This window comes from Micromonospora sp. NPDC047730, assembly GCF_043204765.1.
Taxonomy (GTDB): domain Bacteria; phylum Actinomycetota; class Actinomycetes; order Mycobacteriales; family Micromonosporaceae; genus Micromonospora.
Map to the genome: position 1 here is coordinate 1 of NZ_JBIDCU010000016.1, position 112,907 is coordinate 112,907.

A 112,907-nucleotide genomic window follows, 5' to 3' on the forward strand; every position below is an offset into this window, starting at 1 on the left:
CGGCACAGCGGGTCACACCCGCCTCGACAGGTCCGGAGGGTCGGGTGCCGTGGGCCCTGTCGAGCTGCCCCGTCTGTAGGACCGCTCGTCACATCGGCGCCGCGGCCCCGGCCTGATCGACGGGTTGGTGAGATCGGCCGCCTGTCGTGCCCCATCTGTGGGGGCAGCTCGACAGGGGCCGAGAAGCGGTACCCCGAGCTGAGAAGCGGTACCCCGAAGACTCGTCCGCGACATCGCCGGCCAATCCCGACACCGGAGCAGCCCGTGACGAGCACCCGCCGTGCCCGCCCGCCGGCGGGGCCCCGCGTTCGCCGCGGCCGGCGCCGGCCGGAAACGGGACTGCTGCGACCATGACGGTATGGAGATCTGGAACAACCCGTCCTGCTCGAAGTGCGCCGCCGCCCGGTCCGCCCTGGACGAGGCCGGTGTGGGGTACGGGGTGCGCCCGTACCTGGACCGGCCGCCGAGCGCCGCGGAGTTGACCGAGGTGCTGCGCCGGCTCGGCGCGCGCCCCTGGGACGTCTGCCGGACGCAGGAGCCCGCCGCGGTCGCCCTGGGCATGGCCGACTGGCTGCGGGACGAGGCAGCCGAGCCGCGCTGGATCGACGCGATGGTCGCCGCCCCGGAGCTGATCCAGCGGCCCCTGCTGCTGCTCGACGACGGGAGCGCGCTCGTGGGACGTACCCCCGAGGCGGTGGCGGAGGCGGTGCGCCGCCACGCGGCGCCCGGCGGGCCTGGGGAGCGCAACGACCACGCCGAGGGATGACGCCGCCGGTGGTCAGCGCGGGTCGTCGGCGGGTGCCGCAGCCGCCGCGTGCCGGTCGCGCAGCCGGGCCCGGATCTCCTCCGGGGTGTACGCCCGACGCCGCCGTTCCGCCCGCGCGATCACCACGCCGGACGCCGCGACGCCGGCGAGACCCGCGAGCCCGAGCACCTTCCACCACCGCATCCGTTGCCGCATCGGCCTAGGGTAGACCCCCATGAGCATCAGCCTGGACGAGGCAGTGGAGCTGACCCGCACCGGCGACGTGTGGGTGTTCCGGGGCCGCAGCGTGCCGGACCGGGCCATCCAGTTGACCACCAACAGCCCGGTCAACCACGTCGGCATGGCGGTGGTGCTGGACGACATGCCGCCTCTGATGTGGCACGCGGAGCTGGGCCGGTCGCTGCCCGACATGTGGTCCGGCACCCACCAGCGCGGCGTGCAGTTGCACGACCTGCGGGACGCGGTCTGCGTCTGGGCCAACCGGTACGGCCAGCGCGCCTGGCTGCGCCAGCTCGACCCGCCGGCCGACGCGGAGGTGGAGAACGCGGTGCTGCGCACCGTCGCCCGGCTCGACGGCACGCCGTTCCCCTCCACCGCCCAGCTCGCCTGGCGCTGGGTGCGCGGTCGGGTGCCGGCGATGCGGGTGCCGGCGCTGCCCGGGCGGGGCCGGGCCCGCTCCGGGGCGTCGGTGCGCGACCGCGCGCTGGAGACGGCGTACTGCGCGGAGGTCGTCGCGGTGACCTACGAGGCGATGGGGTTGCTCCCCGCCGGGCGGCGCCCGAACTGGTACGACCCGGGCCGGTTCTGGAGCGGCGACGACCTCGGCCTGGCCGGCGACGCCCGGCTCGGCGCCGAGATCGAGGTGCGCGTCCCGCCGCGCTGAGGTTTGGCCCGGTGGCCGGCAGGCAAATGCTCTCCCCGTGAGAGCCTCCACCGATCTCGACACGCTGACCGACTTCTTCGACCGGTACGGCGTGGCGCTGACCACCGGCGACCTGCCCGCCATCGCCGGCTGTTACGCGCTGCCGGGGCTGGTGGTCGCCGACACGTACAGCTTCTCGTTCACCTCCCCGGCGGCGGTGGCACTGTCCTTCGTGGGCGCCGCCCCCGACTACCAGGAGCGCGAGCTGGTCGCCGCGCACGCGGCCATCGAGGACGTGCAGCCGATGTCGGCACTGCTGACGATGGTGGCCGTCGAGTGGGAGTTCCTGGACAGCCAGGGGCGAGCGGTGCCCGGCGAGCGTTACCGCTACCTGTTGCGCGCCACCGACGACGGCCCGGTCATCTGTACGGTCCTGCGCGTCGCCTGACCGTCCCGTCCGGCGGGCCCGTTCCGGCTCCTACGTCCTTGCCAGCGACCGCTACGCTTTTTCGGACGACCGCTGGAGGAGGGCATGTCCGGCATGCGCCGAGCATCGAGCAAGTCCTACGGCACGGCCGTCATCGCGTCCTCGCCCTGGATCGTGGTGTCCGTCGGCGCCGGGGTGATGGTGGTGCTGTTGGTCATCGCGCTCGGCGCCTACCGGGGGCGCAGCCCGTCGTTCGACGCGCAGCCCGGCCCGCCCGAGCCGACCCTCGCCCTGTCCGACCCGTGGGCCTCGCCGAGCGTGCCGGCCACGGCGGCGTCGCCGTCGCGGCGGGCGTCGCCCACGCCGTCCCGCCGCGTCATCAGCCGGTCCACTCCGGACCGGCCCACCCCGGCGCGTTCGAGCCGTACGCCGTCGCCGGATCCCGGCGGTGACGAGGACGCGGTGCTGCTGCTGCCGCCGACCGCGTCGCCGGTGAGCGGGCGGTACCGGGTGGTGGACGAGTCCCACGGCGGGTTCGTCGGCGAGGTGCTGGTCAGCAACGCCTCCCCGGCCGGCCGGGCGTGGACGGCCCGGCTCGCCTTCCCTGGCGGTCGGCTGGGCAGCGCGTGGATCGAGGGCGCGCCACAGGGGACGGTCACCCGGATCGACGACGGCTTCACCTACCGCAGCGGCCAGGATCTGGCCGGGGGAGCGTCGGTGGTGCTGCGGTTCTACGTCCAGCACGCGGACAGCCGCCCGGCGAGCTGCACCGTCGACGGCGTCGCCTGCCACGGGCTGTAGCTCACCGGTTTCGCAGGGCCCGGCGCGTTCGCGCCGGGCCCTGCTTTTGCAAGAGCACTGCTTTGTTGCGACTCTGTTTGCAAGGTATTGCAGAATGTTTCGGCAAGGGCTAGCGTGCGGGCCAATCAGCGACCAGAGGAAGGCCGTCGATGAAACCCCCGCCGATACCGCGCAAGGCCCTGCTCGCCCTCGTCTCCCTGCTCACCCTCACCCTCGTGGGCACCCCGGTCGCCGTACACCAGCTCGGCGCCGACGCCACCGACGGCACGGACGGCACCGGCCCGCTCGCCGCGGCCGGGGCCACCCAGTGGCGCGCCGAGCCCCCGGCGGAGGCGCTGCTGGAGGCCGGCAGCAACCAGGCCCGTGCCGAGCAGTTCTACTTCGTCCTGCCGGACCGGTTCGCCAACGGCGACCCGCGCAACGACGCCGGTGGCCTCACCGGGGACCGGCTCTCCACCGGGCTGGACCCGAAGGACAAGGGCTTCTACCACGGCGGCGACCTCAAGGGCGTCACGGACCGGCTCGACTACATCCAGGGGCTGGGCACGACGGCCATCTGGCTCGCCCCGATCTTCAAGAACCGACCCGTGCAGGGCACCGGGTCCGACGTCTCGGCCGGCTACCACGGCTACTGGATCACCGACTTCACCCAGGTCGACCCGCACTTCGGCACGAGGGACGACCTGAAGCGGCTGGTGCGGCTCGCCCACCAGCGCGGGATCAAGGTCTACCTCGACGTCATCGTCAACCACACCGCCGACGTCATCAAGTACGCCGAGGACAAGTACACCTACGTGGACAAGGCGACCTCCCCCTACACCGACGCGCGGGGGCGGGCCTTCGAGGACCGCCACTACGCCGACGGCAGCCGGGACTTCCCGAAGGTCGACACCACCTCGTTCCCGTACACCCCGACGTTCGACACCCCGGCCGACGCGAAGGTCAAGGTCCCGGCGTGGCTGAACGACCCGACGATGTACCACAACCGAGGTGACTCCACCTTCGCCGGGGAGAACAGCGAGTACGGCGACTTCTTCGGGCTCGACGACCTGTGGACCGAGCGCCCCGAGGTGGTGCGCGGGCTCACGAAGGTCTACTCCGAGTGGGTGGAGTCCACCGGTGTCGACGGCTTCCGGCTGGACACCGTGAAGCACGCCAACCTCGACTTCTGGCCGCAGTTCAGCCAGGGCATCGAGCGCGCCGCGGAGCGCGCGGGCAAGCAGGACTTCTTCATGTTCGGCGAGGTCTACAGCGCCGACCCGGAGATCACCTCGACGTACGTGCGGCGCGGGGGCCTGCCGGCCACCCTCGACTTCGCCTTCCAGGAGGCCGCGCGCGGCTACACCGCCGGCGACGGCTCCGCCAAGGCCCTCGCCGACGTGTACGCCCGCGACGACCTCTACCGCTCCCGGGACACCGACGCGCGGCGGCTGACCACGTTCCTCGGCAACCACGACATGGGCCGGATCGGCTCGTTCATCGTCGGTGGTGGCACCGACCCGGCCAGCCACCTGCGCCGCGACCGGCTCGCCCACGAGCTGATGTTCCTCACCCGGGGCCAGCCGGTGGTCTATTCCGGCGACGAGCAGGGCTTCACCGGCCCGGGCGGCGACAAGGACGCCCGGCAGGACATGTTCGCCTCGAAGACCCCCGACTACCTCGACGACGACCTGCTCGGCACCGACCGGACGCACGCGGTCGACCAGTTCGACCCGACGCACCCGCTCTACCGGGCCATCGCCGAGCTGGGCGCGCTGCGCCAGGCGCACCCGGCCCTGCGCGACGGTGTCCAGATCACCCGGTACGCCGCCGACGGCCCCGGCGTCTTCGCGTTCTCCCGGATCGACCCGAAGCAGCGCACCGAGTACGTCGTCGCGGTGAACAACGCCGCGACCGCGCAGACTGTCACCGTGGACACCTGGTCGGCCGGCGCCACCTTCGCCGGCGTCTACGGCGGCTCGGCCGCCCCGGCCGCCGCCGCCGACGGGAAGCTCACCCTGACCGTGCCGCCGCTGTCGGCGGTGGTGCACCGGGCCGGCACCCCGATCGCGCTGCCCGACGCCGCGCCGAAGATCACCATCACGGCTCCGGCGCCCGGCGAGCCCGTCGCCACGAAGGCCGCCGTCACCGCCCAGGTCACCGGCGACCCGCTGGCCACCGTCACCGTCGCCGCCCGGGTCGCCGGCGGGCAGTGGACCCTGCTCGGCAGCGCCGACCGGGCCCCGTACACCGTCCACCACGACCTGACCGGGCTGGCCGGCGGCACCACCGTCGAGTACAAGGCCGTCGTGCGTGACGGCAGGGGCCGGACCGCCACGGCCCGCTCCACGGCCACCGTCGGCACCCCGGCCCAGTCCGCCTCCCGGGACTGGGCGGTGGTGCACTACCAGCGCCCGGCCGGCGGCTACGACGACTGGGGGCTCTACGCCTGGGGCGACATCGACCCCGCGTACGCCACCGAGTGGCCCAAGGGACAGCCGTTCGCCGGCGAGGACTCCTACGGCCGGTTCGCCTGGGTGAAGCTCAAGCCGGGCGCCAAGTCGGTCGGCTTCCTGGTGGTCGACAGGAACGGGAACAAGGACGTCGGCCAGGACCGCACCATCGACGTGACGCAGACCGGGGAGATCTGGCTCAAGCAGGGCGACCCGGCGATCTACCCGACCCGGCAGGCCGCCACCGGCGAGCCCGACCCGCCCGTCGAGGACGGCACCGCGCTCATCCACTACCGCCGCGCCGACGGCAACTACGACGGCTGGGGCCTGCACCTCTGGGACGGCGCCGCCAACCCGACGGACTGGGCGAAGCCGCTCGCCCCGGCCGGCGTCGACGCCTTCGGCGCGGTGTTCCGCGTGCCCCTCGCCGCCGGAGCCACCGGACTGAGCTACATCATCCACTCCGGGGACGAGAAGGACCTGCCGGAGGACCAGCGGCTCGACTTCGCCACCGCCGGCCGCGAAGTGTGGCTGCTCGCGGGAACGCCCGGGCGGCTGCTGCCGTCCACCGCGTCCGGCGCCGCCCGGGACGTCGACATCACCAGGCAGAAGGCGCACTGGATCGACCGCGCGACCGTCGCCTGGCAGACCGGGCCCACCGACGGCAGGACGTACGCCCTGGTCGCCGCCCCGGCCGGCGGGGTCACCGTCGCCGACGGCGAGCTGACCGGCACGTACACCACGCTGCCGTTGACGGCGCAGCGCAACGGGCTCACCGAGGCCCAGCGCGCGGCCTTCCCGCATCTGTGGGCGTACCGGAGCTTCGCCCTCGACCGGCGGGACCTGGCCAAGGTCCCCGCGGCCCTGCGCGGGCAGCTCCTGGTGACCGAGCGGGACGCCGAGGGCACCCTGCTCGCCGCGACCGGCGTGCAGATCCCCGGGGTGCTCGACGACGTCTACGCCCGGGCCACCGACGCGAAGCTCGGGCCGACCTTTGCCGGCGGGGTGCCGACGCTCGCGGTCTGGGCGCCGACGGCGCGGCAGGTGTCGCTCCAGCTCTTCGACTCGCCGACCGGGGAGCCGAAGGCGGTGGCGATGCGCCGCGACGACCGCACCGGCGTCTGGTCGGTGCGCGGCGCCCGCGACTGGCACGGCAAGTACTACCGCTACCAGGTCCAGGCGTGGCAGCCGGCGACGCAGCAGATGGTCACCGCGGCGGTGACCGACCCGTACTCGCTGGCGCTGGCGCCGAACTCCACGCACAGCCAGATCGTGGACCTGGCCGACCCGGCGCTCGCGCCGGCCGGCTGGGCGACGCTGCGCAAGCCGGCGGCCGTGCCGTCGACGAAGGTGCAGATCTCCGAGCTGTCCGTCCGGGACTTCTCCGTCGCCGACACCACCGTGCCGGCCGAGCGGCGGGGCACCTACCTCGCCTTCACCGACCCCCGGACCGCCGGCATGGCGCACCTCAAGGCGCTCGGCGACGCCGGGGTGACGCACCTGCACCTGCTGCCCGCGTTCGACTTCGCGACCATCCCCGAGCGCCGCGCCGACCAGCGGCAGCCCGGCTGCGACCTGGCCGCGCTGCCGCCGGACTCCGAGGAGCAGCAGCAGTGCGTCGCGGCGGTGGCCGACACCGACGGCTACAACTGGGGGTACGACCCGCTGCACTACACCGTGCCGGAGGGCGGCTACGCCGTCGATCCGGCCGGGGCGAAGCGCACCACGGAGTTCCGGCAGATGGTGGCCGGGGTCAACGGCGCGGGGCTGCGCGTGGTGATGGACGTCGTCTACAACCACACGTCGGCGGCGGGCGCCGACCCGAAGTCGGTGCTCGACCAGGTCGTGCCCGGCTACTACCACCGGCTGCTGGAGGACGGCAGCGTCGCCAACTCGACCTGCTGCGCCAACACCGCTCCCGAGCACGCCATGATGGGCAAGCTCGTGGTGGACTCGCTGGTCACCTGGGCCAGGGCGTACAAGGTGGACGGCTTCCGGTTCGACCTGATGGGCCACCACCCGAAGGCGAACATCCTGGCCGTGCGCAAGGCGCTCGACGAGCTGACCGTGGCCCGCGACGGCGTGGACGGGAAGAAGATCCTGCTCTACGGCGAGGGCTGGAACTTCGGCGAGGTCGCCGGCGACGCCCGGTTCGTGCAGGCCACCCAGGCCAACATGGCCGGCACCGGGATCGGCACCTTCAACGACCGGCTCCGCGACGCGGTTCGCGGCGGCGGCCCGTTCGACGCCAACCCGCGGGTGCAGGGCTTCGCCTCCGGCCTGTTCACCGACCCCAACGGTGATCCGGTGAACGGGTCCGTGGCCGAGCAGCGGGCCCGCCTGCTGCACCAGCACGACCTGATCAAGGTGGGGCTCACCGGCAACCTGCGCGGCTACCGGTTCACCGACTCCGCCGGCCGGCAGGTCACCGGCGGCCAGGTCGACTACAACGGCTCGCCCGCCGGCTACACCGCCGCGCCGGGGGAGGCGGTCACCTACGTCGACGCGCACGACAACGAGATCCTGTACGACGCGCTGGCGTACAAGCTGCCGCAGGACACCCCGGCGGCGGACCGGGCCCGCATGCAGGTGCTGGCGCTGAGCACGGTGGTGATGGGGCAGGGGCCCGGGTTCGTCACCACCGGCACGGAGCGGCTGCGCTCGAAGTCGCTGGACCGCAACTCGTACAACTCGGGTGACTGGTTCAACCAGATCCGCTGGGACTGCGCCCAGGGCAACGGGTTCGGCGCCGGGCTGCCGCCCGCGCAGGACAACCGGGACAAGTGGCCGTACGCCAAGCCGCTGCTGGCCGATCCGGCCCTGGTGCCGGACTGCGCGGCGATCACCATGACCGACGCCCGGTACGCCGAGCTGCTGAGGATCCGGGCCTCCTCGCCGGTCTTCGGGCTGGCCACGGCGGAACAGGTGCAGCAGCGGGTCGCCTTCCCGCTCTCCGGCACGGCCGAGACGCCCGGCGTGCTCACCATGACGCTCGACGGCCGTGGCCTCGACGGGCGCTGGAAGTCGGTGACGGTGGTCTTCAACGCCACCCCGGAGGCGGCGACGCAGCAGCTGACCGGGCTGCGCGGGGCGGACGTGGCGCTGCACCCGGTGCTGCGGACCTCGGCGGACGAGGCGCTGCGTACGGCCTCGTTCGACCGGGCGAGCGGCACGTTCACGGTGCCGGCCCGCAGCGTGGCGGTTTTTGTACAGAGCTGACGCGCGACGCGGACCGGCCCCCTCCCGCACGAGCGGGAGGGGGCCGGTTCGGTGTTCGTCCGGTCCGTGCGGCCGGTGCCGGTGGCGCCGGCCGCACGTCATCCGAGGGTGATCAGCCGAAGCAGTTCTCCACCGGAGTGGGGCTGCCCTCGCAGTTGGTCGGCTTGTTGCCCCTGATCGCCGACTTGTCGTCCACGTCGACGTCGCCCTGGTAGTTGAAGACGCCGCCCGGCTTCAGGGTGGAGAAGTTGTCCGCCACCTTCGTGTCGTGCAGGGTGACCTGGCCGCGGACGTTGAAGATGCCGCCGGCGATGCCGATCGGGCCGACGGCCCGGTTCCGGACGATCGCACTGTCGCGGAACGTGACCTGGCTGAACAGGTTGAACACGCCGCCCCCGAAGAACCCGGCGACGTTCTCCGCGATCTCGCTCTTCTCGACCGTGGCGTTGGTGCCGAAGCCGAGCGCGAGGCCGCCGCCCACGCCGACGGTGGTGTTCTTGGCGACCAGGACGTGCTTCAGGTCGAGCTGGCTCTCAGCCGTCGCGATACCGCCACCCGCGACCCCCGCGAAGTTGTCGGTGATCTTGGAGTCCTTGACGGTGGTGTCGCCCTCGATGTCGAGCAGGCCGCCGCCGAAGCCGAGCGTCTCGTTGCGGCTGATCTCGCTCTTGTCGATCCAGACGGTGCCGCCGTCGATGTCGTCGTGCTTGTGCAGCTCCGGGGCGCCGTTGGCGATGCCGCCGCCGCCGATGATGGCCTGGTTGTGCGTCACCTTGGACTCTTCGACCCTGAGCAGGCCGGCGTTGAAGATGCCACCGCCGAAGAGGAAGGCGGTGTTGTCCTCGACGGTCGTGTGGCGCAGGTTGGTCTTGCCGTAGTTGGCGATGCCGCCACCGTTGCCGCCCGACTGGTTGCCCACGACGTGGGTCTTCTCGAGGTCGGCCTTACCGCCTGGCTGCACCAGGATGCCGGCCCCGTCGTGCGTCTGCTTCTTCTTCTGCTTCTCCTCGGCGGCGGCCTCGGCGCCGGGGGCGGCCTCGGCGTTCGCCGCCGCCGCGCCCTTGGGCGCGGCCTGGAGCAGCTCCAGGTACGGCTTGCCGGCCTGGGCCGCGGCGGCGGCCTCGACGGAGTTGGCGTACCGCGACCACACCGCCTCCGGCGTCATCCGCGGCTCCTTCTTGCGCTCGACGGTCTGGCCGTTCTTGAGGGTCAGGCCCTTGAGCGTCAGGTCGCCGCCGCTGCCGACGTTGAAGATCCGGAACTGCTCGGCGGTGGCGTCCCGCTCGATCTTGGTGTTGTGACCCTTGAGCGTGATCTTCTCCTTGATCACGGGCAGGCCGTTGCCGTGGTTGTCCGAGCGGGTCAGTTTGTAGGTGCAGTCCTTGGCGAGCTTGAACTCGCCGCCGTGGTTGTTGTTGGCGAAAATGATCGCCTGGATCAGCCTGTCGGAGTCGCAGGGCACCTCCCTCCCGCGGTCCTTGTCGTGCCGGTCCCGATCCTCCTTGCCCTCGCGGTCCCGGTCGCCTTCGCGGCCCTGGTCGCCCTCGCGACCCTGGTCGCCGTCCTTGGTGACCTGGGCGGTGGACCAATTCAGGGCGTCCGCGCCGACGGCGCCGGCGCCGGTGGCCACACCCACGGCGGCAATGCTGACCACGCCGGTCAACCCGGCCACACCGCTGGCGAGCCAGAGCTTGCGGCGACGCTTCTGCGCCGCCGGCCGCTCGGAGTCGTTGTTCGTTAGGTAGTTGGACATCGGAGCTCTCTGCCCTCTCCTAGTACCAGACAGGGTCGCGACGCCACAGGCGAGCGTCCCCTGCTACAAATCGGTTGTAGCTCCCGAACCGACAGTATGAGAATCTTCCTCACCTCGAAGGCATATCCGAAAGAACCCCACATTCGGTACGGGCCCCTCGTGCGCGGTGTGGACGACCCGGGCGGGCCGATCGGTCGCACTGGTGCCCGTAGGCTTGGCTACGGTGCGTAGTCGACGCAGACCGTTCGGATCGGCGCGGGACGGTCAAGAGAGCCCAGGCGGATGGCGAGGGCTCCTCCGGGCCGCCGGGGCGGTGCGGAGGAGCCCTCTCTATGTGGTGGTGCTGTCCGGTGTTCAGCCGAAGCAGCGGTCCGGGATGACCGGGCTGCCCTGGCAGTTCGTCGGCCGGTTGTCGGTGACGGCCGACTGCCGGTCGATGAAGACGCGGTTGTTGTTGGTCCAGATGCCGCCCGGCGGCTCGGTGGCGACGTTGTGCGCCACCTTCGTCCCGACCAGTCTCGTCGTGCCGAAGTCGTTCACGATGCCGCCGCCCACCGCGCCCGGGCTGACCGCCTGGTTCGCCACGACCTCGGTGTCCCGCAGCGTGGTGGTGCCGAAGTCGTCGGTGTAGACGCCACCGCCACCGAACCCCTCCGCGACGTTCTCCCTGATCACGCTGTACTCGATCACGGCGTGGGAGTCCCTGCCGACCCCGACGCCACCGCCTTCGCCCTCGGTGTGGTTGTTTGCCACCACGACGTGTTCCAGGCTCAGCCTGCTGTCGTGGAGGGCGAGCACGCCACCGACGTCCGTGCGGCCGACGTTGTCGGTGATGTGGCTCTGCGTGATCGTGGTCTCGCCGTCGTTGTCGAAGACGCCCCCGCCGAGGCCGGCGGTCCGGTTGTGGCCGATCGCGCTCTTCCACACCCAGACGGTGCCGCCGCCGGCCGTGCTGCCGCTCGCACCCGTGCCATTGGCGATGCCACCGCCCCCCAGCCCGGCGCTGTTGTGCGTCACCTTCGACTCCTCGACCCGCAGCACCCCGACGTTGAAGATGCCGCCGCCGAAGCCGTCGGCGCTGTTGTTCTCCACCGAGGTGTGGCGGACGTTCGTGGTGCCGAAGTTGGCGATCCCCCCGCCGTTCCCGCCCGCCTGGTTCTGCGCGAACGTGCTGTACTCGAGGTCGGCATGGCCGCCTCGCTGGACGAGGAGGCCCGCTCCGTCGGCGCTGACCAGCCCGGGCACGGCCGTCGCCGTGCCGTCGGGCTGCACCTCCGCCGTGGCCGGCTCGGCGAGAGTGGCCGGCGTCCCCGGTGCGGCTGCCGACGGCGTGGGTGCCGCCATGGCCGGTCGGGCCGGGGCCGCAGCGGCAGTGGTCGAGCCAGACAGCCCGAACGTCGCCACGGGCGGTGCTGCCGGCGGGGAGACCATCTTGCGGGCGACGGTCTGTCCGCCCTCGATGGCCACGTTCTTCAGCGTCAGGTGACCACTGCTGCCGACGTTCAGGATCCGGAAGCGCTCGGTGTCGGCCGCCCGGACGATCTTGGTGTCGTCGCCCTTGAGGACGATCGGTTGCTTGATCACCGGCAGGCCGTTGCCGTGCTCGCTGCGGGTCAGCTCGTAGGTGCAGTGCTTGGCGAGCTTCAGCGTCGCGCCGTGGTTCTTGTTGGCTTCGGTGATCGCCTGGATGAGCTTGTCGGTGTCGCAGGGCACCTCCTTCTCCCGGTCGTCGTGCTTCCGGTTGCCCTGTTTCCGGTCGCCCTGGCCGGACCAGTCGTCCTCGCCCTGGCCGGTCTTCGCGCCGCCGGCCTCGTCGGCCTTGCCGGCGTCGCTGACGTTCTGCCTGGGTGCCGTCGACCGCGCGTCGGAGAGCCGGTCGGTGTCGCCGGACTTGTCGTCCCTGGAGGCCAGGCCACCCAGCGCCGCCAGGCCGACGACGCCGGTCAGCCCGGCCACGCCGGCGGCAACCCAGAGCTTGCGCCGCCCCCGCGTCGGTGTGCCCGCGGGCGGGCCACCGTCAGGTGTCGTTACGTCATCGGACATCAGAGCCTTCCGCCCTTTCCTGCTACCAAGGGGGCCGCACCGCCCGAAGCGGAGCGACCAGCTACAAATGGGTTGCAGCCTCTGATGACCACCGTATGAGAAGGATCCTCGCGACAAGGACGTATCTGAAAAAAGCCCACATTCGCCTCGGATCCGGCAGGGAACGGGGGCAACCGGGTGGCCGGGTGAATTGGGCTCTGACCAGGGCAAAGGCCGACGGGCCCCGCCCACCGGAACGGCGACGTCGAAACGTCGCATGCCGGCGGGCGGGGCCCGTCGTGTGGTCGTACCCTCGGATCAGCCCGGCAGGCGCGGCCCCGCCTCGCGCTGCTCGGCCAGCCAGGTCTCCACCTCGTCGGCCCGGCGCGGCAGCCCGGCGGAGAGGTTGACCGCGCCGGTGGCGGTGACCAGGATGTCGTCCTCGATCCGCACGCCGATGCCGCGCAACTCCTCGGGGACCAGCTCGTCCTCCGGCTGGAAGTAGAGCCCCGGCTCGACGGTGAGCACGTAGCCCTCGCCCAGGACGCCGTCCCGGTACTTCTCCTTGCGGGCGTCGGAGCAGTCGTGCACGTCGATGCCGAGCATGTGGCCGAAACCGTGCAGCGTCCAGCGGCGGTAGATCGTCGACTTCTCGTCCATCGCCTCGTCCACGCTCACCGGGAGCAGGCCCAGGTCGGCCAGGCCCTCGGTGAGCGCCCGCATGCAGGTCAGGTGCACGTCGCGGAACCTGACCCCCGGCTTGATCACGTCGATGCCGGCCTGCTGCGCGGTGTGCACGACGTCGTAGACCTGGCGCTGCAACGGGGTGAACCGGCCGTTGACCGGCAGCACCCGCGTCACGTCGGCGGTGTAGAGGTTGCGGTTCTCCACGCCCATGTCCATCAGCAGCAGCTCACCCGGGCGGGTGGCGCCGTTGTTGTGCACCCAGTGCAGGATCGTCGCGTGCTCGCCCGCCCCGACGATCGAGCCGTAGCCGACGTCGTTGCCGTCGTGCCGGGCGCGCAGGGCGAAGACCCCCTCCAGCAGGCGCTCGGAGACGCCCCGGTCCGCCGGCAGCACCCGGGCCACGTCCTCGAAGCCCCGCACGGTGGCGTCGATCGCGTCCTGGAGCTGGGCGATCTCCCACTCGTCCTTGACCAGCTTGTGCTCCGCGATCGTGACCGCCAGCTCCCAGTCGCGCGCCGGCTGACCCTCCGCGCGGGGGCCGTCGTAAGGGCGCACGGCCGCGTCCACCCGCGCGTCGAAGCCGCGCAGCACGCGGGTACGCCCCGGCGCCAGGTCGGCCAGCGCCGCGTCCAGCTCGGTCAGGTCGGCGGTCGGCAGGCCCAGCTCGGTCGACTTCTCCGTCAGCGTGTGCCGCCGACCGACCCACAGCTCGCCGTGCCGGCTGCGGAAGAACTCGTCGTTCTGCCGGGACGACCGGGGACGCATGTACAGCGTGGCGTCGTGGCCGGATCCGTTCGGCCGCAGCACGAGCACGCTGTCCGGATCGTGGTCGCCCGTCAGGTAGGCGAAGTCGCTGCCCGGCCGGAACGGGTAGGTGGTGTCGTTGGCGCGCACCTTCTCGCCACCGGTCGGGATCACCAGGGTCTCGCCCGGGAAGGCCGCGGAGAGCGCGGCCCGGCGCTTGGCGTAGTTCGGCACCTCCGGCCGCGGGCCGACCGGCAGCGTGGTGTCGTGCCAGCCCCGCCGCATGAACGTCAGGAACGCCTCCGGGAACTCCGGGTCGTGCGACTCGGTGCCGTCCGCCGGCTTGTTGTCGGTGCGTTCCTCGGTCATGCCCCGCTCCCTCCGCGTCGTTGCTGGTCCTGACGGTACCCCGCGCCGGGTCGGCCCGACCGTCCCGGTAGGCCCCACGCCCGCGGGCGGCCCGGCCTGCGCGTCGGCCCGCCCGCCCGCCGCAGGATGCCCGCCTGGAGCGCGGGAGAGCCTGCGGTGCCGCGACGCCCGCCCGGGACGCGTGGAAAGATGACCACCATGTGCGGACTCCTGGCCTTCTTCAGCGCGCGCGGCGACGCCGCCGCCCACCGCGACAACATCGCCGGGGCGTTGGAATGCCTGCACCACCGCGGACCGGACGAGACCGGTGTCGAGGTGGTCGGCGACGCCTCCGGCCGGTACGCGGACGGGGTGTTCGCGCACAAGCGGCTGGCGATCATCGACGTGGCCTCCAGCCACGAGCCGCTGCCCTACGCGGGCGGGCGCTACCTGCTCACGTTCAACGGCGAGATCTACAACTACATCGAGCTGCGCGAGGAGCTGATCCGGAACTTCGGCGCCCAGTTCGCCACCGCCGGTGACGGCGAGGTGATCGTCGCCGGCTACCACTACTGGGGCGAGCAGGTGCTCACCCGGCTGCGGGGCATGTTCGCCTTCGTCATCTGGGACCGGCAGGAGCGGCGCGCGTTCGGCGGCCGGGACTACTTCGGCATCAAGCCGATGCACTACCTGGAGACCGCCGACGGCCTCTACCTCGCCTCGGAGAAGAAGGCGCTGCTGCCCTTCGCGCACTCCAGCTACCAGGGCGACGCCGGCATCGACACCGCGAACCTCAGCCACTACCTGACGCTGCAGTACGTGCCCGAGCCGGGCACCCTGCACAAGGGGATCAACCGGATCGGTTCGGGCGAGTACCTCACCTGGACCCCGGGCGGGCGGATCGACGTGCGGCGGTGGTACAGGCCGGTGTTCCGGCCCACCCCGGTCGCCGACGAGCAGCGGCTCTACCACGAGATCCGGGAGACGCTGCGGGAGAGCGTCCGGATGCACATGCGCTCCGACGTGCCAGTCGGCTCGTTCCTCTCCAGCGGCATCGACTCGACCGCCGTGGTGGCCCTGGCCCGCGAGTTCAACCCGAACATCCTCACCTTCACCGTCGGCTACGACGTCCCGGGCTACTCGGAGATCGACGTCGCCCAGGACTCGGCCCGGCACCTCGACGTGACCACCATCCCGACGAAGATCGGGCCGCAGGACATGATCGATGCGCTGCCGAAGATCGTCTGGCACCTGGACGACCCGGTGGCCGACCCGGCGCTGGTACCCCTCTACTTCGTGGCCAAGAAGGCCGCCGAGCACGTCACCGTGGTGCTCTCCGGCGAGGGCGCCGACGAGTTCTTCGGCGGGTACACCATCTACCGCGAGCCGCTGTCGCTGAGTTCGGTCAACGGGCTGCCCGGCGGGGTGCAGAAGGGGCTGCGGGCCGTCTCCAAGGCGATCCCGCAGGGCGTCAAGGGCAAGAGCTTCCTGGAGCGCGGCACCACCCCGATCGAGGAGCGCTACTACGGCAACGCCCGGATGTTCACCGAGGAGGAGAAGCAGCACCTGCTGCGCCGCTACGACCCCTCCGTCCGCTACACCGACGTCACCGCGCCGATCTACGCGGAGTGCACCGAGCTCGACGACGTGACCAAGATGCAGTACGTCGACCTCTACACCTGGCTGCGCGGCGACATCCTCGTCAAGGCCGACCGGATCTCGATGGCCCACTCGCTGGAGGTGCGGGTGCCGTTCCTGGACCGTGAGGTCTTCGACGTGGCGTCGCGGATCCCGGTCGACCTCAAGCTGCCGCCCCGCTCCGACGCCACCAAGTACGCCATGCGCCAGGCCCTCCAGGGCGTGGTGCCGCCGGCCATCGTCAACCGCAAGAAGCTCGGCTTCCCGACCCCCACCCGGGTTTGGCTGCGCGGCGAGATGTACGAGTGGGCCCGCTGGGTGCTGTCCAACTCCGGCGCGGGCGAGCTGATCGACCTGTCGTACGCGATGCGGCTGCTCGAGGAGCACAAGCGGGAGGAGGCCGACCACTCCCGCAAGGTATGGACGGTGCTGATCTTCTGCATCTGGCATGCGATCTTCGTCGCCAAGACCCTCGACCCGGGCATCCAGCGCAACCAGTCCGCCCTGCTCACCAAGCCCGTGGTCGGCTCCATGGTCCGCTGACCCGGCTCCCAGCCCCGCCCGGCGGGCGCGCCGGCTCCCGCCCCGCGCCCGCCGGCTCCCGCCCCCGCACGAACGCGGCGCGGCCGGTGATGCGCTCCCGGGTCTGCGGCAGGTGGTGGACCACGTCGTCGGCGAGCAGCGCGCCGAACGTGTCCCAGTCCCTGGCCTCGCACGCCGCCCAGCAGGCCAATACGGTGGCTTCCGCGTTCGTCACGGCACCGGCTGTGCCAGCCTGGTGCGACGAAATGCGGTGGGCGCGGGCACGGACGGAGGCCGGAGATGGGATACGCGGTGGTGCTCGGCGAGGCACTGGTCGACCTGCTCGACACCGAGTGCGACGGAGAGCCGGTCTACCGGCAGGCCGTCGGCGGTGGGCCGCTGAACGTGGCGGTCGCCGTCGCCCGGCTCGGCGGCGCGGTGCAGTTCGTCGGGTCGCTCGGCGACGACGTCCTGGCCGGGCGGATCCGCGACTTCCTGAGCGGCGTCGGCGTCGGGCTGGCCGGCGCGGTCACGGTCCCCGCCCCGACCGCGCTGGCGGTGGCCACCTTCGCCGGCCCGGAGCCCGACTTCCGGTTCTACGGGCAGCCGCCCTCCTACGGCCTGCTCGGCCCCGACGACCTGGACGCCGACCTGGTCGCGGGCGCCGACGTGCTCTACTGCGGCTCGATCGTGCTGCTCCAGCCGCCGGTGCTGGCCGCCGCGCGCCGGGCCTGGGCGCTGGCCGGCAGCCTGCGGGTCTTCGACCCCAACGTCCGCCACCGGCTGCTCGACGGGCCCGCGGCGCTGGCCGGGCTGCGCGAGGTGGTGGCCGAGTTCGCCGCCGGCGCCCACCTGGTCAAGCTGAGCGCCGCCGACGCCAAGCTGCTCTATCCAGGTGAGCCTGAGGAAGGGGTGGCGGCGTACCTGCGGGAGTTGGGCGCCGGGACCGCCGTGGTCACCCTGGGCGCCGCCGGCGCGGTGGTCGCCGCGGCCGGCGCCGATCCGGTACGCGTACCCGCGCCGAAGGTCGAGGCGGTGGACGCCACCGGCGCAGGTGACGCGGTGATGGGCGCGCTCGTCGCGGACCTGCTGGTCGACGGCGAGCCCGCCGCCCCGGCGGGCTGGCACGAGCGGGTGGCCTTCGCGCTGCGGGTCGCCGCCCTGGTCTGCGAGTCGCCCGGCGGCGCGACCGCCATGCCCACCCGCGCCGAGGTCCTCGACCGCTTCGCCCGCTGACCCACCCCACCCCCTTCTCCCCGCGATCTTGCACTTTGTGCCCGCGATCTGGGGGATATGCCGCTTCTGTCGGGGCGACAACTGCAAGATCGGCGGGGTGCGGGGTGCGGGGAGGGGGTCAGGTGGTGCCGTCTAGTTCGGCGTAGCCGCGGCGGGCGGCGTGCAGGGCGGGCCGGGCGCCGAAGGGCGCCTCGGCGGCGACGCGCTCGGGCGGGGCGCCGCCGGTGTGCCCGGCGCGGATGAGCCAGGCCAGCTTGACGAGCTGCTCGTGCTGCGCGCGGACGAACGCGACGTCCACCGGGTCGCCGTGCCCCGGCACGACGACGGTGGCCGGGGTGGTCATCCGGAGCAGCTCGGCCACCGTGTCCGGCCACTGCAACGGGTAGGACTCCTCGAAGGCGGGCGGCCCGCTCTGCTCCACCAGGTCCCCGGCGACCAGCACGTCGGCGTCCGGCACGTGCACCACCAGGTCACCGGCGGTGTGCCCGCGACCGGGGTGGCGCAGCACCACCCGCCGGCCGCCCACGTCGAGGACGGTCTCGCCGTGGACGGTGTGCGTCGGCGCCAGCAGCGCGGTGCCGGCCAGTTCCTCGGCCAGCGCGGGGTGCTCGTCGCGCATCTCCGCGTACGCCTCCCGGCGTAGCCGGTCCGCCTCCTCGCGCATCGCCTCGGCGGCCACCTCGTGCGCGTACACCGGGCGGGGTGGGTCGGCGGCGAGGGTGGCGTTGCCGAAACAGTGGTCGAAGTGGTGGTGGGTGTTGACCACGGTCCACGGGTGGGTGGTGACCGCCCGGGCGGCGGCGGCCAGCTCGGCGGCCTGCCCGGCGGTGGAGAGCGTGTCGACCAGCAGCGCGGCCCCGTCGCCGACGACCAGCGTGACGTTGACGTGCAGCAGCGGCTCGCGCAGCACGTGCACCCCGTCCGCGACCTGTACGAAGCGGCCGGTCACGACGACCGGGCCGCGCGTTCCACGAAGCGCTGCCGGTCGACCAGCACCCGCTCCACCCGGCCCTCGGCGACCGTCTCGTCGCCGTCGCGCACGCTCACCTCGAAGTGCAGCCGTCGCCCCTCGACCGCGGCCAGCCGGGCCTGCGCCACCACCGTCCGCCCCACCGGGGTGGCCGCGCGGTGGTCGAGCTCCACGCGGGTGCCGACCGTCGTCGACCCGCTGGGCATCCGGGGGGCGGTGGCCGCCACCGTGGCCGCCTCGGCGAGGGCGAGCACCCGGGGCGTGCCCAGCACCGGCACGTCCCCGGAGCCCACCGCCTGGGCGGTGTCGGTGTCGGCGACGGTCAGCTCCACCCGGGCGGTCAGGCCCGGCGTCAGGGCGGGCTCCGGCTGCTCCTGCATGGCCAAAGCCTAGACGAGGCGGGCCGGGGCCGGCGGGCGTCCGTGCCGCGCCGACGGTTCACGGGTTCCGGGGGGAGCGCCGGTCCGCGGTTCGCGCGCCGTCCACCACCGGCCGACCGCCCGCCGCGCCCCTGGCGGCGCGGCGGGTGGTCGGCGTCGGTCGATGCCGTCCGCGCCGTTAACCTTGACCGCGATGTCTGTCGCGACCGACCCCCAGCCCCCCGCCCGGACCGGCCCGCCCGCCTCGCCCGACGGCGGGCGTCGTCGCGTGGTCGCGATGACCGTCTGGGGGGTCGCCTTCGTCGCCGGCTGGCTCGGCATCGGCCTGCCGACCGACCCGGCGTACGCGTTCCTCTGGATCTGGGCGGCGACGGTCGCCTGGAACAGCAACCGGCCGTGGCGCAGCCATCTGCGTTTCGCCCGGGACTGGGTGCCGGTGGTGCTGCTGCTCGCCGTCTACAACCTCTCCCGCGGCTTTGCCGACAACGGCGCGACCCCGCACGCGTACGAGCTGATCGTCGCCGACCGGGTCATGTTCGGCTGGGCGACCGGTGGCGAGGTGCCGACGGTCTGGCTCCAGCAGCACCTCTACCGGCCCGAGGTGCACTGGTGGGATGTCCTGGTCAGCTGGGTCTACTTCTCCCACTTCGTGGTGGCGCTGGCCGCCGCGGCGGTGCTCTGGCTGCGCGACCGGGGGCGTTGGGCGGCGTTCATGCGTCGCTGGGGCTTCCTGTGCGCCACCGGCCTGGTCACCTACTTCCTCTACCCGGCGGCCCCGCCCTGGTGGGCGGCGCAGAACGGGCTGCTGGAGGAGGTCGCCCGGATCTCCACCCGGGGCTGGAAGGCGTTCGGCATGCACGGCGCCGGCAACCTGCTCAACGCCGGGCAGATCGCCTCCAACCCGGTGGCCGCCATGCCGTCGCTGCACACCGCGTTCGCCCTGTTCGTGGTGCTGTTCTTCCTCCGGCAGACCCGCCGCCGCTGGTGGCCGCTGCTGTTGGCGTACCCGCTGGCGATGACCTTCACCCTGGTCTACTCGGGCGAGCACTACGTCATCGACGTGCTGGTCGGCTGGGCGTACGTCGGGATGACCTTCCTGGTGGTCGGCCTGGCGGAGCGCTGGTGGGCGGCGCGCCGGGCCCGCCGGGCCGTGGCGGAGGGCGACCCCGAGCCGACCGAACCGCCCGCCTCCGCCGAGCCGCCGGCGGTGCCGGCGACGCGCTGAGCGTCGACCCCGCGGCGGGTGGCGGGGCGCCCCGCGACCCGTGCGTGGTCGGCCGGTCGGGTGACCACGGACCGGCGCGGCGGCCGGTGCAGCGGTCGGCCGGGCGGCTGAACGTCAATGCAGGAGGCGGTCAGCCGGCCTGCCGGGCGGCGCGCGCCCGGGCCGTCAGCTCCGCCGCCAGGGCCCACGCCTCGGCCAGGTCCCGGTCCCGCGCGGCCGCGCCGGCGCCGCCGGCCGTGTCGGCGTGCACCGTCGCCAGCCGCAGCCGCCGCTGCGCCGGCCCCTGCACCACCCGCACGCTCTGGATCCGGGCGTACGGCACGAGCGCCACCTGCCGCGTGAGCAGGCCGGACCGGACCGCGAAGACCCGGGCGTCGAGGCCGGCGCCGAGCACGCCCCGGCTCAGCGGGTTGAGCCAGCGGGCCCGCTCCGGCGGCGGGGTCAACGGCAGCGTGGTCAGGCACACCCCGGCCAGCACCTCGGCCACGATCGCCGCGCCGGTCGGCAGGTCGCCCACGGGGAGCAGGCGGTCCGGCCGGTTGCGGTCGTCGCTCTCGCCGGCGGAGTAGCCGGCCACCTCCAGGCGCAGCCGCAGCCACCCCTTGACCCGCCACAGCAGCGGCCAGGTCGCCCCGACGGTCTGCACCCGGTCCAGCGGGACCGTCTGGGCGCGGGTCTCCAGCAGCCCGTTGCGGATCCGTAGCGTGCCCTCGTCCCGGGCGAGCCGGAAGTTCCAGTCGTCGAGCACCCGGCGCACCGGTTGCAGCAGCACGCCGGCCATGGCGGTGAGGGTGCTCGCCACCGCGATGAACGACCACGAGTCCTCGGAGAGGAACTGCGCCAGTACGAACGCCACACCGAACGGGATCATGAACGCCTGCGGGGTCAGCAGCTGGCTGACCAGCAGGTCCTTGTTCGCGACGGTGTGCAGCGGCCGGCCGGGCGGCGCGGGCGCCTCGGCCGGGACCGCCCCGGTCGCCGCCGTCGCCCCGGCCGCCGCCGGCGCGGTCCGGCCGGCGGCCGCCCGACCGGCGAGGGCGAGCAGCCGCCGACGCAGCGCGGTCGCTTCGGCGACGCTCAGGTAGGCCAGCGGCGCCTCGGTCTTGCCGCCGCCGACCACCTCCAGCCGCAGCTCGGCCAGGCCGGTGAGCTGGGCGAGCAGCGGGCGGACCACCTCGACGGCCTGGAGCCGCTCCAGCGGGATCGCCCGGGTGCGCCGCCAGAGGAGCCCCTCGTGCACCCGAAGTTCGCGGCCGACCACGTGGTAGCCGGTGTGGTACCAGCTGACGACCGCGAGCACGGTGGCGCCCAGGGCCAGCACGACCGCCATCAGGGCGAACCAGCCGAAGCCGACCCGGGAGAGGGTCGACCAGGACAGGCCGGCGATCACCACGACCAGCGACTTGGCCCCGTGCAGCGCGGGACTGAGCGGGTGCAGCCGCTGCCGGGGCTCGGCGTGCTCCGGCGCCGTGTCACCCGGCACCGCTCCGGCGACCGGGGGAGGCGCCGGCGGGGCGGGCGGTGGGGGCGGGGTGTCCGGGGCCGTGCCCGGCCCGGCCGGCGGGTCCGCGGGTCCGTGCGGGGTGTCCGGCGCGGGGCCGGCGGGCGGGTGCGGATCGTACGGCGCCGGTCCGGGTGCCGCGGCAGGGCCCTGCGCGACGGGCGGTATCGCCGCCGGCCGGAGGCCGGGCTCCACCCGGGGCGGCTCGGTCCGGTCCGTCGCGCGGCCGGCCGGGTCGCTCACAGCCCCTCCGCCCGGTCCTCGCCGAGCGCGGTGAGCCGGTCGCGCAGCCGGGACGCCTCCGCCGGGCGCAGCCCCGGCACGCGGGCGTCGCTGGCCGCCGCGGCCGTGTGCAACTGGACGGTGGCCAGGTTGAACGCCCGCTCCAGCGGTCCGGCGCTGACGTCCACGAACTGCATCCGCGAGTACGGCACGATGGAGAGCCGCCGCACCAGCAGGCCGTGCCGGACCAGCAGGTCGTCCTCCCGCTCGGCGTACCCCCAGGCCCGTACGGCCCGGACGATGGTCACGACCCGCAGGGCGCCCAGCAGCAGCACCACGCCGCCCGCCGCGCCGAACGGCCAGGCCCCGCTGAACGCCCAGCCGACGCCCAGCCCGAGCAGGACGACGACCAGCACCATCGCGAGCCGGAGCAGCTCCACCCAGATCAGGTCGGGTGAGATCGGCTGCCAGCGGACGGTGTCCGGCCACGGCTCCAGGGGGCCCGCCGGCGGGCGGGGCGGTGCCGGCGGCGGGCCGGCGGATCCGTCACCGCTCACCGAGGGAATCCGTTGTGCGCGCTCACCCTTCGAGCGTAGGCGATCCGACCACCGGTGCGACCTCCCGCAGGAACCCGCGGGCGTCCAGAAAGTCGCCGAGGGAGGAGCGGTGCTCGGCGCAGGCCAGCCAGGTCTTGCGCCGGTCGGTGTCGTGCAGCCGGGGGTTGTTCCACCGCAGCGCCCACCGGGCGGGGGCACGACAGCCGCGGGACGAGCAGATCAGTGGCTCGTTGGCGGGAAGGTGGTCGCTCATCCCGCCCAGTCTAGGGGCGGCGGGCGGGCCGAAGAGGTGAGCGCCGGGCGGCCACGGGGGGAGCCGCCCGGCGACGGGGTGAATCGTACACACGCCGGGGCCGTCCGTGTCCACCCGTGAACGGCGATTCCGCGACGTGGGACGGCGTGGCGGGCCGGCGATCCGGCGAGTCGGGACGGCGCGGCGATAATCGGGTTCTCCCCACCTCGGCACTCAGCCGGGCATGCGAGTCTTGACACGCACCACGCCGCACGACAACCGATCATGCTGTGGAGGACCGGTGGCCCAGCCGACCACGCCCGACGCCCCGACGCCCAACGGGACGGGCCCGCAGACACCCGCGCCGGTGACCACGCCGGCCGAGGACGCGACCCTGCTGGAGCGGGCGCTGTTCGAGATCAAGCGGGTGATCGTCGGGCAGGACCGGATGGTGGAGCGGATGTTCGTCGCGCTGCTCGCCCGGGGCCACTGCCTGCTGGAGGGCGTCCCGGGGGTGGCCAAGACGCTCGCCGTGGAGACGCTCGCCAGGGTCGTCGGCGGCTCCTTCGCCCGGGTGCAGTTCACCCCGGACCTGGTGCCGGCCGACATCATGGGCACCCGCATCTACCGGCAGTCGAGCGAGAAGTTCGACGTCGAGCTGGGCCCGGTCTTCGTCAACTTCCTGCTTGCCGACGAGATCAACCGGGCGCCGGCCAAGGTGCAGTCGGCGCTGCTGGAGGTGATGAGCGAACGGCAGGTCTCGATCGGCGGCGAGACGCACCGGGTGCCCAACCCGTTCCTGGTGATGGCGACGCAGAACCCGATCGAGCAGGAGGGGGTCTATCCACTGCCCGAGGCGCAGCGGGACCGCTTCCTGATGAAGATCCTCGTCGGCTACCCGACCGACGCCGAGGAGCGGGAGATCGTCTACCGGATGGGCGTCGCCCCGCCGGAGCCGGCGCCGGTGTTCACCACCGCCGACCTGGTCGCCCTCCAGCACAAGGCGGACCAGGTCTTCGTGCACAACGCCCTGGTCGACTACGCGGTCCGGCTGGTGCTGGCCACGCGTGCCCCGGCGGAGCACGGGATGCCGGACGTCGCCCAGCTCATCCAGTACGGCGCCAGCCCGCGCGCCTCGCTCGGCCTGGTCCGGGCGACCCGCGCGCTGGCGCTGCTGCGGGGCCGGGACTACGCCCTGCCGCAGGACGTGCAGGACATCGCGCCGGACATCCTGCGCCACCGGCTGGTGCTCAGCTACGACGCGCTCGCCGACGACGTGCCCGCCGACCACGTCGTGCACCGGGTGATGTCCACCATTCCGCTGCCCTCGGTCGCGCCCCGTCAGCAGGCCACACCGACGCCGACCGCCGCGCCGCCGGGCGCCGGTTGGCCCGGGCAGCGGCCGTGACCTCACCCGTCCGGCGGCCCGCCGACATCCCCTCGGACCGCACCGAAGCCGTCCTGTCGCGGCTGCAACTGCTGGTCACCCGCAAACTCGACGGCCTGCTCCAGGGCGACTACGCCGGCCTGCTGCCCGGCCCCGGCAGCGAGGCGGGGGAGTCCCGCGAGTACCGCCCCGGCGACGACGTACGCCGGATGGACTGGCCGGTCACCGCCCGCACGACGATGCCGCACGTCCGGCGTACGGTGGCCGACCGCGAACTGGAGACGTGGCTGGCGGTGGACCTCTCGGCCAGCCTGGACTTCGGCACCGGCCGGTGGCTCAAGCGCGACGTCGTGGTGGCGGCCGCGGCGGCGCTGACCCACCTGACCGTGCGCGGCGGCAACCGGATCGGCGCCGTGATCGGCAGCGGCGGCGGCACGAGCGCCCCGGCGCGCCGGTGGCGGAGCGCGCCGCCGGTCCCCGGTCCGGACGTGTTCACCCGGGTGCCCGCCCGCTCCGGCCGCAAGGAGGCCCAGGCGTTGCTGCGGGCGGTCGCCGGCACCGAGATCCGCCCGGGGCGCAGCGACCTGGGCACGCTGGTCGACATGCTCAACCGGCCGCCCCGGCGGCGTGGGGTGGCGGTGGTCATCTCCGACTTCCTCGCCCCGACCGACCGCTGGGCCCGGCCGCTGCGCAAACTGCGCGTACGGCACGACCTGCTGGCGATCGAGGTGGTCGACCCCCGGGAGCTGGAGCTGCCCGACGTCGGGGTGCTGCCGGTGGTCGACCCGGAGACCGGCGGGCTGCACGAGGTGCAGACCGCCGACCCGCTGCTGCGGCACCGCTACGCCGAGGCGGCTGCCGCCCAGCGGGCGGAGATCTCCGCCGCGCTGCGCGGCGCGGGCGCGGCCCACCTGCGACTGCGTACGGACCGAGACTGGCTGCTCGACATGGTGCGCTTCGTGGCCGCGCAGCGGCACGCCCGCACCAGGGGGACGACACGATGATCCGTTTTCTGCAACCGTGGTGGCTGCTGGCCGTGCTGCCGGTGCTGGCCCTCGCCGCGCTCTACGTCTGGCGGCAGCGCAACCGCCGGGCGTACGCGATGCGGTTCACCAACGTGGACCTGCTGCGCACCCTGGCGCCGAAGGGGCTGGGCTGGCGTCGGCACGTGCCGGCGACCGCGTTCCTGCTCTGCCTGCTGGTGCTGGCGACCGCGTTGGCCCGGCCGGCGGTCGACACCCGGGAGCCGCTGGAGCGGGCCACCGTGATGCTGGCCATCGACGTGTCGCTGTCCATGCAGGCCGACGACGTGGCGCCGAACCGGCTGGAGGCGGCGCAGGAGGCGGCCAAGCAGTTCGTCGGCGAGCTGCCGGAGAGCTACAACCTGGGGCTGGTCTCGTTCGCCAAGGCGGCGAACGTGCTGGTGCCGCCGACCAAGGACCGGGAGGCGGTGACCAGCGCGATCGACGGGCTGGTGCTGGCCGAGGCGACGGCGACCGGGGAGGCGGTCTTCACCTGCCTGGAGGCGATCCGGTCGGTGCCGGCCGACGGCGCGGCGGAGATCCCGCCGGCCCGCATCGTGCTGCTCTCCGACGGCTACCGCACCTCGGGGCGGTCGGTGGAGGAGGCGGCCTCGGCGGCGCAGGCGGCCAACGTGCCGGTCTCCACGATCGCCTTCGGCACCGACTCGGGGCAGGTGGACATCGGCGGGCAGTTGCAGCGGGTGCCGGTGGACCGGCTGGCCCTGGCCGATCTGGCCGAGGCCACGGAGGGCTACTTCTACGAGGCGGCCTCGGTGACCGAGTTGAAGCAGGTCTACCAGGACATGGGCAGCTCGATCGGGTTCCGGACGGAGCCCCGCGAGGTCACCCAGTGGTACGCGGGCGTGGCCCTGCTGCTGGCGCTGTGCGCCGGCGCGCTCAGCCTGCTGTGGTCCTCCCGCATGCTCTGACACCCGGGACGCCGGCGGCGGGCGGTCGACGCCCACCGCCGGCGTCCCGAATGTCAGTGGCCGGCGAGGACGAAGATGACGGCCACCCAGACGGCGGCGAGGGTGAAGCCCAGCGGGGCGACGTAGCGGCTCATGGACGGCTCCGGGTGGCGACTGGACGGTCCGCGAGCGGAAGCGAACCGCAGGGGTGGATCAGGACGCGCACACAGAAGTCGTGACCGGGGGGCGGCTCCCGGCGGGCCGCCCGGGTGGCGGGCGGCACGGCGCGGTCACCCGGCGCGGGGCCGGGGACCGGGCGGGTGCGGGGAGCGGAGCTGGGTCAGCTCACCTGCTGAGTCGTGGCTCAGCGGGGCTGACGGACGGCCCGGCCACGACTGGGAGGATCGCTATCTCGCACAGCGATCACCTCCTGTGGTCGGCGGGGCCCGGAACGCGGGCCGCGATCGGCCCGCAAACGCCGATGATCGTACACCGGCCGGCGTCCGTTGCCGCACTCGGCCCATCGGCTCCGGTCGACCGCCCGCCCGGCTCGGGCCGCCGCCGTCGCCGCCCTCGCGCGTGGGGCGGCGAGTGTCCGCGGGCGGTCCGCCCACAAGGGTCCACCGGGCGGACCCGCTCCCGGCAGCCCCCGGCGCGACGCGCCCGGGAACGGGCGATCCGTGCGTCGTGACCCGGCCTGACGTGCCCGCCGTTAGCGCTTACCTGTCGGTAACGCCTAGGCTCCGACCGACCGGGAGATCACTGAGCAGAGGGGGGACCCGTGGCCCGTACCGTCCTGGTGACCGGCGGCAACCGGGGGATCGGCCTGGCGATCGCGCAGGCCTTCGCCAAGCAGGGCGACCGGGTGGCGGTGACCCACCGCAGCGGCGACGCCCCCGAGGGGCTGTTCGGGGTGCGCTGCGACGTCACCGACTCCGACTCGGTCGACGCGGCCTTCACCGCCATCGAGGCCGAGTTGGGGCCGGTCGAGGTGCTGGTCGCCAACGCCGGCATCACCGACGACACGCTGCTGATGCGCATGTCGGAGGAGCAGTTCACCCGCGTGCTGGACACCAACCTGACCGGCGCGTTCCGGTGCGCCAAGCGCGCCTCGACCAAGATGCTCCGCGCGAAGTGGGGCCGAATGATCTTCATCTCCTCGGTGGTCGGCCTCTACGGCGGCCCCGGCCAGGTCAACTACGCGGCGAGCAAGGCCGGACTGGTCGGCGTGGCCCGCTCCATCACCCGCGAGCTGGGCAGCCGCAACATCACCGCCAACGTGGTCGCGCCCGGCTACGTCGAGACCGACATGACCGCCGCGCTGCCCGAGGACCGCAAGACCGAGTACCGCAAGGTCATCCCCGCCGGCCGCTTCGCGCAGCCGGACGAGGTCGCGGGCGCGGTCACCTGGCTGGCCGGGGACGCCGCTGGCTACATCTCCGGCGCCGTCATCCCCGTCGACGGCGGCCTCGGCATGGGCCACTGACAGCGGTCACTGAAGAACTACGGAGGAATCCCTGCATGTCCGGACTGCTCGCCGGTAAGCGGCTGCTCGTCACCGGCGTCATCACCGACGCCTCGATCGCCTTCTCGGTGGCGAAGCTCGCCCAGGAGAACGGGGCGCAGGTCGTGCTCACCGGCTACGGCCGGCTGTCCCTGGTCGAGCGGATCGCCAAGCGGCTGCCCGAGCCGGCGCCGGTGATCGAGTTGGACGTGGCCAACGCCGAGCACCTCGCGGGGCTCGCCGACCGGGTGCGCGAGCACGTCGACGGCCTCGACGGGGTGGTGCACTCGATCGGCTTCGCCCCGCAGAGCTGCCTCGGCGGCGGCTTTCTCGACGCACCGTGGGAGGACGTGGCGACCGCGCTGCAGGTCTCCACGTACTCCTACAAGTCGCTGGCCATGGCGGCGCTGCCGCTGATGTCCGCCGGCGGCGCGGTGGTCGGCCTGACCTTCGACGCGACCAAGGCGTGGCCCGTCTACGACTGGATGGGCGTGGCCAAGGCCGGGCTGGAGTCGGCCTCCCGCTACCTGGCGCTGCACCTGGGCAAGCAGGGCATCCGCAGCAACCTGGTCGCCGCCGGGCCGCTGCGCACCATCGCCGCCAAGTCGATCCCGGGCTTCGAGCAGTTCGAAAACGCCTGGACCGAGCGCGCGCCGCTGGGCTGGAGCCTCACCGACCAGGAGCCGGCCGCCCGGGCCTGCCTGGCGCTGCTGTCCGACTGGTTCCCGGCCACCACCGGCGAGATTGTCCACGTCGACGGCGGCTACCACGCCATCGGCGCCTGAGGTGTAAGGAAGGGCCCCCTGCAATCGCATTCTGCATAGCAGGGGGCCCTTCCTAACCGCCGGGGCGAGGGGGCCTTGCCCGGCGGGCGCGGCCGACGGGGAAGAATGGCACCATGGCGTACGACGCGGTGGTCCTGGTGTCCTTCGGCGGGCCGGAGCGGCCCGAGGACGTGATGCCGTTCCTGCAGAACGTGACCCGGGGGCGGGGCGTGCCGCCGGAACGGCTGGCGGAGGTCGCCGAGCACTACCAGCACTTCGGCGGCGTTTCCCCGATCAACCAGCAGTGCCGCGAGCTGCTCGCGGCGATCCGGGAGGACTTCGCCGCCCACGGCGTCGACCTGCCCGTCTACTGGGGCAACCGGAACTGGGATCCGATGCTCGCCGACACCGTGGCGCGGATGCGCGACGACGGCGTCCGGCACGCCCTGGCGTTCGTCACCAGCGCCCTCGGCGGCTACTCCTCCTGCCGTCAGTACCAGGACGACATCGCCGCCGCCCGGGCGGCGGTCGGCCCGGACGCCCCGCTGATCGACAAGATCCGCCAGTTCTGGGACCATCCCGGGTTCGTCGAGCCGCACGTCGACGCGGTACGGGCGGCGCTGGCGCAGCTCGACCCGGCGAAGCGGGACAGCACCCGGCTGGTGTTCACCGCCCACTCGATCCCGAACTCGATGGCCGCCACCGCAGGCCCCCACGGCGGCCGGTACGAGGCGCAGCTCGCCGAGGTGGCCCGGCTGGTGCACGCGGCGGCCGCCCCGGACCTGCCCTGGGACCTGGTCTGGCAGAGCCGCTCCGGCCCGCCGCACGTGCCGTGGTTGGAGCCGGACGTGAACGACCACCTGGGCACGCTGGCCGAGGCCGGCACCACCGGCGTGGTGGTCAGCCCGATCGGGTTCGTCTCCGACCACCTCGAGGTGGTGTGGGACCTGGACACCGAGGCGCGCCAGACGGCCAGGCAGCTCGGCCTGGACTTCGTCCGGGCCGCCACCCCGGGCACGGACCCGCGGTTCGTGGCGATGGTCCGCGAGCTGGTCCGGGAGCGGACCGAGCCGGACGGGGCGGCCCTGCGCCGCCGCCTCGGTGACCTGCCGATGTGGGACACCTGCCCGACGGTGTGCTGCGTCCCCGCCCGCCGCCCCGTCGCCCCGGCCCCGGGGCGGCCCGGCTCCTGACCGCCGCCGAGCCCGCCCTCGGCGGCCCGACTCATGACGGCCGCCGACCCGACCCCCGAATCCCGACTCCTGACCGCCGCGCCGGCTCCGCCGGCGCCCCCGACACCCCTGGAACGAGTGAAGATGCAGGACCGCAAGCCGGTGGAGAGCTGGCTGACCGACATGGACGGCGTGCTGGTGCACGAGGGTCAGCCCGTGCCCGGCGCGCCGGAGTTCGTCTCCCGGCTGCGCGCCTCGGGCAAGCCGTTCCTGGTGCTCACGAACAACTCGATCTACACGCCGCGGGACCTGCAGGCCCGGCTGAGCCGGATGGGCCTCGACGTGCCCGAGCACGCCATCTGGTCGTCCGCGCTGGCCACCGCCCAGTTCCTGGCCGACCAGCGGCCGAGCGGCACCGCGTACGTGATCGGGGAGGCCGGGCTGACCACGGCGCTGCACGCGGTGGGCTACGTGCTGACCGACTACGCGCCGGACTACGTGGTGCTGGGGGAGACCCGTACCTACAGCTTCGAGGCGATCACCAAGGCCGTCCGGCTGATCAACGACGGGGCCCGGTTCATCTGCACGAACCCCGACGTGACCGGGCCGTCGGTGGAGGGCGCGCTGCCGGCCGCCGGTTCGGTCGCCGCGATGATCTCGAAGGCGACGGGGGTGGAGCCGTACTTCGTCGGCAAGCCCAACCCGATGATGATGCGCTCGGCGCTGAACACGATCAACGCGCACTCCGAGACGACAGCCATGATCGGCGACCGGATGGACACCGACATCCTCTGCGGGCTGGAAGCCGGCCTGGAGACGATCCTGGTGCTGACCGGGATCAGCAGCCGCGCCGAGGCGGAGCGCTATCCGTACCGTCCGTCGCGGATCGTCAACTCGGTGGCCGACCTGGTCGACGAGGTCTGACGCGCGGGCGCCGCGCGGCCCGGCCGCCGCGCGCCCGACACCGGCCCCCCGCCCGCGGCGGTACGCCCGCCCGCCGTCAGGGGCGCAGCGGGGCGTTGCAGGCGGCCACCAGGGCCTGTCGGCAGGCGGCGGTCAGCGGGCGCAGCGCGGCGTCGCGCTGCTGGGCCTCGTAGTTGTTGATCGCGCCGCCGGGCGCGGCGTGCCCGGCCAGGGCGAGCACCCGGTCGAGCACGGCGGCCCGGGCGAAGAGCCGCCGGGCCCGCGGGTCGAACCCGGGCGGCAGGTCGGTGGCGCCGTTGGGTCGGCGCAGCTCCTCCAGTGCCCCGGCCAGCTCGGGTCGCCACTGGGCGACGTCCAGCCGGGTCAGCGCGGCGGTGGTGTGGTGCAGGGCCGCCGCCAGTTCCGCCTCGGCCTCGGCCGCGCCGGGCAGCGCGAGCGACGCGGCCGGAGCGTCGGCCGGCAGCGGGTAGACCCGCCAGAGCACCGTCTCGAAGGTGTCGCCGGAGCCGGACGTGTGCGTGCGCACGTGCGGGATCAGACCGAGGCTGCCCGCGACGACCGCCTCGCCGGCCAGCAGCGCCGCGCCGGCGAAGTCGCCCGGGCCGGGCAGCCCGCGCGGATCGCCCGGTGCGGGCAGCACCAGGCGGATCTCGTCCGGCGAGAGCTTCGCCAGGGTGGGCAGCGCCTGCGGCAGCGGGACGTCGGTCCAGGTGCCGGGCGCGTCCGCGACCAGGTGCTCCTCGTCGCCGGCGATGGCGTCGGCGACCTCGTCGAAGGGCACCAGCCCGGCGCGCCACGCGCGCACCCAGGCAACGAACCGGCTGGACCGGCGCGGCGCGAGAGTGGCCGCGCCCGCTGCGGGGGTGGACATGCCGAAAGGGTACGTGGTCATCGCCGCCCCTGTCTCGACTGCCGCTCCGCCCGTCCCTTGCCTGTCGATCATGTGGTGGTGTGGGCGGAACGCCGAACCGCGCGGCGTGTGCGGGCGCCACGACGGCACGGTCGGCGTGCCGGGGGCGTCGCGGCGTGTCGGGTGCGGGCGTGGAGGCGGGCGGTTAGCGTGATCTCTCATGGGGCGGCGGTATGCGGACGACGTGCTGGCGGGGGACTGGCGGCGACGGAAGGTCACCCCCGAGGTGGACGCCGAACCGGACCTCGTGGTCGAGGACGCCGACTCCGGCTTCTGCGGCGCGGTGGTCGGCTTCGAGGCCGGCGCGGTGGTGCTGGAGGACCGGCACGGCCGGCGGCGCAACTTCCCGCTGCTGCCGGCGGCGTTCCTGCTCGACGGGGAGCCGGTGACGCTGCGCCGGCCGAGCCGCGCCCCCGTCCCGGCGGCCCGCCGGCGCACCGCCTCCGGCTCGATCGCCGTGGACGGGGTCCGCGCCCAGGTCGCCAAGGCCAGCCGGATCTGGGTGGAGGGCATCCACGACGCGGCCCTGGTCGAGCGCATCTGGGGCGACGACCTGCGGATCGAGGGCGTGGTGGTGGAGCCGCTGGACGGCATCGACGCCCTCGACGCCGAGGTGCGCGCGTTCGCCCCCGGCCCGGGTCGCCGCCTCGGCGTGCTGGTCGACCACCTGGTCCCCGGCTCCAAGGAGAGCCGGATCGTGGCGAAGGTGACCTCGCCGCATGTGCTGGTCACCGGTCACCCGTACGTCGACGTGTGGCAGGCGGTCAAGCCGGCGGCGCTGGGCATCCGGGCGTGGCCCGTGGTGCCGCCGGGGCAGCCGTGGAAGGAGGGCGTCTGCGCCGCGCTCGGGGTCGCCGAGCCGGCCGACATGTGGCGGCACATCCTGTCCCGGGTGGACAGCTTCGCCGACGTGGAGACCCCGCTGATCAACGCGATGGAACGCCTGATCGACTTCGTCACCGAGCCCGCCTGAGCGTGGTTGCGGCCGGGGCCGGGGTCAGGGCTCCTGGTCGGGGGTGCGGGTGAAGACGAAGGTGGCGATGTCCAGCGCCACCGCCCGCCCCGCCTCGTCGCGCAGCACGGAGAGGATCTCGCCGTTCTCCGGGCCGGAGCGGCCCCGCCAGCGGTCCGGTCCCTCCGGGGCGAAACAGCTCATCCGCTCCCCGCGCACGTGCGCCATCAGACCACCCGTGGCGGCGTCCCAGGTCAGGTCGAGGGGCACCCCCATCCACCACCAGCGGCCGGCGATCTCGGCGGTTCCGGCGGGCGGGGCGGCGGCACTCGGCCGCCAGGGCCGCGGCAGCGCCGGCTCGGCGTCCAGCACGGCGGTGAGGATCCGCTGCGCGAGCCCGCCGATCCCGTCGGTGCGGAAGCCGTACGAGTTGGCGAAGCCGATCACGGCCGTGCGGGACGGGCGGTGCACGGTCAGGGCGGCCACGTAGCCGGGCATCGAGCCGCCGTGCCCCACGTACACCCGCTCGCCCTGCCGGTAGAGCTCCAGCCCCAGGCCGTGCCCGCCGGTCCACGAGTCCAGGTCGCTGATCACCACGGGGGCGCACATCTCGGTCAGCGTCTCCGCCGCCAGCACCTCCGGCGCCGGGTCGGCCAGGAAGGCCGCCCACCGGGCCAGGTCCTCGGCGGTCGACCAGAGCTGCCCGGCCGGGGCCATCGCCCCGGTGTCGGTACGCGGCTCCTCCCGCAGCGTGTCGTGCCACGGGTGTACCACGTAGCCGCGGGCGAACGGCTCGGTCGCCGCGTACGTCGTCCGGCGCATGCCGAGCGGCGCCAGGACGCGCTGGCGGAGCAGCTCGGCCCACGGCGTGCCGGTGATCCGCTCCAGCGCCCCGCCGAGCAGCCCGTACGCCAGGTTGGAGTAGTGGTAGGACCGGTGCGCGGGGTAGGCGATCTTCTCGGCGGTCACCCCGGCCACCAGGGTCTCCAGGTCGACGCCCTCGGCGCGTTCCCACCACGGCCCCTCCGGCTCGCGCTGCAGGCCGCTGGCGTGGCCGAGCAGTTGCCGCAGCGTGAGCGTGCCGACGGCGGTGCCGGGCAGATGCTTCTCCAGCGGGTCGTCCAGGGCCAGCCGGCCGGCGTCGCGCTCCTGCATGACCAGGGTCGCGGTCATGGTCTTGCTGATCGACCCGAGCCGGTATTGCAGGTCGCCGTCCGGGCGCGGGTGCTCGCCGGCGGTGGCGAGGTGCGCCAGCGCGCCGTCGCGTACCACGCCGATCACCAGGGACGGCGTCCGGCCGGCGGACTGCGCCTCGGCGACGAGGGTGTCGACGTGGCGGGCGGTGTCGGGCAGCAGGGACACAGGCGCGCTCCTCCCTCCGGGCCCGGTGGCGGGCCGCTGGCGTGCCGCCGAGCTTACTGATCTTCAGGGGTGGGCCGCGCGTGCATTACCGTGTCACGATCGTGTGGTGGACGCCGTGCTGTGGATCGTGCTGGGTGTGGTGCTGGCGGTCGCCGAGATCTTCACGACGACGCTGTTCCTGATCATGTTCGCGGCCGGGGCCTTCGCCGCCGCCGGCGCCGCGGCGCTCGGCGCGCCGGTGGGCGTGCAGGCGATCGTCTTCGCCGGGGTGTCGGCGCTGACGGTGCTGGGCGTACGCCCGACGCTGCGCAAGCACCGACGCTCCGCCCTGGAGAGCGGCGAGCAGCCGTTCGGCGTGGAGGCGATCGAGGGCAGCACGGCGCTGGTGCTGGAGCGGATCGACGCCGGGCAGGGCATGGTCAAGATCGACGGCGAGCTGTGGCAGGCCCGGTCCTACGACGCCAGCCAGGTCTTCGCCCCCGGTGAGCGGGTGCAGGTGATCCAGGTCCGGGGCGCCACCGCCCTGGTCTGGCGGGACGACGTTTCCCCCTCCGACGAGCTACCCGAAGCGAAAAGGTGAGTACATGGAACTCGTGATCCCGGTCCTGTTGATGGCCGTGGCGCTGATCGGGGTGATCACCCTGGCCAAGGCGGTGCGGATCGTGCCCCAGCAGCGCCAGGACGTGGTCGAGCGGCTGGGTCGGTACAAGCGCACCCTGAACCCGGGGCTGAACCTCCTGGTCCCGTTCATCGACGCGGTCCGCACCAAGGTCGACATGCGTGAGCAGGTGGTCAGCTTCCCGCCGCAACCGGTGATCACCTCCGACAACCTGGTGGTCTCGATCGACACGGTGCTCTACTTCAAGGTCGTCGACTCGGTCCGCGCCACGTACGAGATCTCGAACTTCCTCCAGGCCATCGAGCAGCTCACCGTCACGACGCTGCGCAACGTCATCGGCTCGCTGGACCTGGAGCGGGCGCTGACCAGCCGCGAGGAGATCAACCGGCACCTCTCCGGCGTGCTGGACGAGACCACCGGCCGGTGGGGCATCAAGGTCACCCGGGTGGAGATCAAGGCCATCGAGCCGCCGCCGAGCATCCGGGACTCGATGGAGAAGCAGATGCGCGCCGAGCGGGACCGCCGGGCGGCGATCCTGAACGCCGAGGGGCACAAGCAGTCGCAGATCCTCACCGCCGAGGGCGAGAAGCAGGCCGCGGTGCTGCGCGCCGACGGTGACCGGCAGGCGCGGATCCTCCAGGCCGAGGGCCAGGCCAAGGCGATCCGGACGGTGTTCGACGCGATCCACCAGGCCAACCCGAGCCAGAAGGTGCTCGCCTACCAGTACCTCCAGGCGCTGCCGCAGATCGCCAACGGCACCGCGAACAAGGTCTGGATCGTCCCGGCCGAGCTGACCAAGGCCCTCGAGGGGATGGGCGGCGCGCTCGGCGGGCTGAGCCGGATGGTCGGCGACGAGCCGGCGCCGGAGGCGGCCGACGGCGCGAGCGAGGTGGAGCGCGAGGCGGCCGCGGCGGCGCAGGCCGCGGCGGCCGCCGCCCAGCAGATCCACGACGAGGTACGCGTCGCCGAGGCGCAGGCCACCGGCGGCAAGCCGCAGGGGCTGCCGGCGCCGGAGCCGGTCTCGCCGGCGAGCCTGCTGAACGACCCGGCCGACCAGCGCGAACGGGGCTGAGTGGCGCGGGCCGACGAGCCCGGAAAAATACGAGAAGTGCTCATGGGGCGCTCCGGCGCCTGCCACCATCGGTTCTAGGACGGGTGGTGACCAGGCATCGGGGCGCCCCGGCGCGTCCCGCACCGCTCGCGGACGAGCGAGGTGACGCATGAAGGATCCGGCGAAGCGGGTGTGGTCCTCGGCCCCGGTCCCGGGCGCGCACGACCCCACCGGGCCGCTCGGCAGCCGGCGTACCGGCGGGGGGTTCGGGGTGCTGCCGTTCGTCGGGGAGCCGACGCCGGCCGGGCCGGCCACCAACGCCAGCTGGGCCTGGTCGCTGCGCCGGTTCGCCCGGGCCGCGGTGTGGCTGCTTCCCGCGTACGCCGTGCTCTACGGCGTCGTGGCGATGGCCAGCGACGGCGGGGTGGGCAACGACCCGTACCCGGCCGACGGCCGGCCGCTCTACCTGGTGGGCTGGGTGGCGTCGGTCTGGCTCGGGCTGCTCGCCCTGCTGGCGCTGACCGGGCTGCTGGCCGCGACGCGCAGCCGCCGGGTCGCCGTCGCCGGCCTACTGGTGTCCATCGCCGGCACGGTGCTCATGCTGCCCTTCGCGGGCCTGGCGGAGCAGACCCCGGTCTTCGGCACCACCGCCCGCGGGCTCGTGCTCGTCGGCGCCACCTGCTACACCCTGGGCTGGCTGCTGACCGGGTGGTCGGTGGCCCGGTCCGGGGCGTTCAGCATCGGCGACGGCACGATGCTGATGATCGCCGCCCCGCTGCTGGGCCTCGGCGGCGCGTTGATCGGCTCGTTGCAGACCTTCGGTGCGATCTTCGTGCTGATCGCCGGCATCGGCATCGCCTACCGCTCCGGGCGCCTGGTGCCCCGGGACATCGCGCGCGACGCCGCCAGCGCCAGCCTCGCCACCGCCGCGCCGACCGGCCCGGGCCCGAACGGCCCGCTGGCCACCGGCTGAGCCCCTCGCCCGCCGCCCTGGCCGGCCCGGCGCGGCGCCGGCCGGCGGGACGCGTGGGGCGGCGGGGGACGCCGGGGCCGCTGGGATGGGAAGTCCCTGGCAGCGGGCGGTGAAGTTGCTGACAGGAGGGCCGCGAGGGTGGTCGGTTGGCGGCTTTCACGGCAATCCTGGGGACCATGGCCCCACCCCGCTCGCCGCTGTCGCGGCTGTTCACCGTGCTGCTCGCCGGCGTGCTCGCCGGCCTCGTCCTGGCGGTCGCCGCGCTGCCGGGCAACCTGCTGCTCGGGTTGGGCGCCAAGGCGGCCCTGGGTTCGTACGCCGCGCTGCCCGAGGCGCTGCGCACCCCGGCCACACCACAACGCTCCTACCTCTACGCCAACGACGGCAAGACGCTCATCACCACGTTCTACGACGTCAACCGCACCGACGTCGGGCTGGACGAGATCGCCCCGGTGATGCGGCAGGCGATCGTCGCGGCCGAGGACCGGCGGTTCTACGACCACAGCGGCGCCGACCTGCGCGGCCTGCTCCGGGCGCTGGTGGCGAACGTGTCCGGCGGTGGCACCGCGCAGGGCGGCTCGACGCTGACCATGCAGTACGTCCGCAACGTGCTCAAGACCGATCCGGGCCGCACGGCCGAGGAGCGCGCCGCGGCCACCGAGCAGACCGTCGGGCGCAAGATCCAGGAGATCCGGTACGCCACGGCGTTGGAGCAGCGCCTGAGCAAGGACGAGATCCTCAACCGCTACCTGAACATCGCGTACTTCGGCTCCGGGGCGTACGGCATCGCGGCGGCCAGCCAGCGCTACTTCGCCAAGGCCCCGGCGGACCTGACCCTCGGCGAGGCGGCCCTGCTCGCCGGCCTGGTGCAGTCGCCGGAGGCGTACAGCCCGATCGACGGCGACGCGGACGCCGCGCTGGAGCGCCGCGGCTACGTGCTGGACGCGATGGTCGAGACCGGGGCGATCACCGCCGACCAGGCGGCGCGGGCCAAGGCCGAGAAGCTGACCCTCAAGCCCACCGCGCAGCCCAACGGCTGCACCGCCGTCGCCGAGGGCCACGACGACTGGGGCTTCTTCTGCGACTACCTGCGGCAGTGGTGGCTCGCCCAGCCGGCGTTCGGCGAGAGCGTCGAGGAGCGCGAGCAGGCGCTGCGCCGGGGCGGCTACACCGTGGTGACCTCGCTGGACCCGCAGGTCCAGGCCACCGCGCAGAAGCAGGCCACCAGTGTCTACGGGTACGGCAACAAGCGCGCCCTGCCCATCGCCGCCGTCGAGCCGGGCACCGGCCGGGTCCTCGCCATGGCGGTCAACCGGCACTACAGCCTCGACGCGAACCCGGACGGGCAGCCCAACCACCCGAACACCGTCAACCCGCTGATCTCCGGCGGCGACAGCGTCGACGGATACCAGGCCGGCTCGACGTTCAAGCTGTTCACCATGCTCGCCGCGCTGGAGGCCGGCAAGCCCCTCGCGACCGGCTTCGACGCGCCCAGCCGGCTGCCCACCCGGTACGCGGCCGAGGGCGAGGGGAGCTGCGAGGGCCGGTGGTGCCCGGCCAACGCCAACCCCGAGTGGATGGACGGGTACCGGATGATGTGGGACGGCTTCGGCCGCTCGGTGAACACGTACTTCGTCTGGCTCGCCGAGCAGGTCGGGCAGGAGAAGGTGGTGGAGATGGCGCAACGCCTCGGCATCACCTTCCGGGCCGACGCCGACGCCGCCTTCGCCGAGGAGGACGCCGCCAACTGGGGCTCCTTCACCCTCGGCGTGGCCGCCACCACGCCGCTCGACCTGGCCAACGCGTACGCCACCGTGGCCGCCGAGGGGACGTACTGCACGCCGCTGCCGGTGGTCTCGGTGACCAGCCCCGACGGCGAGCGGGTGCCGGTCGGCGACCCGTCCTGCCGCCGGGTGCTCGACGCCGACGTGGCCCGGGCCGCCACCGACGCGGCCCGCTGCCCGGTGGGCCAGCAGTCCGCGTTCGGGCAGTGCAACGGCGGCACGGCCACCTCGGTGAACCGGATCCTCGACGGCCGCCCGGTCGCCGGCAAGACCGGAAGCTCGGAGCGGAACGCCACGGAGACGTTCGTCGGCTTCACCCCGCAGGTGGCGGTCGCCGGCATCGCCGCCAACCCGGACGACCCGACCGACTCGGTGGGCGCCGCGGTGCAGGCCAAGGTGATCGACGCGGTCGCCCGGGTCATCGCCACCGCCGTCGACGGGCAGCCGGAGAAGACCTTCGCGGCCCCCAGCCGCGAGCTGGTCGGCGACCCGCGCCGCCCGGTGGAGCGCCGCCCGGCCGAGGAACGACAGCCCACCGGCGAGCGGCGGCCCCCCGACGAGCAGCGCCTCTCCGACCTGCGGCGCTGGCTCCAGGGCCGCGGCTGACCCCCTATGCCACCCACGTGCGTCGCGGTTTGACGCCCGCCACGTGCGTCGCGGGTTGAGGCCCGCCACGTGCGTCGCGGGTTTACACCCGCCGCGTGCGCCCGCGGACGACGGCGGCCCGCACGTCGGTGGGGGCGTCGGCTGCCGTCTCCCTCGGTAGGCACCCGGAACACCCTGTCGAGCTGCCCCACCCATGAGACCACCCGGCGGGCGCATAACTTCGGCGCGCCGGCCGGCTCCGATGACGCTTCGCCGTTGCCGTCTGCCCCATCTGTGGGGCAGCTCGACAGGGGCCACGACCGCAACTGTCGGCCGCAATGATGCCGATGACCGAGCCGGCCTGGTGCCGCCCACCAGTCGACCGGGGACGCGCGGTCAACCCGCATCGACGGGCGGTCATTCGGCCCCGACGGGGACGGTCACTCCGCTTCGACGGTCGGTCGGTCGGAGCGGTCGCCGGTCGCCCGCACCGCCCGGTCGAGGACGGTGCGCACCACCCGGTCGAGGGTGGCGCGGACCTCGGCCGGCCCGCCGTCCGCGTCGACGACGGTGAAGGTGCCGAACTCCGGCAGCTCCCGGTAGCCAGCGTCCAGGGCGCGCAGGTAGGGCAGCTCCTCGGTGTCGATGCCCCGGGCCAGCACCCGCTGCTGCGCCCGCTCGGGCGAGACCGCCAGGAAGCAGACCAGGCTCGGCGGCGGGAAGATCCCGTACGCCAGGCGGACCAGCCGCCCGCCCCGGTCGCGGCGGACCCGCATCACCACGTACTGGCAGCAGGACCACCGGTCCATCACCGCCGTCCGGCCCGTCAGCCGGGACACCAGCACCGCCCGGGCGATCGCGAGCCAGCGTACGGTCGCCTCCAGCGCCGCGTAGCCGGTGCGGCCGAACAGGTGCGGGCCGTCCCGGCGGCCCAGGGCGCGAGCGAGCCGGTTCCACAGCGGCCGGCCGCCGGCGTTCTCGAAGTAGGTGGCCGGCACTCCCGCCGCGCGGAGCCGGCCGGCCAGCGCCTTCGCCTGGGTGGTCTTCCCGGCCCCGTCGATGCCGACCAGGGCGATGATCATCGGGCGCACGAGCGGCACGTTAGCGGCGGCGGGCAACCCGGCGAAAGAATCCTGGAAAAATTCGGCCGGAGCTGTCGGGTCCGGCGACGCCGCTCCGACCACCTGGCGAGAACGCCCACGGCGGGCGTCCGACGCCAGGAGGAACAGCCATGCGGAAGATCGTCTACGGGGTGCACCAGTCGCTCGACGGGTTCATCGAAGGGCCGAACGGCGAGTTCGACTGGCCGGAGATGGGTCCGGAGCTGTCCGCGTACTCGCTGGAGCAGTGCGAGCGGTCCGGCGCCTTCCTCTACGGCCGCAAGGTCTGGGAGTTCATGGCCGCCTACTGGCCGCAGGCGGAGTCGATCTCCGACCACCCGCACGACCTCGCCTTCGTGCCCATCTGGCGGCGGACGCCGAAGGTGGTGGTCTCGCGCACGCTCGCCGAGGCCGACCACGGCGCCCAGGTGGTCGGCGGCGGCGACCTCGGCAAGGAGGTCACCGCGCTCAAGGAGCAGCCGGGTGGCGACCTGCTGCTCAACGGCGGTGCCGACGCCGCCGCTGCGCTGACCGAACTCGGCCTGATCGACGAGTACCAGATCTTCGTGCACCCGGTGGTGCTCGGCGGCGGCAAGCCGGTCTTCTCGGTCACCGGGCGGCTGAACCTCCGTCTCGTCGAGTCGCGGACCTTCGACGGCCGGTCCGTGCTGCTGCGGTACCACCGGGCCGGCTGACGCCGGCCTGCTGCTCCTTCCGTCGGTCGTCGTCCGGGCGTCCGGCAGAATCGTGCGGTGCCCATCCACCAGATCACCGACCCCGACGACGAGCGGATCGCCGACTACCGCGCGTTGACCGACGTCGAGCTGCGCACCCGCTGGGAGCCACCCCACGGCCTGTTCATCGCCGAGGGTGAGCTGGTGCTGCGCCGGGCGCTGCGGGCCGGCTACCCGGCGCGGTCGTACCTGGTGGACGCCAAGCGGGTCGACCAGCTCGCCGACCTGGACACCGGCGACACCCCCGTCTACGCGGCCACCCCGGACGTGCTGCAACGGGCCACCGGCTTCCACGTGCACCGGGGCGTGCTGGCGTCGTTCCGGCGCAAGCCCCTGCCGGCCGCCGCCGAGGTGCTCGCCGCCGCCCGCCGGGTGGTGATCCTCGAAGACGTCAACAACCACACGAACCTGGGGGCCATCTTCAGGGCGGTCGCCGCGCTCGGCGTGGACGCCGTGCTGCTCTCCCCGACCTGCGCCGACCCGCTCTACCGGCGCAGCGTCCGGGTCAGCATGGGGGAGGTCTTCGCGATCCCGTACGCGAAGCTGGATCCCTGGCCCGACGCGCTCGCCGACGTCCGCGCGGCCGGCTTCACGGTGCTGGCGATGACCCCCGCCCCGGACGCGGTGCCGATCCAGCGGCTCGACGCGGCGCAGCGGGCCCGCTCGGCCCTGCTGCTCGGCGCCGAGGGGGCGGGGTTGACCCGGGCGGCGATGGACGCCAGCGACGCGCGGGTGGTGATCCCGATGCGCCGCGGCGTCGACTCGCTCAACGTCGCCGCCGCCACCGCCGTGGCCTGCTGGGAGCTGGGCCGCGACGACCCGTGGTGAGGGCGGCGAGCCGCCCCGTCACCCGCCCCCGCCGGACAGTCGAGAATCGGCATCACCGACGGTAGCGTGTCGCCCGTGTTCCCTACCGTCCGTGCGGTCCTCGCGCTGGACCCCGTCCGCCACGGCGCTCCTCGCCTGGTCGCCGGGGACGCCGGCCTCGACCGCCCGGTGCGCTGGGTGCACGTGGCGGAGGTGCCCGACATCGCCACCCTGCTCGGCGGCGGCGAGCTGGTGCTGACCACCGGCATCGGGCTGCCCGCCGACGACGCCGGGCTGCGCGCCTTCGTCGGCGACCTGGCCGACGTCGGGGTCTCTGGCCTGGTCGTCGAGCTGGGTCGCCGGTACGTCAGCGGGGTGCCCCGGGTGATGGCGGCCGTCGCGGAGCGGCGCGGGCTGCCGCTGGTGGAGCTGCGGCGGGCCACCCCGTTCGTGCGGATCACCGAGGCGGTGCACGCGCTGATCGTCGACGCCCAGCTCACCGAGCTGCGGGCGACCGAGGAGATCCACCAGCGCTTCACCGAGCTGTCGGTGGAGGGCGCGGGCCCCGGTGAGGTGGTCCGGCAGGCCGCCGAACTGTCCGGCTGCCCCGTGGTGCTGGAGAACCTCTCCCGGCAGGTGCTCGCGTACGACCCGGCGGGGGAGAGCGCCGAGCTGCTGCTGGACGGCTGGGAGCAGCACTCCCGCCGGATCCGGCCGGCGGGGCGGACCGCGTACGACGCGGACAGCGGCTGGTTGGTGACCACCGTCGGCGCCCGGGGGCACGACTGGGGGCGGCTGCTGCTGCGGTGGCCGGGCGGGGGCGACCTGGCCGCCGGCCGGCGGGTGCTCTACCCGGCGGCCGAGGGCGGGGTGGGCGTCGAAGGTGCCCCGCCGGCCGGACCGCCCACCCGGCTGACCATCCTGGTCGAACGCGCCGCCTCGACGCTGGCGTTGGGCCGGCTGATCCGGCGCGACGCCGAGGGACTGGAACGGCAGATCCACCGGACGCTGCTCACCGCCCTGCTCGACCACTCCCGCCCGGTCGACGAGGTGGCCCTGCGGGCCCGGGCGCTCGGCGTGGTGCTGGAGCGGCGGCACCTCGTCGGCGTGGTGGTCCGGCACCGGGCCGACGACCCGGCGGGGGAGGGCGGCCCGGCCGGCGAGGCCGGACACCCGGGCGACCCGGGCACGGGCGACCCGGAGTCGGGTCCGGCGCGGCTGCGCGACCTCGCCGAGGCCGTCGGCCAGGCGCTGCGCGAGGCGAAGCTGACCGGGCTGACCAGCGCCGTCGACGACCATGCCGTCGGTGTGCTGCTCGCCCTGCCCGACCCGGCCGTCGAGGAGCGGGCGTTGGCCGCGTTCGCCGCCGCGCTGCGCCGGGGCCGCCCCGACACCGCCGCGCCGACCGACCGGGTCGGTGTCGCCGCCTCCGGACGCCTCGGCGGCCCGCCCCGGGACGTCCCGGGCAACGGCGCGGTCCGGCCGCCGTCGGGCGGCGCGGTGCTGATCGCGGCCGGCTCCGGGGTGGGCAGCCTGCGGGAGGCGCGCCGGTCGCTGATCGAGGCCCGGCAGGTCGCCGACGCCGCCCGGCGGGACCGGCGGGACCTGCCGATCTTCCGGTTGCCGCACGTCGGGTTGGCCGGGCTGCTGCACCTGCTGCGCGACGAGCCCCGGGTGCAGACCTTCGTCGAGCGGGAACTGGGCGCCCTGCTGACGTACGACGCGCAGCACCCCCGGGAGCACCTGCTCGGCACCCTGCGGGCGTACCTGGAGCAGGGCCGGAACAAGTCGGCGGCGGCCGCCGCGGCGCACCTGTCCCGGCCGGCGTTCTACGAGCGGCTGGCCCGGATCGGCCGCGTGCTCGACGTCGACCTCGACTCGGTCGAGGCCTGTCTCTCCCTTCACGTCGCCCTGCTGGCCCTGGACGCCATCCGCACCCCCTGACGGTCACCGCCGACCACGCCGTTGATCATGAAGTTGTTGCGCTCCGCCCGGCGTGTCGTGGCAACAACTTCATGATCAACGGGCGTGGCCCGGGCCAGGAGAGTCAGGTGAGGGCGGTGAGGGCCTTGGCGTACGGCGGGGGGACGTGGTTCGGGCCGCCCGGGGTGAAGACGTCGGAGTTGGCGGCGGCCGACCAGGCCGTGGCCGGGACCGCGTCGACGAGGGCGCGGACGACCGGGGCGTCGCGCCACTCGTCCTGCTCGGCGAGCAGGCTCAACGCCACCACCGACTCCTCCACCTCGCCGACGCACTCGAACGGCTTGTGCCCGTCCACGCCCAGCAGCTCCCGGTAGCCGGGCACCTGCGCGGGGTCGGCGAGCAGGTCGCCGCCGAAGATGTGGGTGATCCGCTCGCGCGACATGAACGGCGCCATGGCCAGGAAGACGAACCGGCACTTCGGGCAGTCGCGGCACCAGCGCGCGCTGGCGTCGCGCAGCTTGAACGCGGCGTTGCAGCTGGTCACCACGTCGTCGTAGCGGTCGATCTCGGCGAACAGCCGGGCGATGTGCAGCTCGGACAGCGAGCGCAACAGCGAGAAGTACGGCTCGGTCAGCCCGGCGTGCTCGGCCAGCGCCGCCCGCAGCAGCCCTTCCGCCTCCACGCCCTTGGACCACTGGTGGTTGATCTCGTGGCCGTTCCAGACCAGGTTCGGGTCCGACGCCGACCGCTCGTTGGACATCACCACCGGGCCCAGCCCGTGCAGCACCGCGGTGGCGACCGCGATCAGCGAGTTGATCGCGGTGACCGGGATGTGGCCGTTGAGCGCCCCGGCGGCGTTCAGCTCGAACAGCACCGGGTCGATGCGCCGCCGGGCGGCGAGCGGGGTGAGCCCGGACGCCTCGTTCACCGAGACGATCACGTGGTTGGGGTTGACCGAGAACGGCACCGGGTCGAACCCGGCCCGACGCAGTGCCTCCAGGCTGACGATCGAGTCCTTTCCGCCGCCCACCGCCGAGAGCGGACGCCGGTCGGAGTCGTCGTACACCCGGGCCGGGGCGACCGTGCCGGCCGGCACCTCCGGGCGCAGCTCCAGCACGTGCGGCAGCTGGTTGCGGTACGCGTACTCCGCGAGGCCCTTGGTGTAGAGGGCGGTGACCAGCTCGGCGGCGGCCGCACCCAGCGGTGCCGGCAGCACCACGCGGGGCGGTGCGGCGGCCTTGTAGTAGCTGACCCCGGCGACCACGTGCAGCAGCTCCAGGACCCGGCCGAGGGCCGCCACGGTCTCGTCCGACGGCGGCGCGTCGGGCAGCGGAAGGGTGATCACCTCGGTGAACCGCTGCTCGCCGTCGGGGCCGGTGAGGGCGTAGTCGAACAGGACCTCCCCGGTGGAGAGATCGATCGAGTAGGACGGGAAGGTGAAGGCGTCCATCCGCCGGAGCTGCTCGTTGGGCACACGCCATACTAGGCCCTGGTTCGTCCGGCCGTGTCCGGCTGCGCCGGACCGCCCCTGCCTCGCCCGCCGACACCCCCTGAGGAGAGCCTGTGCGCCTGTCTGACCTGCGCGGACGTACCGTCGCCGTCTGGGGCGCCGGTCGGGAGGGCCGGGCCGCCGTGACCGCGATCGCCGCGCACGGCCCGGCCGACCTGGTCGCCGTTGACGACAGCGCCAACTTCCTCAGCCTGCCCTGGGAGGGGGCGCTGGCCGAGGCGGCGCCGCTGGTCACCGGCGAGGACGGCTTCGCCCGGCTGGCCGCCGCCGAGGTGGTGGTCCGCTCGCCCGGCGTGCCGCAGACCCACCCGTGGCTGGTGGAGCTGCGTCGGCGTGGCGTGACCGTCACCCAGGGCACGGCCCTGTGGATGGCCGACCACGCCGAGCGCACGGTCGGCGTCACCGGCAGCAAGGGCAAGAGCACCACCTCCAGCCTGATCAGCCACCTGCTCGCCGCCGTGGACCGGCCGAACGTCTTCGGCGGGAACATCGGCGTGCCGACGCTGGACCTGCCGGATGCGGAGCTGTATGTGCTGGAGCTCTCCAGTTACCAGTGCAGCGACCTGACCGACTCGCCGCGGGTGGCGGTGGTCACCGCTCTCTTCCCCGAGCACCTCGACGCGCACGGTGGGGAGGCCGAGTACTACCGGGACAAGCTCAACCTCCTCGCGCACGGGCCCCGCACCGTGGTGGTCAACGGCGCCGACCCGCGACTCGCCCTCGAGTTGGGCGACCGGGCGGCCGTGCGCGCCGGCCTGCCCGACACCGCCCACGTGGCCGGCGGCCCCGACGGCACGCCCTGGTTCCACCTCGGCGACCGGCCGCTGTTCCCGCGTGCGGTGCTGCCGCTGGTCGGCCGGCACAACGAGGGCAACCTCTGCGTCGCCCTCGCGGTGCTCGACGCGCTCGGCGTCGACGTGGTGGCCCGCAGGGACACCCTGGCTGTGGCGGTGGCGGGGTTCCAGGGGCTGGCCCACCGGCTCACCGAGATCGTCGACCCGTCCGGCCTCACCTTCGTCGACGACACCCTGGCCACCAGCCCGTACGCGGCGATGCACGCGATCGACGCGTACGAGGGGCGGCCGTTGACGGTGATCGTCGGCGGCACCGACCGGGGGCTGGACTACACGCCGCTGCGCGAGCACCTCGCGGAGCGCGAGATCACCGTGATCGGCATCCCGGACAGCGGCGCCCGGATCGTCGAGGCGCTCGCCGGGCTGCCGAAGGTACGCGCCGAGGTGGTCGACGACCTCGTGGACGCGGTCCGGCTGGCCCGCGGGCTGACCCCGGCCGACGGGGTGGTGCTGCTCTCCCCGGCCGCGCCCAGCTACGGGCGGTTCCGCAACTTCGAGCACCGCTCCGAGGTCTTCGCCCAGGCCGTCCGGGACACCGCCGCCGGCTGACCGCCGAGGCGCGGAGCGCACGTCCCGGCACCCGGCGCCTGGTCTTCCCGTCGCGGCACCCGGCGGTCGGTCAGGCCGCGACGAGGGCGGCGTGCAGGGCGCGCATCGACCGGATCGCCGAGCGGATCTCCTGGAGGTAGCGGCCCGGGGTGAGGGTGGGCTCGGGCAACCCGGCCAGGTCGGGCAGGGTCGGGTCGACGCCGACGGTCTCGATCCCGCAGCCGTACGGCACGGCGAGGGTGCGCAGCGCGTCGCAGTGCTGGAACGGCACGTAGATCGGTGCGGTCACCATGAGCACCGGGTCGCCGGTGCGCAGGTTGACGTGCTCCGCCCAGAACCGCTGGGTGTCGGCGGTGTGCGCCCGCCGCCGCGCGGGATCGGTGGACGGGGCGGCGAGCACCCGGACCGGCGGGCCGCTCGCGGGCCGGTAGGTCCGCGACGACCAGGAGTGGTGCGGATGGCCCCCGTCGTGACCGTCCTCCTCGGCTGGGGCGGCCACCCCGAACTCGCGCCGCACCGCCGCGTCCAGGGCCTCCACCTCGGTGTCGCAGGGCGGGACGCCGGCCGCCGCCAGCCCCGCGCGCTCCACCTCGGACAGCGGGCGGAAGCTGCCCAGCACGGCCACCTCGCCGGCGACCCGGGTGCCGGCGCGCAGCAGGTGCGCCGCGTACGCGACCCGGCGCTGGCAGGCGTTCGACAGCCCGCCCAGCACCACCAGGTGGGCGTACTCGGGCCGGGCCGGCGGCACCGGGTGGACCAGGCCGAGCGCGGCGGCGGCGCCGAGCACCAGGCCGACGGTGGCCGGGTCGAAGGCGGGTTCCCGCGCGTCGGGGCGTTCCCGCCCGCCCCGGAAGTCCCAGTGCCGGGCGGAGAACTCGTCGAGGCCGGCCAGCACGGCCGCCAGGTCCCCGCCCGGCCAGTCGCCGCCGAAGTGCCCGACCAGGGCGCGCAGCGGCGCCGAGTCCACCCAGGCCCGTACGCCGGCCGTGATCTCCCCGGCGCCGGTGCCCGCCGCACCGGTGGGCAGCGCCACCTCCCCGATCCGCACCGCCGGATCCTACCGGCGGCCGGGTGCCGGAGCCGGTAGGAACGGCGTTGCCAATCTGGAGCGGCTCGCCGGATGCGGAATGAGTCGCGTGATCCCACGCCGGCCACCGAAAACCGGGTGGCGACCGGTTCTCGGCCCCGGAAACCGCAGCATCCGGGTTGACGCGCTGTCAGGCGGGGACCGCCGCTGCGCTACACAGTGACAGTTGTCCCTGCCGCCCGGTGATGAGAGCGTGCGGGTTACCGCCAACGCCGCTGAGAGGGTGCGACGATGACCTCCGACGATCTGCTGGCCCGGCACCGGGCCGTGCTCCCGTCCTGGATGCCGCTCTACTACGACGAGCCGATCGAGCTGGTCTCCGGTTCGGGCCGCCGGGTCACCGACGCCCGGGGCCGCACCTACCTGGACTTCTTCGGCGGCGTGCTCACCTCGATGGTCGGTTACGACATCCCGGAGATCCGGGAGGCGGTCGAGCGGCAGCTCCGCACCGGCATCGTGCACAGCTCCACGCTCTACCTCATCCGACAGCAGGTCGAGCTGGCCGAGAAGGTCGCGCGGCTCTCCGGCATCCCGGACGCGCGGGTGTTCTTCGCCAACTCCGGCACCGAGGCGAACGAGGCGGCGCTGCTGTTCGCCACCAACCACCGCCGCTCGGCGCAGATCCTCGCGGTGCGCAACAGCTACCACGGCCGGTCGTACGCGACGATGGGCGTGACCGGCAACCGCGGCTGGTCGGCCAGCGCGCTCAACCCGCTCCAGGTGGCCTGGCTGCACTCTGGGGAGCGGCTGCGCGGCCTGCTCGCCCGGCTCGACGAGACGCAGCGCGTCGACGCGGCGGTGGAGGACCTGCGCGAGGTGCTCGCCACCCAGACCGCCGGCGACGTGGCCTGCCTGATCGCCGAGCCGATCCAGGGCGTCGGCGGCTTCGTGCACCCGCCGGACGGGCTCTTCGCCGCCTGGAAGAAGGTGCTCGACGAGCACGGCATCCTGTTCGTCTCCGACGAGGTGCAGACCGGATGGGGGCGCACCGGCGAGCACTTCTGGGGCTACCAGGCGCACGGCGTCACCCCGGACCTGCTCACCTTCGCCAAGGGCATCGGCAACGGGTTCGCCCTGGCCGGCGTCGTGGGCCGGGCCGAGGTGCTGGAGTCCGTGCCGGCGATCAGCTTCTGCACGTTCGGCGGGAACCCCGTCTCCACCGCCGCCGGCAACGCGGTGCTGGACTACCTGCTCGACCACGATCTGCAGGCCAACGCGGCCCGCACCGGCGCGATCCTCGCCGACGGCCTGCGTGCCGCCGTGGGCGGTCTCGACTGCGTCGCCGAGGTACGCGGCAAGGGGCTGATGCTCGGCGTCGAGTTCGTCCGTCCGGGCACCGTAGAGCCGGACCCGGCGCTGACCGTCCGCGTCCTCGAGGCGTGCAGGGCGGGCGGGCTGCTGGTCGGCAAGGGCGGCCTGTACGGCAACGTGCTGCGGATGGGCCCGCCGCTGACGCTGACGGAGGACGAGGCCCGGGAGGGCCTGGCCGTCATGGTCGACGCCATCCGCTCCTGTGCGGCGGCGGCGGTCCAGGCATGAGCGCGGCGAACGGCGGGCCCGGCATGGACAGGGCGACCGCCCCGGAGCTGGCCACGGTGTCGCACTTCGTCGACGGCAAGCGGTTCGCCGGCACGTCGGCCCGGCACGGGGACGTCTTCGACCCGGCCACCGGCCGGCGTACCGGTCAGGTGGCGCTGGCCTCGGCGGCGGACGTCGCGGTCGCGGTGGAGGCCGCCGAGCGCGCGGCCCGGGCCTGGCGGGACGCGTCGTTGGCCCGGCGGACGGCGGTGCTCTTCGCCTTCCGCGAGCTGGTCAACGCCCGCCGCGGCCGGCTGGCGGAGGTGATCACCGCCGAGCACGGCAAGGTGCTCGCGGACGCCGCCGGCGAGGTGCAGCGCGGCCTGGAGGTGATCGAGTACGCCTGCGGCATCCCCTCGGCGCTGCGCGGCGGGTTCAGCGAGAACGTCTCCACCGAGGTCGACTCGTACAGCCTGCGCCAGCCGCTCGGCGTGGTCGCCGTGATCTCCCCGTTCAACTTCCCCGTCATGGTGCCGCTGTGGTTCGTGCCGGTGGCCGTGGCCTGCGGCAACGCGGTGGTGCTCAAGCCGAGCGAGAAGGACCCGAGCGCGGCGCTGCTGCTGGCCGAGTGGTTCGTCGAGGCCGGCCTGCCCGACGGGGTGCTGAACGTGGTCAACGGGGACGCCGAGGCCGTCGACGCGCTGCTGGACCACCCCGGCGTGAAGGCGGTGTCGTTCGTCGGGTCCACCCCGGTCGCCCGGTACGTCCACCAGCGCGGCAGCGCCGCCGGCAAGCGGGTGCAGGCCCTCGGTGGCGCGAAGAACCACATGGTGGTGCTGCCGGACGCCGACCTGGGCCTGGCCGCCGACGCGGCGGTCAACGCCGGGTTCGGTTCGGCGGGGGAGCGGTGCATGGCGATCTCGGCGCTGGTCGTGGTGGAGCCGGTCGGCGACGCCCTGGTCGCCCGGATCGCCCAGCGGATGGCCCGGTTGCGCACCGGCGACGGCCGGCGCGGCTGCGACATGGGCCCGCTGGTCACCGCCGCACACGCCGAGAAGGTCCGCTCGTACGTCGCGGCCGGGGTGGCCGCCGGCGCGGTGCCGGTGGTGGACGGCCGCGACGTCGAGCCCGACGGCGACGCCGACGGGTTCTGGCTGGGCCCGACGCTGTTCGACCGGGTCACGCCGGACATGTCGATCTACACCGACGAGATCTTCGGCCCGGTGCTCAGCGTCGTGCGGGTCGGCTCGTACGACGAGGCGGTGGACCTGGTCAACGCCAACCCGTACGGCAACGGCACGGCGATCTTCACCAACGACGGTGGCGCGGCGCGGCGCTACCAGCACGAGGTGGAGGTCGGCATGGTCGGCATCAACGTGCCGATCCCGGTGCCGATGGCGTACTACTCCTTCGGCGGCTGGAAGTCCTCGCTCTTCGGGGACCTGCACGCGCACGGCGAGGACGGGGTGCGTTTCTTCACCCGGGGCAAGGTGGTGACCAGCCGCTGGCTGGACCCGCGCCACGGCGGGGTCAACCTCGGCTTCCCCACCCAGACCTGAGCAGCCGCAGGGCGCCGGACCCGGCCAGGTACGCCGCCAGCGCCGAGGCCGGCACCCCCAGCGACTCGGGGGCCGACTTCGGTGTCTCGGCGTTGACGACCAGGGCGTACACCACGGCGGCGAAACCGGCGCCGGTGACCGCGGCGCGGGCGGTGCCCCGCCACCCCGGACCGGCGGGCTGACCGGCGTCGTGCCGCTGACCGGCGTCGTGCGGCCGGCCGGTCGGCTCGGGGCCCTGGGTGGGCGCCCCGCCGCCGTCGGCGCGCCGGCGGTCCCGGCCACGGCCGGTCGGGCCGGTGCGGGCCTCGACGGGGCCGAAGACGGCGACCAGGACGGCCAGCACCACGGCCAGCATCAGCACCCAGGGCACCCGCCAGGCCAGCCAGGCGGCCGAGCCCACGGGCGGGGTCGGCAGCTCCCCGGCCGCGTCCAGCGCGCCGACCAGCAGGATCGCGGCGGTCAGGTGCCAGAGGAAGACGGTGAGCACGACCGCGTTCACCGCGATCACCGCCTGCCAGGGACGGGAGCGGCGCAGCCAGCGTTCCGCCGGGTCGCGCAGCAGCAGGATCAGCCCGAGCTGGGCCGTGGTCAGGGTCAGCAGCGCGAGGCTGGGCGGCGCGGCGTTGTCCAGCCGCTCGCCCGGCACGTTGAGCATGGCGACCGGGTACGGCCCGACGGTCAGCAGCACCGTCGCGGCCAGCCCGCCGAGCAGCGCCGTCCCGCCGGCCCGCCGCGACAGCGGCAGCCGGTGGGCCCGGACGCCGCGCCGAACGGGCGCGTCGGGGCGGGCGGGCGCGTCGGGGCGAACGGGCGCGTCGGGGCGGGCGGGTGGCTCGGCGCGGGCGTCGCGCCAGGCGAAGCCGAGCTGGTGGACGGCCAGCCACCCGAAGAGGTAGTTCGGCAACGCCAGCTCGGCCGGCCCCAGCGCGCGCCCCAGGTCGCCCGCCGCGACCAGCGCGGCCAGCGCGAGCGGGACGAGCAGGCCGAAGCGCCGGTGCAGGGCGTACATCGCCGGGGTCAGCGGCACCACCACGAGGTAGGCCGCGAGGAACCACAGCGGGATGGTGGCGAACCAGGCGACGGTACGCACCAGCGTCGCCTCGGCGCCGGCCAGCGACGCGACGGCGGAGCCGGCGGCGATCACCAGCAGCAGCGCGGTCGTGGGGCGCAGCAGCCGCGCGCCCCGGTCCAGCAGCCAGGAGACGGCGTCGCCGCCGGCCGCCCGGCGGGCCGTCAGCGAGGCGGCGTTGGCGTAGCCGCCGACCAGGAAGAACACCGGCATCACCTGGGCCACCCAGGTCAGCGGGTACGCCCAGGGCAGGTCCGGCAGCGCCGAGCGGGCCGTCGGTCGGCCGGTAGGGTCCTCACCGATGGCGGCCACCGCCCAGTGGCCGAGCACGACCATGACGATCGCGAGCGCCCGGAGCAGGTCGACGTAGCGTTCCCGACCAGCCGGCGTGTGTGCGGCGAGTTGCCGCAGACGGCGCATGGCCCCGAGGGTATGTCAGGCGCGAGCCGACCGGTGGTGATAACGGTTCGGTCTGCGGTCTTGAAGTCCGCCGGTTACTGCCGTAGAAATTCTTCAGCAACACGTAACAAACTGAAGACAACTTCCCCCTGTGCCTCGTGCGGCGGCCCGCCTTCCCCCATCCGGCGCCCGCCCGGACCCGATCCGAGGAGAGACCATGAACAGGCGTGACATCCTGCGGCGCAGCGCCGCCGCCGGCCTGCTGGCCACCCCTGCCGCCGGCCTGCTCGCCGGCTGCGCCACCGGAGGTGGTGGCGACGACAAGGGCGACGCCGGCACCTACAAGGGCACCAAGAGCGAGCAGAACCCGCTCGGGGTCAAGGAGGACGCGCCCCTCGAGGTGGTGATCTTCAACGGCGGCTTCGGCGAGGAGTACGCGAAGGCCCACGAGGCCATGTACACCGAGAAGTACCCGAAGGCGAAGATCAAGCACTCGGCGACTCAGGAGATCGGCAAGACGCTCCAGCCGCGCTTCGTCGACGGCACCCCGCCGGACGTGGTCAACAACTCCGGCAAGGACCAGATCGACTTCAACGGCCTGGTCTCCCAGAACGCCATCGCCGACCTGGGCGAGCTGCTCGCCGCGCCGAGCCTCGACGTTCCCGGCAAGACGGTCAAGGACACCCTGCTGCCGGGCGCCGTCGAGGTCGGCTCGTACGACGGCAAGTTCATGGTGCTGAACTACACCTACACCGCCTACGGCATCTGGCACTCCACGAAGCTCTTCGCGGACCGGGGCTGGGAGTACGCCAAGACCTGGGACGAGCACATCGCGCTGTGCAAGAAGATCAAGGCGGCCGGCATCGCGCCGTGGACGTACGCGGGCAAGCACCCCCGCTACATGAGCTGGCCGCTGATCGCCACGGCCATCAAGTTCGGCGGGGCGTCCGTCGCCACGGCGATCGACAACCTGGAGCCCAACGCGTGGAAGTCCGACGCGATGAAGGCCGCGGCGGACGCGTGGCACCAGATCGTCAAGGACGGCTACATCCTCGCCGGCTCGCCGGGCCTCGACCACGTGCAGTCGCAGACCGCGTGGTGCCAGGGCAAGGCCGCCTTCATCTCCTGCGGCTCCTGGCTGGAGAGCGAGCAGAAGAAGGTCACCCCCGAGGGCTTCAACATGACGATCCAGCCGACGCCCAGCCTGGGCAGCGGCGACAAGCTGCCGTTCGAGGCGATCCGCGGCACCGCCGGCGAGCCCTTCATGGTCCCGGCCAAGGCGAAGAACCTCGCCGGCGGCCTGGAGTACTTCCGGGTCATGCTGTCGAAGAAGGGTGCCCAGGACTTCACCAGGAAGGTCTCCAGCCTGACCGTGGTGGCCGGGTCGACCGAGGGCGTCGAGCTGCCGTTCGGCCTCAGCACCGTGAGCAAGGCGCTGGAGGCCTCCGGCAGCAACGGCTTCAACTGGGTCTACAACAACTACTACCGGAAGCTGGAGCGTGAGCTCGTCGACGCCGCGTGCGGCGAGTTCTTCAGCGGTCGGATCGGCCCGGCGGAGTTCCTCGACCTGTGCCAGAAGGGCGCCGACTCGATCGCCCAGGACAGCTCGGTCAAGAAGTACAAGCGGGCCGCGTGACATCCGGCCGGTGGGGGCCGATCCGCCCCCACCGGCCCACCGCTGTGGGAGTAGGTCCTTTCTCGTGAAACATGGCAAGTACCCGCTGATCATCACGTTCCTGGTGCCACCGCTGCTGCTCTATGGCATCTTCGTGCTCTCGCCGTACCTGCAGGCCTTCCAGATCTCGACCACCGACTGGCTCGGCTACTCGGCCGAGGCCAACTCCGTCGGCCTGGCCAACTTCGAGAGGCTGCTGGACGACGGTCGGGTGTGGAACGCCCTCAAGAACAACGCGTGGCTGCTCGCGGTGGTGCCGGTGGTGACCATCGGCCTCGGCCTCTTCTTCGCCACGATGCTCAGCATGGGCGGCCGCAAGGGCCGGGCGGGGGTGACCGGCGTACGCGGCACGTCCGTGTACCGGATGGTCTACTTCTTCCCGCAGGTGCTCTCCGTGGTCATCATCGCCCTGCTCTGGAAAGAGGTCTACCACCCCAACAGCGGCCTGCTCAACGGTGCCCTCGGTGCCGTCGGCCTGCCCACGCCGGCCTGGCTGGGTGACCCCCGGTTCGCCTTCTGGTGCGCAATGGCGGTGATGATCTGGAGCAACGTCGGCTTCTACGTGGTGCTCTTCGGCGCGGCGATGTCGGCGATTCCGCGCGACATCTACGAGGCGGTGATGCTCGACGGGGCGTCGCGGTGGACCACCCTGCGCAAGATCACCATCCCGCTGCTCTGGGACACCGTGCAGGTTGCCTGGATCTACCTCGCGATCGCGGCCCTGGACGGGTTCATCCTGATCCAGCAGATGACCAACGGCGGCCCCAACTTCTCCTCCGACGTCATCGGCCTGCGGATGTACGAAACCGCGTTCGGCAGCGAGAGCAAGTTCGGTTATGCCTCGGCGATCGGCGTGGTGCTGTTGTTCCTGACCCTCTCGGTGGCGGTGCTGGCGCTGCGGGCCGCCCGGCGTGATCGGATCGAGTACTCGTGACAACCCTCGACAGGACCGCGCCCGACGGTACGGCCGTGGCGGACCGGCCGGCGCCGCGGGACCGGAAGCTCCGCCGCGATTTCGGCGTCGCCAACATCTTCTCGCACTGGTTCCTGCTGCTCTGGGGCGCGTTGACCGCGCTGCCGCTGCTCTGGATGTTCCTCAGCTCGTTCAAGAGCGACGGGGAGATCCTCTCCGACCCGTGGGGGCTGCCCGGCGCGCTGCGGTTCGAGAACTGGGCGCGGGCCTGGACCGAGGCGCACATCGGCCAGTACTTCCTGAACAGCGCGATCGTGGTGACCGGATCGCTCGCCCTGACCATGCTGATGGGCGCCACCGCGGCGTACGTCTTCGCCCGTTACGAGTTCCGGGGCCGGCAGTTCCTCTACTACCTGTTCGTCGGCGGGATGATGTTCCCCGTCTTCCTGGCCCTCGTGCCGCTGTTCTTCGTGGTGCGCAACGCCGGCCTCTTCGGCACCTGGACCGGGCTGATCCTGGTGTACGCCGCCTACTCGTTGCCGTTCACCGTCTTCTTCCTCACCGCCTTCTTCCGGACCCTGCCGATCGCGGTCGCGGAGGCGGCGCTCATGGACGGGTGCGGTCACTTCCGGCTCTTCTTCCGGGTGATGCTGCCGATGGCGCGACCGGGTCTGGTCAGCATCGCGATCTTCAACTTTCTCAGTCACTGGAACCAGTTCATCCTGCCCCAGGTGCTGATGCAGGGCGACGACTCCAAGTGGGTGCTTGCGCAGGGGCTCGCCGCGCTGGCGGTCAGCCAGGGGTACCAGGGTGACTACAGCGGTCTCTTCGCGGGCCTGACCATCGCCACGCTGCCGGTGCTGGTCGTGTACATCCTCTTCCAGCGGCAGATCCAGTCGGGCCTGACCGCCGGCCAGCTCAAGTAGCCGCGTCCGTTACTGATCACCCGGTCGGGCGGCTGGCGCGGCTCGCTCCGTCGCCCTCCCGCCCCTGACCGACGGGCGGAGGGCGACGGTCGGGGCGCTCCGCTCGGCCAACCTCTGGGACGAGGTGAAGGACCGGCTCGGCGCGCTCGCTGTCGAGCTGCCCCAGCGGTGGGACCACGCGAGGCCGGACGGCTCAAGCTGGCTGGCTCCGACGGGTGGCCGGACGGCTCGGTCCGGTGGCACCGATCGGTGGGCTTCGGGCGACGGTGGTCTCACAGACGGGGCAGCTCGACAGCGACCGCACGCCCGCTCGCCGCCGCCCACCTCACGTCACCTCACGTCACCTCGCCTCGCGCCACAGCCGCCGGCGCGAAGAGGCGGCGGGGCCGGGTCAGGAGGCCGGTCAAGGGGCAGGAGGCCGGGCAGGGGGCGGTCAGGGGGCCGGTGGCACCAGGCGGGCGTGCAGGGCGACCGGATCGGTCACCTCGGGCAGGTCGCGGGCGGCGAGCCACGCCGCCGCGGCCGCGCCGTCGCCGGCCGAGCACAGCACCGCGTCCGGCCAGCGTCGCGCGACCTCGGCCCGGACCGCGGCCGCCAGCGGGGTGTCGCCGGTCAGCAGCCCGCCGCCGAGCACGATCGGGGAGGCGTCGCCGGCCGGGCGGATCCGGGCGGTGCTCTCCGCCAGGTGGGCGGCGGCCTCGTCGATCAGCCCGCGGGCGACCGGCTCGCCGTCGACGGCGGCGGTGACCACCAGGGGCGCGAGCCGGGCCAGCTCCACCGGGGGGCGTCGGGTCACCGCCTGGACCAGCGCGTCGCCGGTGTCCCGGGGCCGGGGCGCCACCTCGGCGGAGCCGAGCAGCTCGGTGAGCACCGCCCGCCCCAGCCGCCCCGGGGCCTGCCCCCGGTCCAGGTCGGACAGCAGCCGGCGGACCGCCTCCCGGCCCAGCCAGAAGCCGGAGCCGGCGTCGCCGAGCAGCCAGCCGTGACCGTCGGCGATCCGGTCCAGCCGCAGTTCGCGGACCTGTGCGGCGATCGCGCCGGTGCCGGCGATGACCACGGTGCCCTCGGGGCTCGCGGTGCCCGAGGCGTACGCGACCAGGGCGTCGCCGCGCACGTCGTACGGGCAGCGCAGGCCGGCGTCGCGCCAGGCCCGGTCGAAGGCGTCCCGGCCGGCGGGGTCGGCGAGCAGCCGGCCGGCCCCCGCCAGGCCGATGGTGCCGGCCCGGACCCGGGTGGGGTCGACGTCGGCGAGCGCCTCCCGCAGGGCGGCCAGGAGTTCGCCGGCGGCCCGCTCGGCGCCGTGGCTGGTGGGGTTGCCGCCGCCGGCCCGGCCGGTGCCGAGCCGGCACCCGTCCAGGCTCAGGGCGGCCGCCCGGGTGGACGTACCTCCGACGTCGAGACCGACCACGACGGTGTCGGACATCGGCACCCACCTCCTTGATCAACGCCGCGTTCATGCTGGTCGGCCTCGCGGTGAAGGGCAAGGGCCGGGGCCTGTGGCGGGCTGTGCGCCAGGTAACAGTTTGAAAACTTCGCCCACGGCCTTGACACGGAGGGGCCTTCAGTAAGAACTTTTACCACTAACAGTAAATAATCTTTTCGGAAAGGCGTCCCATGGTTGATCACGAGGTGGACATCTCCGCGGGGACCGCGGTGGTCGACGCCGACGCGGTCGACCGGCGGGCCGCCCTCGGGGTCCCCTCCGACGGTGTGCTGGCACGGGTCCGGGCCGGCGCGGGTGACCTGACCGGGGCGCTGCGCCGGGTCGCCGAACACGTGCTCAGCGACCCGGAGGCGGCCGCCCGGGCGACCATCGTCGAGCTGGCCGAGCGCAGCGGCACCTCCCCGGCCACGATCACCCGCTTCTGCCGGGCGATGGGCTTCGACGGCTACGCCGACCTGCGGCTGGGCATCGCCGCCGAGACCGGCCGGGCCCGCTCGGCGGGCTGGACCGTCGACATCGGACGCGAGATCCAGCCGAGTGACCCGCTCTCCCGGGTGCTCGACCAGATCATGGCCGCCGACACCCGCGCCATGCACGACACCGCCGCGCTGCTGGACCTCGCCGAGGTCGAACGCGCCGCCGTCGCCATCGCCGGGGCGTCCCGGGTGAACATCTTCGGCGCCAGCGGCAGCGCCCTCGTCGGCGAGGAGATGCAGTTCAGCCTGCACCGCATCGGCGTGGCGGCCTGGGCCTGGAACGACGTGCACGAGGGACTCGCCAGCGCGGCCCTGCTGCGCCAGGGCGACGTGGCGCTCGGCATCTCGCACGCCGGCCAGACCCGGGAGACCATCGAGATGCTCGCCGAGGCCGGCAGCCGGGGCGCGACCACCGTGGCGCTGACGGGCTTCCCGCGCTCGCCGCTGGCCGAGCTGGCCGACATCGTGCTGCTCACCGCCAGCCAGGCCACCACGTTCCGCCCCGACGCGCTGTCGGCCCGGCACCCGCAGCTGGTCGTGCTCGACCTGCTCTACATCGCCGTCGCCCAGCGCACCCACGACCGCGCCCACGCGGCCTTCCGGCGCACCGCCCAGGCCGTCGACGGGCACAAGGCCGCCAAGGGGGCCACCGCATGATCAGCGCCCAGGGGTACGCCGAGGCGGTCCGTCCGGTGCTCGACCGGCTGGTCGACACCAGCGCCGACGGGATCCGCGTCGCCGCCGACCTGATCGCCACCAGCCTGCGCGCCGGCGGGGTGCTCCAGGCGTTCGGCGCCGGCCACTCCGAGGCGTTCGCCGGGGAACTGGTCGCCCGGGCGGGTGGACTCGTGCCCACCAACCGGCTCGCCATCCACGACCTCGTGCTGCACGGCGACGCCCCGCGCGACCTGCTCGCCGATCCGAAGCTGGAGCGCGACCCGGCCATCGCCCACCAGCTCTACGCGCTGGCGGCCCCGCAGCCGCAGGACGTGTTCGTGGTGGCGTCCCAGTCCGGCATCAACGGCTCGGTGGTCGAGCTGGCGGCGCTGGTCACCGACCGCGGCCACCCGCTGATCGCGGTCACCTCGATCGAGCACACCGCCCGGGTCGCCCCACGGCACCCGTCGGGCCGGCGGCTCGCCGATCTCGCCGACGTCGTGCTGGACAACGGCGCGCCGTACGGCGACGCACTGCTGCCGCTCGAGGGCGGCGGCGCGGTCTGTGCGGTCTCCTCGGTCACCGCGGCGCTGCTGGCGCAGCTGCTGACCGCCGAGGTCGTACGACGGTTCCACCAGGCCGGTGAGGTACCCCCTATCTACCTCTCCGCCAACGTCCCCGGCGGGGACGAGCACAACCACGCCCTCGAGTCGCGGTACGCCGGGCGTCTCCGGCGGACCGCCTGACCCGAACACCACAAGGAGAGACGACGATGTCGATTACCCCCGACAACCCGGCCGACCTGAGCCGCCGGACCGTGCTGCGCCGGGCCGCCGCGGTGGGCCTGCTCGCCACCCCGGCGGCCGGCCTGCTGAGCGCCTGCGCGACCAGCGGTGGCGACGAGAAGAACGAGCAGGTCGCGGGCGGCACGAAGAGCGCCACCAACCCGCTCGGCGTCCCCGAGGACGCCCCGATCGAGGTGGTCATCTTCAACGGCGGCTACGGCGAGAAGTACGCCACCGACGTGCACCAGCCGCTCTACAAGAAGGCGTTCCCGAAGGCCGAGGTCAAGCACCAGTCGACCCAGGCCGTGTCCACGGTGCTCCAGCCGCGGTTCGCCTCGGGCAACCCGCCGGAGTTCGTGAACAACTCCGGCGAGAAGCTGATGGACTTCGGCGCCCTGGTCGCCGACGGCCAGCTCCAGGACCTCACCGAGCTGTGGGACGCCCCGTCGGTCGACGACCCCAACAAGAAGGTCCGCGACACCGTGGTGCCGGGCACCGTCGAGGCCGGGTCGTTCAACGGCAAGCCGTACGTCCTGTACTACGTCTCCACCGTCTTCGGTATCTGGTACTCGGGCAAGCTGTTCAAGGACAACGGCTGGGCGCCGGCGAAGAACTGGGGCGAGTTCACCGCGCTGCTCGACCAGATCAAGGCCAAGGGCATCACGCCGTACGGCTACGCCGGCGCGAACGCGGCCTACTACCAGTGGAACGTGATCCTCACCCACGCGGCGAAGATCGGCGGCACGGACGTCCTGAAGAACATCGACAACCTGGAGGACGGCGCCTGGCAGCAGGACGCGGTCAAGCAGGCCGCCGAGGCGTGGGCCGAGATCGGCGCCAAGTACGTCGACAAGAGCTTCGAGGGGCTCAAGCACACCGACGTGCAGCTGCGGCAGAACCAGTACAAGCTGGCGTTCTACCCCAGCGGCGACTGGCTGGAGGGCGAGCAGAAGAAGGACACCCCGTCCGGCTTCGAGTACCAGCTGATGCCGGTGCCGAGCCTGTCCGCCTCGGACAAGCTGCCGGCGACGGCGCTGCGGGCGACCGCCGGTGAGGGCTACTTCGTCTCGGCCAAGAGCAAGAACCCCAAGGGTGGCCTGGAGTACATGCGCCAGATGCTCTCGGTGGCCGGCGCGAAGGGCTTCACCGAGGTGGTCAAGGCCCCGACGGTGCTGACCGCCGGCTCGGCGGGCTTCGCCTTCCCGCCGGGTGTGGCCAGCTCGCAGGCCGCGCTCAAGGCCGCCGGCCAGGACGTGTTCAACCTGTACTTCGACGGTTGGTACAAGGAGCTCGACACGGAGGCGCGGACGGCCACCAACGAGCTGATGTTCGGCCGGATCAAGGCGGACGCCTTCGTGGAGCGGATCCAGAAGCGCGCCGACGCGATCAAGAAGGACAGCTCCGTCACCAAGTTCAAGCGCTGATCGAACGGAGCGTAGGGGTCATGCGGCACGGCAAGTATCCCTTCGTGATCGGGTTCCTCTTCGTCCCGGTCACCCTGTACGTGGTCTTCGTCATCGCGCCGTACGCGCAGGCGTTCCAGATCTCGATGACCAACTGGCGGGGGCTCTCCGCCCCGCAGTGGGTGGGCTTCGACAACTTCCGGAGGTTGTTCGACGACGACAACTTCTGGAAGGCGGTCCAGCACCACGGCGTACTGCTGCTTGCCCTGCCGCTGATCACCATCGCCATCGCGCTGTTCTTCTCGTTCCTGCTCAACGTGGGCGGCAAGAGCAGCGGCGGGCAGCGCCAGGGGGTCTGGGGGTCGAAGTTCTACCGGGTGGTGTTCTTCTTCCCCCAGGTCCTGGCGGTGGCCATCATCGCGGTGCTGTTCCAGACGGTCTACCGGCCCAACGAGTCCGGCCTGATCAACGGCGTGCTGATGAAGCTCGGCTTCGACCCGGTGCTCTTCCTGGTCCGGCCGAACCTGGCCCTCTGGTCGATCCTCGCGGTGCTGGTCTGGCAGGCGGTCGGCTTCTACGTGGTGCTCTTCTCCGCGGGCATGGCCTCCATCCCCGGCGAGATCTACGAGGCCGCCGAGATCGACGGCGCGAGCCGGGTGACGCTCTTCTTCCGGGTCACCCTGCCGCTGCTCTGGGACACCCTCCAGGTCGCCTGGGTCTACCTGGGCATCGCCGCGTTCGACGCGTTCGCCATCGTCTCCGTGCTCTCGGTGGACGGCGGCGGCCCGGACGGCGCGACCACCGTGCTGGCCATGGAGATCTACCGCAACGCCTTCGTCTACTCGAAGTACGGCTACGCCTCGGCCATGGGCGTGGCGCTGTTCTTCCTCACCATCACGTTCGCGGCGCTGACGCTGCGGCTGACCAAGCGGGAAAGCGTGGAGTACTGATGAACCCGCAGACGACGCTGCCGCCGACACCGGCGGCGCTACCGCCGAAGACCGTCAAGCCGGGCGCCGCGGATGGGCGCGGGCGCGGGGGCCGACGCTCGGAGGTCCGGCTGTTCGCCGGCCTCGGGCACGTGGCGCTCGCGGTCTGGGCGGTGATCGTGATCGTGCCGATCCTCTGGACCTTCCTCGCCTCGTTCAAGAACACCACGGAGATCTTCAGCAGCCCGTGGACGCTCCCGGCGGAGCTGCGGTTCGAGAACTACGCCCGGGCGTGGAACAAGGCGAACGTCGGCCGCTACTTCCTCAACAGCGTGATCGTGGTGACGTGCAGCACCTTCGGCACCATGCTGTTCGGTTCGATGGCCGCGTACGTGCTGGCGCGCTACAGGTTCTGGGGCAACCGGGCGATCTACTACCTGTTCGTCTCGGGGCTGGCCTTCCCGGTCTTCCTGGCCCTGGTGCCGCTCTTCTTCGTGGTGAAGAACCTGGGGCTGCTGGACACCCACACCGGGCTGGTGCTGGTCTACATCGCCTACTCGCTGCCGTTCACGGTCTTCTTCCTGGCCGCGTTCTTCAAGACGCTGCCGGCGTCGGTCGCCGAGGCGGGGATGATCGACGGCTGCTCGCACACCCGGCTGTTCTTCCAGGTGATGCTGCCGATGGCCAAGCCGGGCCTGATCAGCGTGGGGATCTTCAACATCATCGGCCAGTGGGCGCAGTACCAGCTGCCGCTCGTGCTGCTCTCCAACGCCAAGGACAAGTGGGTGCTCACCCAGGGCATCGCGGACATCTCGGTCAACGCCGGCTACGAGGCCGACTGGTCCGGTCTCTTCGCCGCCCTGACCATCGCCATCCTCCCCATGATCGTCGTCTACGCGATCTTCCAGCGGCAGATCCAGTCCGGCCTCACCTCCGGCGCCGTGAAGTGACGTGACCCGGGCGGTCGACGCGGTGCCCGCCGACGTCGACCGCCCGGCCGGACGGGGCCGACGTCAGGGGTGCCAGGAGCGCCAGAGGGCGGCGTACGGGCCGCCGGCGCGGATCAGCTCGTCGTGGCTGCCGAGCTCGGTGATCCGGCCGCCCTCCAGCACCGCCACCCGGTCGGCGTCGTGCGCGGTGTTGAGCCGGTGCGCGATGGCGATCACGGTCCGCCCGGTGAGCAGGGCGGCCAGGGCCTGCTCGGTACGCCGTGCCGTGGTCGGGTCGAGGGCGGCGGTCGCCTCGTCGAGGATCAGCGTGTGCGGGTCGGCGAGCACCAGCCGGGCCAGCGCGAGCTGCTGGGCCTCGGCCGCGCCGAGCGGGTGCGCGCCGTCGCCGAGGCGGGTGTCGAGGCCGTCGGGCAGCCGGGTGCACCAGTCGGCGCCGACGGTGGCCAGCACCGCGCGCATCCGCTCGTCGGTGGCTTCCGGGGCGGCGAAGGCGAGGTTGTCGCGCAGCGTACCGATGAAGACGTGGTGCTCCTGGGTGACCAGTGCGATGCGTCGCCGCCGCTCGGCCGGGTCCAGGTCGGTGACCGGGCAGCCGCCGACGGTGACCTGCCCTTCCCGGGGCGGGTCGATGCCGGCGAGCAGCCGGGCCAGGGTGGACTTTCCGGCCCCCGACGGCCCGACGATCGCCAGCCGCTCGCCGGGGCGCACCGCCAGGTCGATGCCGTGCAGCACGTCGGGTCCGTCCGCGTACCCGAATCGGGCGCCGCGCACGACCAGCCGTTCGTCGGCCGGCGCGGCGGCCCGGCCGGGCGACTCCGGTGGCACCTCCCCGACGCCGAGCACCCGGGCGAACGAGGCGAAGCCGCGTTGCGCCTGCTCCGTCCACTGCAGGATCCGGTCCAGCGGGTCGATCGCCTGTTGCAGGTAGAGCGCCGCGGCGACCACCGCGCCGAGCGACACATCGCCCCGGGCGAGCAGGAAGCCACCGGCCAGCAGCACCGCCGCGACGGGCAGCGGGTAGCTGGCCTCGATCGTGGGGAAGAAGACGGAGCGCAGCGCGAGGGTGGCCCGCCGGGCCGACCACACCCGGGCGATGCGCGCGTCGCCGTGCCCGACCCGCTCGTCGGCGAGGCGGAACGCCTCGACCGTACGGGCGCCCTCGGCGGTGCTGGTCAGCGTCTCGGTCAGCTCGGCGGCGGCCGCCCCCTCGGCCAGGTAGGCGGGGCTGGCCCGCCGCAGGTACCAGCGGGTCACCCCCACGATCGTCGGCAGCCCGGCCAGCGCGGCCACCCCGAGCACCGGGTGCAGCAGGAAGACCGCCCCGAACAGCAGCGTCAGCTGCACCGAGGCGATGACGATGGTGGGCACCACGTCCCGGACCGTGATGCCGACGGTGGCCACGTCGACCGAGCTGCGGGTGGCCAGCTCCCCGGACCCGGCCCGTTCGACGACGGCGACGGGGAGGTTCAGCGTCCGGTCGACGAACTCCTCGCGCAGCCGGGCCACGGCCCGCTCGCCGAAGCGGTGGCCGGCGTACTGCGCGAAGCGCGACAGCAGCGTCTGCACCAGCACGCAGGCCACGATCGCCAGGGCGAGCCGGTCGACGGTGCCGACGCCCGTCCCGCCGGAGACCCGGTCGACGACGGCGCCGAGCAGCCACGGCGGGGCGAGCCCCGCGACCGTGGCCGCGACGTGCAGCGCCAGCACGGCTGCGACGGCACGCCGGTCCCGGCTGATCAGCTCCCGCGTCGCCCGGCGTACGGCGGCCCGCTCGGCCACCGGCAGCCCGTTCACCGCGGCACCCGCTCGGCGTCGGCGTCATCGCGCGCCACCAGCCGCCGGTAGCCCGGGTCCGCCGCCAGCAGGTCGGCGTGCCCGCCGGCGCCGACGACCCGCCCCGCGTCCAGGTGCGCGACCCGGTCGGCCCGCGCGAGCAGCAGCGGCGAGGTGGTGAACACGACGGTGGTACGGCCGGCCCGGGCCTCCCGCAGCCGCGCGGCGATGCGCGCCTCGGTGTGCGCGTCCACCGCCGAGGTCGGCTCGACGAGGATCAGCACCTCCGGGTCGGCGAGCAGGGCCCGGGCCAGCCGCACCCGTTGCCGCTGCCCGCCGGAGAGGGAACGGGCCCGGGTGTCCAGCGGGGTGTCGAGCCCGTACGGCAGCGCGTCGACCACGTCCTCGGCCGACGCGGCGTGCAGAGCGCCGCCGATCCGCTCGTCGTCGGCGTCCGGGTGGGCCCCGCGCAGCGTCTCCCGCAGCGTCCCGGCGAACAGGTGCGCGTCGTGGTCGGCGAGCAGGATGCGGGCCCGCACCTCGTCGAGTCCGACGCCGGTCAGCGGTGCCCCGCCCCAGGTCACGTCGCCGACGACGTACCGGCCGAGCCGGTCGGCCAGCGCGACGGCGTCGGCCGGGTCGGTGGCGGCGACCGCGGTGAACCGGCCGGCGGGCACGATCAACCCGCTCGCCGGGTCGTGCAGGTCGGCGGGGCCGTCCGGGGTTGCGGCTCGCGTCGGCCGCCGGGCGTCGGGAACCGCTGCCGCGCCGGGGGAGGACGGCAGGGGGCGCGGGCCGCCGACACCGTCCGGCGTCACGGCGAGCAGGGCGATGATCCGACGGGCGGCGACCCGGCCCCGGATCAGCAGGTGGCTGCCCTCGAGCAGGAACCAGACCGGCACGATGAGCGTGGCGACGTAGCCGTAGACGGCGACCAGCTCCCCGACGCTGATCTCGCCGGTCACTGCCATCCGGGCCGCCAGCCACACCACCGCGGCGAGGAACAGCCCGGGGACGGCGACCGTGGCCGCGTCGATCCAGCTGTTCACCGCCCCCACCCGGTAGCCCTCGGCGAGCAGGTCCCGGGACCGGGCGGCGTACCGGCGGGCGAACAGGCCCCGGCCGCCCACCCCGGCGAGCACCCGCAGCCCGGCCACGATGTCGCCGGAGCGGGCGGTCAGCTCGCCCTGCTGCTGCCGGTAGGCCGACTCCACCCGCTCCAGGCGGCGCAGCAGGGGCGCGACGACCAGGCCGACCGCCGGCACGCCCACCAGCACGCAGAGCGCGAGCAGGGGCGAGATCGACCAGAGCACGACGGCGACGACCACGTACGCGACCACCGCGCCGACGCCGGGTCCGGTGATCGTCAGCACCTGCGCGACCCGGTCGACGTCGGTGCCGCCGACCGTGGCCACCTCGCCCGCCGCGCTGCGGCGGGGCAGCACCGCGCCGACCCGGGACAGGTGGCGCAGCACCACGGCGGACGACCGGGCCTTCGCGTCCTCCCGGATGAAGGTCATCGTGCGGTGCCGCATGATGCCCAGGTAGGCCAGCGCCACGCCGGCGACGACGATCGCCGCCACCCACAGGGTCAGGGCCCGGGTGTCGCCGGGACGCAGCCCGTCGTCCACGGCCCGGGAGATCAGGTAGGGCCGGACCGACAGCCCGGTCATCCAGGCCGTGCCGAGCAGGCCGCCGCGCAGCACCCGCCACGGCTGGCAGCGGGTCAGCCACCACAGGTACCGCAGCGGCCCCCTGGTGTCCGGAATTCCGGGGTCGGGATGGGGGATCCGTGGCGGCACCCGCCCACGCTACCGAGCCGGCTGTCGCCGCATCGACCCGTTTCCACCGTCGACGTAGCGTTGACGTGTGATACCGGAGATGGGTCAGTTGGCCGAGATCCGAGCTGCCCGTTGCCGACTCGACGAGCAAGAGTTGGAGCTCATCGAACGCGCTCGCTACCAGGGTGCGACATGGGCGCAGATCGCTGCCGCGCTGGGACTCGGTAGTCGGCAGGCTGCGGAGCAGCGTCGCCAACGTCTGGCGGCAGCCCGGTGGTCCCGGCGGCAGAACCTCGATCTTCACTATTCGCCGCGGATCGCGGCGTTGCGGACCGCGATAGCGGATCTTCATCGCTGGATCGATGTGGACCGAGGTTGGGATACCCGGTTCCGGCGGGCGGCGCTCATACGAAGTACGGCAGAGGCCGCGCTCGATGCCGCTCCGGGCTCGCTCTACGCGCTGGCATCGCATGTCGCCGCCGACCTCGCCGAGGCGGGGTGCCAACGGTTGCCGAGGCCCGTTCGAGCGGTCGCCGCGAGCCTGGAGGCGGGGCTGTCAACGAAAGCTTGACAGCCGCCAGCGGCATTGCCTCGCTGAGGCTCAAGTCATGAGGATGAGTCACCTCGGCTCAACCTTGGAGGCCTCATGCGCCGCAATGCTGGACTGTTCGTGGCGATATCGCTGCTGTCGGGCTTCGGTGGCAGCGTCATGTCCCTGGTAGCCGGGATCTGGCTCCTCGACCTCACCGGTTCCAGCAGCCTCGCGGCCCTCGCCGGGCTGTGCGTGTATGCCCCGGTACTTGCTGGCCCGTGGCTGGGAGGTCTCTTCGACCGGGCGCCGGCGCGACCACTGATCATCGCAGTCAACCTCACGTTGGCCGCCGTCCTGCTGAGTCTGTTCGCGGTGCGGGGACCCGGCGAAACCTGGCTGATCTTCGCCGTCCTGTGCGCCTACGGGCTCGGCCACGTGGTGATTGACGCGGGCGAGACCGCGCTGCTGCCGTCATCGCTGTCACCTGCGGAACTCGGCCATGTCAACGGCTGGCGTTCGAGTGCTCAGGAAGGCATGAAGCTCGTGGCTCCACTGGCCGGCGCGGGCCTCTACGCATGGCACGGTGGTCACGTGGTGGCCGTCCTCAGCGCGGCCGTGCCCGTCCTGGTCGCCATCCTGTACGCGAGAGTGCGACTGACCCGTACGCCAGCCGACCGTCCGCAGCAGCGGCAGCGCGGCCTCCGCGCAGGGCTCGCCATCCTGTTCGGGCAACCGGTGGTGCGCGTCACCGTCGCACTCGCCGCAGTGTCCATTGCCATGTCCGGCTTCACGACCGCGGCCGTCTACGCGATCGTCATCGGGGTGCTTGGCCTGCCGCCTGCGTTCCTCGGCGTGCTGGCCGGTGCCCAGGGCGCCGGGTCCATCCTCGGCGGACTGATCGTCGGCCCACTCGTCGCCCGTCGGGGCCCGGTTGCTATCGGCATCGCCGGCACGGTGCTGTTCGCAGCCGGCTGCCTGGCACGCTGCCTGCCCTGGTGGCCGGTCACGGTTGCCGCCTCGGTGGTCGCCGGCATCGGCCTGCCCTGGACCCTGGTCGCAGCGGTGACCGCAGTGCAGACGCACACACCGACGGCGTTGCTCGGGCGAGTCGCCGCGACGGCCAACACCGTGATGTTCGGGCCGATCGCTCTGGCGATCCCGCTCGGCTCCGCGTCTGTTCACCTCGGCAGCCGCCCGTCACTCATCGCAGCTGCCGGGATCTGCCTGACTTCTGTCGTAGCCACCTTCTACCGCTCACCGATGCGGCGGAGCGTAACCGCGTCCACCAACGGCTTCGGCAGCCAACCCCGCCCAACTGTGCGGTCACAACGGTAGACGTTGTGGCGGTGGGGTGGGTCGCGGGGAGTGTCGTAGGAACGAGGCAGAATCGCGTTCGTGCTGGTGGCGGTGGTGTCGGATGAGCGGGGCGGGGGAGCCCTGCAACCCCTCGACGCTGCCGGGGCTCCTGTCGGCCCGGTCGAGCCGGCGGCCGACCTGGCCGCCGCGGTGGCCGCACGCGAGCGGGCCACCCACCCGCGCTGGGTGTGGGCGTCCGGCGCCACGGTCTACCCTGCGCTGCTGCGCGCCGGGGTGCGGGTGGAGCGCTGCCACGACGTGGAGCTGACCGAGGCCCTGCTGCTCGGGCACGCCGGCCGCTGGGGCGAGCCCCGCGCGCTCGCCGCGGCGTGGGCGCGGCTCACCGGGGCGCCGGTGCCGGCCGACCCGCCGCCGCGCCCGGCCGCGCCGCCGGGCCACGGCCAGGGCGCGCTCTTCGACGCCCTGCCCGGCCCGCCGGGCCCGGGCATCGAGGCGCTGACCCGGGTGTACGCCGATCAGCTCGCCCGGATCGCCGCGACCGAGCACCCCGGCCGGTTCCGGCTGCTGGTCGCCGCCGAGTCGGCCGGCGCGCTGATCGCCGTGGAGATGGGTGCGGCCGGGCTGCCCTGGCGGGCCGAGGTGCACGACGAGATCCTCGCCGAGCTGCTCGGCGAGCCGTCCCCGGTCGGCGGCCCGCCCCGCCGGCTGGCCGAGCTGGCCGCCCGGATCGCCGACGCGTTCGGCGTACGCCAACTGCACGCCGACTCCCCGGCGGAGCTGTTGCGGGCGTTCGCCCGGGCGGGCGTGGAGCTGCCCAACACCCGCGCCTGGGTGCTGCGCGGGGTGGACCACCCCGCGGTGCCGCTGGTCCTGGAATACAAGGAGCTGTACCGAATCTGGACGGCACACGGCTGGGCCTGGCGCGACGCCTGGGTGCGCGACGGGCGGTTCCAGCCGGAGTACGTCCCGGGCGGGGTGGTCTCCGGCCGGTGGGCCACCCGGGGCGGGGGCGCGTTGCAGATCCCCAAGGTGATCCGGCGGGCGGTGGTCGCCGACCCGGGCTGGCGGTTCGTGGTCGCCGACGCGGGCCAGTTGGAGCCGAGGGTGCTGGCCGCGGTCTCGGGCGACGCCCGGCTCGCGGCGGCCGGCGGCGCCGGCGACCTCTACGCCGCCCTCGCCCAGGACGCCTTCGCCGGTGACCGGGCCCGCGCCAAGGTGGCCCTGCTCGGGGCCATGTACGGGCAGACCGGCGGGTCGGCGGTGCCGGCGCTGGCGGTGCTGCGGCGCAACTACCCGACCGCCTTCGGCTACGTCGAGGCGGCCGCCCGCACCGGCGAGGCCGGCGGGCTCGTGCGTTCCTGGCTGGGGCGCACCTGCCCGCCCGGCACGGCGGGGTTCGGCGACGGCGAGGAGGCCGACCCCGACGGCGGCGGCGACCCGCAGTCGCCGCGTGCCCGGGCGGCCCGGTCCCGGGGGCGGTTCACCCGCAACTTCGTCATCCAGGCCACCGCCGCCGAGTGGGCCTCGACCCTGCTGGCGACGCTGCGCGGCGGGCTCGCCGGCACCCGTGCCGAGCTGGTCTTCTTCCAGCACGACGAGGTGATCGTGCACTGCCCGGCGGAGCAGGCCGGCGCGGTCGCCGAGGCGGTCACCCGCGCCGGCGACCGGGCCGGCGCCCTGCTCTTCGGCGACACCCCGGTCCGCTTCCCGCTGGATCTGTCCGTCGTCGACTGCTACGCGGACGCGGCGTGACGGGGCCCGCCGGTCAGGAGACGGCTGATCCGGGGTTGGCGGCGTCCCACGTCCGACGGGACTCGGCGATCGCGTCCTTGTGCGCCAGCGACCAGTCGGCCAGCTGCCGGACGAGGTGGGTCAGGCTCCGGCCGCGCGCGGTCAGCTCGTAGGTCACGGTCACCGGGACGGTCGGGTACGCGGTGCGCAGCACCAGGCCGTCGCGTTCCAGGCGGCGCAGGGTCAGGGTGAGCATCCGTTGCGAGATGCCGTGGATGCCCCGCTGTAGCTCCCGGAACCGACGGACGCCGGAGGAGAGTTCGACGATCGCGAGCACCGACCACTTGTCGCCGATGCGGTCGAGCACGTCGCGGATTCCGCAGTCCGGGTGCTCGGGCAACCCGCACGGTGCCAGCGCGTCGGTTACCGCCGTGTGCCCTGCCGACATGGAAGTGCCTCCTTGTGCCCGGTTCCGTGGTTCCCGACGATGAGGTTAGTTCCGATTCGGTACCACGCGGAAGGCTCATCTCATGTTGCTGGTCACCGGTGCCTCCGGGCACCTGGGCTCCCTCATCCACGCCGGTCTGGCCGAGCGGGGCCTGGCCCCGCTCGCCGGCACCCGTACCCCCGGCCGCTTCGCCGACGCTGGGCGGCACGTGGACTTCGACGACCCGGCGGGGCCGGACCTCACGGGCGTACGTGTCCTGGTGCTGGTCTCCGCCGGCTACGGCGAGGACGACGTGGTCATCGCCCGCCACGAGCGGGTTATCGCGGCGGCGGAGCGGCACGGGGTGGACCACGTGGTCTACACGAGCCTGGTCGGGGCCGGCGACCACCTGGCGTTCGCGCTGGCGCACCGGTGGACGGAGCGCCGCCTGCGGGAGAGCCGGCTGGGCTGGACGATCCTGCGCAACGGGCTCTACGCGGAGCTGTTCGGCCAGTTGGCCGCCCCCGTCGGCGGCGTGGTGACCGCCCCGTTCGGCGCGGGCGCGTTGGCGGCGGTGGCCCGGCAGGACCTGGCCGACGCGGCCGTCCGGGTGGCCGCCGACCCCGCCGCGCACCGCCACCGCACGTACGAGCTGACGGGGCCCGTCGCGCTCACGGCGGCCGGTCTCGCCGCCGCGCTGGTGGTGCCCTACCGTCCGGTGTCGCTGGGCGAGCGTCGTGCCGCGCTGGCGGGCCCGGGCCTGCTGCCCTTCCAGCCGGCGATGCTCATGTCGATCTACTCTGCCACGGCGGGCGGGTTCCTCGCCGAGACCCACGGCGACCTTGCCCGCCTGCTCCCGCGTCCACCCCGTGACCCGATGCCGGTCGCGGTCGCCGCCGCGAGGGCGTCGTCCTGATCGGCCGGACAGTCCGTGGCGGGCGATCCGGCGGGGTTGCCGGTTGGTAACAGTTGCACTATTTTCCCCTTTCGCCCCGCTACCCGGCTCGCCGTCTCCTCGTTGCTCCCGATGTCCGTACGACGGAGCGGGCCGTGCCCTCGCGTCACGGTCCGCTCCATGGTGGAGGGGGCCCAGCTGAACCGGATCGCAGGAATGATCATCGCCGCGGGCGGGGGACGCCGCATCGGTGGCCCGGAGGCCCTGCTGCACCAGGGAGAGAAGCCGCTGGTGGACCAGATGATCGACACGATGACCGAGGCGGGCTGCGAGCAGATCGTGGTCGTGCTGGGCGCGGCGGCCGACCAGGTCCGCGAGACGGCCGACCTGAGTCGGGCCACGGTGGTGATCAACCGGGCGTGGGGCACCGGCGTCGGCTCGTCCATCCGGGCCGGCCTGGCCGCGCTCGACGACGAGGGGATCGAGGCGGTCGTGGTCGTGCCGGTCGACATGCCCGGCCTCACCGCCGCCGCCGTCCGCCGGGTGATCGCGCTGCCGTACCCCGACGTGCTGGTCTGCGCCACGTACGCCGGGCTGCGCGGCTACCCGATGCTGTTCGGGCGCCGGCACTGGTCCGGCATCGCGACCCTGGCCAGCGCGGACGTCGGCGCCCGGCCCTACCTGCTGGCCCACAAGGACCAGATCGTCGACATCTCCTGCGACTCGGTCGCCGACGGCAGCCGGGTCGACACCCCGGAGCTGATGGCGCTCTACGGGCTGACGGTCCCGCCCCAGCGGGTCGGCGTCTAGATGCCCCGCCCACGACGTCGGTGACGGTGTCTGGTCAGCGCCGGAAGGGGCGACCGTGAAGGCGTTGGTGTGGCAGGGCGCCGACGAGCTCGCCGTGGTGCGGGTGCCGGATCCGCAGTTGCGCAACGAGCAGGACATGATCGTCCGGGTACGGAAGACGGCCACCTGCGGCTCGGACCTGCACCTGCTGGACGGCTACATCCCGTTCATGGAGCGGGGTGACGTGCTGGGCCACGAGTTCCTCGGCGAGGTGGTCGAGGTCGGCCCGCAGGTGCGCGAGCACAGGGTGGGCGACCGCGTGGTGGTCTGCTCCTTCGTCGCCTGCGGGCGCTGCTGGTACTGCCGGCAACAGCAGTTCTCGCTGTGTGACAACGGGAACACCAACCCGGCCGTCACCGAGGGCGGGTGGGGCTTCGCGCCGGGCGGGTGCTACGGCTACTCGCACGCCCTGGGCGGTTTCGCGGGCAGTCACGCCGAGTACGTCCGCGTCCCCTACGCCGACCACGGGGCCTTCACCGTCCCGGACGGCGTCAGCGACGAGCGGGCCGTGTTCGCCTCCGACGCCGCCCCGACGGGTTGGATGGGCGCCGATCTCGGTGGCGTCAAGGCCGGCGACGTGGTCGCCGTCTGGGGCGCCGGCGCGGTCGGGCAGTTGGCGGCCCGCGCAGCCGTCCTGCTCGGCGCGGAGCGCGTCGTCGTGATCGACCGGATGGAGTACCGGTTGCGGATGGCGCGGGACCACCTGGGGGTGGAGACGCTCAACCACCAGACCCAGGATGTCGGCGGTGAACTGCGGGAACGCAGCGGCGGACGCGGACCCGACGTGTGCATCGAGGCCGTCGGCACGCAGGCCCGCAGCAGCGGCCCGCAGTTCCTGTTCGACCAGGTCAAGCAGCAGCTTCGCCTCGAATCGGAGCGTCCCGTCGCCGCCCGCGAGGCGATCCACCACTGCCGCAAGGGCGGAAGCGTGTTCCTCCTCGGCGGCTACGCCGGCCCGGTCGACAAGTTCCCGCTCGGGGCCGTGACGAACAAGGGTCTCACCCTGCGCGGCGCCCAGCAGCACGGACAGCGCTACATTCCGATGCTGCTGGAGCGCATGGCCCGCGGCGAGCTCGTCACCGAACACCTCGCGACCCACACCATGCCGCTCGCCGACGCCCCGCAGGGCTACCACCTGTTCAGGAACAGGCTCGACGGCTGCGTACGGGTCGTCTTCGAGCCGGCAGGGTGACTGCGACACCCGAAGCGGGCCGGCGCACCGCCGCCCACCCGGGCGCCAGGCGTGACATCGCTCCTGCCCGTCGGCGACGTGCCCCGCGTCAGGTGGGGCCGCGACGCGGGGACGCACGACGGGCGGTCCTTCCGATACCGTCGGCGGGGCGCGGCGCGGCGCCGCTCGCCGACGCGGGCCGGGGGAGCCCGCCGGCATCGGGGGAGGTTCCATGATCGGCACGGTGGCCCGGTACGTCGCCGGGGCGGTGGCCGCCTGGCTGGTGTTCGTCGTCGAGGCGGTGGTCTGCTACCTGGCGCTGTTCGCGTACGCGCTGGTCACGGGTGCCCCCCTGGGCAGTCCGTTGGCCGGGCCGTTCTGGGTGCTGGTCGCCGCCCTGCTGGGCGCCGCGCTCGTGCCGCTGGCGGTGGCGCCGGCCGTCGTGATCGCCGACGCCGCCGCGAGCCGCCACGGGCCGGTGGCCCGCACGCTGGCGGCCTGCGCCGTCGCCGTGGTGATCGTCGGGCTGTACGTCGGCGGCGTCGCGGCGGTCACGGAGACGGCCGTCACCGACGCGGTGCTGGCCTGGCCGCTCACGACGGCGGCGCTGCTCTGCCCCGTCGTGGCCTACGCCGCCGTCGTGCACGGCTCGCCGGCGGCGACCCGGCTCCTGCCCCGCTGGCGCCGCACCGATCCCTCCGACACCGTGGCCGCCCAGCAGTCGCCCGCCGGCTCCGAGGGCCCGGTGCCGGCGGCCCCCCGGGCCGACCACGCCGACCGGCCCTGACGGTGACCGGCGTGCCGGACCGTCCACCGGCCGACCTCGTCCCTGCCGGCGTGCCGGCCGAGCAGCTCACCCACAACACGCTCAACGGGGTGACCGGCGGCATCTGGCGCACCCGCCGGGACGGACAGGCGGCCGTGCTGAAGCTGGTCACCCCGCCCGGCCGCCCGGGCCCCGCGCACTGGGCCGGCAGCGACGAGCCGGGGCACTGGAACTACTGGCGACGCGAGGTCGAGGCGTACCGCAGCGGCCTGGCCACCGCCGTGTACGCCGACGCGGGGCTGGCCGCGCCGACGCCGCTGGCGGTCGACGACCGGCCGGACGGCTCGGTGGCGCTGTGGCTGGCCGAGGCGACCGGCCGGCCGGGCATCGCCTGCACGCCCGCCGACCTCGGCGAGGTTGCCGCCCGGCTCGGCGCCGGACACGCCCGCTGGCTGGGCGATCCCGAGGCGCGGGAGCTGCTGCCGGGCGGCCGGGCGTCGTTCTGGCTGGCGCGTGACTGGCTGCGCGACTACACGCTCACCCGGCCGGTGGCCGCCCCGGTGCCGTGGGAGCACCCGGTCGCCGTCGCCGCCTGGCCGCGCCCCCTGCGCGACGCCCTGCGCACGCTGTGGGAGCGGCGGCACGAGGTGCTGGCGGCCACCGACCCGATGCCCCGCACGCTCTGCCACCACGACTGCTGGCCCATAAACCTGGTGTTCGGCGACGACGGCCCGGTGCTGCTGGACTGGTCGGGCGTCGGGCCGGGGCCGCTCGGCGAGGACGCGGCGAACCTGGTGCTCGACACCTTCCTCGACGGGCTGGTCGACGTCGCCCTGCTCGACGAGGTGGCCGCCACGGTGGTCGACCGCTACGTCGAGGGGCTGCGCGGCGCCGTCGCACCGGCCGTGGTCGTCCGGGCCGTCCGGCTCACCGGGGCGGCCAAGTACTTCTGGCTGGCGCCGATGATGCTCGGCCGGCTCGGCCGGACCGCGATCAGCGGGACCTACGACGCGCGTGACGAGGCGGAGATGATGGCCGGCCGCCGGCCGGTGCTGGAGTTGCTGGTGCGCTGGGCCGCCGAGGCGCTGTCCTGACGGGTCGGGGGCCGCTCAGCCCTCGATGTTGAAGCGCTGCAACACCGACGGGGCGACCAGCCCGAGTGCCGCGAGCACCGAGACCGCCGTCAGCACGGCCCGGACGACGATCACCTCGGTCTTGCTGCCGGCCCGCAGGGCGATCTTGTTCGGCAGGCCGATCGGCGTCCACATCCGACGTTTGATCGGGATCGGCCACAGGATCGGCACGCCCGCCCGGGTGATCATGTCGCCGAGGATGTGCACGAAGCAGCCCACCCCGACGGCGGTGCCGATCAGCGGGTAGCCCCGGTCGCCGGGCAGGTTGGCGAAGGTGAACCAGGCCGCTCCGGCCGACGCGAGGGTCACGATGACCCAGCCGGCCCGCTCCGCCCACTTGTCGAACAGCCCGCGCAGGGCCAGCCCGAACATGAAGAACAGGATGCCGATCACCGCCCACTTGCCGTACGCGGCGCAGAGCGTGGTGGTGCCCCAGCCGACCAGCAGGGTGAACGGGATGGTGTGGGTCAGCGTCCGGTGGCCGTTGTTGCGGCGGGGGTCCTTGCTGAGCTTGGTCGCGTAGTAGACCCCGAGCGAGATCTTCTCCATCACCTCGGCGATGAAGAGCGAGAACACGCCGAAGGTGCGGGCGACGGTGGCCCCGCCCTGGTTGCGGGTCACCTTGCCGGACAGGTCGAGGTCGGGGAAGAGCGCCCCGCCGGCGCAGACCGCGGTGCCGACGGCGAGCTCCAGCGGAGTCTGGTGGTAGTTGGCGAAGTGGTCCAGCGCCCAGGACCCGGTCAGCCACACCGCCGCGCCGGACAGCGCGTGGGACGGTCCCATCATGTCGGCTCGCCCTCCCCAGGGATCTTGAGCGCCAAAACTACGCCACTGTAGTTCGTCGCGGTGGCGCAGGGGCATCACCCGGACGGTCCACAGAGGGTGGTGTCGGGGAGGGGTGCCGGTCGATGCCGGGCCACCAGGAAGTATCGCGTGCCGCCGGGCGGGCGGGGCCGTTCTGTCGGCCACCGGACGGCGTGCCGCGCGGGGTGGCCCGGCACGCCGTCCCGCACGCCGTCCGGCAGGCCGCCGGCCGGTTCAGCAGGCGGCGCCGCCGACCGCGAGGAGATTCCCCTCGGGAATGGTGATCTTCTGCCGGGGCTCACCGAGCCGGGCGGCGGCCCGCCGGGCCTGCGCCGGGCCGTGCTCCCGGCACGCGGTCGCGTACGTGCCGGCGGTCCGGGCCGCGATGGTGGCCCAGCCGTACCGCCGGCCGACCATGGTGCGGGCCTGCCGGGCCACCCGCCGGGCGAAGACCTCGTCGCCGATGAGCCGGTCGACCGCGCCGGCGAGGGCGTCCGGGTCGCTGTGCGGGAAGGTCACGCCGGTCACGCCCGGCTCGACGATCTCCGCGAGGCCGCCGGTGCGGGCCACCGCGAGGGGCGCGCCGGCCGCCGCCGCCTCCAGGGCCACCATCCCGAAAGGCTCGTAGAGGCTGGGCACCACGGTCGCGTCGGTGGCGCCGAGCAGCGCCGGGAGCTGGGTCGAGTCCAGGAAGCCGGCGAAGCGTACGGTCTGCCCGAGCGCGAGCCGGCGGGCCTCCTCCTCCAACTCGGCGCGGTAGGGGCCGTCGCCCGCGATCACCACCCGCAGCCCGGGGTGCCGGTCGCGCAGGTGCGGCACGGCGTGCACCAGGTGCTGCACGCCCTTCTCGTAGACCAGCCGGCCGGCGTACCCGACGAGGGGGCCGTCGCCGGCGAACCGGGCGCGGGCCGAGGCGACCGCCCGGGGTTGCGCCCGCCAGGCCCGGTCGTCGACCCCGTTGGGCACCACGTCGATCCGGTCGGCCGGCAGGTCGAAGAGCGTGGCGACCTGTTCGCGCATGTAGCCGGAGCAGGCGATCACCCGGGCGGAGGCGTTGCTCAGCCAGTGCTCGACACCGTGGATGGTGCGGTTCATCTCCTCCGGCAGCCAGCCCTGGTGCCGGCCGGCCTCGGTGGCGTGGATGGTGCTGACCAGCGGCAGATCCAGGTGCTCGGCGAGGGTGACGGCGGTGTGCGCGACGAGCCAGTCGTGGGCGTGGATCACGTCGTACGTGCCGGCCTCGGTGGCGCGCAGGGCGGCCCGGGTCAGGGTGTGGTTGAACGCCATCGTCCAGGCGAGCAGGGAGGAGGTGGCCAGCGGGAAGGTCACCGGGTCCTCGGCGGCCCGCAGGATCCGGACGCCGTCGGCGTACTCCTCCAGGGGCGCGCCGTCGGCGTGCCGGGTGACGACGGTGACCTCGTGCCCGGCGGCGGCCAGGGCCACCGACAGGGCGTGCACGTGCCGGCCGAGCCCGCCCACGAGCACGGGCGGGTACTCCCAGGAGAGCATCAGCACCCGCTGCTGCCGGGTGGGGTGGATGTCGATCACGTCGGCGTCAGGTGACATGCGGCCCCCTTTGAGTTGTCCCCGAGCGCGCGCCGGCACCACGGAGGGTGCCCGCCGGGTGTCGCGACCGGATCGGCACCCATCCTCCTGGCGGCCGGCTAACCAGCGGAGACGCCGCCGTTGCGGTCGTGTAAAGCGCTACCGGCGGGTGCGGCGCACGCGTAGCACCTCGGCGACCGACCACGCCTGGAACGGGCAGCCGGTCGCGCCGTGCGGCGGGAGGCCGTCGGCCGTCTCGCTCACCGATCCCAGGCCGTATTCGGTCAGATGAGCTTCGATGCCCACGAAAAGGTCGTCGACCGGCATCTTGGCCCGCCGGGCGGTGTCGGCGTACGGACCGAGCAGCCAGGGCCACACGGTGCCCTGGTGGTAGGCGCCGTCGCGCTCGGCCGGCCCGCCCCGGTGCCGCCCGACGAACTCGGGCGAGTCGGGGGAGAGACTGCGCGGGCCCAGCGGGGTGAGCAGCCCGGCGGCGACCCGGCGCAGCGTGGGCTCGTTGGGCTCCAGCGGGGCGTACGGCAGCGACCAGGCCAGCAACTGGTTGGGGCGGAGCAGGTCGTCGTCGTGGTGCGCGGCCCCGCCCAGCGGGTACGCCGGCGCGGGCGCGTCCACCACGTCGTGCAGCCAGCCCGTCGGGGCGGGAAACCGGTCCCGGAACGCGGCGACGGCCCGCTCGTGCAGCCGCCACAGGTCGGTCGCGTCCCGCCCGGCCAGCTCGGTCAGCTCGGCGAGGCCGGCCAGCCCGTTGACCCACAGCGCGTTGACCTCCACCGGCTTGCCGGTGCGCGGCGTGACCGGCACCCCGTACACCCGGGCGTCCATCCAGGTCAGCGCCGTGCCCGGGGTGCCGCCCTGGGTGAGCAGCCCGTCGGCCGGGTCGACGGCGATACCGAACCGGGTGCCGGCCAGGTGCGCGTCGACCACCCCGCGCAACGCGGGCAGCAGCTCGTCGCCGAGGTCGGTGTCGCCGGTGACGGTGACGTGCCGGCTCACCGCGTGCAGGAACCACAGCGTCGCGTCGACGGTGTTGTACTCCACCCGGCCGGTGTCGGCGGTGTTGGCGAGCATCCCCTCCGACAGCGTCGCCGCGTACGCCCGCAGCAGCTCGCGGCCCTCGTCGGCCCGGTTGGTGCAGAGGAACAGCCCCTCGTAGGAGATCATCGTGTCCCGCGACCAGGCGCCGAACCACGGGTAGCCGGCCACCACGTCCGGCCCGGCGCCGGTGCGGATCACGAAGGCGTCCGCGGCCAGCGCGAGCGTCGCCTCGACCGGGTCCGCCGGCTTCGCCGCCGCCACGACCCGCCGGTTGCGGGCCCGGGCCGCCGCCACCACCTCGGTCGCCGGCGGGAGCTCCTGCGCCGGGTCGCCGGCCCAGGCGAGCACCGACACCGTGTCGCCCGGCCCGCCCAGCTCCCCGGAGAAGCGACCGGCGTACCAGAGGTCCTCGTCGGGGTGCAGGCCGCGCGCCGCCTCCTCCCGGTGGTGCGCGCCGTGCCACCACTGACCCTCCGGCGTCCAGTCCGGCCCGGCGAGCCGGAAACCGCCCTCCACCACCGCCCCGCCCGGCACCGGCTCCACCCGCGGGGCCGCCCCGTCGGCGCGGCGCTCGCCGTGCGCGTCCCGCCAGGTGCAGACCGCCGCCAGTTCGAGCCGCACCGGACCGCCGGAGACCAGCCGGTGCACCACCGCCACGCACGGGCGGCCGTGCGTCATCGCCAGCTCCCGCTCGATCACCACGTCGCCGACCCGCCAGCGCCACCGGGGCAGGCCGTCGGTCAGGTCGAACCGCTCCAGCAGCTCGAAGCCACGCGGGTCGACGTCGCCGGAGGCCCACTCGTGCGCGCCCAGGCGCACCCGGGCGCCGGAGGGGAGGACCACCGCCGGGTCCAGGCTGACCAGTCCCACCCGTCGGGACGCCGGCGTCTCACCGGCCACCACCAGCAGGCCGTGGTAGCGGCGGGTCCGCAGCCCGCTGACGGTGCCCATGGCGTACCCGCCGAGGCCGTCGGTGACCAGCCACTCCCGGGCCGCCCCGCCGGTCAGGTCGCCGCACACCTGCGGACCCAAGCGAATGTCGATCAACTTTCCTCCACCGGCCGCGGCGTGCGACGGACCACGACGAGAATGGCCCGTGTGGTGAAGTCCCCCGGCGGCGTCGAAGATGTGCGAGTGATCACCGACATGCCGCCCCCCGACGACCGCGCGCCCGACCCCGAACGGCTCCGGCTGGCTCAGGCCGACGCCGGGGAGCAGGACTGGCGCGCATGGGGTCCCTATCTGTCCGAACGGGCGTGGGGGACGGTACGGGAGGACTACAGCGAGCACGGTACGGCCTGGGACTACTTCCCGCACGACCACGCGCGGTCCCGAGCCTACCGGTGGAGCGAGGACGGGATGGCCGGCGTCTGCGACGACCGGCAGACGTTCTGCTTCGCCCTCGCCCTGTGGAACGGCAAGGACCCGATCCTCAAGGAGCGGATGTTCGGCCTCGGCGGCGACGGCGGCAACCACGGGGAGGACGCCAAGGAGTACTGGTGGTACGAGGACTCCACGCCCACCCACTCGTGGATGCGCTGGCGGTACCACTACCCGCAGGCCGCCTTCCCATACGACGAGCTGGTCGCGGTCAACGCCCTGCGCGGCCGGGACGACACCGAGTACGAGCTGGTCGACACCGGCATCTTCGACGACGACCGGTACTGGGCGGTGACCGTCGACTACGCCAAGGCGACCCCGACGGACATGTGCGTCGTCGTCACGGTCGCCAACCGGGGCGACCGGGCGGCCACCCTGCACGTGCTGCCCACCCTCTGGTTCCGCAACACCTGGGCGTGGGGGCTGCCCGGCTGCGACCGGGTGCCTCGGCTGGTCGGCGAGGGGTCGCGGCTGGTGGGGGAGCACCGGGTGCTCGGCCAGCTGCTGCTGGAGGGCGACGGCGAGCCCACGCCGCTGCTCTGCGACAACGACAGCAACGCCGAGCGGCTCTGGGGGCTGCGCAGCCGGTCCCGCTACCCGAAGGACGGCATCAACGACCACGTCGTTGACGGGGCCGCGACGGTCAACCCGGCCCGGGAGGGCACCAAGGGCGCGCTGCACTACGTGCTGGACGTGCCGGCCGGCGCGCAGCGGCGGATCCGGCTGCGGCTGACCCGTACCGCCCCGCCGCCGGGCGGCACCCCGCCCCCGCCGGCGGACCTCGGCGACGGCTTCGACGCGGTGGTCTGGGCCCGGCGGGCGGAGGCGAACCGGTTCTTCGCCGGCGTGATCCCGGCCGCGGCGACCCCGGACGAGGCCCTGGTCGCCCGGCAGGCGATCGCCGGGCTGATGTGGGGCAAGCAGTTCTACCACTTCGACGTCAAGCGCTGGCTGGAGGGCGATCCGGGGTCCGCGCCGCCGCCCGGTCGCCGGCACGGGCGCAACAGCGCCTGGTGGCACATGAGCAGCTTCGACGTGATCTCCATGCCGGACCCGTGGGAGTACCCCTGGTACGCGGCCTGGGACCTGGCCTTCCACTGCGTCAGCATCGCCCGGGTCGACCCCGGCTTCGCCAAGGAGCAACTGCTGCTCCTGCTCCGCGAGTGGTACCTGCACCCCAACGGGCAGATCCCGGCGTACGAGTGGGCGTTCGGCGACGTGAACCCGCCGGTGCACGCCTGGGCGGCGCTCAAGGTGTTCGAGATCGACGGCAGCCGGGACCACGACTTCCTGGCCCGGGCGATGCACAAGATGCTGATCAACTTCACCTGGTGGGTCAACCGCAAGGACACCGGCGGCAACAACGTCTTCGAGGGTGGCTTCCTCGGGCTGGACAACGTCGGCCCGTTCGACCGTTCGGCGGCGCTGCCCGTGGCGGGGGTGCTGGAGCAGTCCGACGGCACCGGCTGGATGGCCATGTACGCCCTCAACCTGCTCGACATCGCGATCGTGCTGGCCGAGCACGACCGCACCTGGGTCGACACCGCCACCAAGTTCTTCGAGCACTTCGCCTACATCGCGGCCGCCGCGTACGAGCAGGGCCTGTGGGACGACGAGGACGCGTTCTTCTACGACGTGCTGCGGCTCGCCGACGGCACGAAGGTGCCGCTGAAGGTCCGCTCGGTGGTGGGGCTGCTGCCGCTGGCCGCCACCACCCGGCTCACCGCGCGTACCCTGCACCGGCTGCCCGAACTGGGCGCCCGGCTGCGCTGGTTCCTCACCAACCGCCCCGAGTACGCCGACGTGATCGGCGCGCGGCGGCTCGGGCCGGACGGCCGCCAGCACCGGCTGCTGTCCATGGTCGGCCCGGAGCAGATCGTCCCGCTGCTGGCCCGGATGCTCGACCCCGACGAGTTCCTCTCCGAGTACGGCCTGCGGACGTTGTCCCGGGCCCACCTGGACAAGCCGTTCTCGGTGACCCTCGGCGGCCAGGAGTTCAGCGTCGGCTACGAGCCGGCCGAGTCGACCAGCGGCCTGTTCGGCGGCAACTCCAACTGGCGCGGCCCGATCTGGATGCCGACGAACTTCCTGCTGATCAGCGCGCTGCGCGACTACGCCGCGTTCTTCGGCGACGACCTCCAGGTGGAGTACCCGACGCGCTCGGGGGTGAAGCGGACGCTCGACGAGATCGCCGACGACCTCTCCGCGCGGCTGATCTCGCTGTTCACCCGCGACGGCTGGGGCCGGCGCCCGATCTACGGCGCCGCCCAGCTCTTCCAGACCCACCCGGACTGGCGGGACCTGATCTGCTTCCCGGAGTACTTCCACGGCGACAACGGGGCGGGCCTGGGCGCCTGGCACCAGACCGGCTGGACGGCGCTGGTCGCCGACCTGATCCTCACCCTGCGCCGCTGACCGGGCGGCGCCCCGTCGGGTGCCTGTCACCGAGCCGGCCGGGCTCGCGGCACCGGTGCCGGGGGCGGACCGCGTCGCCGGGTGTCCGCCCCGCAGGGGCATGGGTTGCGGGATCATGTCCGCCGTGGCGGTGCGTGGCTTCGCCGACCTGGCCGCCGCGCTCGCCGCCGCCCCGGGCCACCGGCGGGAGCGACCGCGGCGCCTGGCCGGGGGTGGTGACGGCCTACCTCGACTTCGCGTACGCCAACCCCGAGGTGTACGACGCGATGCTCGCCCACACCGCGGACCTCACCCTCGGCCGCGACCCGGTGCCGGGCGCGCCGCGGGCCGCCTTCGCCGAGCTGCGCGCCGCCGTGGCGCCGCTGGCGGCCGGCCGCGACCCGGACACACTCGCCGAGCTCGGCTGGGCCCTGCCACACGGCATGGTCATGCTCACCCGCGGCGGGCGGCTGCGCCCGGAGACGTAGGAACAGCGGGAGGAGATGGCCGTGGCGAGGCTGCTCGCCGGCCCGTGACCCTCCGCCACGACCGGCGTGACGGGCGCCGGGCCGGCGGAACCCGGATGACCGGGCCGGCGGAGGGCAGTACCGTGGCGCCGGCCGTCAACGGGAGGAAAGCCATGGCAGACACGACGCGCCGGCGCGGCGGGCAGGTGCTCGTCTTCGACGCCGACGACACGCTCTGGGAGAACAACATCCTGTTCGAGCGGGTGATCGACGACTTCCTGGAGTGGCTGGACCACCCCACGCTCGACCGCGCCGAGACCCGCGCCATCCTGGACGACATCGAGCGGGCCAACACGGTCGCGCACGGCTACGGCAGCAAGGTCTTCCTGCGCAGCCTGGCCGAGTGCCTGGAGCGGCTGCGCCAGCGGCCCGCCACGGAGGCCGAGCGGCGCGAGATCGAGGGTCTCGCGGCGGCGCTGGCCGATCACCGGGTGGAGCTGATGCCGGGGGTGGCCGAGGCGCTGGACGACCTGGCCGGCCGGCACGAGCTGTTGCTGCTGACCAAGGGCGAGCCCGAGGACCAGCAGCGCAAGCTCGACGCCTCCGGGCTGCTGCACCACTTCCGGGCCGCCCACATCGTGCCCGAGAAGGACGTCGACACCTACCGGTGGCTGACCCGGGAGCACGACATCGACCCGGCCGTCGCCTGGATGATCGGCAACTCCCCGAAGTCCGACATCCTGCCCGCCCGCGCCGCCGGTATGAACGCCGTGTTCATCCCCAACGACAACACGTGGGTGCTGGAGCACGCCGAGCTGGACCCGGCCGACCGGGGCGTGCTGCGGCTGTCCGCGTTCCCCGAACTGCTGCTCCACTTCTGAGCCGTACGCTGGTCGCGGGCGGCGGCGCGAGGGCCGCGCCACGGCGGTCGCCTCGACGGGGAACAGCGCTGGCCCGCAGGGCCGCGTTACGTCGACATGCCGCTTTTTCACCTTGACATCAATCACGCTCGCTCGGACCCGGTTCGTCCTTGTCCGGCCCGCGGACGCGCGCCTAACCTGATCCGGCGCTCACGGCTCGTCGGGGTGAGTCGGGGGCGCGCCGAAGTCCGGTAGTTGGGCACCGTGGAGCTGAGTGCAGGCGGCAGGCTCGCCGTGGTGAGCCCGGCGTGGGCGGCGTGCCACGCCCGCGCGCTCATTCGGTGATGTCCGCTACCACGCCGGACGGCTGGGGGTCAGGATCGGGGAGTTGCGGACCCGGTCCTGACCCGCCCCCAGCGGACACGCCCCCTCCACCCCGGCTCGACATCAAGGGGTCGGGAACCGTGATGCCAAGGGACCACGGGAACGTGTGCCGGCTGCCAGGATGTCCGGCATGAACCGGAGAAACCTCCTAATTGCCGCTGCCGGCGCGGCGGCGTCCGCCGTCGTCGCCCCCGCGGCCCGCGCCTCCGCGGCCCCCGTGGCCCCGGCAACCCGGGACGCCTGGAGCACCACGACCACCGTGGCCCGCTATCCGAGTGACCGGCGCATGTGGGTCGACCCGAACAACCGCGCCGCCAAGCTGCGGACGCTGCCGGTGGAGTGCCGGCAGGTCATCGTCGTCGGCGGCGCCAGCTACACCACCACCTACGCGACCCTCGAGACGTACGCCAAGGTGCTGGGCCACTGGCGGCGGGTGTCGGGCGCGCTGCCCGCCCGGATCGGGTCGAAGGGTTTCAGCGACAACCACGTGGAAGGGGTGCCCACCACCCCGACCGGGGTCTACTCGATCGGCCCGACCATGTACGGCATCGGGGCCAACCCGGGCGTGCGCTACCCGTACCACCGCCTCGTCAGCGGCGACTGGTGGAACGAGAACCCGGAGTCGTCGCTCTACAACACCTTCCAGCACAGCGCCACCAACCCGGGCGGCTACAGCGAGGCGCTGTGGCAGGAGACGCCCGCGTACACGCACTTCGCGGTGATCACCTACAACATGCCGCCGAACGTGGCGAAGCCCGTGCCGTACGCGGGCAGCGGCATCTTCCTGCACGAGTTCAGCACCAGCGGTGGTAACCCCACCGCCGGCTGCGTCAGCCTGTCGCACACCAACCTGGTGGCCGTCCTGCGGTGGCTCAACCCGGCGCTGTCGCCGCGCATCGTGATCAGCCCGTACGCGAACCTCGACCGCTACTGACCGGCGCGCCGGGGCGATGCCCCCGCGACGTCAGGAGACCTCGCCGCGCACGATCGCCACCGCCACCCGGCAGAACTCGTCCATGTCCGGCTGGAAGCCGGCCGCGATGTCGGGGTGCAGGCCGCCGCGCGTCTCGTCGAGCAGCCGCTGGCAGACCTGCTCGACCGGCTCACCGGCGTAGCTGGCCCGGACCCGTTCCGTCGCGGCCTGCAGCGCCGAGGTCAGCTGGTCCTCCAGCGGGCCGCGCAGCTTCTGCTGCACGGGATCGAGCCCGCGAGGGTCCAGCGTGACATGTGGCTCCGACATCGGCGCTCCCTTCGTCGGCGTCCGCGGTACCCCACCACGGTCGTCGGTCAAACCACGTTCGGTACGGCGGCTACCCGCACCTGGTACGAGAATTCGTCGGCCGGTTCCTCCACGTACGACAGCCGGCGGATCTGCCGGTCGTCGTCGTAGAGGGCGACGTCCACGAGGACGCCGAGGTGCGCCAGGCCGATGCTGGCCACCCGCTTCTTGTCCTGGAGCACCGCGCACACCCCGCCGAGCAGGGTGCTGGCGTCGGAGGTGCGGTGCCCCGGCGGGCAGCGCAGCACGAGGTCCACCTCGACCGGCCCCGACAGCGGGGTCCAGCCGGTGCGCTGGGCCGCCTCGCAGGCCGCCAGGAGCAGGGCGCGGACCCTCGTCGCCTGCCGGTGCCCGGCGGCGAAGATGGACAGCGCCTCGGTCTTGACCGGTGGCAGGCCGCTCACCTCGAACGTCAGGGCGAGAGCGCGGGTGTCCTGCACGACGGCACCTCCTCGTTGGGGACGATCCTGCCCAACCGGTGGAGCGGTGCAGGGGAGTTCCCGCGAGAACCAACCGATCGGACAGGATGGGGTCGGCCGGAGGCGTGTCGACGTCGGCGGCGAACGCGCTGGCTGCGGAGCTACGGAAACGTTAGTCGACCGGCCGGCCGCTCGGTAGCTCCGCCGCTCACTGGGTGGGACGCGGTGCGAAGGCGCAGAACTCGTTGCCCTCGGGGTCGGCCAGGACCCACCAGCGGACCGCGTCGTCGGGCTCGCGCAGCAGCGTCGCGCCGGCCCGGAGCAGCGCGGTCGGCTCCGGGTCGGTCAGGTCGACGTCCCAGTGCATCCGGTTCTTGACCGTCTTGCGCTCCGGCACGGGGTCGAAGACCCACCAGTCCCACGGGAAGCCGGCGGCGCCCACCACCGAGACCGCGCCCCCATCGCCGGCCTCGACCTTGCCGCCGGTCACCCCGGCCCACCAGGCGGCCTGGGCTGCCGGGTCGGCCGCGTCGACGATCAGCTCGAACGGCCCGGGTCGGGCGCCCTCGCGGGGCGGGAACGCGCAGAACAGGTTGCCGTCGGGGTCGGCCAGCACCCACCAGCCGATCTCCGCGTCCGGCTCGCGCACCAGCCGGGCGCCGGCCGCCAGCAGCGCCGCCGGGTCCGCCTCGGTCAGGCGCACGTCCAGGTGTATGCGGGTCTTGACCGTACGCGGCTCGGGCACCCGGTTGACCCAGATCGACTCGGCCCCGGACCGGGCCCCCCGGGGGTCGACCCGCGTGTCCCCGTCGCCGAGGTCCACCGCGTCGCCGTCGAGCACCCGCGCCCAGAAGCCCCCCGTCTCGCGGGGGTCGGCGGCGTCCAGGCAGAGGTCCTTGAAACTCGCGATCACGCCCCCATCACCCCGCCCCACCCCGCCCGACCCGCCCCGCCACGCCCGCTCCGCCGACCAGTCCGCCCTGCCGCCCCACCCCCGCCCCGCCCCGCCCCGTTGATCATGAAGTTAGCGGCGACGAAGCGGACAATTCGCCCCAACAACTTCATGATCAACGGGGTGAGGCGGGAGGCGGGAGGCGGGAGGGGAGGAGGGGAGGCGGGAGGGTCAGTGGCGGGTGCGCTTGATTTCGTGGAAGGCGGGCATTCGGATCAGGGGAAGCAGGGAGTCCCAGATGGTCAGGGCGTCGTCGGTGCCGGGGACCTCGGTCAGGATCGGGCCGTGGATGCCGCGTTCGGCGCCGGGCAGCATCAGCACGGGTGAGCCGACGTCCGGGCCGGCGGAGGCGTACGCCAGCGCGTGCGACTCGCGTACCGCGTCGTCCCAGCGGTCGTCGTCGAGGGCCGGCGCCGCCTCCTGGAGGTCCGTGGCCTCGACGGCCGCGTCCACGATCTTCGGCGACAGCGGGTTGCCGGCGTCGTGGCTGCGCGCGCCGACCTCGGCGTAGAACCGGGCGACGTCGTCGTGGCGGCCGTCGGCGCGCAGCGCCTCCACCAGCCGCAGCGCCCGGCTGGAGGCGGCCATCGCCTCGGCGAACTGCGGCGCGACGTTCCCCTCGTTGAGGATGGCCAGACTGAACGCCCGCCACTCGAGGTGCAGACCGCGGGCGTCGGCGACGGCGACGAGCCACCGGGACGTGCGCCAGGTCCACGGGCAGGCGGGGTCGAAGAAGAAGGTGGCGTCCATCGGCCGAGCCTACGGGCGGCCCGGCGGACCCGCACGGCGGTGATCCGCACCACACCCAGCCCCTGTCGGGGTCGTCTCACCAGCGTCAGGTTTCGCGACTTCGCAGGTCGGGCAGTGTTGGGGCCACGAAACGCCGGGGCGGCGGATCCGCAGGTCAACGCCCTGATCGTTCCGCCGTGCGCCGGGGCACGGAGCATCACCCCGGCTTTGGCCGACACGAGGGGAGGGGTGATGAGCGACCCTGACAAGGCCCGACGCCGGGGACGGCCCCGCGTGCGCGCGGTGGCCGCGGCCGCGGCGTTGACGCTGGTGGCGCCGATGGCGGCAGCCTGCGGCTCCGGCGGGGACGGCGGCACGCCCACGATCAACCTGTACTACCCGCCGGAGCAGAACCTGCAGAAGGTCGTCGACGACTGCAACGCGCAGGCCCAGGGGCGCTACAAGATCGCCTATCGGGTGCTGCCGCGGCAGGCGGACGACCAGCGGGTGCAGTTGGTCCGCCGGCTGGCCGCGCAGGACAGCGGCATGGACGTGCTCGGCCTCGACGTCACCTGGACCCAGGAGTTCGCCAGCGCCGACTGGATCCTGGAGTGGACCGGCCAGGACAAGGCCGAGGTGGAGCAGGGCACCCTCGCCGGCCCCCTCGAGACGGCCCGCTACCAGGACAGGCTCTACGGCGCGCCGAAGAACACCAACGTGCAGCTGCTCTGGTACCGCAAGGACCTCGTCCCCGAGCCGCCGAGGACCTGGGACCAGATGATCTCCACTGCCCAGGAGCTGAAGCAGCAGGGCAAGCCGTACCAGGTGCTCACGATGGGCGCGCAGTACGAGGGTCTCGTCGTCCTCTACAACACCCTCGCCGAGAGCGCCGGCGGCAAGATCCTCAGCGACGACGGCGAGCAGGCCGTGATGGACGCCGGCACCGTCCGGGCGCTGGAGCAGCTCCAGCGCTTCGCCACGTCGGGCGTGACGTCGCCGTCGTTCAGCAACGCCACCGAGGACCCCGTCCGGCTGGAGTTCCAGTCCGGCAGCGGCGCGTTCCAGGTGAACTGGCCGTTCGTCTACCCGGCGATGCAGGAGGCCAACCCGGAGCTGGCCAAGCAGGTCGGCTGGGCGCGGATCCCGGGCATCGACGAGAACACCCCGAGCAAGGTCACCATCGGCGGGGTCAACATGGCGGTCAGCGCGTACTCGAAGCACCCCGAGGAGTCCTTCGAGGCGGCCAGGTGCATCCGCAACGAGAAGAACCAGAAGTTCTCCGCGATCAACGACGGCGTGCCGCCGACCATCGAGAAGGTCTACGACGACCCGGAGATGGCCGAGGCGTACCCGATGAAGGAGACCATCCTCGAGGAGCTCAGGGACCCGGCGGTCCGGCCGCTGACCCCGGCGTACCAGAGCATCTCCACCGTCATGTCGGCGATCCTGTCGCCGCCGTCGGCGATCAGGCCACAGCAGACCGCCGACGAGCTGCGCGACGCCATCGCCGACGCCCTCGACTCGAAGGGGGTCCTGCCGTGAGCGTCAACGCCACGCCCGCCGGCGCCGACGCCACGGCGCAGGCCGAGCGCCCCGCCGGGCGGCACGCCGCGGTGCCGGCCCAGCGGGGCGGTCGCGGCCGGAAGGCCCCGCTGAGCGAGAACAAGAGGGCCGAGCGCCGCCTGGGCTGGCTGCTCTGCGCCCCCGCCGCGCTGGTCATGGTGCTGGTGACCGCGTACCCGATCCTCTACTCGGTCTGGCTGTCGCTTCAGCGCTTCGACCTGCGCTTCCCCGACGAGCGCGAGTTCATCGGGCTGGAGAACTACGTCACGGTGCTGACCAACGAGTTCTGGTGGACGGCGTTCGGGGTGACCGCGCTGATCACCGTGGTCACCGTCGCGGTCGAGCTGGTGCTCGGCATGGGGCTGGCGCTGATCATGCACCGCACGCTGGTCGGCCGGGGCATCGTCCGCACCGCGGCGCTGATCCCGTACGGCATCGTCACGGTGGTCGCGGCGTTCTCCTGGCGGTACGCGTGGACGCCCGGCACCGGCTACCTGGCGAACCTGTTCAGCGAGGGTGCGCCGCTGACCGAGCGGGCCAGTTCCCTGGCGATCATCATGCTGGCCGAGATCTGGAAGACGACGCCGTTCATGGCGCTGCTGCTGATGGCCGGCCTGGCGCTGGTGCCGGAGGACCTGCTCAAGGCCGCCTCCACCGACGGCGCGACCGCCTGGCAGCGGTTCACCAAGGTGATGCTGCCGGTGATGAAGCCGGCGATCCTGGTCGCGCTGCTGTTCCGCACCCTGGACGCGTTCCGGGTGTTCGACAACATCTTCGTGCTGACCGCGGGCGGCAACGAGACCTCGTCGGTGTCGATGCTCGCCTACAACAACCTGATCCGGGGCCTGAACCTCGGCATCGGGTCGACGATGTCGGTGTTGATCTTCATCGCCGTGGCGATCATCGCCTTCGTCTTCGTGAAGCTGTTCGGTACCGCTGCTCCGGGCAGCGACGACGGGGAGAGGCGCTGAGATGGCTGAGACCACCACCCGGGCCAAGCTGCGCTGGGGCCTGCTGGACGCCATCGTGGTCGTCTTCGCGCTGGTGCCGGTGCTCTGGATCATGTCGTTGTCGTTCAAGACCCCGGCGACCCTGACGGACGGGAAGTTCATTCCGCGTGAGTGGACGCTGGACAACTACCGGACGATCTTCTCCACCGACCAGTTCGTCCGCGCCCTGGTCAACTCGATCGGCATCGCGTTGATCGCCACCGCGATCGCCGTGGTGCTCGGCGCCATGGCCGCGTACGCGATCTCCCGGCTGGACTTTCCCGGCAAGAAGCTGCTGGTCGGCGTCTCGCTGCTGATCGCGATGTTCCCGCAGGTGTCGCTGGTGTCGCCGCTGTTCGAGATCGAGCGGCAGCTCGGCCTCTTCGACACCTGGCCGGGGCTGATCCTGCCGTACATCACCTTTGCCCTGCCGCTGGCGATCTACACGCTGTCGGCGTTCTTCAAGCAGATCCCGTGGGACCTGGAGAAGGCGGCGAAGATGGACGGCGCGACGCAGGGCCAGGCGTTCCGGCGGGTCATCGCCCCGCTGGCCGCGCCGGGGCTGTTCACCACGGCGATCCTGGTCTTCATCTTCTGCTGGAACGACTTCCTCTTCGCCATCACGCTGACCTCCACCGAGCGGGCCCGCACGGTGCCGGTGGCGCTGTCGTTCTTCACCGGCGAGTCGCAGTTCGAGGACCCTACCGGGGCGATCTGCGCCGCCGCCGTGGTGATCACCATTCCGATCATCCTGTTCGTCCTCTTCTTCCAGCGCCGCATCGTCTCCGGCCTGACCTCCGGCGCAGTCAAGGGATAGGTGGTAGTCATGGCTGACATCGTGCTCGACAAGGTGAGCAAGAGGTTCCCGGACGGGACCACGGCGGTACGGGACGTCGACCTGGAGATCGCCGACGGCGAGTTCGTGATCCTGGTCGGCCCGTCCGGCTGCGGGAAGTCCACCACCCTGAACATGATCGCGGGCCTGGAGGACATCAGCTCCGGCGAGCTGCGCATCGGCGGCGAGCGGGTCAACGACAAGCCCCCCCGGGACCGGGACATCGCGATGGTGTTCCAGTCGTACGCCCTCTACCCGAACATGACGGTGCGGGAGAACATGGCGTTCCCGCTGCGGCTGGCGAAGCTGGACAAGGAGACGATCAACCAGAAGGTGGAGGAGGCGGCGAAGGTCCTGGAGTTGACGCCGTTGCTGGACCGCAAGCCGGCGAACCTCTCCGGCGGCCAGCGCCAGCGGGTGGCGATGGGCCGGGCGATCGTCCGGCAGCCGAAGGCGTTCCTGATGGACGAGCCGCTGTCCAACCTGGACGCGAAGCTGCGGGTGCAGATGCGCACCGTGGTGTCGCGCCTGCAGAAGCAACTCGGCACCACCACCGTCTACGTCACCCACGACCAGACCGAGGCGATGACCCTCGGCGACCGCGTGGTGATCATGCGGGGCGGCGCCGTGCAGCAGGTCGGCCCGCCGCAGGAGCTGTACGACCACCCACGCAACCTCTTCGTCGCCGGGTTCATCGGCTCGCCGTCGATGAACTTCCTGCACGCGGTTGTCGAGGACGGCAAGCTGCGTACGGCGTTGGGCGACGTGCCGATCGGCGAGCGGATCCGGCGCGAGCTGTCCGGCGGCGACGCGCCGCGCGAGCTGATCCTCGGCATCCGGCCGGAGCACTTCGAGGACGCCGCGTTGATCGACGACGACACCCGCCGCCGGGGCATGGAGTTCGAGGCACCGGTCGACATCGTCGAGTCGATGGGCTCCGACAAGTACGTCTACTTCAGCGTCGAGGGGGAGCGGGCCAGCGCCGCGGAGTTGGAGGAGTTGGCGGCCGACGCGGGCGCCGATTTCAGCGGCGGCGGCGCCAGCCTGGTGACCCGGCTGTCGGCCGAGTCGCCGGTGGCGGAGGGGCAGCATCGGCGGGTCTGGTTCAACCTGGAGAAGATCCACCTGTTCGACCCGTCGAACGGGCGCAACCTGACCCTGCACGAGGGCCGGGCGGCCGGCGCGCTCGCCGACTGACGCGACGACGCGCGGGGCGGGCGGGTCGCGCCGACCCACCCGCCCCTTGTCGTGTTGGCGGTCAGCGGCGTCGCCGGCTGGCCTCCGGGATCTCCGCCTCGACCCGCTCCCGCCGGATCTGGTCGTCGACGGGCTGCTGCTCGACGACCTCGTCCTTGGCGAGGTGGACCCGCTCGACGGGCACCGTGTCCTTGCCGACCACCGGCCGTTCGGCGCGCAGGGTCATCTCCTGCTCGGCCTCGCCGATGTCGGCGCGGACATCGCGGGCGTCGCCGGCGGCGATGGGCTCCCGCTCGACGTACACCTCGTCGTGCTCGACCGGCACGGTGGTGTGCACGTTCTCGGTGACGACGTACTTGCGCAGCCGCGCCGTACCGGCCGGCTGGCTCTCCGTGCCGACCCGCAGTCGCTCCTCGGACCGGATCAGGTCCTCGCCCGCGGCCGGCGCCCGCCCCCGGGCGGCGCTCGGCGCGCCCTGCGGCTGCAGGTGGTAGTGGGCGTAGAGCTGCTCGATCTGGGCCGTGTTCAGCGGCTCGTCGGTGCCGGCGTCCACCGCGGGGGCGTTCTTCACGGTGGACGTGTCGTAGTCGACCGCGAGCCCGCTGTCGGTGATCCGGGCCTTGTCCAGCGGAGCCATCGACTCCTTCCGGCCCGTCACCCCGGTCTTCACGCTGACCCAGGTCGGCTCGCCGGCGGCGTCGGTCCAGATCTGACCCACGCTGCCGATCTTCGAACCCGAGCGGTCCTTGACGTCCTGTCCGTACAGCGAACTGGCCTGCTGTGCGCTGAGCTTCATGGATCGTCTACCCCCCTCTCGTGTCGCCGGACGGATACCCGGCCGACCGGAGCGGATTCGTCGGTGGCCCGGTGAATAGGAGCAGCAAGTTACGCTCGGGGGCCACTGGGGCTGATGGGGCGGTGTGACGACTCAGGCCGCCCACTCGACGTGGAGCGCGCGGTCGAGGAAGGCCGCGTAGCGGCCGAGGGCGCGTTCCACCCCGGCCCGCTGCGCCGCGCCGAGCGGCGTCAGCGGGCGGACCGTCACGGCCACCCGGTCCCGACCGACCGCCCGTTTCCAGGTGCCCACGACCCGACCACCGCGCACGACCGTGGCCTGGAAGACGCCGTTGCCGCCCGGCACGATCGCATCCCGGTGCCCGGCGTCGAGCATCAGCGAACGATCCTTGTAGCCCAGCAGGTATTCGTCGAAGCCGGGCAGCACCAGCAGGTCGTCGTCGACCGGTACGTGCGGCGCGTCCGGCAGGGCCGCGTCGACCAGCGCCTCCTGCCCGTCGACCCGCACGCGGGCCAGGGCGTCGCCGGCCGCGGCGAGGCCCCGGCGGGCGTCGGTGAGCGTCAGGCCCGTCCAGCCGGCGAACTCCCGGTCGGTGACCGGCCCGTGGCCGCGGACGTAGCGGCGGGCGAGGATCGCCAGCGCCTCGTCCCGGTCGGGCCGGTGCGGCGCGGGTGCCCACTCGTCGAGCAGGGCGAAGGTCTGCTCGGTGCCCACGTTCGGCGCGAGGCAGGTGACGCCCCGCACGCTCGCGTACCAGAGCAGGTGGTAGCCGCGCTGCCCGGCGGTGCCGATGCCGGCCGCCTCCAGCGCCGCCAGGCACCGCGCCCGGGTGAGCCGGCCGCCGCCGGCCAGCGCGGCGCCGAGCACGTCGACCGCCCGGTCCGCGTCGGCCTCGGCCAGCCCGAGCTGCGCGCGGCGCGTCGCGGCGGCGGCCAGCGAGCGTACGCCGGTCAGCTCCAGCATCCAGCGGACGTCGCGGGGCGGCACGAGGTGCACGGTGCCCCGCATCGGCCAGGTGCGCAGCGCCTCCCGGCGTTCCAGCGCGGCGTGCACGTCGGCGTGGTTGAGCGCGGGCAGCCGGACCCCGAGCGACCACATGCCGCTCGCCAGATCCTGCGCCTGCATGGCCCCGAACCACTCCACCACGTCGGCGACCCCGCCCGGGCGGGCGGTGGGGTGCGGGCGCAGCAGCAGGCTGGTCATCCGCAGCGCGAGCGCCTCACGGCCGGTCAGGTCCACGGGATCGGGCTCCTCGGGTCGGGGCAGGGCCACAGCTTAGGACCGGCCCCGACATCCGACGCATGACGGCCGCCGCAGCGGGAAACCGGCCGCCGGCGGGCGCGTCACGCGCCCCGGAGGGAGCGACATGACTGCGTCCAGCGAGCCGGCCCGGGGTGCCGGCGCACCGACCCGGGCCGGCCGGGCGGGCCCGTCGGCCAAGACCAGCGCCGCCGCGGCCTTCGCGTTGGTCTTCGGGGTGGCCGCGCTGATCAGCGTGCTGACCGTGATCCTGTCCTGGATCGGCCTGCTGCTCGGCATCATCGGCGTGATCCTGGGCATCGTCGGGCTCAAGATGGCCCGCCGGCCCGGGGTGACCGGCCGGGGCGTGGCGCTCGGCGGCCTGGTGCTCAGCGCCCTGGCGGTGCTGATCGGGCTGGCCTTCGCCGCCGGGATCACCACCTTCCTCAACAACGAGAGCGCCGTGAACCGGATACAGCGGCAGGTCGACGACCTGCGCGACCGGTTGGACTGACCCGCCGGGGCGTCCTCCCTGATCGCGCTACGCCGGCCCGGCCGGCGTAGCGCGATCACCCGTTCAGGTCGACCGGTGCGGGGCGACTGCCGGCCCGCCCGCGCCGGTGCCACCAGGATCCCCCGCCGGCGGCCCACCCGGCATCGGTACGCATCGAAACTTGCGTACATCTTGAGCCGCCGCGGTCGCCGGGGGCTCAGAGCCGGCGGTGCATGACGAGCAGGTCCACGTACCCCTGGTCGGGGTGCCGGAACGCCTCGGGCACCCGGCCGACGACCTCGAAGCCCAGGGAGCGCCAGAGCGCCACCGCCCGGGTGTTCGTCGCCACGACGGCGTTGAACTGCATGGCCCGGTAGCCGTCGGCGCGGGCGAGCGCCAGCACGTGCTCGCCGAGGGCGCGTCCCAGGCCGCGCCCGCCGGCGGTCGGGGCGACCATGAAGCTCGCGTTGGCCACGTGGTCGCCGGGCCCGAGCTGGTTGGGCGCCAGCTTCGCCGAGCCGAGCACGGCGCCGTCCGGGTCGACCGCGACGACCGTGCGGCCCGGCGGGGGCACCAGCCACATCGTCCGGGCCCGCTCCTCGTCGACGTCGCGGGGCCAGGTGTACGTCTCGCCGGCGGCCACGATCTCCCGGAGGAAGGGCCAGATCCGCGGCCAGTCCTCGGCGGTGGCGTCCCTGATCAGCATGCCGTTACCTGTCAGTGCGCTCTAGCGACTGATCGGTATGTCCCGCCTTGCGGTGGGACGGTCCCGGTCTTATCCGCCTGAGCGGGGCCGGGTTGACGCTTCACGGCCACCGGCCCGCCGGGGCGGGTCTTACGGTCGGCTCCACGTCCTGCCACCGGGCCACTCCCGGCGGTGGTGACCTCACGCGCGAGCGCGGCGAGGTTACGCGCGGCGTTCAGGTCCCGATCGAGGGTCAAGCCGCAAGAGTCGCAACTGTAGGTTCGGACACGTAGCGGCAGCTTGGCTTTCACCGCGCCACAGTCCGAACAGGTTTTGCTGGAGGGATACCAGCGGTCGGCCACGATCCGCCGGCCGCTGTTCCATTCAGCCTTGTACGTCACCTGTCGGCGGATCTCACCGAAGCCGGCGTCCGCGATCTGCCGGGCTAGCCGCCGGTTGCGCAGCATGCCGGCCACGTTGAGGTCTTCGACGACGATCGTGCCGTACTTGCGGGCCAGCCGGGTGGTGAGCTTGTGCAGGCCGTCACGGCGCAGGTTCGCCACCCGCGCATGCGCTCGAGCGGCCTGCTGGCGGGCGTGTTCCCACCGATTCGAGGGCCGCTGACCGGTGCGCCGGTCCGGCCCGACGCGCCGCGACATCTGCCGGGCGAGACGCCGCATCCGCTGGGCCGCCTCGTCCAGGTGCCGGGGGTTGGGCACCATCTCGCCGGTGGACAACACCGCCAGGTGGGTGATCCCCACATCGACGCCAACCACCGCCTGCGGGCGCGTCGGGGTACGCGCGGCCCGCTCGACCTCGACGCAGAACGCGACATGCCACCGCCCGCCGTCACGGCGCACGGTCGCGGACAGAATCCGGGCCGTGCCCACCTCGACACGGCGGGCGAGCTTGCGGGTCGACTCGTGGGTCTTCAGCCGGCCCAGCCGGGGCAGCACGACATGCTTGTGGTCCCGCTCCACCCGGATCGCGCCAGTGGTGAACCGGACGCTGGGGATAGCGCGACGGCGGGACTTGAACCGCGGGAATCCCACGCGCCGACCGTCGCGCTTGCCTGCCCGGGAATCGGACCAGTTCTTCAAGCCGCGCGCCAGGTTGTCCAGGCCGGTGTTGTACGCCTCCTTGGAGCACTCAGCCCACCACGGCGCCACATCCGACTTGGCCGCGTTCCACGCCTTGCGCAACGCGGCGAGACTCCACCCGACGGCCGGAGTCAGCAGTTCGTCGGGCGTGCCGTAGGAACGTTCGGCGGCGCGCTGGCCCATGACCGCCTTCACCCTGGCGAGGCCCCAGTTGTACGCCACCCTGGCCGCGCCCGCATGCGCCAGCACCGCCCGCTGCTGACACGGCGTCAGGTCCACAGCGAACCGGTACGCCTGCATCGCCTTCACAACGGCGGGTCCTGTGCGGTGACGGCCTCGACCGCCCGGCGCGCCCGACTCGCAGCAGCCCGACGGCCGTAGAGACGCGCGCACAACGAGGTCAACATCTCCGTGACGTCCCGGACCAGGTCGTCGTCGACCTCCGCCGGATCGACCACCAACAGCTTGCGACCCTGCGCGGTCAGCGCCGCCTCGACGTACTCGGCACCGAAGCGGGCAAACCTGTCGCGGTGCTCCACAACGATCGTCGTGACCATCGGGTCACGCAGCAGAGCGAGGAACTCCTTGCGGTGCCCGTCCAGTGCGGATCCGACCTCGGTCACCACCTGCGACACCGGCAGGTTCTGCCCGGTCGCCCACGTGACGACCCGAGCGACCTGCCGGTCAAGGTCGGCGCGCTGGTCTTCGGACGAGACCCGGGCGTACACCACCACCCGCTCGACGCCAGCCGAGGCAGCAGGTAGCGGCTCGCCCACCATGATGAGTCGACCCAGCCGGAAAGTAGGAACCGGCAGCGTCCCAGCCGCGTACTGCCGCCGCGCGGTGACATACGCAATCCCCTGAGACGCCGCCCACTCCTTCAAGTTCACCCGGCCACCATAACACCCCTAAGGATGCTAGAGAACACTCAGTCGCGAGCAGTTGTTAACTCCAGCATCTCGCACGTCGGGTGGGCCGGATCCCTCCCCCGCCGTTTGACGCCGCAAGTACCGGGTAGTCGCCGGAGCTGACCCGACATGAGGAGGGAAACACCTGATGGCTGCCCAGACCAAGGTCGCGGTGATCTACTACAGCGCGACCGGCATCACGTACCAGATGGCGCAGGCGGCTTGCGAGGCCGCCGGTGAGGCTGGCGCCGAGGTGCGCCTGCGCAAGGTGCGCGAGCTGGCACCGGACGAGGCGATCCGCTCCAACTCGGGCTGGCACGCGCACCGCATGGAGACCCAGGACGTCCCGGAGGCCCAGTTGGACGACCTCTCCTGGGCGGACGTGGTGATCTTCGGAACGCCGACCCGGTACGGCGTGATGGCCGCCCAGCTCAAGCAGTTCATCGACACCACCGGGCCGCTGTGGTCGCAGGGCGCCCTGGCGAACAAGGTCTACTCCGCGTTCTGCACGACGGCCACCTCCCACGGCGGCCAGGAGGCGACCCTGCTGTCGCTGTTCACCGTCTTCTACCACTGGGGTGGGGTGGTGGTCACCCCCGGCTACACCGACCCGAGCCAGTTCGTCGCCGGCAACCCGTACGGCGCCTCGCACACCAGCAACAACGGCGAGACCGCGCCGGACGACATCGCCCTCGGCGCCACCGCCCTGACGACGAGGCGGGCGGTGCAGATCGGTGTGGCGCTGAAGGCCGGTCTGGCCGGCTGAGCCGGCGGCGACCGGCGGCCCGGACGGGGGCTCTCGACCCGCCCGGACCACCGGTCGCACCCAGCCCTACCCCCGATCGGGACGACTATGCACGCTCGGCCGTCGCCGACCGCTCGCCGGTGGCGGACAGGTCTCCGGCAGGCGACCGTTCCCCGCCCGTCGACAGTCGCCCGGCGGGGGAAGGCAGCAGCCCGGACAGCAGGTCGGCCAGGACCGCCAGGCCGTCCGGGCTGAGCACCGACTCCGGGTGGAACTGCACCCCCGCCACGCCCCGCCCGCGCAGCGCGTGCACCGCGCCGTCGGCGCCGTCGCGCGCCACCTCGACCGGCCCGTACGGGGTGGTCAGCCGGTCGGCGTCCGCCCGGGCCGTGAACGTCGAGTAGAAGCCGACCCGGCGCCGCGCGCCGAAGAGCCGCACCTCCCGCTGGAGCCCCTGGTAGGGCGCGTCCCGGCGGTGCAGCGCCAGCCCGAGCAGGCCGCACAGCAGCTGGTGGCCCAGGCAGACCGCCAGGGTCGGCCGGCCCTCGGCGAGCAACCCGGCGAGCAGGCCGCGCATCGCGACCATCTTCGGCTCGGTCGTGCTGCCCGGGTCGCCCGGGCCGGGACCGACCACCACCAGGTCGTAGCCGTCCACGGGGCCGGCGGCGTGCCACGGCCGCAGCGTCACCGCCAGGCCCAGCGCGCCCAACTGGTGGGCGAGCATCCCGGTGAACGTGTCCTCTCCGTCGACGATCAGCACCCGATGCCCGGCCAACCCGGGCAGGCCGGGCGCGTCCGGGGCGCGCTGGTCCAGCCAGAACCGGGCCAGCGGCGCGTTGCGGGCGGCCAGCGCCGCGCGGACCTCGGGATCGTCGGCGAGGCGTACCGCCGGGCGCGCGCCGGCCGCGGGGGCCTGCGGGCCCAGGCCCAGCGCGGCGAGCACGCCGGCGGCCTTGGCGTGCGTCTCGGCCACCTCGCCCTCGGCCGTGGAGTGCCGGACCAGGGTGGCCCCGACCGGCACCCGCAGGTCGCCGGCGGGGGAGATCTCGGCGGTCCGGATCAGGATCGGCGCGTCCAGGCTCTGCCGGCCGGCGTCGTCGCGCCCGAGCAGCGCCAGCACCCCCGCGTAGTAGCGCCGCCCAGTGCGCTCGTGCCGGGCGATCACCCGGCAGGCGTTCTCCATCGGGCTGCCGGTGACGGTGGGCGCGAACATCGTCTCGCGCAGCACCTCCCGCACGTCCTTCGTGCCCCGGCCGGCGAGCAGGTACTCGGTGTGCGCCAGGTGGGACATCTCCTTGAGGTACGGCCCGACCACCTGGCCGCCGTGCTCGGCGACGGTGGCCATCATCTTCAGCTCCTCGTCCAGCACCATGTACAGCTCCTCGACCTCCTTGGGGTCGGCGAGGAAGCGCAGCAGCGCGCCCCGGTCGGCGTCCGCGCCGGTGTGCCGGAAGGTGCCGCTGATCGGGTTCATCATGACCAACCCGTCGTCGACGCTGACGTGCCGCTCCGGGCTGGCGCCCACCAGGATGCGGGTGCCGGTGTGCACCACGAACGTCCAGTACGCCCCGCGCTCGCCGGACAGCAGCCGGCGTAACGCGGCGAGCGCGGCGACCAGCGGCGGCCCCTCGACGGTGGCGCGCAGGCAGCGGTGGATGACGAAGTTCGCGCCCTCGCCGCGCCCGATCTCCTCGGCGAGCACCCGGCCGACGGTGGCCGCGTACGCGTCGTCGCTGACGTCGAAGCCGGCGCCGGCGGTGCGCACGGGCACGTCGGGCAGCGCGGCGAGGGCCTCGGCCAGGCCGATCCGCTCGTGCCGGGCGATCTCCAGGCACTCCAGCGGTACGCCGTCGTCGACGCAGGCGAAGCCCCGCTCGGTGACCTGCCGGTAGGGCACCAGCGCCAGCGTGCGGGGGCCGGGCGGCCCGTCGGGCAGCGGGATGTCGGCGAGCCGCTCCGCCACGCGTACCGTGCCGGTGAACAGCTCCAGGTGGTCGGCGCCCTCGCGTCGGACGAGCGCGAAGGGGCCGGGGTCGGCGCCGGCGGCGACGGCGGCCAGCAGCTCGGGCAGGTGGGTCATCGGGTCTCCTCGGGCCGGGCGGCACCCGGGCGGGGCGACCGGGAGGGCCGGGGAGAGACCGGCGGCCGCCTCGTCGGGCGGCCGCGTGGGGAAGCTACGCGCGGGGGATGGCCGCCGGGTCGGCGGGCCACCAGCAGGACAGGTGCGCGAGCATGGCACCACCCTACGCGGCGGCCCACGGGCCGGAAAGCCGATCGGGCGTACGGCCCATCCGCTGGGACGCCGGGCCGCGGCGCACCGGGTAACTTGACGGCGATGAACATTCTCGCGCTCGACCTGGGCACCTCCTCGGTACGCGGGCTCGTGCTGGACGCGGACGCCCGCCCGCGGCCCGGCGCGCTGGCCCGGCGCAGGGTGAGCCTCGTCGTGCACGACGACGGGACCGGCACGCTGGACGGCCCCGGCTACCTGGCCTGCCTGGTCGAGTGCCTGGACGAGCTGGCCGCGGCGGGGCATCTGCGGGACGTGTCCCTGGTGGCGACCTCCGCGCAGTGGCACTCGGTGGTCCCCCTGGGCGCCGACGGCGCGCCCCTCGGGCCGGTGCTGACCTGGTTGGACACCCGGCCGGCGGCCCTGCCCGGCGCGCCGGGGCCGGCCGACCCGGCCGATTTCCACCAGCGCACGGGCACGTGGTGGCACCGCTGCTACTGGTCGATCCGGCTGCCCTGGCTGCGGGAGCACACCGGGGGCCCGATCGCCCGGTTCGCCGGCCTGGCCGAGTACGTGCTGGGGGAGCTGCTCGACGCCGCGCCGATGTCGATCTCTCAGGCGTCCGGCACGGGGCTGTTGGACCTGCGGACCCTGGACTGGGACGCCGAGGCCTGCGCGCTGGCCGGCAGCCGGGCCGGGGAGCTGCCCGAGCTGGCCCCGGCGCGATGGCGGGGCCGGCTGCGGCCCGCGTACGCGCGGCGCTGGCCCCAGCTCACCGACGCGCCGTGGGCCGGGCCGGTGGGCGACGGCGCGGCGTCGAACGTCGGCAGCGGCTGCGCCGCCCCGGACCGGGTCGCGGTGACCGTGGGCACCTCGGCGGCGGTCCGGCTGATGCAGCGCGGCCCGGCGGGCGAGGAACTGCCCCCGCTGCCGGAGACGCTCTGGCGCTACCGGGTCGACCACGATTACGTGGTCACCGGTGCCGCGTACTCCTCCGGCGGCAACCTGTTCGCCTGGGCCAACCGGGAGCTGCGACTGCCCGAGGGCGCGGAGCTGGACGCCGCGCTGGCCCGGCTGCCACCCGACGGCCGCCTGCCGGTGAACGTCCGCTTCGGCGGCGACCGGCCGCCCGGCCTGGTGCCGGCGGGCTCCGGCGAGCTGCGGGGGCTGAGCTTCAGCAGCACCGCCGTGGAGATCCTGGCCGGGCTGATGCGGGGTCTGTGCGACCTGGTCGCCGAGGACCTCACGGTGCTGGAGTCCACTGTCGACAAACCGGTCGAGGTGGTGCTCGGCGGGGGAGCGGTGGCCGCCTCACGCTGGTGGCGTTCGGCGTTCGCCGCCGTGCTCGCGCCCCGGCCCGTGTGGCACGGGCGCAACCCGGAGGTCGGGGCGAGCGGTGCGGCGCTGGTCGCGCTGGGCCGCGTCGGCGACGCGACCCGGCTCGCCGACATCGGCCGGACGGACGAGCCCGCCTCACCCTCCTGAGTCGCACCTCAGCCCGGCCCGTTGACACAGCTCGCGGGCCTGATTGGATGGGACTCCGTTCCCCGGGTCGCCGCGGCGGACGCGAGGGACGTAGGAGGCAGGTGTGGGCGCAGGTCCGGGCCCGGCACGGGGCGAGGTGCCGCAGCACCGCCGGCGCCGGTTCGACGTCCGGGTCGTCCCGCACCGGCGCCGTTCGCCGTTCCGGTTGCGGGACTGGCGGATGCGCACCAAGCTCGCCACCGTGCTGGTCATCCCGTCGGTGGCGTTCCTGGTGCTGGCCGGCGTGCAGACCCACGCCCTGGTCGGGCAGACCACCGCGCTCGGCGACTTCGCCGAGCAGGTGGGCATCGGCCGGCAGATCACCGCCGCGGTCCACCAGCTCCAGCAGGAGCGGGACCGGGCCGCCGGTGAGCTGGGCGAGCTGCGGCGCAGCGGCGCGGGCGCCGACCGGGACGCGGCCATCGTCGCGCTGAAACCGTTGCAGAGCGCCACCGACCAGGCCCTGCGGGAGCTGCGCCGGGCGGCCGAGCCGCTGGCCGACGCCGACGCGTCCTGGCGGGTCGCCTACTCCGAGGTGCTGGAGGCCTACCAGCAGGTCGTCTACATCCGGGCCGCGATCGCCCCGGCGGTGCTGGGCAGCGACACCATCCTCAGCAACTACCACCGCGCCGTCGACGCACTGCTCAGCCTCCTCGCCGAGCCGTCTCCCGGCGAGGACCAGCCCGCCCTCAGCGACGCGGTGCTGCGCTACGTCCAGCTCGCCCGCGTCAAGGAGCTGTCCTCCCGGGTCCGCGCCCAGCTCTACGAGGCCGCCCGGTCCGGCCGGTACGGCGTGGAGGACCAGGTGGTCCTGACCGACCTGCGGGCCCAGCAGCTCACCGCGCTGGGCGCGTTCCGGGTAGCCGCGACGGCCGCGCAGATCGGCCGCTACGACGAGACCTCCGTGGACCCGGCGTTCCTGGCCGCCACCCGGCTGGAGGAGCAGAGCCTGCCGACGGGCGACGCCCAGCCGGCCGTGCTGCCCGCTCCACAGTGGTGGGCGGCCAGCGAGCAGCGCCAGGAGCTGCTGCGCCGGGTCGAGACGTCGGTGCTCGACGACGCCGTACGACAGGCCGACGAGGTGAGCGCCGCGCAGTTGCGCACGACGCTGCTGGTCGTCGGCGTGGTCGTCGTGGTGCTGCTGGTGGCCCTGCTCATCTCCGTTCTGGTCGGCCGGTCCATTGCCCGGTCCATGCGGCTGCTGCGCGGCCAGGCCCTGCGGATCGCCCAGCTCGAGCTGCCGGAGGCCCTGGACCGGCTGCGCACCGTGACCGGCGGCGTCCCCACGATCGAGGTCCCGCCGGCGGTGGTCCGCTCGCTCGACGAGATCGGCGAGCTGGCCGAGGCGTTCGTCGCGGTGCACCGCAGCGCGGTCAGCGTCGCCGTGGAGCAGGCCACCACACGGCGCAACGTCAACGCGATGTTCGTCAACCTCGCGCGGCGCAGCCAGGTGCTGGTCGAGCGCCAGCTGGAGCTGCTGGACGACCTGGAACGCGAGGAGAGCGATCCGGACCAGCTGGAGAACCTGTTCAAGCTCGACCACCTGGCCGCCCGCATGCGGCGCAACGACGACAGCCTGCTGGTGCTGGCCGGGACCGAATCGACCCGCCGGTGGAACCGGCCGGTCGGACTCGGCGCGGTGCTGCTGGCGGCCAGCGCCGAGATCGAGCAGTACCAGCGGGTGCGCCACGAGGCGGTCGCCGACCTGCACGTCGTCGGCCACGCCGTCGGTGAGCTGGTCCACGTCCTCGCCGAGCTGCTGGAGAACGCCACCTCGTTCTCCCGCCCCGACACGGTCGTGGCCGTCACCGCCGGGGCCGAGGGCGCCGGCGCGGTCGTCGAGATCGCCGACGAGGGCCTCGGCATGAGCCCGGCCGCCCTGGCCGAGGCCAACGCCGTCCTCGCCACGCCGCCGGCGGCCGACGTCGCGACCGTCGAGCGGATGGGCCTGTTCGTGGTCAGCCACCTCGCCGCGCGGCTCGGCGTCGAGGTGCGGCTGCACGGCGGCGCGAACGCCGGCCTCGTCGCCCGGATCCGGCTGCCCGGTGACCTGCTGGCGCCGGCGCCGGAGCCGGGCGCGCCCGCCCCGGCGCGGATGCTGACCTCCGCGGTCGCCTGGGCCGGCGCGCCGTCGCCCGACGAGATGCCGGTGGCCGGGCGGCGTCCGGAGGCCGCCGTGCCCCGCCAGACCCGGCCGGTGCGGACCGAGGAGGTGACCGCCCCGGCGGCCGGGTCGCCCGCCGGCGGGGGCTGGTGGTCCCGCCAGGGCCCGGCGCCGGCCCCGGTCCGGGAGACCTCGCCCACCCCGCCCACCGTCCCGGTGACCGGCGGGACCAACGCCCGCGGGCTGCCCGTACGGGTGCCGATGGCCCAGCTCTCCGCCGTCACCGAGCCGGCGCGGCCGCAACAGCCGGCGGCACGCCACGACCCGGACCCGGAGGCGGTCGGCGGCATGCTGTCCCGGCTCTACAGCGGCGTCCGGCGGGCCGAAGCCGAGGACACCACCGAGATTTTCATGCCGCCGGGCGGCACGTGCACCGAAGGGGGACACAGATGACGACGTTGAGCCAGGAGGCCCGCGATCTGAGCTGGCTGGTCAGCGGATTCACACAGCGGGTGCCGGGAGTGGCACACGCCATCGTGGTCTCCTCCGACGGCCTGCTGGTCGCGATCTCCGACCACCTGCCACGGGACAACGCCGACAAGCTCGCCGCGGTGACGTCGGGGCTGATGAGCATCACCGCGGGCGCCGCCCAGATGTTCGACGGCGACGTGGTCAAGCAGACGGTCGTCGAGATGGGACGCGGCTACTTCCTGGTCATGCAGGTGCGCGACGGGTCGATCCTGGCCACGCTGGCCGGCGCGGACGCCGACATCGGCGTGGTCGGCTACGAGATGGCGCGGCTGGCCAAGCAGGCGGGGGAGATGCTCACCCCGGCGCTGCGGGCGGAACTGCAGCAGGCACTGCCGCGCTGACGACGGCGCCGGTCGGCGGGCATCCCGCCCTGGAGCTCTGCAACACCTGGGCCGGCTGGGCGGCGCCGCCCGGTCCGGAACGGGAGTGGCTTCGCGACTTCGACCGCCTGGCGGTGTGGGCCGGGCGCCGCCGCACACGACGTACTGGTGGCGACCCGGCTGCTGCGCACCGCGCTGCACGATGTCCTGCTCGACCCCTGCGACACCGCGGCCTTCCGGCACGTCGCCGAGCAGGCACAGCGGGCCGCCGCCGTGGCGGTGCTGGAGTCGGACCAGGACGGGCTCGCCCACTGGACGCTGCCCGACGACGTCGGTCTGCTGCTGCCGCTGCTGGCCGGTGCCCGGGCCGCCGCCGACCTGCTCAGCACCCCGGCCCGCACCGACGTACGCGCCTGCCCGGCCGTCGACTGCGGATGGCTCTTCCTCGAACGGCGGGGCCGGCGTCGCTGGTGCAGCATGGCCAGTTGCGGCAACCGGGCCAAGGTACGGGCCTATGCCGCCCGCCAGCAGCCGGACTGACCAACCGTCACTCCACTTGATCAGTGACGATCGCGCGGACTGCGGCGCGGGCGGGTGAGCTTCTCGCGCCAGGGCGGGATACCCTACCTGCGGTGCCTCGAACCGCGTGACCGGAGGAGCCGATGCTGGGATGACGGCAGGGCGACCGATGCCCACGCAGGAGGACGTGCTCGGGTACTTCAACACCCTGTCGAACTGGGGACGGTGGGGCGACGACGACCAGTTGGGGACCCTGAACCACATCACCGACGACGTTCGGCTGGCGGCGGCGCGGGCCGTGCGCCACGGCAGGAGCGTGTCGTGCGCATGGGAGGTTGCGGTACCGGAAGACATGGAGCGGTCGACGACGACGTGCCCGTGCGCCGCCGACATGCCGGGTGCCGAGAACATGCCGTTGCCCGGATTCCGGGACGACCGGCGCTGGGGCTTTTCGTCCGAGCGGCTCGGCATCACCTTCCACGGCAACACCCTCACCCATGTCGACTCGCCGTGCCACATCTTCTGGGACGGCACGATGTACAACGGTCGGTCGCACTCGTTGGTCGACGCCGCGACGGGATCGGCGTGGGCGGCCGTCACGGCGGCGGCGAACGGGATCATCACGCGTGGTGTCCTGCTGGACATCGCGAGGGTCCGCGATGTGCCGTGGTTGGAACCGGGGCAGGGTGTGTTTCCCGAGGATCTCGAGGAGGCCGAGCGTCGCCAGGGTGTGCGGGTGCGATCCGGCGATGCGGTGCTCCTGCGGACCGGCTGTGGCCGCGTCCGACACGAGACCGGTGCGGCCAACGGTTTCACGCAGGCCGGTTGGCACGCGTCCTGCCTGCCGTGGCTGCACGAACGGGAGGTCGCGCTGATCGGCGCTGACACCCCCCAGGAGGTTCAGCCGTCGGGGTACGAAGACGTGTTGATGCCGGTTCACGCCGTGAGCCTCGTCGCGATGGGTCTGTGGCTGCTCGACAACTGCGACCTGGAGGCGTGCGCGACGACGGCTGCCGAGCTTGGCCAGTGGGACTTCCACCTCGCAGTCGCGCCGGTCCGCTTCGCCGGTACGTCCGGCAGCCCGGTCAACCCGATCGCCACATTCTGACCGCGGCTTCACGAGGGGCGCGACGCCACGAAGGACCCGGCTCGCGGGGCGCGCGGTGGCGCACCGAACCGGGCGGGGGAGGCCGACGCCCTCGACACCCGGCCGCTGCGACCCGGAGGGGCCAGCCGCGTCGACGCCCGGTCGGCGGAACGGCCCGGCTCCCACGGTCAGGCCGGGTGGGCCGGCCTCCGACCGGCGCGGCGGAACGGACCGACCCACCCCACCACCCGGATACGCAACGGGCGCGAAAAAGCCCGCAAAAACAGGCCGTCACGGGATCACGCACGGGACCGCGACGGAGTAACGTACGTCACCGGAGAGGCCGCTCCCCCCGTGGCGGCCTCTCCCTCATCTTTCCGCCGCGACCACGACGGCCGGAACGACCGGATGCCGCAGCCCCGGGTGACCCGCCGGCAGCGACCGGCGCACCACCACCCAGCTCACCGCCAGCGCGGTCGCCACCAGCGGCCAGGTCAGCGCCACCCGGGCGACCGTCAGCGCGACCACCTGGCCGCCGAACCACAGCGGCAGGAACACGAGCACCCGCAGCACGTAGGTCGCCGCCCACACCCAACTTCCCCGGCCGTACGCGCGCAGCAGCGCCGGATCGCGCCGCCACCGGCTGCGCTGCCCGAGCGCGACGCCCACCACCACCCCGAGCAGCGGCCAACGCACCGCGATGCTGACGACCCAGGCCAGCGCGCTCGCCGCGTTGGAGAGCAGTTGGACGAGGAAGAAGTCCTCGGCGCGCCCGGTGCGCAACGCGACCAGCGCGGCCACGCAGACCGCCAACAGCCCGACCAGCACCGAGCGCGGTCGGTCGCCCCGGCGCAACCGCCAGCCGGCCAGCGCCGTGCCGGTGACCACCGCCGCGCCGACCCCGGCCCACAGCGAGTGGCCGCCGATCAGCCAACCGACCGCGAACGCCACCGGCGGAAGGGTGGCGTCGACCGCGCCCCGACGCCCGCCGAGCAGGTCGGCGAGGCTCTCCGGCCGGTCCGCCGGGGGCTTCCCGCGCTCCGGTGTGCTGACCACCCGCCACCTCCTCACGTCCGCCCCCCAACCTATCCGTCGCCAGCGGGCGGGCCAGCGGGTGACCGGGGCGGGCTGGCCGCTACGGTGTGCGGGTGCGAGCGACGCCGAGGGGTTGGACCGCAGTCTGGTTGGTCGTCCTGGCGATCGTTCAGGCAGCCGCCTTCCTGGCCGTGTGGCGGGTCGCCCTGCACATCGAGGCGGGCCAGTGGATCGACACCGTCGCCCTGACCGGCAACCGGATCGGTCAGGACCGCATCGACGGCCCGGTGGACCGGCTCCTCAACGCCATGTCGGTCGTGTCGCTGCTGGCGGCGACCGCGGTGATCGGCTTCATCGCGCTGATCCGGGGTCGCATCGCGCTCGCCGTCACGGCCACCCTGTTGATCGCCGGCGCAAACGGCACCACCCAGCTGCTCAAGTACGGACTGGCCCGGCCGGACTTCGGCATCGACCCGGAGCGGATCTACGCCGGCAACAGCCTGCCCAGCGGGCACGCCACCGTCGCCGCATCGGTCGCGGTGGCGCTGGTGCTCGTGCTGCCGCAAAAGGTGCGGGCACTCGGCGCCTTCCTCGGGGCCGGCTACGCCGCGGTCGCCGGGGTCGCCACCCTCTCCGCCGGCTGGCACCGGCCCAGCGACGCGGTGGCGGCGTTCCTGGTGGTCGGGGTGTGGGCGGCGCTGGCCGGGCTGCTGCTGCTGGTCACGCAACGCGAACAGGCGCAGGTGGAGTCGGCCGACGCGCACCGGGTCGCCGCCACGGTGCTCGGCATGGGCGGCGCGCTGGCGGCGGTGGCCTGCGGGCTCGCCCTGGCCTGGCTGCTCGACCTGCGCGCCACCCCGCCCGACGAGCTGGCCCGCCGGCCGCTGTTCGTCGGGTACGCCGGCAGCGCCGCCGGCATCGCCGGGACGATGGGCGTGGTGATGGCGCTGGTGCTCGCCGCCGTCCACCGTTTGGTGCCCCGCGTCAAGGGCTGAGCCCGGCCCGCCGCCTCCCGGCAGGGCTGACAGCGGCCCCGCTGCCTCCCGGCACCGGGTTGCCCCGGCTCGCCCGCCTCCCGGCAGGCGTGGCGCCCGCGTCAGCGGGAGTAGGTGCCCACCATCGTCCCGCTCGCGATGTCCCGCTGCGCGAGCGTGCGGTGCACGTCGTCGGCGTGCGGCGTGTCGGGCAGCTCCAGCGGCCGGTCCAGCGCGTAGAGCCGGAAGAAGTACCGGTGGGGATCGTCGCCCTGCGGCGGGTGCGGCCCGCCCCACCCGGTCGTGCCGAAGTCGTTGGGCCACTCCCGGCCGCCCAGGGGCACCCCACCCTCGGGTACCCCGGCCGCGGTCGGCGCGATGCCCGTCACCAGCCAGTGCAGGAACGGGGTCTTCCCGGCGTCCGGGTCCTCGACGAAAAGGACCAGCTCGGTCGCGGACTCCGGCACCTGCGACCACTCCAACGGCGGTGAGACGTTGCCTCCCTCGCGGGCGAAGCGGGTCGGCAACATGTCGTGGTCGTTGAACGCGGTGCTGCGCAGCATGATCCCGGCCATCGGTGGCGCTCCTCTCCTCGGCCCGGCCGCGCGTACCCGCCCGGCGACCGCCGAAACGGCCACGCCGCCGCCGATCGGCGGTGTGAGAGGGTCGGAGCGGCAGACACGGACGGGGGAGGACCGGTGGAGCGGGTACGGGCGGCGTTCCGGGACGAGTGCGCGCGGCTCGGCGAGGTGCTGCGCGGCGTCGACGAGGCGGATCTGGACGGCCCCACCGACTGCCGCCCCTGGACCGTGCGGGAGCTGCTGGCCCACGTGCGCACCGGCGCCGGGCGGCTGGTCGACATGCTCGCCGCGCCGGCCCCGCCCCGCGCCGAGGTCGACGCCGCCGCGTACTACGGCGCCGCCAAGTTCACCCCGCCGGTGGACGCCTCCCGCATCGACAGCGGCCGGCGGGAGGCCCGGGAACTCGACGGCCCCGCCCTGGTGGCCGACTTCGACCGGGCCTGGCGGGACGCCCTGGCCGCCGTCGACGCCCAGCCGCCCGGCCGGGTGGTGCGCACCCGCCACGGCGACGCGATGGCGCTGGCCGAGTTCCTGCGTACCCGCGTGGTGGAGGTCGGGGTGCACGGCCTGGACCTGGCGGCGGCGCTGGACCGGGAGCCGTGGCTGACGCCCACCGCGGCGGAGGTCGTCGCCGGCCTGCTCACCGGCGGGCGACCCGTCCCGGCGGAGCTGGGCTGGGACCGGCTCACGCTGATCCGCAGGGCCACGGGCCGGGCCGACCTCACCGCCCGGGAGCGGGCCGTCCTGGGCGCCACCGGCTTCCGCTGGCTCTCCTTCGGCGGCTGACCGGCCTCCTCCCGCCGACCGCGCGAGCCCCGCAGCGACCGCGCGAGCCCCGCAGCGACCGCGCGAGCCCCGCAGCGACCGCGCGAGCCCCGCAGCGACCGCGCGAGCCCCGCAGCGTCCCGGCGACCGGCGAGGCCGGGGCCGGACTGCTCGCGGTCTCCCCGCGCGGGTGTCCGCCCCTCCTCCGGGACGGTCGTCGCCGGGCGACGTGGGTCAGGTGGTGGCGAACGGGTCCGCCGCCGCGCGCGGCGTGGGTACCCGCGGCACCGCCTTGCGCAGGTGGTCCAGCACCACGGGGTCGATGCGGCCGGGCACCAGCCGCTCCTCCAGGTTCTCCATCCCGGCCCAGGCGAAGAGCGCCTCCTCCGGTCGGTCCGGGTCGACCGGCAGACCCAGCGCGGCCAGCAGCCCGCCGACCTCCGTCGCCACCGCCCCGGTCAGGTCGAGCAGGGTGGCCGGATCGGGCCGGCCGAAGAGCAGGGTGTGCAGCGCGAGCAACCGGCCCAGCTCGGTCACCGGATCGGGGTGGTCGTCGACCCGCAGGTCGACCAGGACGTCGCTGGTGCCGCCGTACCCGCCGCCGCGCTCGACCACCAGCAGCCCGGCGCTCTGCCGGCCGCGCCGGTCGCCGCCGGCCTGGTCCCCGGCGCGCAGCGCGGCGAGCAGCCGGTCGGGGAACGGCAGCGCCGCCCCGCCCAGCCAGGCGTCCCGCACCGCGTCGACCACCTGCGGGCCCGCCAGGATGTTGCCCTGCACCGCCCAGCCGTCGCCGGCCTGGCCGCCGGCCCACGGGTGGCAGGCCGGGCCCGTCCAGGTCGCGCCCGCGCCCGCCGCGGCGACCACGCCGAGCTGGCGGTGGTCCCGGTCGGGGTCGGCGGCAACCAGGCCGGCGACCACGTCGGCCGCGGCCACCCCGGTGCGCAGCAGCGTCAGCCCCTGCGGCCGGTACGCGAGGTTGACGTGCGCCTGGGTGGCGAGCGCGCCGACCTCGGCCTCGGCGGCCGGGACCAGCGCGCCGGCGGCCAGGAACCTGCTGGCCACGACGACGCCGTGCAGGCGGCCGTCGTCGGAGCGGGCGACGAGCGAGAAGGTCACCCGAGGAGATTAGCTCGCGGCCGGCGGCCATCGTCGGTGCTGGATGCGACCCTCCTGCCGGGTTGGTCCGGCGGTTCATCCGGTGCTCAGAAGGGTGGCGCCGCGGCCTCCGGCGGCGCGCCGCGGGCCCGGCGGGCGTCGGCGACCGCGACCGCGGTCAGCAGCGCGGCGGCGACGGCCGCGGCCACCAGCGACACGGTGCGCAGCAGCACCGGCATCAGGACCAGCAGCACGAGGGCGGCGATCCAGCGCGACGGCGACACCCGGCTGAACACCTCGTACTCGAACCGGGCCCGGCCGGCGAGGAAGAGCACCGGCCCGCCGAGCACCATCGCCAGCCAGGCCGCCTCGGGGCGGTCCAGCGGGTGTTCGATCACCAGCTTGTAACCGATCGCGGTGGCGGTCAGCCCGACCACCATGACCAGGTGGGTGTCGGCCGCGGACCGGCCGATGCTGGCCGGGTGCCGGGCCCGGGCGACGGCCTCGGCGAGGATCTGCCCGGCCCGCTGCACATAGATCCGCCACAGCACGATCGAAGTGACCAGCGCCAGGGCGAAGGCGAGCGCGTGCCCGCCGCCGTACGGGCCCTCGCTGTAGGCGAGGCCGGCGACCAGGATCGTTTCGCCGAGCGCGATGAGGAAGAACTGCTGGTACCGCTCGGCGAGGTGCTCACCGGCGATGTCCCACCGGGAGACGGTCGAGCGGCCCAGCCCCGGCACCGGCCAGCCGAACCGGGCGGCCAGGTACTCGGCGGCGAGCGCGGTGGTCCACAGCAACACCCGCGGATTGGTCGGCACGAACGCGCCGATGATCCAGAGCGTGCCGGTCGCGCTGTAGACGAGCAGCATCCGCAGGTTCAGCCGTCGGTACGGGTGCGAGCCCAGGGCGAGCAGCAGGATCAGCGGGCGGGAGAGCTGTGCGGTCACGTACGCCACGGCAAACATCAGCCCGGTCTCCCTGAACGCCCGGGTGATCGCCACCCCCATCACCATGCTGGCCACCGCGGCGGTGATGACGACAGCCTGCAACCAGGCGTGGTGCGGGTCGTACCGGCTGGTTGTCCAGGAGGTGCCCTGCCACACCGCCCAGAGCGCGAGGATCAGCAGCAGCGTCTTGGCGCCGCCGGTGACCGCGCCCCAGCCCCGGGCGCCCCCGGGCTCCAGCGCCAGGTCCTCGAACGAGCGGACCGAGATGCGGGTGAGCGCGAAGACGTACACCAGGTCGAAGAAGAGTTCGAGGAACGTGGCCCGGCCGGCGTCGCCGGCCGGGGGCAGCCGGCGTCCCGCCTCGTGGGTGGCCATGGTCAGCTCGCCCCGCCGTCGCGTGCGCCCATTCCGCAGTCGTAACACCGCCGACCGCCCGACCGCCCGGCTACCGGGAAACCGGGGCGGGATCTTGATCCGGCCGGCCGCCGGCGGGCACGATCGACCGATGACGACCCGATGGGGCATGACGGTGCCGCTGGACGGCATCCCGCTCGCCGACCACGCCGCGGTCTACGCGGCCCTCGACCGGGCGGGGTTCACCGACGTGTGGTCCTCCGAGGTCGCCGGGGCGGACGCGTTCACCCCGCTGGCGCTCGCCGCCGCCTGGCAGCCGCGGCTGCGCCTGGGCACCGCGATCACGCCGGTCTTCACCCGGGGGCCCGGCCTGCTGGCGATGAGCGCCGCCGCGCTCGCCGAGGCCGCGCCCGGCCGGTTCGCGCTCGGCATCGGCGCGTCCTCGCCGGTCATCGTGCGGAACTGGAACGCCGTGCCGTTCGACGAGCCGTTCCGGCGGACCCGGGACGTGCTGCGTTTCCTGCGCGCGGCGCTCTCCGGCGCGACCGTCGACGAGGCGTACGACACCTTCGCGGTGCGCCGGTTCCGCCTGGAACGGCCGCCGGCCGTGCCGCCGCCGCTGCTGCTCGCCGCGCTGCGCCCCGGGATGCTGGGACTGGCCGGCGCGGAGGCCGACGGCGTCATCCTGAACTGGCTCGCCGCGAGTGACGTGGCGCGGGCGCTCGCCGAGGTGGGCGACCGGCGTCCGGGCTTCGAGGTGGTCGCCCGGATCTTCGTCTGTCCCACCTCCGACGCCGCGCACGCCCGCGCCCTGGGCCGCCGGCTGATCACCAGCTACCTGACCGTTCCCGCGTACGCCGAGTTCCACCGCTGGCTGGGCCGGGAGGAAGTGCTCGGGCCGATGTGGCGGGCCTGGGCCGCCGGGGACCGGCGCGGCGCCGGCGCGGCCGTGCCCGACGAGGTGGTCGACGCGCTGGTGCTGCACGGCTCGCCGGAACACTGCCGTGAGCAGGTCCGCCGTTACGCCGACGCCGGGATCGACGTGCCGGTGCTGGCCCTGCTGCCCACCCCCGAGGTGGCCGCCGGCGGCACGGCGGCGCTGGCTGACCTGATCACGCGCCTGGCTCCGGGTGAGCCGCGATGAACCTCACCGACCGGGTGGTGGTGATCACCGGCGGGGCCGGCGGCATCGGCTCGGCCCTGGCGCGGCGGTTCGCCGCCGAGGGCGCCACCGCCGTGGTGGTGGCCGACCTCGACGCCGACGCGGCCCGCGCGGTCGCCGACGGCGTCGGCCCGGTCGCCCACGCCGCCGCCCTCGACGTGACCGACGAGGAGCAGGTCCGCGCGCTGGTCGCCGACACCGAGCGGCGGTACGGGAGGATCGACCTGTTCTGCGCGAACGCGGGCGTGACCACGAGCGGGGGAGTGGAGGTCGACGACGCCGGCTGGGACCGCGCGTGGCGGGTGAACGTGCTCTCCCACGTCTACGCGGCCCGGGCGGTGCTCCCGGCGATGCTGGCCCGGGGCGGCGGCTACCTGCTGCACACGTGCTCGGCGGCGGGCGTGCTGACCGCGGTCGGCGACGCGGCGTACACGACGACGAAGCACGCCGCGGTCGGATTCGCCGAGTGGCTCTCCGTCACCTATCGGGACCAGGGACTGCGGGTCAGTGCGCTGTGCCCGCAGGGCGTGGACACGCCGATGCTGGCGGAGGGGCTGGCCGCCGGGCACCTCGGGGCCCGGGTCATCGCCGCCTCCGGCGCGGTGCTCAGCCCGGACCAGGTCGCCGACTCGGTGATCGCCGGCCTCGCCGAGGAGCGCTTCCTCATCCTGCCGCACCCGGAGGTCGCCGCGTACGCCCTCCGCCGCGCGGAGGACCCGGACGGCTGGCAGGCCGGCCTGCGCAAACTCGTCCGCCG

Annotated in this window: 98 protein-coding genes (1 of these 98 running past the window's edge); 61 read left to right on the forward strand and 37 right to left on the reverse strand. The window is 73.7% G+C overall.

The window, feature by feature from the left end; all coding sequences use genetic code 11:
* Window positions 1-358: 358 nt before the first annotated feature.
* Window positions 359-766 (forward strand): ArsC/Spx/MgsR family protein, encoded by a 408-nt coding sequence (locus ACGF5G_RS27765; protein WP_393268003.1) that lies wholly within the window; start codon window positions 359-361, stop codon window positions 764-766.
* Between the two features lie 12 nt (window positions 767-778).
* On the opposite strand, the gene ACGF5G_RS27770 is transcribed toward ACGF5G_RS27765, so the two are convergent.
* Window positions 779-961 carry a hypothetical protein gene (locus tag ACGF5G_RS27770; RefSeq protein WP_393268315.1) on the reverse strand — a complete coding sequence of 61 codons (183 nt, stop codon included), beginning with the start codon at window positions 959-961 and terminating at the stop codon, window positions 779-781.
* A 19-nt stretch (window positions 962-980) separates the two neighbouring features.
* On the opposite strand from ACGF5G_RS27770, the gene ACGF5G_RS27775 reads away from it, so the two are divergent.
* The 4 genes from ACGF5G_RS27775 to pulA all read left to right on the forward strand — a co-directional run bounded on the left by ACGF5G_RS27775 (window position 981) and on the right by pulA (window position 8,507).
* Window positions 981-1,649 carry a hypothetical protein gene (locus ACGF5G_RS27775; RefSeq protein ID WP_393268006.1) on the forward strand — a complete coding sequence of 223 codons (669 nt, stop codon included), beginning with the start codon at window positions 981-983 and terminating at the stop codon, window positions 1,647-1,649.
* Window positions 1,650-1,686: 37 nt separating this feature from the next.
* Complete coding sequence (locus ACGF5G_RS27780; protein ID WP_393268008.1) at window positions 1,687-2,076, forward strand: hypothetical protein; 390 nt, start codon at window positions 1,687-1,689, stop codon at window positions 2,074-2,076.
* A gap of 84 nt (window positions 2,077-2,160) precedes the next feature.
* A complete protein-coding gene (locus tag ACGF5G_RS27785) occupies window positions 2,161-2,856 on the forward strand; it encodes a cellulose-binding protein (RefSeq protein ID WP_393268011.1) in 696 nt (231 codons plus the stop codon).
* A 149-nt stretch (window positions 2,857-3,005) separates the two neighbouring features.
* Window positions 3,006-8,507 carry a pullulanase-type alpha-1,6-glucosidase gene (pulA, locus tag ACGF5G_RS27790; protein WP_393268013.1) on the forward strand — a complete coding sequence of 1,834 codons (5,502 nt, stop codon included), beginning with the start codon at window positions 3,006-3,008 and terminating at the stop codon, window positions 8,505-8,507.
* Between the two features lie 112 nt (window positions 8,508-8,619).
* Here the strand turns inward: pulA and ACGF5G_RS27795 are convergent, their stop codons facing one another.
* From ACGF5G_RS27795 to ACGF5G_RS27805, 3 genes are all read right to left on the reverse strand, one after another.
* Entirely contained in the window at window positions 8,620-10,260 is a 1,641-nt protein-coding gene (locus ACGF5G_RS27795; RefSeq protein ID WP_393268016.1) for a hypothetical protein, read from the reverse strand.
* Window positions 10,261-10,614: 354 nt separating this feature from the next.
* The gene (locus ACGF5G_RS27800) at window positions 10,615-12,303 is read right to left on the reverse strand and encodes a right-handed parallel beta-helix repeat-containing protein (RefSeq protein ID WP_393268018.1); all 1,689 of its coding nucleotides are present in this window, start codon (window positions 12,301-12,303) and stop codon (window positions 10,615-10,617) included.
* Window positions 12,304-12,600: 297 nt separating this feature from the next.
* On the reverse strand, window positions 12,601-14,082 hold the full coding sequence (locus ACGF5G_RS27805) for an aminopeptidase P family protein (RefSeq protein ID WP_393268020.1): 1,482 nt from the start codon (window positions 14,080-14,082) through the stop codon (window positions 12,601-12,603).
* Between the two features lie 198 nt (window positions 14,083-14,280).
* Here ACGF5G_RS27805 and asnB point away from each other — a divergent pair, with 198 nt between their 5' ends.
* Window positions 14,281-16,242, forward strand: a complete 1,962-nt coding sequence (gene asnB, locus ACGF5G_RS27810; RefSeq protein WP_350711425.1) for an asparagine synthase (glutamine-hydrolyzing) — start codon at window positions 14,281-14,283, stop codon at window positions 16,240-16,242.
* Here asnB and ACGF5G_RS27815 read toward each other — a convergent pair.
* Window positions 16,208-16,456, reverse strand: coding sequence for a nuclear transport factor 2 family protein (locus ACGF5G_RS27815; RefSeq protein ID WP_393268023.1), 249 nt, complete (start codon window positions 16,454-16,456; stop codon window positions 16,208-16,210). The genes asnB and ACGF5G_RS27815 overlap by 35 nt on opposite strands.
* Before the next feature lie 65 nt (window positions 16,457-16,521).
* Between ACGF5G_RS27815 and ACGF5G_RS27820 the strand changes: the two genes are divergently transcribed.
* Window positions 16,522-17,457, forward strand: coding sequence for a PfkB family carbohydrate kinase (locus tag ACGF5G_RS27820; protein ID WP_393268026.1), 936 nt, complete (start codon window positions 16,522-16,524; stop codon window positions 17,455-17,457).
* A gap of 118 nt (window positions 17,458-17,575) precedes the next feature.
* Here the strand turns inward: ACGF5G_RS27820 and ACGF5G_RS27825 are convergent, their stop codons facing one another.
* Together ACGF5G_RS27825 and ACGF5G_RS27830 are read right to left on the reverse strand one after the other, a co-directional pair.
* Window positions 17,576-18,406, reverse strand: a complete 831-nt coding sequence (locus ACGF5G_RS27825; protein ID WP_393268027.1) for an MBL fold metallo-hydrolase — start codon at window positions 18,404-18,406, stop codon at window positions 17,576-17,578.
* The gene (locus ACGF5G_RS27830; RefSeq protein WP_393268030.1) at window positions 18,403-18,807 is read right to left on the reverse strand and encodes a thioesterase family protein; all 405 of its coding nucleotides are present in this window, start codon (window positions 18,805-18,807) and stop codon (window positions 18,403-18,405) included. The genes ACGF5G_RS27825 and ACGF5G_RS27830 overlap by 4 nt, the downstream gene beginning before the upstream one ends.
* A gap of 193 nt (window positions 18,808-19,000) precedes the next feature.
* Between ACGF5G_RS27830 and ACGF5G_RS27835 the strand changes: the two genes are divergently transcribed.
* Window positions 19,001-20,032 (forward strand): phosphatase PAP2 family protein, encoded by a 1,032-nt coding sequence (locus tag ACGF5G_RS27835; protein ID WP_393268033.1) that lies wholly within the window; start codon window positions 19,001-19,003, stop codon window positions 20,030-20,032.
* Between the two features lie 130 nt (window positions 20,033-20,162).
* On the opposite strand, the gene ACGF5G_RS27840 is transcribed toward ACGF5G_RS27835, so the two are convergent.
* The 3 genes from ACGF5G_RS27840 to ACGF5G_RS27850 all read right to left on the reverse strand — a co-directional run bounded on the left by ACGF5G_RS27840 (window position 20,163) and on the right by ACGF5G_RS27850 (window position 22,565).
* On the reverse strand, window positions 20,163-21,701 hold the full coding sequence (locus ACGF5G_RS27840; RefSeq protein WP_393268271.1) for a PH domain-containing protein: 1,539 nt from the start codon (window positions 21,699-21,701) through the stop codon (window positions 20,163-20,165).
* Between the two features lie 71 nt (window positions 21,702-21,772).
* The gene (locus tag ACGF5G_RS27845) at window positions 21,773-22,312 is read right to left on the reverse strand and encodes a PH domain-containing protein (RefSeq protein ID WP_393268035.1); all 540 of its coding nucleotides are present in this window, start codon (window positions 22,310-22,312) and stop codon (window positions 21,773-21,775) included.
* Between the two features lie 22 nt (window positions 22,313-22,334).
* The gene (locus ACGF5G_RS27850; RefSeq protein WP_393268038.1) at window positions 22,335-22,565 is read right to left on the reverse strand and encodes a hypothetical protein; all 231 of its coding nucleotides are present in this window, start codon (window positions 22,563-22,565) and stop codon (window positions 22,335-22,337) included.
* Window positions 22,566-22,845: 280 nt separating this feature from the next.
* On the opposite strand from ACGF5G_RS27850, the gene ACGF5G_RS27855 reads away from it, so the two are divergent.
* The 7 genes from ACGF5G_RS27855 to ACGF5G_RS27885 all read left to right on the forward strand — a co-directional run bounded on the left by ACGF5G_RS27855 (window position 22,846) and on the right by ACGF5G_RS27885 (window position 30,225).
* Entirely contained in the window at window positions 22,846-23,952 is a 1,107-nt protein-coding gene (locus ACGF5G_RS27855; RefSeq protein WP_350684013.1) for a MoxR family ATPase, read from the forward strand.
* On the forward strand, window positions 23,931-24,935 hold the full coding sequence (locus ACGF5G_RS27860) for a DUF58 domain-containing protein (protein ID WP_393268040.1): 1,005 nt from the start codon (window positions 23,931-23,933) through the stop codon (window positions 24,933-24,935). Before ACGF5G_RS27855 ends, ACGF5G_RS27860 begins: the two co-directional genes overlap by 22 nt.
* On the forward strand, window positions 24,932-25,882 hold the full coding sequence (locus ACGF5G_RS27865) for a VWA domain-containing protein (RefSeq protein WP_357699294.1): 951 nt from the start codon (window positions 24,932-24,934) through the stop codon (window positions 25,880-25,882). The genes ACGF5G_RS27860 and ACGF5G_RS27865 overlap by 4 nt, the downstream gene beginning before the upstream one ends.
* Window positions 25,883-26,642: 760 nt before the next feature.
* On the forward strand, window positions 26,643-27,347 hold the full coding sequence (locus tag ACGF5G_RS27870) for a beta-ketoacyl-ACP reductase (RefSeq protein WP_350711402.1): 705 nt from the start codon (window positions 26,643-26,645) through the stop codon (window positions 27,345-27,347).
* A 35-nt stretch (window positions 27,348-27,382) separates the two neighbouring features.
* Entirely contained in the window at window positions 27,383-28,150 is a 768-nt protein-coding gene (gene fabI / locus ACGF5G_RS27875; RefSeq protein WP_393268043.1) for an enoyl-ACP reductase FabI, read from the forward strand.
* Window positions 28,151-28,263: 113 nt separating this feature from the next.
* Window positions 28,264-29,322 (forward strand): ferrochelatase, encoded by a 1,059-nt coding sequence (locus ACGF5G_RS27880; protein WP_393268044.1) that lies wholly within the window; start codon window positions 28,264-28,266, stop codon window positions 29,320-29,322.
* A gap of 123 nt (window positions 29,323-29,445) precedes the next feature.
* On the forward strand, window positions 29,446-30,225 hold the full coding sequence (locus ACGF5G_RS27885) for an HAD-IIA family hydrolase (protein ID WP_393268047.1): 780 nt from the start codon (window positions 29,446-29,448) through the stop codon (window positions 30,223-30,225).
* 76 nt (window positions 30,226-30,301) lie between these two features.
* Here ACGF5G_RS27885 and ACGF5G_RS27890 read toward each other — a convergent pair whose 3' ends face one another.
* Window positions 30,302-31,096, reverse strand: coding sequence for a hypothetical protein (locus ACGF5G_RS27890; protein WP_357699283.1), 795 nt, complete (start codon window positions 31,094-31,096; stop codon window positions 30,302-30,304).
* A gap of 199 nt (window positions 31,097-31,295) precedes the next feature.
* Here ACGF5G_RS27890 and ACGF5G_RS27895 point away from each other — a divergent pair, with 199 nt between their 5' ends.
* Window positions 31,296-32,108 (forward strand): DUF3097 domain-containing protein, encoded by an 813-nt coding sequence (locus tag ACGF5G_RS27895; protein ID WP_393268050.1) that lies wholly within the window; start codon window positions 31,296-31,298, stop codon window positions 32,106-32,108.
* Window positions 32,109-32,132: 24 nt separating this feature from the next.
* Here ACGF5G_RS27895 and ACGF5G_RS27900 read toward each other — a convergent pair whose 3' ends face one another.
* The gene (locus tag ACGF5G_RS27900; protein ID WP_393268052.1) at window positions 32,133-33,449 is read right to left on the reverse strand and encodes a serine hydrolase domain-containing protein; all 1,317 of its coding nucleotides are present in this window, start codon (window positions 33,447-33,449) and stop codon (window positions 32,133-32,135) included.
* A gap of 106 nt (window positions 33,450-33,555) precedes the next feature.
* Between ACGF5G_RS27900 and ACGF5G_RS27905 the strand changes: the two genes are divergently transcribed.
* The 4 genes from ACGF5G_RS27905 to ACGF5G_RS27920 all read left to right on the forward strand — a co-directional run bounded on the left by ACGF5G_RS27905 (window position 33,556) and on the right by ACGF5G_RS27920 (window position 38,482).
* Window positions 33,556-34,029, forward strand: a complete 474-nt coding sequence (locus ACGF5G_RS27905; RefSeq protein ID WP_393268055.1) for an NfeD family protein — start codon at window positions 33,556-33,558, stop codon at window positions 34,027-34,029.
* A gap of 4 nt (window positions 34,030-34,033) precedes the next feature.
* Window positions 34,034-35,140, forward strand: a complete 1,107-nt coding sequence (locus tag ACGF5G_RS27910; protein ID WP_357458993.1) for an SPFH domain-containing protein — start codon at window positions 34,034-34,036, stop codon at window positions 35,138-35,140.
* 148 nt (window positions 35,141-35,288) lie between these two features.
* Window positions 35,289-36,092 (forward strand): hypothetical protein, encoded by an 804-nt coding sequence (locus tag ACGF5G_RS27915; RefSeq protein WP_357699272.1) that lies wholly within the window; start codon window positions 35,289-35,291, stop codon window positions 36,090-36,092.
* Window positions 36,093-36,268: 176 nt separating this feature from the next.
* The gene (locus ACGF5G_RS27920; RefSeq protein WP_393268058.1) at window positions 36,269-38,482 is read left to right on the forward strand and encodes a transglycosylase domain-containing protein; all 2,214 of its coding nucleotides are present in this window, start codon (window positions 36,269-36,271) and stop codon (window positions 38,480-38,482) included.
* A gap of 419 nt (window positions 38,483-38,901) precedes the next feature.
* Here ACGF5G_RS27920 and ACGF5G_RS27925 read toward each other — a convergent pair whose 3' ends face one another.
* Window positions 38,902-39,543 (reverse strand): dTMP kinase, encoded by a 642-nt coding sequence (locus ACGF5G_RS27925; protein ID WP_393268274.1) that lies wholly within the window; start codon window positions 39,541-39,543, stop codon window positions 38,902-38,904.
* Window positions 39,544-39,692: 149 nt separating this feature from the next.
* Between ACGF5G_RS27925 and ACGF5G_RS27930 the strand changes: the two genes are divergently transcribed.
* The 3 genes from ACGF5G_RS27930 to ACGF5G_RS27940 are packed head-to-tail and all read left to right on the forward strand — an operon-like array spanning window position 39,693 to window position 43,046.
* On the forward strand, window positions 39,693-40,256 hold the full coding sequence (locus ACGF5G_RS27930) for a dihydrofolate reductase family protein (RefSeq protein ID WP_393268061.1): 564 nt from the start codon (window positions 39,693-39,695) through the stop codon (window positions 40,254-40,256).
* Window positions 40,257-40,313: 57 nt separating this feature from the next.
* Window positions 40,314-41,123 carry a TrmH family RNA methyltransferase gene (locus tag ACGF5G_RS27935; RefSeq protein WP_393268062.1) on the forward strand — a complete coding sequence of 270 codons (810 nt, stop codon included), beginning with the start codon at window positions 40,314-40,316 and terminating at the stop codon, window positions 41,121-41,123.
* 45 nt (window positions 41,124-41,168) lie between these two features.
* Window positions 41,169-43,046 (forward strand): PucR family transcriptional regulator, encoded by a 1,878-nt coding sequence (locus tag ACGF5G_RS27940; protein WP_393268276.1) that lies wholly within the window; start codon window positions 41,169-41,171, stop codon window positions 43,044-43,046.
* A 103-nt stretch (window positions 43,047-43,149) separates the two neighbouring features.
* Here ACGF5G_RS27940 and ACGF5G_RS27945 read toward each other — a convergent pair whose 3' ends face one another.
* Window positions 43,150-44,499, reverse strand: a complete 1,350-nt coding sequence (locus ACGF5G_RS27945; RefSeq protein WP_393268065.1) for a hypothetical protein — start codon at window positions 44,497-44,499, stop codon at window positions 43,150-43,152.
* Window positions 44,500-44,588: 89 nt separating this feature from the next.
* Between ACGF5G_RS27945 and murD the strand changes: the two genes are divergently transcribed.
* Window positions 44,589-45,938 carry a UDP-N-acetylmuramoyl-L-alanine--D-glutamate ligase gene (gene murD / locus ACGF5G_RS27950; protein ID WP_393268068.1) on the forward strand — a complete coding sequence of 450 codons (1,350 nt, stop codon included), beginning with the start codon at window positions 44,589-44,591 and terminating at the stop codon, window positions 45,936-45,938.
* A gap of 70 nt (window positions 45,939-46,008) precedes the next feature.
* On the opposite strand, the gene ACGF5G_RS27955 is transcribed toward murD, so the two are convergent.
* The gene (locus tag ACGF5G_RS27955; RefSeq protein ID WP_393268070.1) at window positions 46,009-46,986 is read right to left on the reverse strand and encodes a hypothetical protein; all 978 of its coding nucleotides are present in this window, start codon (window positions 46,984-46,986) and stop codon (window positions 46,009-46,011) included.
* A gap of 270 nt (window positions 46,987-47,256) precedes the next feature.
* On the opposite strand from ACGF5G_RS27955, the gene ACGF5G_RS27960 reads away from it, so the two are divergent.
* Together ACGF5G_RS27960 and ACGF5G_RS27965 are read left to right on the forward strand one after the other, a co-directional pair.
* Entirely contained in the window at window positions 47,257-48,564 is a 1,308-nt protein-coding gene (locus tag ACGF5G_RS27960) for an aspartate aminotransferase family protein (RefSeq protein WP_393268073.1), read from the forward strand.
* A gap of 23 nt (window positions 48,565-48,587) precedes the next feature.
* Window positions 48,588-50,102 (forward strand): CoA-acylating methylmalonate-semialdehyde dehydrogenase, encoded by a 1,515-nt coding sequence (locus tag ACGF5G_RS27965; protein WP_393268279.1) that lies wholly within the window; start codon window positions 48,588-48,590, stop codon window positions 50,100-50,102.
* Here ACGF5G_RS27965 and ACGF5G_RS27970 read toward each other — a convergent pair.
* A complete protein-coding gene (locus ACGF5G_RS27970) occupies window positions 50,074-51,591 on the reverse strand; it encodes an acyltransferase (RefSeq protein ID WP_393268076.1) in 1,518 nt (505 codons plus the stop codon). The genes ACGF5G_RS27965 and ACGF5G_RS27970 overlap by 29 nt on opposite strands.
* Window positions 51,592-51,787: 196 nt before the next feature.
* Between ACGF5G_RS27970 and ngcE (ACGF5G_RS27975) the strand changes: the two genes are divergently transcribed.
* The 3 genes from ngcE (ACGF5G_RS27975) to ACGF5G_RS27985 all read left to right on the forward strand — a co-directional run bounded on the left by ngcE (ACGF5G_RS27975) (window position 51,788) and on the right by ACGF5G_RS27985 (window position 55,084).
* The gene (ngcE, locus tag ACGF5G_RS27975; protein WP_393268078.1) at window positions 51,788-53,206 is read left to right on the forward strand and encodes an N-acetylglucosamine/diacetylchitobiose ABC transporter substrate-binding protein; all 1,419 of its coding nucleotides are present in this window, start codon (window positions 51,788-51,790) and stop codon (window positions 53,204-53,206) included.
* A 64-nt stretch (window positions 53,207-53,270) separates the two neighbouring features.
* Entirely contained in the window at window positions 53,271-54,179 is a 909-nt protein-coding gene (locus tag ACGF5G_RS27980) for a carbohydrate ABC transporter permease (protein WP_393268081.1), read from the forward strand.
* A 35-nt stretch (window positions 54,180-54,214) separates the two neighbouring features.
* Complete coding sequence (locus ACGF5G_RS27985; RefSeq protein ID WP_393268083.1) at window positions 54,215-55,084, forward strand: carbohydrate ABC transporter permease; 870 nt, start codon at window positions 54,215-54,217, stop codon at window positions 55,082-55,084.
* 433 nt (window positions 55,085-55,517) lie between these two features.
* On the opposite strand, the gene ACGF5G_RS27990 is transcribed toward ACGF5G_RS27985, so the two are convergent.
* The gene (locus tag ACGF5G_RS27990) at window positions 55,518-56,507 is read right to left on the reverse strand and encodes an N-acetylglucosamine kinase (RefSeq protein WP_393268086.1); all 990 of its coding nucleotides are present in this window, start codon (window positions 56,505-56,507) and stop codon (window positions 55,518-55,520) included.
* A 191-nt stretch (window positions 56,508-56,698) separates the two neighbouring features.
* Here ACGF5G_RS27990 and ACGF5G_RS27995 point away from each other — a divergent pair, with 191 nt between their 5' ends.
* The 5 genes from ACGF5G_RS27995 to ACGF5G_RS28015 are packed head-to-tail and all read left to right on the forward strand — an operon-like array spanning window position 56,699 to window position 61,728.
* Complete coding sequence (locus ACGF5G_RS27995; protein WP_393268089.1) at window positions 56,699-57,661, forward strand: MurR/RpiR family transcriptional regulator; 963 nt, start codon at window positions 56,699-56,701, stop codon at window positions 57,659-57,661.
* The gene (locus ACGF5G_RS28000) at window positions 57,658-58,407 is read left to right on the forward strand and encodes a sugar isomerase domain-containing protein (protein ID WP_393268092.1); all 750 of its coding nucleotides are present in this window, start codon (window positions 57,658-57,660) and stop codon (window positions 58,405-58,407) included. Before ACGF5G_RS27995 ends, ACGF5G_RS28000 begins: the two co-directional genes overlap by 4 nt.
* Before the next feature lie 26 nt (window positions 58,408-58,433).
* Window positions 58,434-59,870, forward strand: coding sequence for an N-acetylglucosamine/diacetylchitobiose ABC transporter substrate-binding protein (gene ngcE, locus ACGF5G_RS28005; RefSeq protein ID WP_393268094.1), 1,437 nt, complete (start codon window positions 58,434-58,436; stop codon window positions 59,868-59,870).
* 20 nt (window positions 59,871-59,890) lie between these two features.
* A complete protein-coding gene (locus tag ACGF5G_RS28010; RefSeq protein ID WP_357699230.1) occupies window positions 59,891-60,799 on the forward strand; it encodes a sugar ABC transporter permease in 909 nt (302 codons plus the stop codon).
* Window positions 60,799-61,728, forward strand: coding sequence for a carbohydrate ABC transporter permease (locus tag ACGF5G_RS28015; protein WP_393268096.1), 930 nt, complete (start codon window positions 60,799-60,801; stop codon window positions 61,726-61,728). Before ACGF5G_RS28010 ends, ACGF5G_RS28015 begins: the two co-directional genes overlap by 1 nt.
* Window positions 61,729-61,791: 63 nt before the next feature.
* Here ACGF5G_RS28015 and ACGF5G_RS28020 read toward each other — a convergent pair whose 3' ends face one another.
* Window positions 61,792-63,522 carry an ABC transporter ATP-binding protein gene (locus ACGF5G_RS28020; protein ID WP_393268098.1) on the reverse strand — a complete coding sequence of 577 codons (1,731 nt, stop codon included), beginning with the start codon at window positions 63,520-63,522 and terminating at the stop codon, window positions 61,792-61,794.
* Window positions 63,519-65,207, reverse strand: a complete 1,689-nt coding sequence (locus tag ACGF5G_RS28025; protein WP_393268281.1) for an ABC transporter ATP-binding protein — start codon at window positions 65,205-65,207, stop codon at window positions 63,519-63,521. Before ACGF5G_RS28025 ends, ACGF5G_RS28020 begins: the two co-directional genes overlap by 4 nt.
* A 175-nt stretch (window positions 65,208-65,382) precedes the next feature.
* Here ACGF5G_RS28025 and ACGF5G_RS28030 point away from each other — a divergent pair, with 175 nt between their 5' ends.
* The 3 genes from ACGF5G_RS28030 (at window position 65,383) to ACGF5G_RS28040 (ending at window position 68,883) form a co-directional block, all read left to right on the forward strand.
* Window positions 65,383-65,853: a hypothetical protein gene (locus ACGF5G_RS28030; RefSeq protein ID WP_393268284.1), complete on the forward strand. Its 471-nt coding sequence runs from the start codon at window positions 65,383-65,385 to the stop codon at window positions 65,851-65,853.
* A gap of 75 nt (window positions 65,854-65,928) precedes the next feature.
* Window positions 65,929-67,149 carry an MFS transporter gene (locus ACGF5G_RS28035; RefSeq protein ID WP_393268100.1) on the forward strand — a complete coding sequence of 407 codons (1,221 nt, stop codon included), beginning with the start codon at window positions 65,929-65,931 and terminating at the stop codon, window positions 67,147-67,149.
* Window positions 67,150-67,209: 60 nt separating this feature from the next.
* On the forward strand, window positions 67,210-68,883 hold the full coding sequence (locus ACGF5G_RS28040; protein ID WP_393268102.1) for a bifunctional 3'-5' exonuclease/DNA polymerase: 1,674 nt from the start codon (window positions 67,210-67,212) through the stop codon (window positions 68,881-68,883).
* Window positions 68,884-68,896: 13 nt separating this feature from the next.
* Here ACGF5G_RS28040 and ACGF5G_RS28045 read toward each other — a convergent pair whose 3' ends face one another.
* The gene (locus tag ACGF5G_RS28045; protein WP_393268104.1) at window positions 68,897-69,310 is read right to left on the reverse strand and encodes a winged helix-turn-helix transcriptional regulator; all 414 of its coding nucleotides are present in this window, start codon (window positions 69,308-69,310) and stop codon (window positions 68,897-68,899) included.
* 82 nt (window positions 69,311-69,392) lie between these two features.
* On the opposite strand from ACGF5G_RS28045, the gene ACGF5G_RS28050 reads away from it, so the two are divergent.
* The 5 genes from ACGF5G_RS28050 to ACGF5G_RS28070 all read left to right on the forward strand — a co-directional run bounded on the left by ACGF5G_RS28050 (window position 69,393) and on the right by ACGF5G_RS28070 (window position 74,064).
* Window positions 69,393-70,205, forward strand: coding sequence for an NAD(P)H-binding protein (locus tag ACGF5G_RS28050; protein ID WP_393268107.1), 813 nt, complete (start codon window positions 69,393-69,395; stop codon window positions 70,203-70,205).
* A 195-nt stretch (window positions 70,206-70,400) separates the two neighbouring features.
* Window positions 70,401-70,994, forward strand: coding sequence for an NTP transferase domain-containing protein (locus ACGF5G_RS28055; RefSeq protein ID WP_393268287.1), 594 nt, complete (start codon window positions 70,401-70,403; stop codon window positions 70,992-70,994).
* A gap of 55 nt (window positions 70,995-71,049) precedes the next feature.
* Window positions 71,050-72,225: a zinc-dependent alcohol dehydrogenase gene (locus ACGF5G_RS28060; RefSeq protein ID WP_393268109.1), complete on the forward strand. Its 1,176-nt coding sequence runs from the start codon at window positions 71,050-71,052 to the stop codon at window positions 72,223-72,225.
* Between the two features lie 211 nt (window positions 72,226-72,436).
* The gene (locus ACGF5G_RS28065; RefSeq protein ID WP_393268111.1) at window positions 72,437-72,991 is read left to right on the forward strand and encodes a hypothetical protein; all 555 of its coding nucleotides are present in this window, start codon (window positions 72,437-72,439) and stop codon (window positions 72,989-72,991) included.
* An 11-nt stretch (window positions 72,992-73,002) separates the two neighbouring features.
* Window positions 73,003-74,064, forward strand: coding sequence for a phosphotransferase (locus ACGF5G_RS28070; protein ID WP_393268113.1), 1,062 nt, complete (start codon window positions 73,003-73,005; stop codon window positions 74,062-74,064).
* Between the two features lie 15 nt (window positions 74,065-74,079).
* Here the strand turns inward: ACGF5G_RS28070 and ACGF5G_RS28075 are convergent, their stop codons facing one another.
* From ACGF5G_RS28075 to ACGF5G_RS28085, 3 genes are all read right to left on the reverse strand, one after another.
* Window positions 74,080-74,889 (reverse strand): metal-dependent hydrolase, encoded by an 810-nt coding sequence (locus ACGF5G_RS28075; protein ID WP_350711186.1) that lies wholly within the window; start codon window positions 74,887-74,889, stop codon window positions 74,080-74,082.
* Window positions 74,890-75,141: 252 nt separating this feature from the next.
* A complete protein-coding gene (locus tag ACGF5G_RS28080; RefSeq protein ID WP_393268115.1) occupies window positions 75,142-76,473 on the reverse strand; it encodes a glycosyltransferase family 4 protein in 1,332 nt (443 codons plus the stop codon).
* 138 nt (window positions 76,474-76,611) lie between these two features.
* Complete coding sequence (locus ACGF5G_RS28085; RefSeq protein WP_393268116.1) at window positions 76,612-78,555, reverse strand: amylo-alpha-1,6-glucosidase; 1,944 nt, start codon at window positions 78,553-78,555, stop codon at window positions 76,612-76,614.
* 99 nt (window positions 78,556-78,654) lie between these two features.
* Here ACGF5G_RS28085 and ACGF5G_RS28090 point away from each other — a divergent pair, with 99 nt between their 5' ends.
* The 4 genes from ACGF5G_RS28090 to ACGF5G_RS28105 all read left to right on the forward strand — a co-directional run bounded on the left by ACGF5G_RS28090 (window position 78,655) and on the right by ACGF5G_RS28105 (window position 83,927).
* Window positions 78,655-81,303 carry a glucosidase gene (locus tag ACGF5G_RS28090; RefSeq protein WP_393268290.1) on the forward strand — a complete coding sequence of 883 codons (2,649 nt, stop codon included), beginning with the start codon at window positions 78,655-78,657 and terminating at the stop codon, window positions 81,301-81,303.
* 134 nt (window positions 81,304-81,437) lie between these two features.
* Window positions 81,438-81,770, forward strand: a complete 333-nt coding sequence (locus ACGF5G_RS28095) for a TetR-like C-terminal domain-containing protein (protein WP_393268118.1) — start codon at window positions 81,438-81,440, stop codon at window positions 81,768-81,770.
* Between the two features lie 152 nt (window positions 81,771-81,922).
* Window positions 81,923-82,630 carry an HAD family hydrolase gene (locus ACGF5G_RS28100; protein WP_357703915.1) on the forward strand — a complete coding sequence of 236 codons (708 nt, stop codon included), beginning with the start codon at window positions 81,923-81,925 and terminating at the stop codon, window positions 82,628-82,630.
* Between the two features lie 493 nt (window positions 82,631-83,123).
* A complete protein-coding gene (locus tag ACGF5G_RS28105) occupies window positions 83,124-83,927 on the forward strand; it encodes a L,D-transpeptidase (protein ID WP_393268121.1) in 804 nt (267 codons plus the stop codon).
* Window positions 83,928-83,957: 30 nt separating this feature from the next.
* Here ACGF5G_RS28105 and ACGF5G_RS28110 read toward each other — a convergent pair whose 3' ends face one another.
* The 4 genes from ACGF5G_RS28110 to ACGF5G_RS28125 all read right to left on the reverse strand — a co-directional run bounded on the left by ACGF5G_RS28110 (window position 83,958) and on the right by ACGF5G_RS28125 (window position 86,393).
* Window positions 83,958-84,233, reverse strand: a complete 276-nt coding sequence (locus ACGF5G_RS28110) for a hypothetical protein (RefSeq protein ID WP_350684079.1) — start codon at window positions 84,231-84,233, stop codon at window positions 83,958-83,960.
* A 47-nt stretch (window positions 84,234-84,280) separates the two neighbouring features.
* On the reverse strand, window positions 84,281-84,712 hold the full coding sequence (locus ACGF5G_RS28115) for a hypothetical protein (protein WP_393268124.1): 432 nt from the start codon (window positions 84,710-84,712) through the stop codon (window positions 84,281-84,283).
* Between the two features lie 187 nt (window positions 84,713-84,899).
* On the reverse strand, window positions 84,900-85,604 hold the full coding sequence (locus ACGF5G_RS28120; RefSeq protein WP_393268126.1) for a VOC family protein: 705 nt from the start codon (window positions 85,602-85,604) through the stop codon (window positions 84,900-84,902).
* 210 nt (window positions 85,605-85,814) lie between these two features.
* Window positions 85,815-86,393, reverse strand: a complete 579-nt coding sequence (locus ACGF5G_RS28125; protein ID WP_393268128.1) for a hypothetical protein — start codon at window positions 86,391-86,393, stop codon at window positions 85,815-85,817.
* A gap of 231 nt (window positions 86,394-86,624) precedes the next feature.
* On the opposite strand from ACGF5G_RS28125, the gene ACGF5G_RS28130 reads away from it, so the two are divergent.
* The 4 genes from ACGF5G_RS28130 to ACGF5G_RS28145 are packed head-to-tail and all read left to right on the forward strand — an operon-like array spanning window position 86,625 to window position 90,956.
* Window positions 86,625-87,914 (forward strand): ABC transporter substrate-binding protein, encoded by a 1,290-nt coding sequence (locus ACGF5G_RS28130; RefSeq protein WP_393268130.1) that lies wholly within the window; start codon window positions 86,625-86,627, stop codon window positions 87,912-87,914.
* Window positions 87,911-88,906 carry a carbohydrate ABC transporter permease gene (locus ACGF5G_RS28135; protein WP_393268133.1) on the forward strand — a complete coding sequence of 332 codons (996 nt, stop codon included), beginning with the start codon at window positions 87,911-87,913 and terminating at the stop codon, window positions 88,904-88,906. Before ACGF5G_RS28130 ends, ACGF5G_RS28135 begins: the two co-directional genes overlap by 4 nt.
* A 1-nt stretch (window position 88,907) precedes the next feature.
* Window positions 88,908-89,741 (forward strand): carbohydrate ABC transporter permease, encoded by an 834-nt coding sequence (locus ACGF5G_RS28140; protein WP_393268134.1) that lies wholly within the window; start codon window positions 88,908-88,910, stop codon window positions 89,739-89,741.
* Window positions 89,742-89,750: 9 nt separating this feature from the next.
* The gene (locus ACGF5G_RS28145) at window positions 89,751-90,956 is read left to right on the forward strand and encodes an ABC transporter ATP-binding protein (protein WP_393268136.1); all 1,206 of its coding nucleotides are present in this window, start codon (window positions 89,751-89,753) and stop codon (window positions 90,954-90,956) included.
* 61 nt (window positions 90,957-91,017) lie between these two features.
* On the opposite strand, the gene ACGF5G_RS28150 is transcribed toward ACGF5G_RS28145, so the two are convergent.
* Together ACGF5G_RS28150 and ACGF5G_RS28155 are read right to left on the reverse strand one after the other, a co-directional pair.
* Window positions 91,018-91,752 carry a YsnF/AvaK domain-containing protein gene (locus tag ACGF5G_RS28150; RefSeq protein ID WP_393268138.1) on the reverse strand — a complete coding sequence of 245 codons (735 nt, stop codon included), beginning with the start codon at window positions 91,750-91,752 and terminating at the stop codon, window positions 91,018-91,020.
* A 132-nt stretch (window positions 91,753-91,884) separates the two neighbouring features.
* The gene (locus ACGF5G_RS28155; protein WP_393268293.1) at window positions 91,885-92,955 is read right to left on the reverse strand and encodes a winged helix DNA-binding domain-containing protein; all 1,071 of its coding nucleotides are present in this window, start codon (window positions 92,953-92,955) and stop codon (window positions 91,885-91,887) included.
* Between the two features lie 163 nt (window positions 92,956-93,118).
* On the opposite strand from ACGF5G_RS28155, the gene ACGF5G_RS28160 reads away from it, so the two are divergent.
* Window positions 93,119-93,505 carry a DUF4190 domain-containing protein gene (locus tag ACGF5G_RS28160; protein ID WP_393268140.1) on the forward strand — a complete coding sequence of 129 codons (387 nt, stop codon included), beginning with the start codon at window positions 93,119-93,121 and terminating at the stop codon, window positions 93,503-93,505.
* A 196-nt stretch (window positions 93,506-93,701) separates the two neighbouring features.
* On the opposite strand, the gene ACGF5G_RS28165 is transcribed toward ACGF5G_RS28160, so the two are convergent.
* Genes ACGF5G_RS28165 through ACGF5G_RS28175 form a run of 3 tightly spaced genes read right to left on the reverse strand, consistent with a single transcriptional unit; the run spans window position 93,702 to window position 96,159 of the window.
* Entirely contained in the window at window positions 93,702-94,190 is a 489-nt protein-coding gene (locus ACGF5G_RS28165) for a GNAT family N-acetyltransferase (RefSeq protein ID WP_393268142.1), read from the reverse strand.
* Between the two features lie 11 nt (window positions 94,191-94,201).
* A complete protein-coding gene (tnpB, locus tag ACGF5G_RS28170; protein ID WP_393268295.1) occupies window positions 94,202-95,569 on the reverse strand; it encodes an IS607 family element RNA-guided endonuclease TnpB in 1,368 nt (455 codons plus the stop codon).
* A gap of 5 nt (window positions 95,570-95,574) precedes the next feature.
* A complete protein-coding gene (locus ACGF5G_RS28175) occupies window positions 95,575-96,159 on the reverse strand; it encodes an IS607 family transposase (RefSeq protein WP_393268143.1) in 585 nt (194 codons plus the stop codon).
* A gap of 166 nt (window positions 96,160-96,325) precedes the next feature.
* On the opposite strand from ACGF5G_RS28175, the gene wrbA reads away from it, so the two are divergent.
* Window positions 96,326-96,943 (forward strand): NAD(P)H:quinone oxidoreductase, encoded by a 618-nt coding sequence (gene wrbA, locus ACGF5G_RS28180; protein WP_350711126.1) that lies wholly within the window; start codon window positions 96,326-96,328, stop codon window positions 96,941-96,943.
* 85 nt (window positions 96,944-97,028) lie between these two features.
* Here the strand turns inward: wrbA and ACGF5G_RS28185 are convergent, their stop codons facing one another.
* Window positions 97,029-99,002, reverse strand: a complete 1,974-nt coding sequence (locus ACGF5G_RS28185; protein ID WP_393268146.1) for a chorismate-binding protein — start codon at window positions 99,000-99,002, stop codon at window positions 97,029-97,031.
* A gap of 255 nt (window positions 99,003-99,257) precedes the next feature.
* Between ACGF5G_RS28185 and ACGF5G_RS28190 the strand changes: the two genes are divergently transcribed.
* The 5 genes from ACGF5G_RS28190 to ACGF5G_RS28210 all read left to right on the forward strand — a co-directional run bounded on the left by ACGF5G_RS28190 (window position 99,258) and on the right by ACGF5G_RS28210 (window position 105,258).
* Window positions 99,258-100,637: an FGGY family carbohydrate kinase gene (locus tag ACGF5G_RS28190; protein ID WP_393268149.1), complete on the forward strand. Its 1,380-nt coding sequence runs from the start codon at window positions 99,258-99,260 to the stop codon at window positions 100,635-100,637.
* A gap of 103 nt (window positions 100,638-100,740) precedes the next feature.
* A complete protein-coding gene (locus ACGF5G_RS28195) occupies window positions 100,741-103,233 on the forward strand; it encodes a nitrate- and nitrite sensing domain-containing protein (protein WP_393268152.1) in 2,493 nt (830 codons plus the stop codon).
* Window positions 103,230-103,652 carry a roadblock/LC7 domain-containing protein gene (locus tag ACGF5G_RS28200; RefSeq protein WP_393268154.1) on the forward strand — a complete coding sequence of 141 codons (423 nt, stop codon included), beginning with the start codon at window positions 103,230-103,232 and terminating at the stop codon, window positions 103,650-103,652. The genes ACGF5G_RS28195 and ACGF5G_RS28200 overlap by 4 nt, the downstream gene beginning before the upstream one ends.
* 147 nt (window positions 103,653-103,799) lie before the next feature.
* Window positions 103,800-104,171 (forward strand): CGNR zinc finger domain-containing protein, encoded by a 372-nt coding sequence (locus ACGF5G_RS28205; protein WP_393268156.1) that lies wholly within the window; start codon window positions 103,800-103,802, stop codon window positions 104,169-104,171.
* Window positions 104,172-104,319: 148 nt separating this feature from the next.
* Entirely contained in the window at window positions 104,320-105,258 is a 939-nt protein-coding gene (locus ACGF5G_RS28210) for a cyclase family protein (RefSeq protein WP_393268158.1), read from the forward strand.
* A 348-nt stretch (window positions 105,259-105,606) separates the two neighbouring features.
* On the opposite strand, the gene ACGF5G_RS28215 is transcribed toward ACGF5G_RS28210, so the two are convergent.
* Entirely contained in the window at window positions 105,607-106,293 is a 687-nt protein-coding gene (locus ACGF5G_RS28215; RefSeq protein WP_393268161.1) for a DUF3159 domain-containing protein, read from the reverse strand.
* 86 nt (window positions 106,294-106,379) lie between these two features.
* On the opposite strand from ACGF5G_RS28215, the gene ACGF5G_RS28220 reads away from it, so the two are divergent.
* Window positions 106,380-107,267 carry a phosphatase PAP2 family protein gene (locus tag ACGF5G_RS28220; protein ID WP_393268163.1) on the forward strand — a complete coding sequence of 296 codons (888 nt, stop codon included), beginning with the start codon at window positions 106,380-106,382 and terminating at the stop codon, window positions 107,265-107,267.
* Between the two features lie 101 nt (window positions 107,268-107,368).
* On the opposite strand, the gene ACGF5G_RS28225 is transcribed toward ACGF5G_RS28220, so the two are convergent.
* Window positions 107,369-107,821: a YbhB/YbcL family Raf kinase inhibitor-like protein gene (locus ACGF5G_RS28225; RefSeq protein ID WP_393268166.1), complete on the reverse strand. Its 453-nt coding sequence runs from the start codon at window positions 107,819-107,821 to the stop codon at window positions 107,369-107,371.
* 123 nt (window positions 107,822-107,944) lie between these two features.
* On the opposite strand from ACGF5G_RS28225, the gene ACGF5G_RS28230 reads away from it, so the two are divergent.
* Entirely contained in the window at window positions 107,945-108,613 is a 669-nt protein-coding gene (locus ACGF5G_RS28230) for a maleylpyruvate isomerase N-terminal domain-containing protein (protein ID WP_393268168.1), read from the forward strand.
* Between the two features lie 213 nt (window positions 108,614-108,826).
* Here ACGF5G_RS28230 and ACGF5G_RS28235 read toward each other — a convergent pair whose 3' ends face one another.
* A complete protein-coding gene (locus ACGF5G_RS28235; RefSeq protein ID WP_393268171.1) occupies window positions 108,827-109,708 on the reverse strand; it encodes a DUF1028 domain-containing protein in 882 nt (293 codons plus the stop codon).
* Window positions 109,709-109,794: 86 nt separating this feature from the next.
* Entirely contained in the window at window positions 109,795-111,009 is a 1,215-nt protein-coding gene (locus ACGF5G_RS28240) for a low temperature requirement protein A (protein ID WP_393268173.1), read from the reverse strand.
* Between the two features lie 148 nt (window positions 111,010-111,157).
* Here ACGF5G_RS28240 and ACGF5G_RS28245 point away from each other — a divergent pair, with 148 nt between their 5' ends.
* Both ACGF5G_RS28245 and ACGF5G_RS28250 read left to right on the forward strand, forming a co-directional pair.
* Window positions 111,158-112,132, forward strand: a complete 975-nt coding sequence (locus ACGF5G_RS28245) for an LLM class F420-dependent oxidoreductase (protein ID WP_393268298.1) — start codon at window positions 111,158-111,160, stop codon at window positions 112,130-112,132.
* Window positions 112,129-112,907 carry the 5' portion of an SDR family oxidoreductase gene (locus ACGF5G_RS28250; protein ID WP_393268175.1) on the forward strand. The gene runs 13 nt beyond the window's last position, so the window shows 779 of its 792 coding nt (coding positions 1-779); the start codon lies at window positions 112,129-112,131; its stop codon lies beyond the right edge, outside the window. Before ACGF5G_RS28245 ends, ACGF5G_RS28250 begins: the two co-directional genes overlap by 4 nt.

What these genes read in the sequence shown, in the direction of transcription:
- ACGF5G_RS27765 (WP_393268003.1), top strand. Translation starts at nt 359, where the DNA reads ATGGAGATCTGGAACAACCCGTCCTGCTCGAAGTGCGCCGCCGCCCGG.
- ACGF5G_RS27770 (WP_393268315.1), bottom strand. Translation starts at nt 961, where the DNA reads ATGCGGCAACGGATGCGGTGGTGGAAGGTGCTCGGGCTCGCGGGTCTC.
- ACGF5G_RS27775 (WP_393268006.1), top strand. Translation starts at nt 981, where the DNA reads ATGAGCATCAGCCTGGACGAGGCAGTGGAGCTGACCCGCACCGGCGAC.
- ACGF5G_RS27785 (WP_393268011.1), top strand. Translation starts at nt 2,161, where the DNA reads ATGTCCGGCATGCGCCGAGCATCGAGCAAGTCCTACGGCACGGCCGTC.
- pulA (WP_393268013.1), top strand. Translation starts at nt 3,006, where the DNA reads ATGAAACCCCCGCCGATACCGCGCAAGGCCCTGCTCGCCCTCGTCTCC.
- ACGF5G_RS27795 (WP_393268016.1), bottom strand. Translation starts at nt 10,260, where the DNA reads ATGTCCAACTACCTAACGAACAACGACTCCGAGCGGCCGGCGGCGCAG.
- ACGF5G_RS27800 (WP_393268018.1), bottom strand. Translation starts at nt 12,303, where the DNA reads ATGTCCGATGACGTAACGACACCTGACGGTGGCCCGCCCGCGGGCACA.
- ACGF5G_RS27805 (WP_393268020.1), bottom strand. Translation starts at nt 14,082, where the DNA reads ATGACCGAGGAACGCACCGACAACAAGCCGGCGGACGGCACCGAGTCG.
- asnB (WP_350711425.1), top strand. Translation starts at nt 14,281, where the DNA reads ATGTGCGGACTCCTGGCCTTCTTCAGCGCGCGCGGCGACGCCGCCGCC.
- ACGF5G_RS27820 (WP_393268026.1), top strand. Translation starts at nt 16,522, where the DNA reads ATGGGATACGCGGTGGTGCTCGGCGAGGCACTGGTCGACCTGCTCGAC.
- ACGF5G_RS27830 (WP_393268030.1), bottom strand. Translation starts at nt 18,807, where the DNA reads ATGCAGGAGCAGCCGGAGCCCGCCCTGACGCCGGGCCTGACCGCCCGG.
- ACGF5G_RS27835 (WP_393268033.1), top strand. Translation starts at nt 19,001, where the DNA reads ATGTCTGTCGCGACCGACCCCCAGCCCCCCGCCCGGACCGGCCCGCCC.
- ACGF5G_RS27850 (WP_393268038.1), bottom strand. Translation starts at nt 22,565, where the DNA reads ATGAGCGACCACCTTCCCGCCAACGAGCCACTGATCTGCTCGTCCCGC.
- ACGF5G_RS27865 (WP_357699294.1), top strand. Translation starts at nt 24,932, where the DNA reads ATGATCCGTTTTCTGCAACCGTGGTGGCTGCTGGCCGTGCTGCCGGTG.
- fabI (WP_393268043.1), top strand. Translation starts at nt 27,383, where the DNA reads ATGTCCGGACTGCTCGCCGGTAAGCGGCTGCTCGTCACCGGCGTCATC.
- ACGF5G_RS27880 (WP_393268044.1), top strand. Translation starts at nt 28,264, where the DNA reads ATGGCGTACGACGCGGTGGTCCTGGTGTCCTTCGGCGGGCCGGAGCGG.
- ACGF5G_RS27885 (WP_393268047.1), top strand. Translation starts at nt 29,446, where the DNA reads ATGCAGGACCGCAAGCCGGTGGAGAGCTGGCTGACCGACATGGACGGC.
- ACGF5G_RS27890 (WP_357699283.1), bottom strand. Translation starts at nt 31,096, where the DNA reads ATGTCCACCCCCGCAGCGGGCGCGGCCACTCTCGCGCCGCGCCGGTCC.
- ACGF5G_RS27895 (WP_393268050.1), top strand. Translation starts at nt 31,296, where the DNA reads ATGGGGCGGCGGTATGCGGACGACGTGCTGGCGGGGGACTGGCGGCGA.
- ACGF5G_RS27910 (WP_357458993.1), top strand. Translation starts at nt 34,034, where the DNA reads ATGGAACTCGTGATCCCGGTCCTGTTGATGGCCGTGGCGCTGATCGGG.
- ACGF5G_RS27915 (WP_357699272.1), top strand. Translation starts at nt 35,289, where the DNA reads ATGAAGGATCCGGCGAAGCGGGTGTGGTCCTCGGCCCCGGTCCCGGGC.
- ACGF5G_RS27920 (WP_393268058.1), top strand. Translation starts at nt 36,269, where the DNA reads ATGGCCCCACCCCGCTCGCCGCTGTCGCGGCTGTTCACCGTGCTGCTC.
- ACGF5G_RS27925 (WP_393268274.1), bottom strand. Translation starts at nt 39,543, where the DNA reads ATGATCATCGCCCTGGTCGGCATCGACGGGGCCGGGAAGACCACCCAG.
- ACGF5G_RS27930 (WP_393268061.1), top strand. Translation starts at nt 39,693, where the DNA reads ATGCGGAAGATCGTCTACGGGGTGCACCAGTCGCTCGACGGGTTCATC.
- ACGF5G_RS27960 (WP_393268073.1), top strand. Translation starts at nt 47,257, where the DNA reads ATGACCTCCGACGATCTGCTGGCCCGGCACCGGGCCGTGCTCCCGTCC.
- ACGF5G_RS27965 (WP_393268279.1), top strand. Translation starts at nt 48,588, where the DNA reads ATGGACAGGGCGACCGCCCCGGAGCTGGCCACGGTGTCGCACTTCGTC.
- ACGF5G_RS27970 (WP_393268076.1), bottom strand. Translation starts at nt 51,591, where the DNA reads ATGCGCCGTCTGCGGCAACTCGCCGCACACACGCCGGCTGGTCGGGAA.
- ngcE (WP_393268078.1), top strand. Translation starts at nt 51,788, where the DNA reads ATGAACAGGCGTGACATCCTGCGGCGCAGCGCCGCCGCCGGCCTGCTG.
- ACGF5G_RS27990 (WP_393268086.1), bottom strand. Translation starts at nt 56,507, where the DNA reads ATGTCCGACACCGTCGTGGTCGGTCTCGACGTCGGAGGTACGTCCACC.
- ACGF5G_RS27995 (WP_393268089.1), top strand. Translation starts at nt 56,699, where the DNA reads ATGGTTGATCACGAGGTGGACATCTCCGCGGGGACCGCGGTGGTCGAC.
- ACGF5G_RS28000 (WP_393268092.1), top strand. Translation starts at nt 57,658, where the DNA reads ATGATCAGCGCCCAGGGGTACGCCGAGGCGGTCCGTCCGGTGCTCGAC.
- ngcE (WP_393268094.1), top strand. Translation starts at nt 58,434, where the DNA reads ATGTCGATTACCCCCGACAACCCGGCCGACCTGAGCCGCCGGACCGTG.
- ACGF5G_RS28010 (WP_357699230.1), top strand. Translation starts at nt 59,891, where the DNA reads ATGCGGCACGGCAAGTATCCCTTCGTGATCGGGTTCCTCTTCGTCCCG.
- ACGF5G_RS28015 (WP_393268096.1), top strand. Translation starts at nt 60,799, where the DNA reads ATGAACCCGCAGACGACGCTGCCGCCGACACCGGCGGCGCTACCGCCG.
- ACGF5G_RS28030 (WP_393268284.1), top strand. Translation starts at nt 65,383, where the DNA reads ATGGGTCAGTTGGCCGAGATCCGAGCTGCCCGTTGCCGACTCGACGAG.
- ACGF5G_RS28035 (WP_393268100.1), top strand. Translation starts at nt 65,929, where the DNA reads ATGCGCCGCAATGCTGGACTGTTCGTGGCGATATCGCTGCTGTCGGGC.
- ACGF5G_RS28045 (WP_393268104.1), bottom strand. Translation starts at nt 69,310, where the DNA reads ATGTCGGCAGGGCACACGGCGGTAACCGACGCGCTGGCACCGTGCGGG.
- ACGF5G_RS28050 (WP_393268107.1), top strand. Translation starts at nt 69,393, where the DNA reads ATGTTGCTGGTCACCGGTGCCTCCGGGCACCTGGGCTCCCTCATCCAC.
- ACGF5G_RS28055 (WP_393268287.1), top strand. Translation starts at nt 70,401, where the DNA reads ATGATCATCGCCGCGGGCGGGGGACGCCGCATCGGTGGCCCGGAGGCC.
- ACGF5G_RS28065 (WP_393268111.1), top strand. Translation starts at nt 72,437, where the DNA reads ATGATCGGCACGGTGGCCCGGTACGTCGCCGGGGCGGTGGCCGCCTGG.
- ACGF5G_RS28075 (WP_350711186.1), bottom strand. Translation starts at nt 74,889, where the DNA reads ATGATGGGACCGTCCCACGCGCTGTCCGGCGCGGCGGTGTGGCTGACC.
- ACGF5G_RS28080 (WP_393268115.1), bottom strand. Translation starts at nt 76,473, where the DNA reads ATGTCACCTGACGCCGACGTGATCGACATCCACCCCACCCGGCAGCAG.
- ACGF5G_RS28090 (WP_393268290.1), top strand. Translation starts at nt 78,655, where the DNA reads ATGCCGCCCCCCGACGACCGCGCGCCCGACCCCGAACGGCTCCGGCTG.
- ACGF5G_RS28100 (WP_357703915.1), top strand. Translation starts at nt 81,923, where the DNA reads ATGGCAGACACGACGCGCCGGCGCGGCGGGCAGGTGCTCGTCTTCGAC.
- ACGF5G_RS28105 (WP_393268121.1), top strand. Translation starts at nt 83,124, where the DNA reads ATGAACCGGAGAAACCTCCTAATTGCCGCTGCCGGCGCGGCGGCGTCC.
- ACGF5G_RS28110 (WP_350684079.1), bottom strand. Translation starts at nt 84,233, where the DNA reads ATGTCGGAGCCACATGTCACGCTGGACCCTCGCGGGCTCGATCCCGTG.
- ACGF5G_RS28125 (WP_393268128.1), bottom strand. Translation starts at nt 86,393, where the DNA reads ATGGACGCCACCTTCTTCTTCGACCCCGCCTGCCCGTGGACCTGGCGC.
- ACGF5G_RS28130 (WP_393268130.1), top strand. Translation starts at nt 86,625, where the DNA reads ATGAGCGACCCTGACAAGGCCCGACGCCGGGGACGGCCCCGCGTGCGC.
- ACGF5G_RS28140 (WP_393268134.1), top strand. Translation starts at nt 88,908, where the DNA reads ATGGCTGAGACCACCACCCGGGCCAAGCTGCGCTGGGGCCTGCTGGAC.
- ACGF5G_RS28145 (WP_393268136.1), top strand. Translation starts at nt 89,751, where the DNA reads ATGGCTGACATCGTGCTCGACAAGGTGAGCAAGAGGTTCCCGGACGGG.
- ACGF5G_RS28150 (WP_393268138.1), bottom strand. Translation starts at nt 91,752, where the DNA reads ATGAAGCTCAGCGCACAGCAGGCCAGTTCGCTGTACGGACAGGACGTC.
- ACGF5G_RS28155 (WP_393268293.1), bottom strand. Translation starts at nt 92,955, where the DNA reads ATGACCAGCCTGCTGCTGCGCCCGCACCCCACCGCCCGCCCGGGCGGG.
- ACGF5G_RS28160 (WP_393268140.1), top strand. Translation starts at nt 93,119, where the DNA reads ATGACTGCGTCCAGCGAGCCGGCCCGGGGTGCCGGCGCACCGACCCGG.
- ACGF5G_RS28165 (WP_393268142.1), bottom strand. Translation starts at nt 94,190, where the DNA reads ATGCTGATCAGGGACGCCACCGCCGAGGACTGGCCGCGGATCTGGCCC.
- tnpB (WP_393268295.1), bottom strand. Translation starts at nt 95,569, where the DNA reads ATGCAGGCGTACCGGTTCGCTGTGGACCTGACGCCGTGTCAGCAGCGG.
- wrbA (WP_350711126.1), top strand. Translation starts at nt 96,326, where the DNA reads ATGGCTGCCCAGACCAAGGTCGCGGTGATCTACTACAGCGCGACCGGC.
- ACGF5G_RS28185 (WP_393268146.1), bottom strand. Translation starts at nt 99,002, where the DNA reads ATGACCCACCTGCCCGAGCTGCTGGCCGCCGTCGCCGCCGGCGCCGAC.
- ACGF5G_RS28190 (WP_393268149.1), top strand. Translation starts at nt 99,258, where the DNA reads ATGAACATTCTCGCGCTCGACCTGGGCACCTCCTCGGTACGCGGGCTC.
- ACGF5G_RS28200 (WP_393268154.1), top strand. Translation starts at nt 103,230, where the DNA reads ATGACGACGTTGAGCCAGGAGGCCCGCGATCTGAGCTGGCTGGTCAGC.
- ACGF5G_RS28210 (WP_393268158.1), top strand. Translation starts at nt 104,320, where the DNA reads ATGCCCACGCAGGAGGACGTGCTCGGGTACTTCAACACCCTGTCGAAC.
- ACGF5G_RS28225 (WP_393268166.1), bottom strand. Translation starts at nt 107,821, where the DNA reads ATGGCCGGGATCATGCTGCGCAGCACCGCGTTCAACGACCACGACATG.
- ACGF5G_RS28240 (WP_393268173.1), bottom strand. Translation starts at nt 111,009, where the DNA reads ATGGCCACCCACGAGGCGGGACGCCGGCTGCCCCCGGCCGGCGACGCC.
- ACGF5G_RS28245 (WP_393268298.1), top strand. Translation starts at nt 111,158, where the DNA reads ATGACGGTGCCGCTGGACGGCATCCCGCTCGCCGACCACGCCGCGGTC.